The 115,343-nt window shown below is 51.5% G+C and carries 93 protein-coding genes, 5 tRNA genes, 2 pseudogenes and 1 other annotated feature (2 of these 101 cut by a window edge); of the genes and pseudogenes, 63 read left to right on the plus strand and 37 right to left on the minus strand.

Going from position 1 to position 115,343, the window contains the following annotated elements:
- The 5 genes from AC0LWE_RS12835 to AC0LWE_RS12855 form a co-directional block, all read right to left on the minus strand.
- Positions 1-81, minus strand: the start of a protein-coding gene (locus tag AC0LWE_RS12835; protein ID WP_219347585.1) for an NADP-dependent oxidoreductase. 939 nt of this gene lie to the left of the window's left edge; only the first 81 of its 1,020 coding nucleotides appear in the window; it begins with the start codon at positions 79-81; its stop codon lies beyond the left edge, outside the window.
- Positions 78-473, minus strand: a complete 396-nt coding sequence (locus AC0LWE_RS12840) for a hypothetical protein (protein ID WP_219347586.1) — start codon at positions 471-473, stop codon at positions 78-80. The genes AC0LWE_RS12835 and AC0LWE_RS12840 overlap by 4 nt, the downstream gene beginning before the upstream one ends.
- 2 nt (positions 474-475) lie before the next feature.
- Positions 476-1,294, minus strand: coding sequence for an oxidoreductase (locus AC0LWE_RS12845; protein ID WP_219347587.1), 819 nt, complete (start codon positions 1,292-1,294; stop codon positions 476-478).
- Positions 1,295-1,409: 115 nt separating this feature from the next.
- Positions 1,410-2,192 (minus strand): SDR family NAD(P)-dependent oxidoreductase, encoded by a 783-nt coding sequence (locus tag AC0LWE_RS12850; protein ID WP_219347588.1) that lies wholly within the window; start codon positions 2,190-2,192, stop codon positions 1,410-1,412.
- 75 nt (positions 2,193-2,267) lie between these two features.
- Positions 2,268-3,359: an alkene reductase gene (locus AC0LWE_RS12855; protein ID WP_219347589.1), complete on the minus strand. Its 1,092-nt coding sequence runs from the start codon at positions 3,357-3,359 to the stop codon at positions 2,268-2,270.
- 130 nt (positions 3,360-3,489) lie between these two features.
- On the opposite strand from AC0LWE_RS12855, the gene AC0LWE_RS12860 reads away from it, so the two are divergent.
- Together AC0LWE_RS12860 and AC0LWE_RS12865 are read left to right on the plus strand one after the other, a co-directional pair.
- Complete coding sequence (locus AC0LWE_RS12860; protein WP_219347590.1) at positions 3,490-4,038, plus strand: TetR/AcrR family transcriptional regulator; 549 nt, start codon at positions 3,490-3,492, stop codon at positions 4,036-4,038.
- Between the two features lie 250 nt (positions 4,039-4,288).
- Positions 4,289-4,678 (plus strand): VOC family protein, encoded by a 390-nt coding sequence (locus AC0LWE_RS12865; RefSeq protein ID WP_174343598.1) that lies wholly within the window; start codon positions 4,289-4,291, stop codon positions 4,676-4,678.
- A 117-nt stretch (positions 4,679-4,795) separates the two neighbouring features.
- Here the strand turns inward: AC0LWE_RS12865 and baeR are convergent, their stop codons facing one another.
- From baeR to yegD, 7 genes are all read right to left on the minus strand, one after another.
- Entirely contained in the window at positions 4,796-5,518 is a 723-nt protein-coding gene (gene baeR, locus AC0LWE_RS12870) for an envelope stress response regulator BaeR (protein ID WP_059179522.1), read from the minus strand.
- Positions 5,515-6,918 carry an envelope stress sensor histidine kinase BaeS gene (gene baeS, locus AC0LWE_RS12875; RefSeq protein WP_131488732.1) on the minus strand — a complete coding sequence of 468 codons (1,404 nt, stop codon included), beginning with the start codon at positions 6,916-6,918 and terminating at the stop codon, positions 5,515-5,517. Before baeS ends, baeR begins: the two co-directional genes overlap by 4 nt.
- The gene (gene mdtD / locus AC0LWE_RS12880; RefSeq protein WP_174343600.1) at positions 6,915-8,330 is read right to left on the minus strand and encodes an MFS transporter; all 1,416 of its coding nucleotides are present in this window, start codon (positions 8,328-8,330) and stop codon (positions 6,915-6,917) included. The genes baeS and mdtD overlap by 4 nt, the downstream gene beginning before the upstream one ends.
- The gene (mdtC, locus tag AC0LWE_RS12885) at positions 8,331-11,408 is read right to left on the minus strand and encodes a multidrug efflux RND transporter permease subunit MdtC (RefSeq protein WP_219347591.1); all 3,078 of its coding nucleotides are present in this window, start codon (positions 11,406-11,408) and stop codon (positions 8,331-8,333) included.
- Positions 11,409-14,531, minus strand: coding sequence for an MdtB/MuxB family multidrug efflux RND transporter permease subunit (locus AC0LWE_RS12890; protein ID WP_219347592.1), 3,123 nt, complete (start codon positions 14,529-14,531; stop codon positions 11,409-11,411).
- Complete coding sequence (locus AC0LWE_RS12895) at positions 14,531-15,766, minus strand: MdtA/MuxA family multidrug efflux RND transporter periplasmic adaptor subunit (RefSeq protein ID WP_202667528.1); 1,236 nt, start codon at positions 15,764-15,766, stop codon at positions 14,531-14,533. The genes AC0LWE_RS12890 and AC0LWE_RS12895 overlap by 1 nt, the downstream gene beginning before the upstream one ends.
- 608 nt (positions 15,767-16,374) lie before the next feature.
- Entirely contained in the window at positions 16,375-17,727 is a 1,353-nt protein-coding gene (gene yegD / locus AC0LWE_RS12900) for a molecular chaperone (RefSeq protein WP_219347593.1), read from the minus strand.
- 133 nt (positions 17,728-17,860) lie between these two features.
- Between yegD and alkA the strand changes: the two genes are divergently transcribed.
- Entirely contained in the window at positions 17,861-18,721 is an 861-nt protein-coding gene (gene alkA, locus AC0LWE_RS12905; protein ID WP_219347594.1) for a DNA-3-methyladenine glycosylase 2, read from the plus strand.
- A 10-nt stretch (positions 18,722-18,731) separates the two neighbouring features.
- On the opposite strand, the gene AC0LWE_RS12910 is transcribed toward alkA, so the two are convergent.
- Complete coding sequence (locus AC0LWE_RS12910) at positions 18,732-22,061, minus strand: diguanylate cyclase (RefSeq protein ID WP_474265528.1); 3,330 nt, start codon at positions 22,059-22,061, stop codon at positions 18,732-18,734.
- Positions 22,062-22,404: 343 nt separating this feature from the next.
- On the opposite strand from AC0LWE_RS12910, the gene udk reads away from it, so the two are divergent.
- The 3 genes from udk (at position 22,405) to asmA (ending at position 25,592) form a co-directional block, all read left to right on the plus strand.
- Positions 22,405-23,046: a uridine kinase gene (udk, locus tag AC0LWE_RS12915; RefSeq protein WP_015959679.1), complete on the plus strand. Its 642-nt coding sequence runs from the start codon at positions 22,405-22,407 to the stop codon at positions 23,044-23,046.
- 91 nt (positions 23,047-23,137) lie between these two features.
- Positions 23,138-23,719: a dCTP deaminase gene (gene dcd / locus AC0LWE_RS12920; protein WP_059179530.1), complete on the plus strand. Its 582-nt coding sequence runs from the start codon at positions 23,138-23,140 to the stop codon at positions 23,717-23,719.
- 25 nt (positions 23,720-23,744) lie between these two features.
- Positions 23,745-25,592, plus strand: coding sequence for an outer membrane assembly protein AsmA (gene asmA, locus AC0LWE_RS12925; protein ID WP_219347595.1), 1,848 nt, complete (start codon positions 23,745-23,747; stop codon positions 25,590-25,592).
- A gap of 43 nt (positions 25,593-25,635) precedes the next feature.
- Here asmA and AC0LWE_RS12930 read toward each other — a convergent pair whose 3' ends face one another.
- Positions 25,636-27,219 carry a TerC family protein gene (locus AC0LWE_RS12930; RefSeq protein WP_059179532.1) on the minus strand — a complete coding sequence of 528 codons (1,584 nt, stop codon included), beginning with the start codon at positions 27,217-27,219 and terminating at the stop codon, positions 25,636-25,638.
- Positions 27,220-27,912: 693 nt separating this feature from the next.
- Between AC0LWE_RS12930 and AC0LWE_RS12935 the strand changes: the two genes are divergently transcribed.
- The 37 genes and pseudogenes from AC0LWE_RS12935 to ugd all read left to right on the plus strand — a co-directional run bounded on the left by AC0LWE_RS12935 (position 27,913) and on the right by ugd (position 69,688).
- The gene (locus tag AC0LWE_RS12935; RefSeq protein WP_059179533.1) at positions 27,913-29,052 is read left to right on the plus strand and encodes a polysaccharide export protein; all 1,140 of its coding nucleotides are present in this window, start codon (positions 27,913-27,915) and stop codon (positions 29,050-29,052) included.
- A 5-nt stretch (positions 29,053-29,057) separates the two neighbouring features.
- Positions 29,058-29,501 carry a low molecular weight protein-tyrosine-phosphatase Wzb gene (gene wzb / locus AC0LWE_RS12940; RefSeq protein WP_059179534.1) on the plus strand — a complete coding sequence of 148 codons (444 nt, stop codon included), beginning with the start codon at positions 29,058-29,060 and terminating at the stop codon, positions 29,499-29,501.
- 2 nt (positions 29,502-29,503) lie between these two features.
- Positions 29,504-31,666 carry a tyrosine-protein kinase Wzc gene (gene wzc / locus AC0LWE_RS12945; protein WP_219347596.1) on the plus strand — a complete coding sequence of 721 codons (2,163 nt, stop codon included), beginning with the start codon at positions 29,504-29,506 and terminating at the stop codon, positions 31,664-31,666.
- A 133-nt stretch (positions 31,667-31,799) separates the two neighbouring features.
- Entirely contained in the window at positions 31,800-32,642 is an 843-nt protein-coding gene (wcaA, locus tag AC0LWE_RS12950; protein ID WP_219347597.1) for a colanic acid biosynthesis glycosyltransferase WcaA, read from the plus strand.
- 2 nt (positions 32,643-32,644) lie between these two features.
- Complete coding sequence (gene wcaB / locus AC0LWE_RS12955) at positions 32,645-33,133, plus strand: colanic acid biosynthesis acetyltransferase WcaB (RefSeq protein ID WP_096759587.1); 489 nt, start codon at positions 32,645-32,647, stop codon at positions 33,131-33,133.
- The gene (wcaC, locus tag AC0LWE_RS12960; RefSeq protein ID WP_219347598.1) at positions 33,130-34,347 is read left to right on the plus strand and encodes a colanic acid biosynthesis glycosyltransferase WcaC; all 1,218 of its coding nucleotides are present in this window, start codon (positions 33,130-33,132) and stop codon (positions 34,345-34,347) included. Before wcaB ends, wcaC begins: the two co-directional genes overlap by 4 nt.
- Positions 34,322-35,542, plus strand: coding sequence for a colanic acid polymerase WcaD (wcaD, locus tag AC0LWE_RS12965; protein ID WP_131488705.1), 1,221 nt, complete (start codon positions 34,322-34,324; stop codon positions 35,540-35,542). Before wcaC ends, wcaD begins: the two co-directional genes overlap by 26 nt.
- A 16-nt stretch (positions 35,543-35,558) precedes the next feature.
- Complete coding sequence (wcaE, locus tag AC0LWE_RS12970; protein WP_131488703.1) at positions 35,559-36,305, plus strand: colanic acid biosynthesis glycosyltransferase WcaE; 747 nt, start codon at positions 35,559-35,561, stop codon at positions 36,303-36,305.
- Positions 36,306-36,320: 15 nt separating this feature from the next.
- Positions 36,321-36,869 (plus strand): colanic acid biosynthesis acetyltransferase WcaF, encoded by a 549-nt coding sequence (wcaF, locus tag AC0LWE_RS12975; protein WP_015959667.1) that lies wholly within the window; start codon positions 36,321-36,323, stop codon positions 36,867-36,869.
- 24 nt (positions 36,870-36,893) lie between these two features.
- Positions 36,894-38,015, plus strand: coding sequence for a GDP-mannose 4,6-dehydratase (gmd, locus tag AC0LWE_RS12980; protein ID WP_131488701.1), 1,122 nt, complete (start codon positions 36,894-36,896; stop codon positions 38,013-38,015).
- A gap of 2 nt (positions 38,016-38,017) precedes the next feature.
- Positions 38,018-38,983 carry a GDP-L-fucose synthase gene (fcl, locus tag AC0LWE_RS12985; protein ID WP_219347599.1) on the plus strand — a complete coding sequence of 322 codons (966 nt, stop codon included), beginning with the start codon at positions 38,018-38,020 and terminating at the stop codon, positions 38,981-38,983.
- A gap of 2 nt (positions 38,984-38,985) precedes the next feature.
- Positions 38,986-39,459, plus strand: a pseudogene (locus AC0LWE_RS12990) (GDP-mannose mannosyl hydrolase); the annotation flags it as partial.
- Between the two features lie 125 nt (positions 39,460-39,584).
- A complete protein-coding gene (wcaI, locus tag AC0LWE_RS12995; protein ID WP_202667535.1) occupies positions 39,585-40,808 on the plus strand; it encodes a colanic acid biosynthesis fucosyltransferase WcaI in 1,224 nt (407 codons plus the stop codon).
- Between the two features lie 2 nt (positions 40,809-40,810).
- Entirely contained in the window at positions 40,811-42,247 is a 1,437-nt protein-coding gene (gene cpsB / locus AC0LWE_RS13000) for a mannose-1-phosphate guanyltransferase (RefSeq protein WP_059179545.1), read from the plus strand.
- 129 nt (positions 42,248-42,376) lie between these two features.
- Positions 42,377-43,747 (plus strand): colanic acid biosynthesis phosphomannomutase CpsG, encoded by a 1,371-nt coding sequence (gene cpsG, locus AC0LWE_RS13005; RefSeq protein WP_219347600.1) that lies wholly within the window; start codon positions 42,377-42,379, stop codon positions 43,745-43,747.
- 48 nt (positions 43,748-43,795) lie between these two features.
- Positions 43,796-45,190: an undecaprenyl-phosphate glucose phosphotransferase gene (gene wcaJ, locus AC0LWE_RS13010; RefSeq protein WP_059179547.1), complete on the plus strand. Its 1,395-nt coding sequence runs from the start codon at positions 43,796-43,798 to the stop codon at positions 45,188-45,190.
- Positions 45,191-45,335: 145 nt separating this feature from the next.
- Positions 45,336-46,814, plus strand: coding sequence for a colanic acid undecaprenyl disphosphate flippase WzxC (gene wzxC / locus AC0LWE_RS13015; RefSeq protein WP_219347601.1), 1,479 nt, complete (start codon positions 45,336-45,338; stop codon positions 46,812-46,814).
- 86 nt (positions 46,815-46,900) lie between these two features.
- The gene (gene wcaK / locus AC0LWE_RS13020) at positions 46,901-48,181 is read left to right on the plus strand and encodes a colanic acid biosynthesis pyruvyl transferase WcaK (protein WP_202666337.1); all 1,281 of its coding nucleotides are present in this window, start codon (positions 46,901-46,903) and stop codon (positions 48,179-48,181) included.
- Positions 48,178-49,398 (plus strand): colanic acid biosynthesis glycosyltransferase WcaL, encoded by a 1,221-nt coding sequence (wcaL, locus tag AC0LWE_RS13025; protein WP_216981201.1) that lies wholly within the window; start codon positions 48,178-48,180, stop codon positions 49,396-49,398. Before wcaK ends, wcaL begins: the two co-directional genes overlap by 4 nt.
- Positions 49,399-49,410: 12 nt before the next feature.
- Entirely contained in the window at positions 49,411-50,802 is a 1,392-nt protein-coding gene (gene wcaM, locus AC0LWE_RS13030) for a colanic acid biosynthesis protein WcaM (RefSeq protein WP_202667539.1), read from the plus strand.
- A 176-nt stretch (positions 50,803-50,978) separates the two neighbouring features.
- On the plus strand, positions 50,979-51,872 hold the full coding sequence (gene galF / locus AC0LWE_RS13035; RefSeq protein ID WP_202667540.1) for a GalU regulator GalF: 894 nt from the start codon (positions 50,979-50,981) through the stop codon (positions 51,870-51,872).
- A gap of 380 nt (positions 51,873-52,252) precedes the next feature.
- Positions 52,253-53,338, plus strand: a complete 1,086-nt coding sequence (rfbB, locus tag AC0LWE_RS13040; protein ID WP_202667541.1) for a dTDP-glucose 4,6-dehydratase — start codon at positions 52,253-52,255, stop codon at positions 53,336-53,338.
- Positions 53,338-54,237: a dTDP-4-dehydrorhamnose reductase gene (gene rfbD, locus AC0LWE_RS13045; protein ID WP_202667542.1), complete on the plus strand. Its 900-nt coding sequence runs from the start codon at positions 53,338-53,340 to the stop codon at positions 54,235-54,237. The genes rfbB and rfbD overlap by 1 nt, the downstream gene beginning before the upstream one ends.
- A 49-nt stretch (positions 54,238-54,286) precedes the next feature.
- Positions 54,287-55,165, plus strand: a complete 879-nt coding sequence (gene rfbA / locus AC0LWE_RS13050) for a glucose-1-phosphate thymidylyltransferase RfbA (protein WP_202667606.1) — start codon at positions 54,287-54,289, stop codon at positions 55,163-55,165.
- A gap of 3 nt (positions 55,166-55,168) precedes the next feature.
- Entirely contained in the window at positions 55,169-55,708 is a 540-nt protein-coding gene (rfbC, locus tag AC0LWE_RS13055; RefSeq protein ID WP_202667543.1) for a dTDP-4-dehydrorhamnose 3,5-epimerase, read from the plus strand.
- 9 nt (positions 55,709-55,717) lie between these two features.
- Positions 55,718-56,788, plus strand: a complete 1,071-nt coding sequence (locus tag AC0LWE_RS13060; protein ID WP_202667544.1) for a glycosyltransferase WbsX family protein — start codon at positions 55,718-55,720, stop codon at positions 56,786-56,788.
- Complete coding sequence (locus tag AC0LWE_RS13065; RefSeq protein WP_202667545.1) at positions 56,781-57,503, plus strand: CatB-related O-acetyltransferase; 723 nt, start codon at positions 56,781-56,783, stop codon at positions 57,501-57,503. The genes AC0LWE_RS13060 and AC0LWE_RS13065 overlap by 8 nt, the downstream gene beginning before the upstream one ends.
- Positions 57,467-58,987, plus strand: coding sequence for an oligosaccharide flippase family protein (locus tag AC0LWE_RS13070; protein ID WP_202667546.1), 1,521 nt, complete (start codon positions 57,467-57,469; stop codon positions 58,985-58,987). The genes AC0LWE_RS13065 and AC0LWE_RS13070 overlap by 37 nt, the downstream gene beginning before the upstream one ends.
- Positions 58,988-59,002: 15 nt before the next feature.
- On the plus strand, positions 59,003-60,076 hold the full coding sequence (locus AC0LWE_RS13075) for a hypothetical protein (protein WP_337926553.1): 1,074 nt from the start codon (positions 59,003-59,005) through the stop codon (positions 60,074-60,076).
- Positions 60,073-61,002, plus strand: coding sequence for a glycosyltransferase family 2 protein (locus tag AC0LWE_RS13080; RefSeq protein ID WP_425332251.1), 930 nt, complete (start codon positions 60,073-60,075; stop codon positions 61,000-61,002). Before AC0LWE_RS13075 ends, AC0LWE_RS13080 begins: the two co-directional genes overlap by 4 nt.
- Positions 60,989-61,552: an acyltransferase gene (locus tag AC0LWE_RS13085; RefSeq protein ID WP_237729415.1), complete on the plus strand. Its 564-nt coding sequence runs from the start codon at positions 60,989-60,991 to the stop codon at positions 61,550-61,552. The genes AC0LWE_RS13080 and AC0LWE_RS13085 overlap by 14 nt, the downstream gene beginning before the upstream one ends.
- A 1-nt stretch (position 61,553) precedes the next feature.
- Entirely contained in the window at positions 61,554-62,744 is a 1,191-nt protein-coding gene (locus AC0LWE_RS13090) for a glycosyltransferase family 4 protein (protein ID WP_202667549.1), read from the plus strand.
- Entirely contained in the window at positions 62,722-63,828 is a 1,107-nt protein-coding gene (locus tag AC0LWE_RS13095) for a glycosyltransferase (RefSeq protein WP_202667550.1), read from the plus strand. Before AC0LWE_RS13090 ends, AC0LWE_RS13095 begins: the two co-directional genes overlap by 23 nt.
- Before the next feature lie 15 nt (positions 63,829-63,843).
- Positions 63,844-65,268, plus strand: a complete 1,425-nt coding sequence (locus AC0LWE_RS13100) for a mannose-1-phosphate guanylyltransferase/mannose-6-phosphate isomerase (protein WP_202667551.1) — start codon at positions 63,844-63,846, stop codon at positions 65,266-65,268.
- Positions 65,269-65,270: 2 nt separating this feature from the next.
- The gene (locus AC0LWE_RS13105) at positions 65,271-66,707 is read left to right on the plus strand and encodes a phosphomannomutase (RefSeq protein WP_202667552.1); all 1,437 of its coding nucleotides are present in this window, start codon (positions 65,271-65,273) and stop codon (positions 66,705-66,707) included.
- 154 nt (positions 66,708-66,861) lie between these two features.
- Positions 66,862-68,268 (plus strand): NADP-dependent phosphogluconate dehydrogenase, encoded by a 1,407-nt coding sequence (gndA, locus tag AC0LWE_RS13110; RefSeq protein WP_059179561.1) that lies wholly within the window; start codon positions 66,862-66,864, stop codon positions 68,266-68,268.
- 253 nt (positions 68,269-68,521) lie between these two features.
- Positions 68,522-69,688 carry a UDP-glucose 6-dehydrogenase gene (gene ugd, locus AC0LWE_RS13115; protein WP_059179562.1) on the plus strand — a complete coding sequence of 389 codons (1,167 nt, stop codon included), beginning with the start codon at positions 68,522-68,524 and terminating at the stop codon, positions 69,686-69,688.
- A 52-nt stretch (positions 69,689-69,740) separates the two neighbouring features.
- Here ugd and AC0LWE_RS13120 read toward each other — a convergent pair whose 3' ends face one another.
- Complete coding sequence (locus AC0LWE_RS13120; RefSeq protein ID WP_059179563.1) at positions 69,741-70,745, minus strand: NAD-dependent epimerase; 1,005 nt, start codon at positions 70,743-70,745, stop codon at positions 69,741-69,743.
- A 192-nt stretch (positions 70,746-70,937) separates the two neighbouring features.
- On the opposite strand from AC0LWE_RS13120, the gene wzzB reads away from it, so the two are divergent.
- Complete coding sequence (gene wzzB, locus AC0LWE_RS13125; protein WP_202667553.1) at positions 70,938-71,918, plus strand: LPS O-antigen chain length determinant protein WzzB; 981 nt, start codon at positions 70,938-70,940, stop codon at positions 71,916-71,918.
- 64 nt (positions 71,919-71,982) lie between these two features.
- On the opposite strand, the gene hisIE is transcribed toward wzzB, so the two are convergent.
- The 9 genes from hisIE to hisL all read right to left on the minus strand — a co-directional run bounded on the left by hisIE (position 71,983) and on the right by hisL (position 79,199).
- Positions 71,983-72,594 carry a bifunctional phosphoribosyl-AMP cyclohydrolase/phosphoribosyl-ATP diphosphatase HisIE gene (gene hisIE, locus AC0LWE_RS13130; protein ID WP_202667554.1) on the minus strand — a complete coding sequence of 204 codons (612 nt, stop codon included), beginning with the start codon at positions 72,592-72,594 and terminating at the stop codon, positions 71,983-71,985.
- Positions 72,588-73,364 (minus strand): imidazole glycerol phosphate synthase subunit HisF, encoded by a 777-nt coding sequence (gene hisF, locus AC0LWE_RS13135; protein ID WP_216981215.1) that lies wholly within the window; start codon positions 73,362-73,364, stop codon positions 72,588-72,590. Before hisF ends, hisIE begins: the two co-directional genes overlap by 7 nt.
- On the minus strand, positions 73,346-74,083 hold the full coding sequence (gene hisA / locus AC0LWE_RS13140; protein ID WP_131489331.1) for a 1-(5-phosphoribosyl)-5-[(5-phosphoribosylamino)methylideneamino]imidazole-4-carboxamide isomerase: 738 nt from the start codon (positions 74,081-74,083) through the stop codon (positions 73,346-73,348). The genes hisF and hisA overlap by 19 nt, the downstream gene beginning before the upstream one ends.
- Positions 74,083-74,673, minus strand: coding sequence for an imidazole glycerol phosphate synthase subunit HisH (gene hisH / locus AC0LWE_RS13145; protein ID WP_059179568.1), 591 nt, complete (start codon positions 74,671-74,673; stop codon positions 74,083-74,085). The genes hisA and hisH overlap by 1 nt, the downstream gene beginning before the upstream one ends.
- Positions 74,673-75,740 carry a bifunctional histidinol-phosphatase/imidazoleglycerol-phosphate dehydratase HisB gene (gene hisB / locus AC0LWE_RS13150; RefSeq protein WP_202667555.1) on the minus strand — a complete coding sequence of 356 codons (1,068 nt, stop codon included), beginning with the start codon at positions 75,738-75,740 and terminating at the stop codon, positions 74,673-74,675. Before hisB ends, hisH begins: the two co-directional genes overlap by 1 nt.
- Positions 75,737-76,798: a histidinol-phosphate transaminase gene (hisC, locus tag AC0LWE_RS13155; protein ID WP_059179570.1), complete on the minus strand. Its 1,062-nt coding sequence runs from the start codon at positions 76,796-76,798 to the stop codon at positions 75,737-75,739. Before hisC ends, hisB begins: the two co-directional genes overlap by 4 nt.
- A complete protein-coding gene (gene hisD / locus AC0LWE_RS13160) occupies positions 76,795-78,099 on the minus strand; it encodes a histidinol dehydrogenase (protein ID WP_219347604.1) in 1,305 nt (434 codons plus the stop codon). The genes hisC and hisD overlap by 4 nt, the downstream gene beginning before the upstream one ends.
- A 5-nt stretch (positions 78,100-78,104) precedes the next feature.
- Positions 78,105-79,004, minus strand: a complete 900-nt coding sequence (gene hisG, locus AC0LWE_RS13165) for an ATP phosphoribosyltransferase (RefSeq protein ID WP_059179572.1) — start codon at positions 79,002-79,004, stop codon at positions 78,105-78,107.
- 45 nt (positions 79,005-79,049) lie between these two features.
- Positions 79,050-79,173: a sequence feature (His leader region), on the minus strand.
- Positions 79,149-79,199, minus strand: coding sequence for a his operon leader peptide (gene hisL / locus AC0LWE_RS13170; protein WP_099516347.1), 51 nt, complete (start codon positions 79,197-79,199; stop codon positions 79,149-79,151). (Overlaps the previous feature by 25 nt.)
- A gap of 175 nt (positions 79,200-79,374) precedes the next feature.
- Between hisL and AC0LWE_RS13175 the strand changes: the two genes are divergently transcribed.
- From AC0LWE_RS13175 to AC0LWE_RS13190, 4 genes are all read left to right on the plus strand, one after another.
- Complete coding sequence (locus tag AC0LWE_RS13175; protein ID WP_059179573.1) at positions 79,375-80,199, plus strand: SDR family oxidoreductase; 825 nt, start codon at positions 79,375-79,377, stop codon at positions 80,197-80,199.
- Positions 80,200-80,240: 41 nt separating this feature from the next.
- On the plus strand, positions 80,241-81,170 hold the full coding sequence (locus AC0LWE_RS13180) for a LysR substrate-binding domain-containing protein (protein ID WP_474265537.1): 930 nt from the start codon (positions 80,241-80,243) through the stop codon (positions 81,168-81,170).
- Positions 81,171-81,390: 220 nt separating this feature from the next.
- The gene (gene yoeI, locus AC0LWE_RS13185; RefSeq protein WP_096335045.1) at positions 81,391-81,453 is read left to right on the plus strand and encodes a membrane protein YoeI; all 63 of its coding nucleotides are present in this window, start codon (positions 81,391-81,393) and stop codon (positions 81,451-81,453) included.
- Entirely contained in the window at positions 81,443-82,804 is a 1,362-nt protein-coding gene (locus AC0LWE_RS13190) for an APC family permease (RefSeq protein ID WP_015959628.1), read from the plus strand. The genes yoeI and AC0LWE_RS13190 overlap by 11 nt, the downstream gene beginning before the upstream one ends.
- Before the next feature lie 98 nt (positions 82,805-82,902).
- On the opposite strand, the gene sbcB is transcribed toward AC0LWE_RS13190, so the two are convergent.
- Positions 82,903-84,327, minus strand: coding sequence for an exodeoxyribonuclease I (gene sbcB / locus AC0LWE_RS13195; protein ID WP_234593810.1), 1,425 nt, complete (start codon positions 84,325-84,327; stop codon positions 82,903-82,905).
- Between the two features lie 204 nt (positions 84,328-84,531).
- Here sbcB and dacD point away from each other — a divergent pair, with 204 nt between their 5' ends.
- The 4 genes from dacD to AC0LWE_RS13215 all read left to right on the plus strand — a co-directional run bounded on the left by dacD (position 84,532) and on the right by AC0LWE_RS13215 (position 87,973).
- Positions 84,532-85,704 (plus strand): serine-type D-Ala-D-Ala carboxypeptidase DacD, encoded by a 1,173-nt coding sequence (gene dacD / locus AC0LWE_RS13200; RefSeq protein WP_165500950.1) that lies wholly within the window; start codon positions 84,532-84,534, stop codon positions 85,702-85,704.
- Positions 85,705-85,835: 131 nt separating this feature from the next.
- The gene (sbmC, locus tag AC0LWE_RS13205) at positions 85,836-86,309 is read left to right on the plus strand and encodes a DNA gyrase inhibitor SbmC (RefSeq protein WP_059179576.1); all 474 of its coding nucleotides are present in this window, start codon (positions 85,836-85,838) and stop codon (positions 86,307-86,309) included.
- Between the two features lie 102 nt (positions 86,310-86,411).
- Complete coding sequence (locus AC0LWE_RS13210) at positions 86,412-87,470, plus strand: FUSC family protein (RefSeq protein WP_131489317.1); 1,059 nt, start codon at positions 86,412-86,414, stop codon at positions 87,468-87,470.
- A gap of 167 nt (positions 87,471-87,637) precedes the next feature.
- The gene (locus AC0LWE_RS13215; protein WP_219347606.1) at positions 87,638-87,973 is read left to right on the plus strand and encodes a DUF496 family protein; all 336 of its coding nucleotides are present in this window, start codon (positions 87,638-87,640) and stop codon (positions 87,971-87,973) included.
- 115 nt (positions 87,974-88,088) lie between these two features.
- Here AC0LWE_RS13215 and AC0LWE_RS13220 read toward each other — a convergent pair.
- Positions 88,089-88,164 (minus strand) — tRNA-Asn (locus AC0LWE_RS13220).
- Between the two features lie 21 nt (positions 88,165-88,185).
- On the opposite strand from AC0LWE_RS13220, the pseudogene AC0LWE_RS13225 reads away from it, so the two are divergent.
- From AC0LWE_RS13225 to AC0LWE_RS13235, 3 genes and pseudogenes are all read left to right on the plus strand, one after another.
- Positions 88,186-88,284 (plus strand): annotated as a pseudogene (locus tag AC0LWE_RS13225) (hypothetical protein); the annotation flags it as partial.
- Positions 88,285-88,320: 36 nt separating this feature from the next.
- The gene (locus AC0LWE_RS13230; protein WP_202667560.1) at positions 88,321-89,835 is read left to right on the plus strand and encodes an EmmdR/YeeO family multidrug/toxin efflux MATE transporter; all 1,515 of its coding nucleotides are present in this window, start codon (positions 88,321-88,323) and stop codon (positions 89,833-89,835) included.
- A gap of 80 nt (positions 89,836-89,915) precedes the next feature.
- Positions 89,916-89,991, plus strand: a tRNA-Asn gene (locus tag AC0LWE_RS13235).
- A 100-nt stretch (positions 89,992-90,091) separates the two neighbouring features.
- Here AC0LWE_RS13235 and AC0LWE_RS13240 read toward each other — a convergent pair.
- From AC0LWE_RS13240 to shiA, 3 genes are all read right to left on the minus strand, one after another.
- Positions 90,092-91,864, minus strand: a complete 1,773-nt coding sequence (locus tag AC0LWE_RS13240; RefSeq protein WP_219347607.1) for an aminopeptidase P family protein — start codon at positions 91,862-91,864, stop codon at positions 90,092-90,094.
- 14 nt (positions 91,865-91,878) lie between these two features.
- On the minus strand, positions 91,879-93,333 hold the full coding sequence (locus tag AC0LWE_RS13245) for an AMP nucleosidase (RefSeq protein WP_059179580.1): 1,455 nt from the start codon (positions 93,331-93,333) through the stop codon (positions 91,879-91,881).
- Positions 93,334-93,409: 76 nt separating this feature from the next.
- Complete coding sequence (shiA, locus tag AC0LWE_RS13250) at positions 93,410-94,723, minus strand: shikimate transporter (RefSeq protein WP_219347608.1); 1,314 nt, start codon at positions 94,721-94,723, stop codon at positions 93,410-93,412.
- A gap of 245 nt (positions 94,724-94,968) precedes the next feature.
- Between shiA and pagP the strand changes: the two genes are divergently transcribed.
- Entirely contained in the window at positions 94,969-95,544 is a 576-nt protein-coding gene (gene pagP / locus AC0LWE_RS13255) for a lipid IV(A) palmitoyltransferase PagP (RefSeq protein ID WP_131489307.1), read from the plus strand.
- A 10-nt stretch (positions 95,545-95,554) separates the two neighbouring features.
- Here the strand turns inward: pagP and AC0LWE_RS13260 are convergent, their stop codons facing one another.
- Genes AC0LWE_RS13260 through AC0LWE_RS13270 form a run of 3 tightly spaced genes read right to left on the minus strand, consistent with a single transcriptional unit; the run spans position 95,555 to position 100,664 of the window.
- The gene (locus tag AC0LWE_RS13260; protein ID WP_059179583.1) at positions 95,555-96,520 is read right to left on the minus strand and encodes an acyltransferase; all 966 of its coding nucleotides are present in this window, start codon (positions 96,518-96,520) and stop codon (positions 95,555-95,557) included.
- Entirely contained in the window at positions 96,517-99,579 is a 3,063-nt protein-coding gene (locus tag AC0LWE_RS13265) for an efflux RND transporter permease subunit (protein ID WP_219347609.1), read from the minus strand. The genes AC0LWE_RS13260 and AC0LWE_RS13265 overlap by 4 nt, the downstream gene beginning before the upstream one ends.
- Entirely contained in the window at positions 99,579-100,664 is a 1,086-nt protein-coding gene (locus tag AC0LWE_RS13270; protein ID WP_216981225.1) for an efflux RND transporter periplasmic adaptor subunit, read from the minus strand. Before AC0LWE_RS13270 ends, AC0LWE_RS13265 begins: the two co-directional genes overlap by 1 nt.
- A 531-nt stretch (positions 100,665-101,195) precedes the next feature.
- Between AC0LWE_RS13270 and AC0LWE_RS13275 the strand changes: the two genes are divergently transcribed.
- Positions 101,196-101,627, plus strand: coding sequence for a universal stress protein (locus AC0LWE_RS13275; RefSeq protein ID WP_059179586.1), 432 nt, complete (start codon positions 101,196-101,198; stop codon positions 101,625-101,627).
- A 51-nt stretch (positions 101,628-101,678) separates the two neighbouring features.
- Positions 101,679-104,375 carry a cation-transporting P-type ATPase gene (locus tag AC0LWE_RS13280; RefSeq protein ID WP_219347610.1) on the plus strand — a complete coding sequence of 899 codons (2,697 nt, stop codon included), beginning with the start codon at positions 101,679-101,681 and terminating at the stop codon, positions 104,373-104,375.
- Between the two features lie 58 nt (positions 104,376-104,433).
- Here AC0LWE_RS13280 and AC0LWE_RS13285 read toward each other — a convergent pair.
- Positions 104,434-104,509 (minus strand) — tRNA-Asn (locus AC0LWE_RS13285).
- Between the two features lie 319 nt (positions 104,510-104,828).
- On the opposite strand from AC0LWE_RS13285, the gene nac reads away from it, so the two are divergent.
- The 3 genes from nac to AC0LWE_RS13300 all read left to right on the plus strand — a co-directional run bounded on the left by nac (position 104,829) and on the right by AC0LWE_RS13300 (position 107,236).
- The gene (gene nac / locus AC0LWE_RS13290; RefSeq protein ID WP_015959566.1) at positions 104,829-105,746 is read left to right on the plus strand and encodes a nitrogen assimilation transcriptional regulator NAC; all 918 of its coding nucleotides are present in this window, start codon (positions 104,829-104,831) and stop codon (positions 105,744-105,746) included.
- Positions 105,747-105,842: 96 nt separating this feature from the next.
- Complete coding sequence (gene cbl, locus AC0LWE_RS13295; protein ID WP_059179589.1) at positions 105,843-106,793, plus strand: HTH-type transcriptional regulator Cbl; 951 nt, start codon at positions 105,843-105,845, stop codon at positions 106,791-106,793.
- Between the two features lie 197 nt (positions 106,794-106,990).
- Positions 106,991-107,236: a DUF2543 family protein gene (locus tag AC0LWE_RS13300; protein WP_059179590.1), complete on the plus strand. Its 246-nt coding sequence runs from the start codon at positions 106,991-106,993 to the stop codon at positions 107,234-107,236.
- Positions 107,237-107,357: 121 nt separating this feature from the next.
- Here AC0LWE_RS13300 and AC0LWE_RS13305 read toward each other — a convergent pair.
- Positions 107,358-107,433 (minus strand) — tRNA-Asn (locus AC0LWE_RS13305).
- Between the two features lie 100 nt (positions 107,434-107,533).
- Positions 107,534-108,331 (minus strand): DgsA anti-repressor MtfA, encoded by a 798-nt coding sequence (gene mtfA, locus AC0LWE_RS13310; protein WP_219347611.1) that lies wholly within the window; start codon positions 108,329-108,331, stop codon positions 107,534-107,536.
- A gap of 93 nt (positions 108,332-108,424) precedes the next feature.
- Between mtfA and AC0LWE_RS13315 the strand changes: the two genes are divergently transcribed.
- Positions 108,425-108,513 (plus strand) — tRNA-Ser (locus AC0LWE_RS13315).
- 221 nt (positions 108,514-108,734) lie between these two features.
- Here AC0LWE_RS13315 and fumA read toward each other — a convergent pair.
- Both fumA and AC0LWE_RS13325 read right to left on the minus strand, forming a co-directional pair.
- A complete protein-coding gene (fumA, locus tag AC0LWE_RS13320) occupies positions 108,735-110,384 on the minus strand; it encodes a class I fumarate hydratase FumA (protein ID WP_474265545.1) in 1,650 nt (549 codons plus the stop codon).
- 55 nt (positions 110,385-110,439) lie between these two features.
- The gene (locus AC0LWE_RS13325; protein ID WP_202666283.1) at positions 110,440-111,948 is read right to left on the minus strand and encodes an anion permease; all 1,509 of its coding nucleotides are present in this window, start codon (positions 111,946-111,948) and stop codon (positions 110,440-110,442) included.
- Positions 111,949-112,563: 615 nt separating this feature from the next.
- Here AC0LWE_RS13325 and AC0LWE_RS13330 point away from each other — a divergent pair.
- Positions 112,564-115,343, plus strand: the 5' portion of a protein-coding gene (locus AC0LWE_RS13330; RefSeq protein WP_219347612.1) for a flavocytochrome c. It continues 4 nt past the right edge of the window; the window shows 2,780 of its 2,784 coding nt (coding positions 1-2,780); its start codon is at positions 112,564-112,566; the stop codon falls past the right edge of the window.

Below are 115,343 nucleotides of genomic sequence, written 5' to 3' on the forward strand. Positions count from 1 at the left end.
ATAATCTCTGTCATCAAATCCCAGCTCAGGGGTTTTGCCATAGCGTTTAAACGTAAAGGCTTTCATCGTTCTGGTTCTCATCTGTTGTTGATCCTGTCGGTTTTGCGGATGCCCATATTGCTGAATAAAAAAGCGGCTCCCAGTAACAGCTCGATAAACACGGCAAAAAGAATTTGTCCGTTAACATGTCCTTCGCGCCATTCGACGAATCCCGACAGGGCTAACACGAAAGATATCGTGCTAATACCGGCGGCCAGCGCATATCGGGCAGGAGAAGGCTCAGCATTCCTCGCTAAAAAACACATTACCCCTGTTCCTGCGAAGAAAGCGGCAGAACGTCGGCTAAGTACATCAGTACCGGATGTGGTTTCAATTCCCCACAGCGTGAGGAACTGTGCCGGGAAAAACATCCATACCGTAGCCAGAATGAAAAACAGCACAGATGCCAGAATGGCCAGTCGCGAAAATTTCATTTTTATTCTTTCGCATCAAGCTGAAGGCTATTTCGCACGACGTTATCCAGGATTTTTGCTGGCGCGAATCTGAGAAGAAAATTCAATTTACCGGCCAGCGTTCCCGCCGTGTAACGTACTTTTGGTCGTAAAGCCTCGGCAGCTTTAACCACGACTTCTGCCACCACTTCCGGACTTTCCGCTTCGGCCATCGCCTTACTGAGCACTTTCGTGAGCTTAGTCCGGAGAAGGTCATATTCTTCCAGCTTTGCATCCGCTTCTATATTATGAGCTTCAAACTGCGTTTTTATAAAGGCAGGTTCGATAACAGATACCCTAATGCCTTGCGTGCGCAGTTCATGGTCCAGAGCGCCTGTGTATCCTTCGACCGCATGCTTACTGGCAGTATAAAGTGCCACATACGGCATCGGCACAATCCCGAGTATCGAACCGATGTTAATGATGCGCCCGCTGCCCTGACGGCGCATCTGAGGGATAACTGCTCGCGTTAACCTGACGATGCCCAGAAAATTGGTGTCAAAAATGTCTCTGGCCTGCTCGACAGAACTTTCTTCAGCCGCCGCCGGAGCGACGCCGAAACCCGCATTATTCACCAGAATATCGATCCGTCCCTCCAGGCGCAGCAGCTCATCAATGGCCGCCTGGACAGAATCGTCGTCCGTCACATCGAGCGTCAATAACGGAAACGGATGCGTTCCCGCCAGCGCACTACGCCGACTTGTGCCGTATACCGTATAACCCGCGGCTAAAAGTTGAATGGCAGACGCTCTGCCAATACCGGAGGACGCGCCCGTAACCAGCGCTACACGTTTTTTTGTCATGCTAAAACCTACATAAATTGTTTGGGGTTTCTCATTGGAGATGAGATGACGCGCTGTAAGGGATTGATGTTCTGCAGAACAACCAAAGATCGTTCTGCAGAAGGCATCTCTTTAGCTACAGGGCTTTATATCGCTCTGCGGCTTCATCTTGTTTGACGTCTGAAAGCAGAGCCTGACGCGAAGCATCGAGCGTGTCCCAGCGTGCCGCATTGTGTAAAGGCGGGATGGTGACCCGTTCACGGCGATCAAAGCCAATCAGTGCGGCATCCACTAACTCACCCACTTCCATGAATTTTGGTGAGTTACTGATGTCGATACCCGCGCGGTCCCAAATTTCTGTGTAAGTACCGGCAGGGAGCACCGCCTGGATATAAATGCCTTTAGATGACAGCTCTACATCCATTCCCTGAGACAGGAAAAGCACAAAGGCTTTCGTTGCGCCGTAAACCGTCATGGCAAATTCCGGGGCGAGCCCGACGATGGAACTGATGTTGACGATCGAACCTTCACCGGCTTTTACCCATCGCGGCGTTACGGCACTGGCAAGCCTTGTGAGGGCGGTGACGTTAAGTGCGATTAAGCGTTCTATCGAATCAGGCGTCTGCGCTACAAAACCGCCGGACTGCGCGACACCCGCGTTATTGATAAGAATACCAATCCGCGAATCGTCGCGCAGACGCGCTTCGACAGTCGCTAAGTCCGCCGCTTGCGTGAGATCAGCAGGCAGAACATCAACAGCGATACCCCTTTCCTGTCGCAGATGTTCAGCCAGTAGGTCTAACTTTGCTTTGTCGCGGGCGACCAGAACAAGATCGTGTCCCCGGCGGGCGAACCGTTCTGCGTAAACAGCACCAATACCTGTTGATGCGCCTGTAATGAGAACTGAAGGTTTAGTCATAAGTTGATCTTCTTTATTGATATGTAAACAGAATCCGAAATGTGCGCTGCCGGTAGAGCCGAGGCATTCACAGATCTACTTGCTGGTGTCAGTTAGCGACGGGTAATCGGTGTATCCCGCTGCGCCACCGCCATAAAGGGTTTCAGGATTCAGTGGTGCCAGAGGCGCGCCCGTCTTCAGCCTTTCGACCAGATCCGGGTTGGAGATGAACGGACGACCGAACGCGAACAGATCGGCTTTACCCTGCGCAAGGTGTGTGGACGCCAACGGCAGGTCATAGCCATTGTTGGCGATGTAGGTGTTCTTAAAGCGTCGACGCAATGAGTCGTAATCGAACGGTGCGATATCGCGTGGGCCGCCCGTAGCGCCTTCAACCACATGGAGATATACGATGCCTAATGCATCGAGTTGCTCGGCGAGGTAGTCATATTGAGGCTGCGGGTCACTGGATGAAATCGCATTAGCCGGTGAAACCGGTGAAATACGCACGCCAGTGCGATCTGCGCCGATCTCATCTACTACGGCAGCGGTGACTTCTAACAGCAGGCGGGCATGATTCTCGACAGAACCGCCGTACTCATCAGTACGCTGGTTTGCGCCATCTTTCAGGAACTGTTCCAGCAGATAACCATTCGCACCGTGGATCTCTACGCCGTCAAACCCAGCGGCAATGGCATTGGCTGAGGCATTTCTGAAATCGTCAATAATTCCCGGTATTTCCTGCAACTCAAGCGCACGTGGTTCAGAGACATCAGCAAAGCCGTTGTTCACAAAGGTCTTCGTCTCGGCGCGAATAGCGGACGGTGCGACGGGTGCAGCGCCACCAGGCTGTAGATCGACATGCGAAATGCGTCCTACGTGCCACAGCTGCACAAATATGCGCCCACCTTTGGCATGCACCGCGTCAGTCACTTTGCGCCAACCCGTGATTTGAGCTGGCGTATAGATCCCCGGGGTATCCTGATAACCCTGCGCCTGTGCGGAAATCTGCGTGGCTTCGGTAATCAATAATCCAGCGCTAGCGCGCTGGGCGTAATACGTTGCTGCCAGTTCGCTCGGTACCAGTCCTGCTCCGGCCCGGTTGCGCGTCAGGGGAGCCATCACGATGTGGTTCGCAAGTGTTATGGGGCCAAGATCATACGATTGAAATAATGCCTGGTTTGTCATGTTTATTTGCCTGCTAAGGGTTGGTCGATGCGTTGAATTAATGATGATGGTCATAATCTATAAAGTCAACTGGTTTGATTATGATCATCATCAATGTATAATCAGGCTCTGTTTTGAGAGGGTAAAAAGCATGAAAGTGTCAAAAGAGCAGATGCGCGAGAACAGGATGCGCGTTGTTGAAACGGCCTCAGAACTTTTTCGTGAGCGCGGTTACGATGGCATCGGGATCTCGGAACTGATGTCGGAGGCAGGGTTAACGCATGGCGGCTTCTACAAGAACTTTGCCTCCAAGGCTGATTTGTTGTCTGAAGCGATGCATTGCGGTTTTACGCGATCCGCAGAAAAAACGCAGGGCGTAAACCGGGATAAATTTGTTGAATATTATCTCTCCCGAGAACATCGTGATGACATGGGAAAGGGCTGTGTGATGTCGGCTCTGGGGACTGATGCAGCCCGTCAATCTGAGTCAATCAAAGAGACGTTTGCGGCCGGACTTGAACGCCAACTGGCGATTTTAGGCACTGAAAATGGCACGCGCGCTGACCTGATCGATACCCTCGCGCATCTTGTCGGGGCCCTGGTGCTGTCTCGTGCTTGCCCGGATAATTCCGCGCTGGCGGATGAAATTCTGGATGTGTGCCGTGCACGTCTACTCAGTCATGATGCCCCTGAGGATTGAGTTTGATGGCTCAGGGCATTTTCTCAACAAGGGCATAAATGATGAGAGGCAATCAGAAATCAGGGTAAAGCGTGATCAACATTTGAGGATGTTCGCGTCATTTAAGTGCGCTATGACGACGTTTAAACTGCCTGATTGTGCCTAAAAACGATCGGCTAATTTATAATCATCTGTTGTTATGCCAAATCAAACTTCATCCAGTGAATGAATGCTTTACTGCATACTCTTCTTTGCTGACAGGAGTATTGGAATGATTGATCACACCGGTTTCAGCGTCACTCATCTTGAAGACAGTAAACGGTTTTACACGCGCATTCTGGCGAGCCTGGGCCATGTTATCCGGCATGAAATCCCGGAAGCCGCGGTAGGTTTTGGTCCCGCCCAATCGGACGAAGGGGCCGATCCGGGAGGCGGTTTCTGGATAACGCAAGGCACACCTTCGACCCCCCGGATGCATCTTGCTTTTAGCGCAAAAAGCAAAGAACAGGTTGATGCCTTTCACCGTGCTGGCCTCGACGCGGGGGGGAAAGATAACGGCGCGCCGGGATACAGGCCGCAGTATCATCCTGGGTATTACGCCGCCTTTGTTCTTGATCCAGATGGCTACAACATTGAAGCGGTTTACCACGAGACACCCTAACGACTCACGGCGCGCTCTGTGTGGCGATGCCGCGTTTATGAATATTTTGGATAAAACCTCGTTATCCAGATCCAGATACACAAAACCCGCCAGACGGCGGGTTTGAGGAATCATCAGTCAGGCGATCCTGCATGCATCCGCTTCCCATCGATACCCCACGCCATACACGGCACGAATAAACGACTGGTCAGCGTCGAGTGCTTCGAGTTTACGACGCAGGTTTTTGATATGGCTGTCGATGGTACGGTCGGTGACCACGCGGTAATCGTCATACAGCTGGTTCAACAGCTGTTCGCGGGAGAACACTTTTCCCGGTTCGTGCGATAGCGTTTTTAACAGCCTAAACTCAGCAGGCGTCAGATCCAACAATTTGCTGCGCCAGCTGGCCTGGAAGCGACTTTCATCGACAATCAGCGGGCTTTCGGCATCCAGCACCTGCAGTTCACGCTGCGGCTTGCAGCGGCGCAAAATTGTTTTGACGCGAGCCACCACTTCACGCGGGCTGTAGGGCTTACAGATGTAATCATCCGCACCAATTTCCAGCCCCAGCAGGCGATCGATCTCTTCGATTTTGGCGGTCACCATCACAATAGGCACTTCGGAAAAACGGCGGATCTCACGGCATAGCGTCAGGCCATCGGTGCCGGGCAGCATCAAATCCAGCAGGATAAGATGGGGCGGCGTCTGGCGGACATACGGCAAAACCTGATCGCCATGGCTGATAAGCGACGGGGCATAGCCTGCCGCACGCAAATAGTCGATTAACAGTTGCCCAAGCTTAGGCTCGTCCTCCACGATCAAAATGCGTGGCGTGTTTTCGTCAATGGGTAACTCAGTCATACTTCTCTCGATAAATCCCGTTCCAGCGGTAACTCTACTGTAATGCTAACCCCGCCAAAAGGCGAATGGGCCGCGCGAATCGAGCCGCCGTGAGCTTCAACGATGTTAACGCAAATCGCCAGCCCTAAACCGGACCCGCCGCTGGCGCGATTGCGGGAACCTTCTGTGCGATAAAAACGCTCGAACAGTTTTTCCAGCTGCGCGTCTTGCACACCGGGCGCGGTGTCCGCGAAGGTCAGCGCGAAAGACCTGTCATTCAGCGCGCCGGAAATATGCAGCGCGCCGCCGCTGTCGGTATAGCGCAGGCTGTTTTCGAGCAGATTATTGAACAGCTGCATCAGCCTGTCAGGGTCACCAAATACGACAGCGCTATCCGGCAGCGACAGGTCGATGTTCAGGTTGCGGCTGGCGAAGCGTTCGCGGAACGCACCGGTGGTGACTTCCAGAATATTGATCACGTCCACCGGTGATTTTTGATAGGCCAGCGCGCCTTCATCGGACATCGACAGCTGGTGCAAATCGTTCACCAGTTTGGTGAGCGTGCCCACTTCCGCCTGCAACGACGTCACCGATTCCGGCGTAAACTGACGCACGCCGTCCTGAATCGCTTCCAGTTCGCCGCGCAATACGGCCAGCGGGGTACGCAGTTCGTGAGAAATATCGGCCATAAAGTCGCGGCGCATCTGCTGGTTTTTCTCCAGGGTGCTGGCGAGCTGGTTAAAATCCTGGGCCAGTTTGCCGATCTCGTCCTGGCTTCGCGTATCCACGCGCGTTGAGAAATCGCCCGCAGCCAGCTTGTGGGTGCCTTCCACCAGTCGTTTCACCGGAGCCAGAAGGCCGCGCGCCAGCGGGAACGTCGCCAGCGCGGCGAGCAGCGTGGAAAGGGCGACAATCAGCCAGCTGGTCTGGCGCTGCTGGCGGTCAAAATTGATATCGGTATTGCGCGTTAACCGTTCGACGGGCGACGCAATCACCCAGCCAACGGGCGCGCCGTTAAAGGTAATCGAGCGCTTTGTGCCGTCAGGCGGAACCGGGGCGCGTGGGCCAACCAGCACGTGTTTATCCTGATCGATAACCCAAAACTGCGTGCGCCAACCGTGCGGCGGCATGCCCGGGCCGGGACGATCGTCGTCGTTATCATGCTCAAGCGAGCGCAAAATCTGGAAAACAAAACGGTCGTTATTGCGTAAAAAGCGCCAGTTACCGTGCAGGGCATACTGATCGGCCAGGGCATCGCTCAACCCCTGCAATCGCTGCTCGTTACCGCGTTTAATGTAGTCAATAAAGCCGCGCTCAAAGCTGATGCGTACCGCCCAGTGCATGGTGATCAGCAGGACGATGCAGGTGGCGAAAATCGCCAGAAACAGTTTGCCAGTAATACCGGGACGCCAGAATTTCATCGTTCACTCCTTTTGCGTCGGCCAATGACGACGTTCTTGCTGGTATCATTCGGCACCCGGGCGAAAATCAACGCGGGCAGGGCGATAATCACCGCCATGCTCAGATAGGTGTACAGGAAGACGTGATGGGCGCCGGCCGTGTCGGCGCTCAGATGTTGCTGACCATACATTCCCAGCAACAAACCCGCGACGGTGACGCCCACGCTCATCGAAAGCTGCATGATCATCGACAGCAGGCTGTTGCCGCTGCTCGCCAGTTCATCGGGCAAATCTTTCAGCGTCAGCGTGTTCATTGACGAGAAGCGCGTCGAGTTGATCATCCCCTGGAAGAACAGCACCAGCGGCAAAACGTAGTACCAGCCCATGAGCGCCACGGCCATAAACACCAGGCTTATCAGCGCCAGCCCAAGCGTGGAGGCGACCAGAACCCGGCGATAGCCAAAGTAATTCACTACCTGCACCACGATGCGCTTCATCCCCATACTGCCGAGCACCATCGGGATCATCATCAAACCGGCGTGGAACGGTGAAAAACCCAGCCCAATTTGCAGGAATACGGGCGTCATAAACGGCAGCATTCCGCTGCCGAGGCGTCCGACGAAGCTCCCAAGCAACCCGATCCGATAGGTGGTGTTACGGAAAAGTGCCAGGCTGAACAGCGCACGGTCATTGTCACGCGCATGCCACAGATACCAGAGGATGGCGGTAATTCCGATAACGATCAGCAGGCCCAGCGTGAGCGTGGAGATGCCTAACCCTTTTTGCCCGTCGAGCGCCAGTGTGAGCGTCGCCATCCCCGCAGCCAGCAGCACGAAGCCGAAAATATCAAAGCGCCGCGTCTGCATTGTATAGTTTGGCATCAACCATAACGTGGCAATCGCGCCGACAATACCGACCGGCAGGTTTATCAGGAATATCCAGTGCCAGGACGCATATTCGACCAGAATCCCGCCCAGCGCCGGGCCGAGCAACGGACCGACCTGTCCAGGCAAGGTGACGAACGTCATTGCCGCCATGTACTGCGCGCGCGGGACGATTTTCATCACCGTCAGTCGCCCTACGGGCACCATCATCGCACCGCCGACGCCCTGTAACACGCGCGACATCACCAGCTCATTCAGCGTATCGGCCTGGGCGCAAAACAACGAGCCGAGGGTAAACAGGACGATGGCGGCGAAAAAGATATTTCGTACGCCGATTTTGTCCGCCATCCAGCCGCTCGCAGGCAGCATCACGGCCACCGTCAGCACGTAGGAGACAATCACCATGTGCATATGCAGCGGACTTTCCCCGAGGCTTTTCGCCATCGAGGGGAGGGCGGTATTGACGATAGTCGTATCCAGCGACTGCATAAAAAAGCCGAAGGCGACAATCCACAATTGCCAGCGCACGTTGTTGGGAAGATCGGTCATTTACTCGGTTACCGTCGTTCTGTTTTTACGCGAAAAACGTACTCGCAAGCGGTCGAAGAACAGATACACCACCGGCGTTGTATAGAGGGTTAACAGCTGACTCATCACCAGCCCGCCCACGATAGTGATCCCCAGCGGCTGGCGCAGCTCAGAGCCGTCACCGCTGGAAATCACCAACGGCAGCGCGCCAAACAGGGCGGCCAGCGTGGTCATCATGATCGGGCGAAAACGCAGAATGCAGGCCTGGAAGATGGCGTCCTGAGGCGACATATTGCCGTTGCGCTGCGCGTCGAGGGCGAAATCCACCATCATGATCGCGTTTTTCTTCACGATACCTATTAATAGCATGATCCCGATAAGCGCGATGAGGCTAAAGGGCGCATCGAACAACTCCAGCGCCAGTAGCGCTCCCACGCCCGCTGACGGCAGGGTGGAGAGGATCGTCAGCGGATGCACGTAGCTTTCATACAGAATGCCCAGCACGATATAGACCGTCGCAATGGCCGCCAGAATTAAAATCACCTGCGAATTCATGGTGTCCTGGAACACCTGTGCAGTGCCTGCAAAACTGCCGCGCACGGTGGACGGCACGCCAAGCTGAGTCATGGTGCGATTAATCGCGTCGCTGGCTGCGGATAATGACGAGCCGGTCGGCAGGTTAAACGAAATTGTCGAGGCGGCAGACAGCCCCTGATGGTTTACCGACAGCGGCGCATTGGCCGGTTGCCAGCGGGCAAAATAGGACAGTGGGATCGATTTACCGTCGTTGTTAATGACGTACATTTTATCCAGCGCGCTGATATCCTGGGTGTAGCGCGGATCGACTTCCATCACCACTTTGTACTGATTCATCGGCTGGTAAATCGTGGAGATCTGCCGCTGACCAAACGCGTTATTCAGCAGACTATTGGCAGCTGCAACGTCAATCCCCAGCCGCGACATGGTTTCGCGATCGTAGGTCAGGTTCATCTCCGCGCCGTTGTCCTGTTGGTCGGAGTTTACGTCTGCCAGCTCAGGCAATGCCGCCAGCGCTTTGCGGATTTTGGGCTCCCATTCGCGCAGCGCCGCCAGGTCGTCGGACAGCAGCGTGTACTGATAGCTGGCGTTCGACTGACGTCCGCCCACGCGGATATCCTGAACGGCCATCAAAAACAGGTTCGCACCCGGCTCTTTAGCCAGCTTGCCACGCAGGCGGTCAATCACCTGCTGGGCCGTTTCGTTACGCTCCCCGCGCGCCTTCAGGGTAATAAACATCATCCCGCTATTCACCCGCGACCCGCCGGTAAAACCGGTGACGTTATCTACCGCCGGGTCTTCGCGAATAATCTTCATAAAATCCTGGAGCTTCACGCGCATCGCCTGGAACGAAATGCTCTGATCCGCCTGAATCCCCCCCATCAGCACGCCGGTGTCCTGTTCCGGGAAGAACGTTTTGGGAATGGTGATGTACATCCAGACGTTCAGCGCAATAGTCCCTACCAGCACCAGCCCCACAATCCGCGTATGGTTCAGCACCCATTTCAGTGATGTGCCGTAGCCTTCCTGCATCGCCACCAGCACGCGGCCAAAGCCTTTTTTGCGCGGCTGTGAATGGGGCTTACTGCGTTTGAGCATCCAGCCGCACATCATCGGCGTGAGGGTCAGCGAAATCACCAGCGAAATGCCAATCGCCACCGAGAGCGTCACGGCAAACTCCCGTAATAAGCGTCCCGGTAGCCCGCCCATCAACAGCAGCGGCAGGAAAACCGCCACCAGCGACACGCTCATGGAGAGCACCGTAAAGCCCACTTCACGCGTGCCCTGCAAAGAGGCTTGCAGCGGCTTCATGCCGGCTTCCAAATGGCGCGAAATGTTTTCCAGTACCACGATGGCGTCATCAACGACAAATCCGGTGGCGATGGTCAGCGCCATCAGCGACAGATTATTGAGGCTGAAATCGCACAGATACATGGCGGCGAACGTGCCGATCAGCGAGACGGGAACCGCCACGGCAGGGATCAGCGTGGCACGTCCGGAGCGCAGGAACAGGAACACCACCAGGATCACCAGCGCAATGGAAATCACCAGCGTCTGTTCGACTTCTTCCAGCGAGGCGCGAATCGTCGGCGAGCGGTCCTGGGCGATTTGCAGATCAATGGCCGCCGGAATCGTCTCCTGCAGTTCCGGCAGACGGGCACGAATGCTATTCACCGTCTGGATAATATTGGCTTCCGGCAGCTTACGGATCATCAGCAAAATGGCCGGTTTGGCGTTGGTCATCCCGGCGTTACGCACGTCCTGGACGGAATCGGTGACGCTCGCCACGTCGCTCAAACGCACCGCTGCACCATTGTTGTAGTGAATAATTAGCGGCTGATATTCGGCGGCGGTTTTGAGTTCGTCGTTGGTCTGGATTTGCCAGCGGTGGCTGCTGTCCTCAATCGCCCCCTGCGGTTTACGCACGTTGGCATTGCTGATGGCGCTTCGCACGTCGTCCAGCGACACGCCTTGATTAAACAGCGCTTCCGGGTTTAATCCTACGCGCACGGCGGGCAGGGAACTGCCGCCGACGTCCACGTCGCCCACACCGTCAATCTGGGCGATCGTTTGTGCCAGCTGGGTGGAGGCGAAATCGTACAGCTCCCCCTGAGAATAGGTGTCCGACGTGAGCGTCAAAATCATGATCGGCGCATCGGACGGGTTAGCTTTGCGATAGGTTGGACGACTCGGCATCCCGCTCGGCAACAGACTTTGCGCGGCGTTGATCGCTGCCTGCACGTCACGTGCCGCACCATTGATATCGCGATTAAAATTGAATTCCAGAATAATGCGCGTACTGCCCAGCGAACTGCTGGAGGTCATTTCGTTGACCCCCGCAATGCGCCCAAGCGAGCGCTCCAGCGGGGTGGCCACTGACGAGGCCATGGTCTCCGGTGAAGCGCCCGGCAGCGAGGCGCTGATCATGATTACCGGGAAATCCACCTGCGGCAGCGGCGCCACCGGCAGCAGCCGGAAACCGAGCACGCCGCACAGCGTGATGGCGAGCGCAATCAAAATCGTTGCGACCGGGCGATAAATGAAGAGAGCGAAAAACTTCACTTACGCCTCCTCTTCACGTTCTGGGAAACGCGCTTTCATCTTCAGCGCCAGGCTGTCAAACAGCAGATAAATCACCGGTGTTGTGAACAGCGTCAATACCTGGCTCACCAGCAGGCCACCGACCATGCCAATCCCTAAGGGGCGGCGCAGTTCGGCACCGACGCCGGTGCTGAGCATCAGCGGCAGCGCGCCCAGCAGCGCCGCCATCGTGGTCATCAGGATCGGACGGAAACGCAGCAAACAGGCCTGGAAAATCGCGTCGCGCGGTGCCATACCCTGTTCGCGTTCGGCGGCGAGGGCAAAGTCGATCATCATGATGGCGTTTTTCTTGACGATACCGATCAGCAAAATGATGCCGATAATGGCAATCACGTCCAGCTCGCTGCCGGAAATCATCAGCGCCAGCAGCGCGCCAACGCCTGCGGTCGGCAGGGTCGACAGGATCGTCACCGGATGGATAAAGCTTTCATACAGCACGCCGAGCACGATATACATCGCGACCACGGCGGCGACAATCAGCCAGATGGTATTGCCGAGTGCGGCCTGGAACGCCAGCGTGCTGCCCTGGAACTGAGTCTGAATATCAGCCGGGAAGTTCAGCGTTTTTTCTGCGTTCAGAATCGACTCAACCGCTTCACCGAGCGAATAGTTATTCGGGACGTTGAACGAAATGGTGGTCGACGGGAACTGATCAAGATGGTTAATCGACAGCGGCGCAAACCGCTGTTCAACCGTTGCAATCGCACTCAACGGCACAATGCCGCCGTCTTTGCTGGTGAGGCGCACCGTATCCAGCGCCGTAAGCCCCGGCGTTTGCTCGGTGTTGTGCTCCAGCACCACGCGATACTGGTTGGCCTGGGTGTAAATTGTCGAGATCAACCGCTGACCAAAGGCGTTATACAGCGCGTTATCGACATCCGCCATGCTGATACCCAGACGGCTGGCCGTGTCGCGGTTGACGTTCACGTATGCCGCCAGCCCTTTATCCTGCCAGTCGCTGCTCACGTCTGAAAGTTGCGGCAGTTCCTGGAGTTTAGTGACAAGTTGTGGCACCCAGGTGCTGAGGGCCTCCAGGCTGGTTGCCTGAAGCGTAAATTGATATTGGGTGCGGCTCACCGTGGTATCGATGGTGAGATCCTGCGTCGGTTGCAGGTACAGCTCAACGCCCGGCACCCTGGCAACGGCGTTTTGCAGGCGCTCAATCACGGTATTGACGCGATCGTCACGGTCATCCAACGGTTTAAGATTGATCTGCAGGCGTGCGCTGTTCAGCGACGGGTTAGTGCCGTCGACGCCAACAAACGAGGTCAGACTTTCGACCGCCGGATCTTTCATGATCACATCCGACACCGCCTGCTGACGCTGCGCCATGCTGGCAAACGAGACCGATTGCGGTGCCTGCAATGTGCCCTGAATAATTCCGTTATCCTGAATCGGGAAGAAACCTTTCGGGATAATAATCCACAGCATCACGCTCAGCGCCAGCGTCCCGAGCGCCACGCTTAGCGTCGCCCACGGATGATTAAGCACTTTTTCCAGCATGCGCCCGTAGGCGGCAATAATGCGTTCAAACATGCGTTCAGACGCGCGGGAAAAGCGGTTTTGTTTGCGCAGCGATTCGGCGCTCAGCATGCGGGCGCACATCATTGGCGTCAGCGTCAGCGACACCACGGCGGAAATCAAAATCGCCACCGCCAGGGTTACCGCAAATTCACGGAACAGGCGACCGACAATATCGCCCATAAACAGCAGCGGGATCAGCACCGCAATCAGCGAGAAGGTCAGGGAGATAATGGTAAAGCCAATTTCGCCCGCGCCCTTGAGCGCTGCCGCCAGCGGCTTTTCGCCTTTTTCGATATAGCGCGAGATGTTCTCGATGACCACGATGGCGTCATCGACCACAAATCCGGTGGCGATGGTCAGCGCCATCAGCGTCAGGTTATTGATCGAGAAATCAAGGAACACCATTACCGCGAAGGTGCCGACCAGCGACAGCGGCACGGCGACGGCGGGAATAATCGTCGCCGGGACGTTGCGCAGGAACACATAGATAATCATGACCACCAGCGCTATCGCCAGCATCAGCTCAAACTGCGTGTCGCTGACGGATGCGCGAATATTGGTGGTGCGATCGGAAAGCACGTTTACGTTTACCGATTTTGGCAGGCTTTCAATCAGCTGCGGCAGCATTGCACGGATGCTGTCGGCGGTGTCGATGATATTCGCGCCAGGCTGGCGCTGAACGTTCATCACGATCGCTTGCTCTTTGTTGGCCCACGCGCCGAGCCAGCGGTTTTCAGCCCCTTGCTCAACGGTGGCGACATCGCCCAGGCGAATCGGCGCACCGTTCTGGTAAGCCACAATCAGCTGGCGATATTCATCGGCGGACTGCATCTGATCGTTCGCAGAGAGCGTGACCGCACGGGTTGGGCCATCCAGCGAGCCTTTCGCCGAGTTGACGTTGGCGCTGGTGATCGCCGTGCGGATGGTTTCGCTGGTCAGCCCTAGCGCAGCAATCGCCTGTGCGTTGAGTTTGACGCGTACGGCCGGGCGCTGCCCGCCGGAGAGCGTCACCAGCCCGACGCCGGACACCTGAGAAATTTTCTGCGCCACGCGCGTTTCGACCATATCTTCCACCTGCGTCATTGGCATGGCGGAAGAGGTGACGGCGAGCGTCATGATCGGCGGATCGGCGGGATTTACTTTGCTGTAGACCGGCGGATTGGGCAGGTCTGACGGCAGCAGATTGGTGGCGGCGTTAATCGCGGCCTGGACCTCTTGCTCAGCGACGTCGAGCGGCAGCGTCAGCTGGAACTGCAGCGTCACCACAGACGCGCCGCCGGAGCTTTGCGACGACATCTGTTTTAAGCCGGACATCTGACCGAACTGGCGCTCAAGGGGCGCGGTAATGGCGGAGGTCACCACGTCCGGGCTGGCGCCAGGATAGAGGGTGATCACCTGAATGGTCGGGTAATCCACTTCGGGCAGGGCAGAGACCGGCAGGAAACGGTAGCCGATAATCCCCGCGATCAGGATCGCCACCATCAACAGCGTGGTGGCGACGGGGCGCATAATAAACAGGCGCGATGGCCCACCTGTCGAACTTGGTGGTAACACCTGCATCAGGAGTTCGCTCCCTGTTTGGCGTGTTCACGACGCGCAGGTTTTTCGCTTGCCGTGCTGGTGCTGTGTGCGTCCACCACTTCCACTTTCGCGCCTTCCGTCAGGCGATCGATTCCGTCAGTCACCACGCGGTCGCCCGCGGAGAGTCCGGCGTCGATCACCACCGTCTGGCTGTCCTGAATGCCCGGTTTCACGAGATGTTTGCTGACTTTATTGTCGCTGTTCAGCACCCAGACAAAATTGCCTTCGTTACCCATCTGCAACGCCGCCGTTGGGATCACCACCGCGTTTTCTTTCGTTGCGACCAGCATGCGCGCGTTGACGAACTGATTCGGGAACAGGGCGTCATCCTGATTGTTAAAGCGCGCTTTCACCTTGATTGTGCCCGTTGTCGCGTCGATCTGGTTATCCAGGCTCAGCAGCGTGCCATCACTCAATTTTGCTTTGTTGGTGCGATCCCATGCTTCGACTGCCAGCGTCTGGCCTGTTTTCTGAGCCTGTACGACGGTAGCGATTTCGCTTTCGGGCAGCGTAAAGACCAAATCGACAGGATGAGTTTGGGTGATCACCACGATACCTGTGGTATCGCCGCTTGAAATCTGATTGCCAATATCCACCTGTTTGAGGCCGACGCGTCCGTCAATCGGGGCGGTGATTCGGCTCCAGTCGAGCTGCAGCTGCGCGCTGGCGACAGCGGCCTCGTCCGTTTTAATCGTGCCCTGCGCTTCGCTGACCAGCGACTGTTGGGTATCCAGCTCCTGACGAGAAACCAGATTGGTTTTCACCAGCTGTTGATAACGCGCGAGATCGCGGCGAGCGTTAGCCAGCGTGGCTTTGTCTTTTGCGAGCTGTCCCTGCGCCTGAGCCAGCGCCACCTTGAACTGGCTTGGATCGATCTCTGCCAGCAGATCGCCCGCTTTCACCTGTTGGCCTTCCTGGAAGTGAATCGCCATCAGTTGACCGTCAACGCGGCTACGCACGGTGACCGTGTTGGCGGCAACGATCGTACCGAGGCCGGTAAGATAACGAGGAACCGACTTGCTGACGGCCGTGGCCGCTTGCACAGGGGCCAGTGCGCCACCGCGCATGCCGTGACGCCCACCGCCAGCGGGACGCTGTTGCTGCGTTGTAGCTTCATTCGCAGAGGAGTGACTGTGCCAGTACCAGGCGGCGGCAAGCGCCACCACAATGATACCTGCGGCGATTGCCCAGCGTGATGTGTTACTGCCTTTCATCGTTATACGTTCTCATCCTGAATACTTCGGGGAATGATACTAGTTTAGTCACGCAACGCCGCGAAAAAATGGAGGAAATATGAAGGACTGTCTGGAATTGTCTGAATGGTGGCAGGCACACCTGGACGGTCCGATGCCTATATTACGCCTCTTTCAATCAGATCTGATGGAACCTTAAGATTGAAAATCTGCGCGACGGGCTTCCTCTCCCTTGAGGGAAAGGGCTGGGGAGAAGGGGATATGCGAGTCTGTTGTGTGTTCCGTTCACTTCATGATTTCTGCTTATCTGAACAGTTGCACTTGTGAACGTGCCAGGGTGGCTCAATCGCCACCACCCTGGCGACCCCGGCTCCCGGCAAGAAAATCGCCGCAAGGCGGTGCCCTCGATTTATTCCCTTTGGCTTCGGGTCGGGCGCGATGCAGCGTCCCTGCAAGTCGCGCCCTCTCGGCGCATCCATGCGCCTCTCCCCGGCCGCCGGGAAACATCTCGGCGATTTTCAGCCGGACTAGGGCCTCGCTTCGAAACTCTCGAATTCTGTGACGATTCGATGGCTATAGCTATAGGGGTTCTCTCTCCCTGTAGGAGGGGAGAGAGCAATCCGCTACGCTTAACTAAACATCACCTTCGCCCAGCGCGCCAGTCCGGCGGTCACCGAGCCAAAATCATCACCCCCCGCAATCGGAATGCCAGGCAGCTGTTCCGCCAGCGCTTTTTTGATCAACGGTGAACGGGCGCTACCGCCGGTCAAATAGATAACGTCAGGCTTCTCGTTGCCGTTTTCCAGCGCCAGCTGCACCTGTTCCAGAATGCGTTGTAGCGGCTGAGACAGCGCGGTTTCGAGCCCGTGCTGCGAAATCGCAGTGGCCAGTTCATCACCGATAAACGGCAGCGTGACGGCGTGTTCTGGTGCTTCAGAGAGCGCAATTTTGCTCTCTTCGGCGCTACGTACTACGCGATAGCTCAGACGCTGACGCCAGACTTTGTGCAGCAGCGCCACTTTGTCACCGTCCTGCGCGTCACGCATCAGATCGTTCAGGAAACGGCCGTTGGCGGTGCTGTAGAAGTCACTCTGCGCCGGGACGTCGTTAATGGCGACGGCATTCCACCACGGCAGAATAGGCAGTGCGGTGCCTTTTTCGGTCTGTCCGCCCATGCCGAGCAGCGGCATCAGGCTCTTAAACGCCAGCGCGATATCCAGGTCGTTACCACCCACGCGGCAACCGCTGTGGCCTAACAGACTGTTTTCACGATCGCGGCGCGTGTGCCATTCAGGGCCCATCAGCAGCAGCGAACAGTCGGTGGTCCCGCCACCGATATCGACGACCAGCACGCGTTTTTCTTCACGCAGCGTGGCTTCAAAATCCAGACCGGCAGCAACCGGCTCATACTGGAACACCACGTCACGGAAACCGGCGCGATGCGCAGCACGCTCAAGAATACCCTGCGCCTGATGGTTAGCGTCATCGCCGCCCAGGCCCTGGAAGTTGATGGGGCGTCCGATCACCGCCTGCGTAATTGCATCCGTCACCTGCGTTTGCGCCTGTTGACGGATGTGCAGCATCATGGCGCAGACCAGATCTTCAAACAACGCGACCTGCTGGGGCTTGAGTCCACTGGCACCGAGAAAGGATTTTGGCGATTTCACGAAGTAAACTTCTTCCGGATCGTCGATGTACTGGCCCAACGAGGCTAATCCGAACTGGACGCTCGACGGCGTTACATCAATATCTTCTTCGCGGTTGAAATTCACGGCACGACGCAGCAGCGCCTGGGTTTCCGTAGCGGTGGCAGGCACCTGATGATGACGATACAGCCATTCGCTCACCGCCTCACGCGTCGGTGCGCACAGCATCGACGGCAGCAGGGTACTCTCTTTTTCCATTTTCAGCAGACGTGGCCGATCGTTGTCCATCACTGCCACTGAGCAGTTTGCCGTACCGTAGTCAAATCCAATAAACACTGACGAAATCCCCATGCCGTTGAGAAGGGGCGAGACTTTAGCGAAATGTTACGCTCGCGACAACTGGAATATGAAAGCAAGGCAGCGCACAGAAAGACGGTTTATGCTGAGGAGCAGATGAAAAGGAGCAGCGATGTATACCCTGAACTGGAAACCACCTTATGACTGGCAATGGATGTTTGGATTTCTGAGTGCGCGTGCGGTGGCGGGCATCGAAACCGTCACTGAGGAGTATTACGAACGCAGTTTCGCCTGTGACGGGCATCAGGGGGTGTTTCGCGTCGTCCCTGATATTAACAGATGTACGTTGCGCGTTACGCTCAGCGAAGGGCTAATTCCCGTCGCAGACGAGTGTCTTGAGCGCATCGATCGCCTGTTCGACCTCGGCTGCCATCCGCAGGAAATCGCCGCGACGTTAGGCGACCTGGGCGCGGCGCGGCCCGGATTACGTCTACCCGGCTCAATGGATGCCTTTGAACAGGGCGTGCGGGCGATTCTTGGCCAGCTGGTGAGCGTATCGATGGCGGCAAAGCTGGCGTCGCGAGTTGTAGCGTTGTGTGGTGAACCGCTAAACGATTTCCCTCAATACCGTTGTTTCCCGACGGCCGCGGCTCTTGCTGGTGCCGATCCGCTGGCGCTAAAGGCATTAGGGATGCCCGTTAAGCGCGCAGAATCGCTGATTCATCTGGCACAATCGGTGGTCGAGGGGACATTTCCGCTGCGACCGCCGGAGGATATTGACGCGGGAGTAAAGGCGCTGCAAACCCGTCCGGGGATAGGGCGCTGGACGGCGAACTATCTGGCGCTACGCGGCTGGCAGGCGAAAGACGTATTTTTACCGGATGATTATCTGATTAAACAGCGTTTTGCCGGTATGACCCCGGCGCAGATTCGCCGCTACGCCCAGCGCTGGCAGCCCTGGCGTTCCTATGCATTGCTGCATATCTGGTACACCGACGGCTGGATGCCAGACGTGCAAATGCCCGATGCGTAAGGGCTGGGGTCTAGTTGATCGCGAAATAGCTGGTATTGAGCAGCAGCTCTAACGGGCGCGGCTCGGCAATACAGTCGCCGTAGATATAATCGATACCAATCCCGGAAAGCGTATCCATCATCAAGGGCTGGTTACTCGGCCCGGCGATGGTTTTCATGCCGAGTCGTTGGGCGTGGCCCTGAATGATAGACACCATCATTTCGTCCATCAGATTACCGTGAACGTTGGTGACGAGTTCAGGATCCAACAACAGATAATCCGCCATGTGCGGGATGAGATGGTTGAATACATCCATGTTGCGCCCGACGTGACACAGCACAATTCGGCATCCCGCCAGACGGAGTTTTTGTAATCCATTCTGAATGTTTATGTCCTGGTTCTGCAGGGTTTCTACCGGGATAACCAAGTGCAGCAAGCGCCCCTGCAAAGGACTTTTCTCCAGTAAATCGAGCAGTTCGCTTACAAGCGTCGTGCTGGATAGCCCTTCAGCAGAGAGCGGCAGCGCCACGCCCATTCCTTTGGTGGCGACCTGGCTTGCGTAGGTACGGAAAAAGGTCTGGAAGATCCGGCGATCCAACGCATGTAACAGATCCGGCTCCATCAAACCAGAGCGGAACGCCTGTTCTTCCACGACGTCGCCCTGGCTGGTCCACAGTCGCAGGGAGATGAGCCAGAAGTTGCTGCTTTCCGGGATGCGTGGGGAGGCCACGCTACGGCCCGTCATCAGCAGCTGGTTGTCTTTGATCATATGCCACTGCTCATCCAGCGACATCATGCCCCGCGCGCTATGAATACGTTCCTGCTGCGGCTCATACACCGTTACCACGCCACGGCCGTTATTCTTCGACGCATAGCAGGCGATATCGGCCTGAGACATCACGTCCGCAGCCTGATAGTTGGTGTCATCAAGCAGCGTAATCCCGGCGCTGGCACCGATACGATGCAGACGACCTTCCCACATAAACTGGTAATCATTGATGGCGTGAATGATGCGCCCGGCAATGTAGCGCGAACTTTCAACGTTGCAGTCCGGAAGCAGCAAACCAAATTCATCGCCACCCAGACGTGCTAATACGTCGCTGGAGCGCAGCATGCTGAGCATCAGCGAGGAGAGCTCGCGCAGCAGCGCATCGCCCGCGGCGTGCCCTGCGGTATCGTTCACCGCTTTGAAGCGATCGAGATCGATAAACACCAGAGCGTGGCGTTGATGCGTGTCATGAACGGTTTGCAGCAGGCGCTTTAAATGGCTTTCAAAACTGACGCGGTTTGCGAGGTGAGTGAGACCATCATGCGAGGCGCTGTAGCTGAGCTGGCGCAGCATTTTACGCGATTCGGTGACATCCTGAATGACCAGCACGGAACCGATGTTTTGCCCGTCCAGCGTGCTTAATGGCGTGATACTGTAATGAATATCGAACGTTCCTCCGGTGCGGCTGTGCAGCACCACATCCTGATTAATGTCGGAACGTGACATATCGCCGCTGTGAATATTTTCCATCGGCGGACCGTTTTCGCTGAACGTGATGTGTAACACGCTCAAAATCGGCTGACCCATCGCTTCCTGTTGCGTCCAGCCGCTCATTTTCTCTGCGACGGGGTTCATAAAGGTGACGTGCATATCGACATCGGTACAGAGCACGGCTTCACCGATGGAGTCGAGCGTGATGTGCAGACGCTCTTTTTCCTGGAACAACGCTTCGTTAAGTTCCTTAACTTCAGTCATGTCCATATTAATGCCGAGCAGTCGTTCGACTTCACCTTGTTTATTGAGAACCCGATTAGCCAAAGCACGGATATGACGAACGCCTTCTTTCACGCGGATGCGGAACTCAAGCTTAAAGGGCACTCTGGCCATCAGAGAATCGCGAATAACCTGCTCGGCGTAAGCGCGATCTTCGGGAATAATGCTGTCGTTCCAGAGTTGCCAGGTCGGCTTAATGTGCGCCGGAATTTCATACATCTCGAACATGCGTTTGTCCCAACTGATCACGTCAGGCTGCAGGTCCCATTCCCAGATGCCAATGCCACCGGCTTCGTTCGCCAGCGTAATACGCTCCATCAGGCGCTTATTCACCCATTCGGTGTGTTTAAGGTCATTAATGTCTTCAATTTGCGCAATAAAATAGAGCGGCGATCCGTCCGTATGACGCACAACCGATACGGTCAGCAGCGCCCACACGACTTCGCCGTTACGGGTGTAATAGCGTTTCTCCAGTGAGTAGCTGTTGATGTCACCGCGCGCCAGTTGCTCCAGACTCTCAAGATCGATATGTAAATCTTCAGGCCAGGTCAATTGTTGAAACGTGAGGGATTGCAGCTCGGTCTGGGAATAGCCAAGAAATTCACAAAGGGCTTTGTTGGTCTGTAGCCATTGGCCATCGATCCCGACCAGCGCCATGCCAATCGCCGAATATTCCATGGCGTTGCGAAAACGTTCTTCGCTTTCGGTAATGTGCTTACGTTCGGCCCGAAAGGCGTACATCACCATGGTCATGACGTTCGCGGGAAGCAGCATCATCAGGAACGGTAGCCAGGGCGCATTCAGCATGACACCGGTATTTTGGGTGGTCATGGGGGTCGGATTGGTCGCCATCATCAGCGACACCATCATCACCGTGATCAAAAAAACGAGGAAGGCTTCAAGCCGCGGGAGGCGCACAGCACTCCACATCAGCAATACGATGACGCAGGTAAACGGCCAGGGAAGGAACGTAATCGCAATCCAACACAGCACCAGCGTGACCGCCAGGGTGACGAGCGTTTCAAGCAGCAGTTTTGGGTTGCGATGGCGCAGTAAATAGTGCGGTTTAAACAGCAGTCCTAGCGGGACAAGCGCCAGCGCACCGATAGATTCCGATAATACCCACACCAAAAAGTTACGCAGTGGCTCCTCGCTGGGAACCAGAAGCCAGGCCAGAACGCCACCCAGCAACGGCGGGATCGCGGCGCCGCCGATCGCCAGACGTATCCAGTCGCCAAGATTTTTTAAAGGATTGTACCAGGGCAACATTTTACGCAGCAGAAGCGCGCCCACACATGCTTCGATAGCATTTATCGTGGGATACCAGAAGTTAATCGCTTCCCAGGAGAACAATAAGCCTGAAGCGACAATATTCCCCAGTGAACAGGCCAGGGCAATACCCGGCCACATTTTCCCTGCATGGCGATAAAACGCAACCATCATGATAGAGGTCGGGAACCACAGCGGTGCCAGCAACGTTCCGAATCGAGTCAGTTCGAGCGAGAAAAGGGTAAAGATGAACGTTACCAGACCGAGACTGACAAGCCGTAGGGCTGGATGTGGGGTAGTAACCAAAACGCGCTGGTATTGTTTATTCATTACCGCTTTATCCAGGGACGCCATGCCGCCAGGAACCAGGTCCGGACGAGTTGAAATTTGAATTTGGATTATGCTAGTACAAACAATTTACAATTCATATGCCGACTGCTCATAATTTGTCATCATAGAGTTATTAAATACTTAGTCAGCAGAAATTTCTTCATGAATGCGTTAAAATTGACCATCAAAATTTGCGTCAGGGAGAAATGAGCGACTTTGGAATGACTCACGCATTAGCTGCGCTTACGACTAGTATCACGCAAGCGAAATCCCTATAATTGCGGCGTTTGACGCTCCGGCGTCGTCCTTCCTTTACATCCAGGTTAATCAGGTCGCTAAATTTATGACTGATAAGTCCCATCAGTGCGTCATTATCGGCATCGCCGGCGCATCGGCTTCAGGTAAAAGTCTTATTGCCAGTACGCTTTATCGTGAACTGCGCGATCAGGTTGGTGATGAACACATCGGCGTCATTCCCGAAGACAGCTATTACAAAGATCAATCGCATCTGTCGATGGAAGAGCGTGTAAAAACCAACTACGACCATCCCAATGCCATGGATCACAGTCTGTTGTTCCAGCATTTACAAATGATCAAAAACGGCACGCCTATTGATCTCCCGGTCTACAGCTACGTTGATCACACGCGTACGCAAGACACGATTCACATCGAACCGAAAAAGGTCATCATTCTGGAAGGGATCTTGTTGCTGACCGACGCGCGCCTGCGCGAAGCGATGAACTTCTCCATTTTTGTCGATACACCGCTGGATATTTGTCTGATGCGCCGTATCAAACGTGATGTCAACGAGCGTGGCCGTTCGATGGATTCCGTCATGGCGCAATATCAAAAAACGGTACGGCCGATGTTCCTGCAATTTATCGAACCGTCTAAACAATACGCCGATATCATCGTGCCGCGTGGGGGTAAAAACCGCATTGCCATCGATATTCTGAAAGCGAAAATCAGTCAGTTTTTTGAATAATTCGCGCAAATTGTGTACCGTTCGGAACTAACCTGATACGCCCTGAAGCCAGTATGGCTTCAGGTTTTGATGCACGAAAGGAGAAAGTGGCATGCGTCTTTGTGACCGTGATATAGAAGCCTGGCTGGACGAAGGCCGTCTGTCTATCACCCCGCGTCCACCCGTGGAGCGAATTAACGGCGTGACCGTTGATGTGCGTCTGGGCAATAAATTCCGCACGTTTAGTGGTCATACCGCTGCCTATATCGATTTGAGCGGGCCGAAAGACGAAGTCAGCGCCGCGCTTGATCGTGTGATGAGTGACGAAATCGTGCTGGAAGAAGGTGAAGCCTTTTATCTGCATCCCGGCGAACTGGCGCTGGCGGTCACGTTTGAATCCGTCACATTGCCTGCTGATTTGGTTGGCTGGCTCGATGGGCGTTCTTCACTGGCGCGGCTGGGATTGATGGTTCACGTCACCGCACACCGTATCGATCCAGGTTGGTCAGGTCATATTGTATTGGAGTTTTTCAACGCCGGGAAACTGCCTCTGGCATTACGTCCCGGAATGATGATCGGTGCGCTGAGCTTCGAGCCGTTAACCGGCCCGGCCGATCGTCCTTATAACCGCCGGCAGGATGCAAAGTATCGCGATCAGCAGGGTGCGGTTGCCAGTCGTATCGATAAAGACTGAAATTAGGCCGTTCACCGAGGATGCCATGAGAAGAGTTCTTACGACGCTGATGATTTTGCTGGTGGTGGTCGTCGCTGGCCTGTCGGCGTTAGTTCTGCTGGTTAACCCCAATGATTTCCGCAGCTATATGGTGCGGCAGGTCGAAGCACGAAGCGGGTATGAACTGAAGCTGGATGGGTCACTTCGCTGGCACGTTTGGCCGCAGCTCAGCATTCTGTCCGGGCGGATGTCGTTGACAGCGCCTGGTGCCTCCGTTCCTCTGGTCACTGCAGACAATATGCGCCTCGATGTGGCCTTAATGCCGCTGCTGTCGCATCAGCTGCAGGTGGAGCAGGTGATGCTGAAAGGCGCGGTCATTCAACTTACGCCGCAAACCGAAGCGGTTCGAAAAGAGAATGCGCCGGTCGCGCCGCATGAAAATTCGTTACCTGACGTCGCTGAAGATGCCGGTTGGTCGTTTGATATCGCTAATCTGAAGGTGGTGGACAGCATTCTGGTGTTCCAGCATGAGAGTGAAGAGCAGGTCACACTGCGTAATATCAACCTCAAAATGGAACAGGATCAACACCATGTGGCGACAGTTGATTTTTCAGGGCGCATAAACCGAAATCAGCGCGACTTGACGTTGTCGATGAATGCAAACGTCAATGCGTCCGACTATCCGCATCAGCTTACAGCGGATATCACCCAGCTCAACTGGCAGCTGTCCGGTGTTGATTTGCCTACCCAGGGGATTACCGGGCAGGGCAGTTTGCAGGGGATTTGGCGCGAAGATCGCAAGCAGCTTGAACTGAATAATCTTAACCTGCAAGCCAACGACAGTGCCCTGAAAGGGCGCGCTAGCGTCGTGCTGAGTGAACAGCCGAAATGGGTCTTTGATCTCCAGTTTGACAAGCTGAATCTGGAGAATCTATTGGCGCCTCAACCTGTCGCTACCGACGATAAAGCGGTGCAGCAGGGGCAAAATCAGTCTACACAAACGCGTCCTGTTATTGCCTCGAATGTCGATCAACCGGACTATAACGGGCTGCGCAGCTTCACCGCGGATATCCAGCTTAAAGCCAACGCTGTGCGCTGGCGTGGTATGGATTTCACCAATGTCAGTAGCCAGATGCTTAACCATAATGGCCTGCTGGTTATCTCCGCACTGAGTGGTCAAATGGGCGCGGGGCATATTTCGCTGCCGGGTATTCTGGATGTGCGTAAGGGCATGGCGAAAGCCGAGTTCCAGCCACGTCTGGACAACATTGAGATCGGTTCAATCCTCAATGCCTTCAATTATCCTATCGCGTTAACCGGCAATCTGACGATGGCGGGTGATTTTTCCGGCGATAAAATTGATGCTGAAGCATTCCGGCGCAGCTGGCAGGGAACGGCACACATTGACCTGACCAATACTCGCATGGAAGGCCTGAATTTCCAGCAGCTGGTGCAGCAGGCTGTCGAACGCAGCAGTAGCGTCAAAGCCACTGAAAATTATGACAGCGCGACGCGGCTTGATAGCTTCACGGCCGATCTGACGCTGAATGACGGCCAGTTGAAGCTTGACGAGATGAAGGGGCAATCTTCACTTCTGGACCTGACGGGTGCAGGCACCATGGATCTGGTGCAAGAGACGACGGACACGCGTTTCAACGTCCGCGTGTTGTCCGGTTGGGAAGGGGAGGGCAAGCTGATCGACTTCCTGAAAGAAACGCCTATTCCACTCAACGTTTACGGAAAATGGCAGGAGCTAAACTACAGCCTCCAGGTTGACCAGATTCTGCGTAAACATCTGCAAGATGAAGCGAAGCGTCGTCTGAATGACTGGGCGGACAAAAACAAGGATTCGCAAAACGGCAAGGACGTGAAGAAGCTGATCGATAAGCTTTGATCTCTAGCCTGGCAAGCGCGATAAACGCTTGCCCGGCTCTGTTTTACACTTCGTAATCTAAATCATCTTCCCCGCGCAGGGGTATCAACTGCACTTTTAGTACGCGATGGCTTTCGACCTGTAGCGTCTTCAACACGTAATCGCCCACCTGGACCTCTTCGCCCGGCTTCGGAATACGCTGTAGGTATTCCATCAACAATCCGGCAATGGTGTGATATTCACGTTTCTCATCCAGCGGCAGGGGAACATACTGCACCAGATCTTCCAGCGGCATATGGCCGTTAGCCGTCCAGGATCCGTCAGCGTTTTTCTGAATGTCGTGCCGCGCATCTATCTCATCGATTTCGTTCGGTAAATTCCCCGCGATGGTTTCCATCACGTCACTGAGGGTGACCAGACCTTCGACAGAACCAAATTCATCCACCACAAAGGCAAAGTGGGTTCGGGCATTACGGAACTGCTCAAGCGCTGACAGCAGTGGCAAGGTTTCCGGGAAAACCAGCGGTTGACGGACAAGCACGCGTAAATCCAGCGGATCGCCGCGCAAAGATTGTTGCAGCAGGTCAATGATGTGCACCACGCCGAGCAAATCGTCTTCTTCATCGCCGCCTGTGACGACTACACGGGTATGCTGATTCTTATCCAGCAGCGCCCGTATCTGCGCCTCTGGTGAGTTAAGGTCGATATGCTCGATGTCGTGGCGCGACGTCATGATGCTGCTGACGGAGCGCTGATTCAGATTCAATACCCGCTCAATCATCCGTCGTTCTTGCGGGTTAAAAATCTGGCTGTCGTCGTGATCGGCAAGCAGCGAAGCGGATTCGGCGTCGAGTTCGGCATCTTCTTTTTTACCGCTCAACAGGCGCAAAACCGTCTCGGCAGTGCGCTGACGCAATGTCTGATTTGCGGACAGGAATCGGCGTCGATTGAAAATCGCCAACTGATTCAGCGTCTCAATAATGACCGAGAACCCAATCGCCGCGTACAGATAACCTTTAGGAATGGAGAAACCGAAACCATCTGCCACCAGGCTAAAACCAATCATCAGCAGAAAACTCAGACACAGAATGACAATGGTTGGATGGCTGTTCACAAAACGGGTCAGCGCTTTGCTCGCCATGACCATCAGGGTGATGGCGATAATCACGGCGGCCATCATCACCGCCAAGTGATCGACCATGCCCACGGCGGTAATCACGGAATCCAGGGAGAAGACCGCGTCGAGGACCACGATTTGCGCCACGACCGGCCAGAACTTTGCGCCGCGCCGTTGGGTGGGATTATCACTGTCTTTCCCTTCCAGTCGTTCATTCAGTTCGACCGTGGCTTTAAACAGCAGGAACAGCCCACCGAACAGCATGATCAGATCGCGCGCGCTGAAGCTTAAGTCGTGGAAGGTAAAAAGGGGTTTGGTCAGCGTGACCATCCAGGAGATAGAGGCCAGCAGCAGCAGGCGCATCACCATCGCCAACAGCAAACCGGTTACGCGTGCGCGGTCGCGCTGCGCCGGAGGCAATTTATCGGCCAGTATGGCGATAAACACCAGATTATCGATGCCCAGGACTAATTCGATGACAACAAGCGTCACCAGCCCGGCCCAGATTGACGGATCGGCAATCCATTCCATAGTAATTGCAGTACCTTTAGTTATATGACAGTTGTCACACTTCGATCATGGATAATGTGGGCGGAAATTGCAATGCCGGGTTGAGATTTCTCTTAATCGATGCGGGGAAATACCTCATGGTAATAACCGTATTATTTCTGTTGGGAAGTTTAAATTTCTATTTGTGGTAATAATTAGGAAATATCGCACCAGCTAATTTAAGATTGCTATAAGTCAATATGAAGAAATTCCTAAAACCACGAAAGTTTGCGCTTAATATTATTCTTAAAAACGAATATTAGGGCGGATGTCTCCTTGCCTGATATTAGGTTAGCTGCAACAATTCCCGCAGCATCAAATGCTAAATCTTCTTGTTGCTATTTTTGTACTGGTCTTCGGGGCTGAATTTCAATTCGGTCTGGCTGCTAAATGTGCCGGGTATATATATCCGCGGAAACCAGTTTTAAGAGGGTGTCTATCCATAACACATTGTTTCGTCAGTGGATTGGTAACTGAAAGCCAAGGGCGGTAGCGTGCCTGAAAGCGTGTGAATCAGCCTCGATTATTCTGTCAATAGCCAGTGGGTGAATAAGTTTTTTTTAGGAATGATGCCAGTTATATTTCTTTTTGATTAACTGCATTCTGAATGCCAAAACGATCCGCGCTTATTTAAATTGCACAGGATAATTACTCTGCCAAAGTGATAAATAATCAATGATGAAATCCAAAATGAAATTGATGCCATTATTGGTGTCTGTGACCTTGATGAGTGGTTGTACGGTCTTTCCCGGCAGCAATATGTCAACAGTGGGCAAGGATGTGATCAAGCAACAGGATGCTGATTTTGATCTCGACAAAATGGTGAATGTTTATCCATTAACGCCGCGTCTTGTCGAACAATTACGCCCGCGTCCCAACGTGGCGCAACCAAATATGTCTCTGGACCAGGAAATTGCGAGCTACCAATACCGCGTAGGTCCGGGCGATGTCGTCAGCGTGACCGTCTGGGATCACCCTGAACTGACTACCCCTGCCGGACAATATCGTAGTTCAAGCGACACCGGTAACTGGGTCCAGCCAGATGGCACGATGTTCTATCCCTATATCGGCAAAGTTCACGTCGTTGGGAAAACGCTCGCAGAAATTCGTAGTGATATTACCGGCCGCTTAGCGACGTACATCGCCGATCCGCAGGTAGACGTTAATATCGCCGCGTTCCGTTCGCAAAAAGCCTATGTGTCCGGAGAAGTCAATAAATCGGGCCAGCAGGCGATCACTAACGTACCGCTGACGATTCTGGATGCGATTAACACGGCGGGCGGTCTGACCGATGCCGCTGACTGGCGCAACGTGGTGCTGACGCACGACGGTAAAGAAGAGCGCATTTCGCTCCAGGCGCTCATGCAGAACGGCGATCTGAGCCAAAACCGTTTGCTCTATCCGGGCGACATCCTGTTTGTTCCGCGCAATGACGATCTGAAAGTGTTCGTGATGGGCGAAGTGAAGAAACAAACCACGCTCAAAATGGACTTCAGCGGCATGACCCTGACCGAAGCGCTGGGCAATGCGGAAGGCCTCGACATGACGGCGTCTAACGCCAGCGGCATCTTCGTTATCCGTCCGCTGAAAGGCGAGGGCAGTGCCAAAGGCAAAATTGCCAACATCTACCAGCTCGATATGTCCGATGCGACGTCTCTGGTTATGGCAACCGAGTTCCGCCTCCAGCCATACGATGTGGTGTACGTCACCACGGCACCGGTTGCCCGCTGGAACCGTCTGATCAACCAGTTGCTGCCAACCATCAGTGGCGTCCGCTACATGACGGATACGGCGCGCAACATTCATACCTGGTAATCGCGATGTTTAACAAAATTCTGGTGGTGTGCGTGGGGAACATTTGCCGTTCCCCCACGGCTGAACGGCTGCTGAAAAATTACCAGCCCAATCTGATCGTGGAATCAGCAGGGCTGGGGGCGCTCGTCGGTAAAGGGGCTGATGAGCGCGCAACGAACGTGGCGCAGGAACATGACCTCTCCCTCGACGGGCACGTTGCCCGTCAGGTTTCGGGCCGGATGTGTCGGGATTACGACCTGATCCTGGCGATGGAAAAACGCCATATCCATGCGCTGTGTGAACTCGCTCCGGAGATGCGCGGCAAAGTGATGCTGTTTGGTCACTGGGACGGTGAACGCGAAATTCCCGATCCGTATCGTAAAAGCCGTGAGGCCTTTGAGGCGGTTTATACCTTACTTGACCAGTCTGCCCAACAGTGGGCGCAGGCACTGAAAGCTCAGCAGGGATAACAATGACAGAAAAAACAAAACCTTCTGCCGCCCCGATTTCGGGCAGTGATGAAATAGATATTGGTCGTCTGGTTGGGACGGTCGTTGAGGCGAAATGGTGGGTGCTGGGCATTACCGCAGTATTTGCGTTAGCCGCCGTGATTTACACCCTGTTTGCGACGCCAATCTATAGCGCCGATGCGCTGGTACAAATTGAGCAGAACTCGGGCAACTCACTGGTTCAGGATATCGGCTCGGCGCTGGCGAATAAACCACCGGCGTCGGACGCTGAAATTCAGCTTATTCAGTCGCGTCTGGTGCTCGGCAAAACCGTTGACGATCTCGATCTCGACATCGGTGTCACCAAAGATACTTTCCCGATATTTGGTGCCGGCTGGGACAGGCTGATGGGCCGTCAAAATGAAATGGTCAAAGTGACCACCTTTGAACTGCCAAAAGGGGCGGGCGATCAGGTCTTCACGCTTGAAGTTCTTGGGCCAAAACAGTACCAGCTCACCAGCGACGCCGGGTTCAGCGCGCGTGGCGAAGTGGGACAGATGCTGACCAAAAACGGCGTGACCATGATGGTGAGCGACATCAAGGCGGCTGAGGGCGGCAAATTCACCGTCTCCAAATTCTCGATGCTGGGGATGATCAACAATCTGCAGGGCAATCTCACCGTCACGGAAAATGGTAAGGACACGGGTGTCCTGAGCATGACCTTTACCGGTGAAGATAAAGATAAGATCCGCGACATTCTGAACAGCATTACCCGTAATTATCTTGAGCAAAACGTCGAGCGTAAGTCAGCAGAGGCGGCAAAAAGCCTTGCCTTCCTGGCAAAACAGCTCCCGGAAGTGCGCGCGCATCTTGATGAAGCTGAAAACAAGCTGAACGCCTATCGTCAGGATAAAGATTCGGTCGATCTGCCGCTGGAGGCGAAATCCGTCCTCGACTCGATGGTCAACATCGACGCGCAGCTGAATGAGCTGACGTTCAAAGAAGCGGAAATTTCGAAGCTCTACACCAAACGTCACCCGGCGTATCGCACGCTGCTGGAAAAACGTCAGGCGCTGGAAGATGAGAAATCAAAACTCAATAACCGCGTAACGGCAATGCCAAAAACCCAGCAGGAAATTGTGCGTCTGACCCGCGATGTGGAATCCGGCCAGCAGGTGTACATGCAGCTGTTGAACAAACAGCAGGAGCTGAAGATCACCGAAGCCAGTACCGTTGGCGATGTCCGTATCGTTGACCCGGCGATCACCCAACCGGGCGTGCTCAAACCGAAAAAAGCACTGATCGTTCTGGGCAGCATTATTCTCGGCCTGATGCTGTCGATTATGGGCGTGCTGCTGCGTTCCCTGTTCAATCGCGGAATCGAAAGCCCACAGGTGCTCGAAGAGAATGGGATCAGCGTTTACGCCAGCATCCCGCTGTCGGAATGGCAGAAATCGCGTGATAGCGTCAAAACCGTTAAAGGGGTTAAACGCTACAAACAGAGTCAACTCCTGGCCGTGGGGAATCCAACGGACCTGGCGATTGAAGCGGTGCGTAGCCTGCGAACCAGCCTGCACTTCGCCATGATGCAGGCCAAAAATAACGTCCTGATGATGACGGGTGTCAGTCCATCGATTGGTAAAACCTTCGTCTGCGCCAACCTGGCGGCGGTGGTGAGTCAAACCAATAAACGCGTGCTGCTGATCGACTGCGATATGCGTAAGGGCTATACCCACGAACTGTTGGGGACCAACAACGTCAACGGCCTGTCTGAGATTCTGCTCGGCAAAGGCGAGATTGAGCAGTGCGCCAAGCCGACGTCGATTACTAACTTTGACCTTGTGCCGCGCGGTCAGGTGCCACCCAATCCTTCCGAACTGCTGATGAGCGAGCGTTTCACTCAACTGATTGCGTGGGCGAGCAAACATTACGATCTCGTCCTGATTGATACCCCGCCGATTCTGGCCGTGACCGATGCCGCCGTGGTGGGTCGCCATGCTGGCACCACGCTGATGGTGGCCCGTTATGCGGTCAACACGCTGAAGGAAGTGGAAACCAGCCTGAATCGCTTCGAGCAGAACGGCATCGAGGTGAAAGGGGTGATTCTGAACTCCATCTTCCGCCGTGCGACGGGATACCAGGATTACGGGTATTACGAGTACGAGTACAAGTCCGACAGTAAATAACCGCCTGCCTCTCACCGTTACCCTCTGCTCATAAGAAGAGGGTGACAGCGCGATACGTCTTTTCCGCCCTCGCCCCTTGTGGAGAGGGTAGGGATGCAGGGCAAGTAATAAAAACAGCCATTCGGGGAAGAAAATGACAACACAACGCCCTTTGATCTCCATTTATATGCCGACCTGGAATCGTCAGCAGTTGGCGATCCGCGCGATTAAATCGGTATTACGTCAGGACTACGACAACTGGGAAATGATCATCGTCGATGACTGCTCTTCGTCTTATGAGCAGCTGCAGAAGTTCGTTGAAGAGCTGGGCGATACGCGGGTCAAATATGTTCACAATAACGTGAATTCCGGTGCGTGCGCGGTGCGAAACCAGGCGATTCTGCAATCTACTGGCGAGTTCATCACGGGTATTGATGATGATGATGAATGGACGCCAAACCGCTTGTCCATTTTCCTGGCGCATAAGCATCAGCTGGTGACGCATGCCTTTTTGTACGCCAATGACTATATCTGCGAGGGTGAAGTCTACTCCCAACCGGCGAGCCTGCCGTTGTACCCAAAATCACCGTACTCTCGCCGCCTGTTCTACAAGCGCAACATTATTGGCAACCAGGTCTTTACCTGGGCGTGGCGTTTTAAAGAGTGTCTGTTTGATACCGAACTGAAAGCCGCGCAGGATTACGACATTTTCCTGCGCATGGTGGTGGAATATGGCGAACCGTGGAAAGTGGACGACGCCACGCAAATTCTGCATATCAATCACGGCGAGATGCAAATCACCTCGTCGCCAAAGAAATTCTCTGGCTACTTCCATTTTTACCGCAAGCACAAAGACAAGTTTGACCGTGCCAGCCGGAAATATCAGCTTTTTACGCTGTATCAGATCCGCAACAAGCGCATGAACTGGCGCACGCTGCTGACGCTCTTTTCCGTGCGCAACACCAAGCGTCTGGCTGATGGGCTGCGGGGGAAATAATGATTCTGGAAGATTTCCGCGCCAACAGCTGGAGCCTGCGCCCGTGCTGCATGGTTCTGGCGTACCGCATTGCGCATTTTTGCTCCGTCTGGCGCAAAAAAAATGTCCTCAATAATCTGTGGGCGGCACCGATTCTGGTGCTGTATCGCATTATCACCGAGTGCCTGTTTGGTTACGAAATTCAGGCCGCAGCCACTATCGGGCGACGCTTTACCATTCATCATGGTTATGCCGTGGTGATCAATAAATTTGTCGTCGCGGGTGATGATTTCACGATTCGTCACGGCGTGACCATCGGCAACCGTGGTCCGGCGAGTCTGGCGTGCCCGGTGATTGGCAACAATGTCGAACTGGGCGCAAACGTCGTCATGATCGGTGAAATTACCGTGGGGAATAACGTCACTATCGGCGCGGGCAGCGTGGTGCTGGACAGCATTCCTGATAACGCGCTTGTCACCGGTGAAAAAGCCCGTGTGAAGGTCATCAAATGAATATTCTGCAATTTAACGTTCGCCTGGCAGAAGGCGGGGCGGCTGGCGTCGCGCTGGATCTGCATCAACGCGCGCTGCAGAAAGGTCTGCAGTCACGTTTTGTCTACGGCTATGGCAAAGGTGGTAAAAAAAGCGTCAGTCATGATGATTATCCGCAGGTCTTAAAGCAGACGCCGCGCCTGACGTCCATTGCGAACATCGCGCTGTTCCGTCTGTTTAACCGCGATCTGTTTGGCAATCTCAACAGTCTTTATCGTACCGTGACCCGCACCAGCGGGCCGGTGGTACTGCATTTCCACGTATTGCACAGCTACTGGCTCAATCTGGAAGAGGTGGTGGCATTTTGCGAGAACGTGCAGGCGCACAAACCGGACACTACATTCGTGTGGACCTTACACGATCACTGGAGCGTCACCGGGCGCTGCGCATTTACCGACGGCTGTGAAGGCTGGAAAACACACTGCCAGAAATGTCCGACACTTTCTAACTATCCCCCGGTGAAAGTGGATCGCGCGCACAAGCTGGTGGCCGGCAAACGCCAGCTGTTCCGCGACATGCTGGCGCTGGGGTGTACGTTTATCTCGCCAAGCCAACACGTCGCCGATGCGTTTAATAGTCTGTACGGCCCGGGCCGTTGCCAGATCATTAACAACGGTATTGATGTGGCGACAGAAGAAATTCTGGCAGAGCTCACGCCGGTGGCGGTGACGCCCGGTAAACCGAAAATCGCCGTGGTGGCCCACGATCTGCGCTACGACGGGAAAACCAATCAGCAGCTGGTGCGCGACATGATGGCGCTCGGTGACAAAATTGAGCTGCATACCTTCGGTAAATTCTCACCGTTTGAAGGCGCTAACGTCACAAACCACGGATTCGAAACGGACAAGCGCAAGCTGATGAGCGCCCTGAACGGAATGGATGCTCTGGTATTCAGTTCGCGCGTGGATAACTATCCGCTGATTTTGTGCGAAGCGTTGTCCATTGGCGTGCCGGTCATTGCGACTCACAGCGATGCGGCACGCGAAGTACTGGAAAAATCGGGCGGAAAAACCTTCAGCGAAGAGGCGGTTTTACCGCTGGTGCAACAATCCAAGGCAGACATCGCGGAGGCGGTTTTTGGCACTGACCTGGAATCGTTCCGCAACCGCAGCCGTAAAGCGTACAGCGGCCAACAGATGCTGGAGGAGTATGTCTCGTTCTATCAGAATCTGTAGTTATCTGCTGCTTCCGCTTATCTACCTGCTGGTCAACGTCAAAATTGCCCAGCTCGGCGAAAGCTTCCCGATAACCATCGTCACCTTCTTGCCCGTTTTGCTGTTGCTGTACGTTGAGAAAATCAGCCTTAAGAAGCTGATGATTGCACTGGGATTAGGTTTTGGCTTAACGGCCTTCAACTATCTTTTTGGTCAGTCGCTGGACGCGAGCAAATACGTTACCTCTACCATGCTGTTTGTCTATATCGTGATTATTATCGGCATGGTGTGGAGTATTCGCTTTAAAACAATTTCTCCGCACAATTATAGGAAAATCCTTAGGTTCTTTTATATTGCCGTGACGTTCATTGTTGTGCTTGCTGCATTAGAAATGGCGCAAATTATTTTGACCGGCGGCAGTAGCCTGATGGAAATAATTTCGAAATATCTGATTTACAGTAATAGCTATGTTCTGAATTTCATTAAATTTGGTGGCAAGCGAACCACGGCGCTTTATTTTGAACCGGCATTTTTTGCTCTGGCATTAATCTCAATTTGGCTGAGCATCAAACAGTTTGGTATCAAAACCCCCAAGACCGATGCTATGATTCTTGCAGGGATTGTTCTGTCAGGCTCATTCTCTGGGGTAATGACGTTTATCCTGTTTTACCTGCTTGAATGGGCATTTCAGTATCTGAACAAAGACGCGATCAAGAAAAAACTACCGTTAGCAATAATTTCGTTAACCGTATTTTTAGTGGGTATTGTTTTTGCATTTCCCTACATCGCCACGCGTCTGGGTGATTTAGGCACGGAAGGCTCGTCATCTTATTATCGAATTATTGGGCCGCTGGTGATGGTTGGGTATTCTTTAACCCATATCGATGGCGTAGTCAGATTTGGCTCACTTTATGAATATGTTGCATCATTCGGAATCTTTAACGGTGCGGACGTCGGTAAAACCATAGACAATGGTCTGTATCTGCTGATTATTTATTTCTCATGGTTCGCAGTGCTGTTAACGCTGTGGTACATGTTTAAAGTTTTCAAAATGATGATCAATGCCTTTGGCGATAATCAAAACTTTCGTGTGCAGCTTTATCTTTTTACGCCGGTGTCGCTGTTTTTTACCGGGTCAATATTTAGCCCGGAATATGCGTTCTTAATTGTGTGTCCGTTTATTTTGCGTAAAGCGCTCAATATTACGCAGTCATGACAAAGTGGGGTGGTTTATGTTTCTTAGCGTCATTACTGTCGCCTTTCGCAATCACGAAGGGGTAGTAAAAACCTGGCGCTCGCTGCGCAACCTGGCACGCGATCCCAGCCTCACGTTTGAATGGATTGTGGTTGACGGCGGTTCAAACGATGGCACGGCTGAATTTCTCGAAAAACTTAACGGGGAGTTCAACTTACGCTACATCAGTGAGAAAGATAAAGGCATCTACGATGCGATGAATAAAGGCATCGAGATGGCGCAAGGGCGCTATGCCATTTTCCTGAATTCAGGCGATATCTTCCACGAAGACGTGGCGCTGTTTGCGCGTCAACTTGCACGCCAGAAAGACGACGCCATGGTTATCGGTGATGCGCTACTGGATTTTGGTGACGGCAATAAAGTGTGCCGTAGCGCGAAACCCGGCTGGTATATCTATCACAGTTTACCGGCAAGCCATCAGGCAATTTTCTTCCCGACAGCCGGGCTGAAAAAACAGCCCTATGATTTGCAATATAAGGTGTCATCTGATTATGCGCTGGCTGCCAGCCTGTATAAATCAGGTTATCCGTTCCGTCGAATTAAAGGCCTGGTGTCTGAATTCTCCATGGGCGGCGTGTCAACCTCAAATAATCTGGAATTATGCCAGGATGCCAAAAAAGTGCAGCGCAATATATTACGCGTGCCGGGCTTCTGGGCGGAATTATCCTATTTATTCCGTCTGAAAACGACGGGCAAAACGAAAGCCTTATATAACAAAGTCTGAATATAAGGGAAGGTTATGCAGGATCTCAGTGGTTTTTCCGTTCCCAAAGGATTTCGGGGCGGCAATGGAATTAAGGTGCAATTGTGGTGGGCTGTGCAGGCAACATTATTTGCCTGGTCGCCGCAGGTTTTGTATCGCTGGCGCGCTTTTTTGCTGCGAATGTTTGGCGCAAAAATCGGCAAAAATGTGGTTATTCGTCCGTCAGTCAAAATTACGTATCCGTGGAAATTAACGCTCGGTGATTATGCCTGGGTAGGGGATGACGCGGTGTTATACACCCTGGGTGAAATTACCATCGGCGCGCATTCCGTGGTGTCTCAGAAGTGTTATTTGTGTACCGGCAGTCATGATTTTATGAGTCCGCATTTTGATATTAATGCCACGCCGATTGTGATTGGCGAAAAATGCTGGCTGGCGACGGATGTCTTTGTTGCACCTGGTATTACTGTTGGCGATGGCACGGTTATTGGTGCACGCAGCAGCGTTTTTAAATCGCTACCGGCAAATAAGATTTGCCGTGGCAACCCCGCAGTGGTGATACGCGAACGCGTTGAAACTGAATGAATTCATAAGTAGAGGAAAATAAACATGTCTAAAGTCGCTCTCATCACCGGCGTTACCGGACAGGATGGTTCTTATCTGGCGGAGCTTTTGCTGGAAAAAGGGTATGAAGTTCACGGTATCAAACGTCGTGCTTCGTCGTTCAATACCGAACGTGTGGATCATATCTACCAGGATCCGCATTCCGCTAACCCTAAATTCCATCTGCATTACGGCGACCTGACCGACTCCTCCAACCTGACCCGTATTCTGCAGGAAGTGCAGCCCGATGAAGTGTACAACCTGGGTGCGATGAGCCACGTAGCGGTCTCGTTTGAATCCCCGGAATACACCGCGGATGTTGATGCCATGGGCACGCTGCGTCTGCTGGAAGCCATTCGCTTCCTGGGTCTTGAGAAGAAAACCCGTTTCTACCAGGCATCCACCTCTGAGCTGTACGGTCTGGTGCAGGAAATCCCGCAGAAAGAGACCACGCCGTTCTACCCGCGCTCGCCGTATGCTGTCGCAAAACTGTACGCTTACTGGATCACTGTGAACTACCGCGAATCCTATGGCATGTACGCCTGTAACGGTATTCTGTTCAACCACGAATCCCCACGTCGTGGCGAAACCTTCGTGACCCGCAAAATCACCCGTGCGATCGCTAACATCGCCCAGGGCCTCGAGAAAAAACTGCACCTCGGCAACATGGATTCCCTGCGTGACTGGGGCCATGCGAAAGACTACGTGAAAATGCAGTGGATGATGTTGCAGCAGGACAACCCGGAAGATTTCGTGATCGCGACCGGCGTGCAGTATTCCGTGCGTCAGTTCGTAGAGATGGCCGCAGCGCAGCTGGGTATCAAATTGCGTTTCGAAGGCACCGGCGTTGAAGAGAAGGGCGTTGTGGTTTCTGTGACTGGCCATGATGCACCGGGCGTGAAACCGGGCGATGTGATCGTTGAAGTTGACCCGCGTTACTTCCGTCCTGCTGAAGTTGAAACGCTGCTCGGCGATCCAACTAAAGCGCATGAAAAACTGGGCTGGAAACCGGAAATTACGCTGCAGGAAATGGTGTCTGAAATGGTGGCCAAGGATCTCGAAGCGGCGAAAAAACACTCTCTGCTTAAGTCCCATGGCTACGAGGTTGCCATCGCGCTGGAGTCCTGAGAATGACCAAACAACGTATTTTTGTCGCCGGTCATCGTGGGATGGTGGGATCTGCCATCGTCCGTCAGCTTGAACAGCGCGGTGATGTAGACGTCGTGGTGCGTACCCGCGACGAGCTGAACCTGCTTGACGGTCAAGCCGTGCAGGCATTCTTTGCGAACGAACGTATCGATCAGGTGTATCTGGCGGCGGCAAAGGTTGGCGGCATTGTCGCCAACAACACCTACCCGGCGGATTTCATCTACGAAAACATGATGATTGAGAGCAACATTATTCACGCCGCGCATATGCATAACGTGAATAAGCTGCTGTTCCTGGGCTCTTCATGCATTTATCCGAAGCTGGCGAAGCAGCCGATCGCTGAGAGCGAACTGCTGCAGGGCACGCTTGAAGAGACCAACGAGCCCTACGCGATTGCCAAGATTGCCGGTATCAAACTGTGCGAATCCTACAACCGCCAGTATGGCCGCGACTACCGTTCGGTGATGCCGACCAACCTGTACGGTCCGCACGATAACTTCCACCCGAGCAATTCGCACGTGATCCCGGCGCTGCTGCGTCGTTTTCACGAAGCGACCGCGGAAAGCGCGCCTGACGTGGTGGTGTGGGGGAGCGGCACGCCGATGCGCGAGTTCTTGCACGTTGATGACATGGCCGCTGCCAGCATTCACGTGATGGAGCTGGATCGCGAGGTGTGGGCTGAAAACACCCAGCCGATGCTTTCGCACATCAACGTCGGCACCGGTGTGGATTGCACTATTCGCGAGCTGGCGCAGACCATCGCGCACGTGGTGGGCTACAAAGGCCGCGTGGTGTTTGATACCACCAAGCCGGACGGCACACCGCGCAAACTGCTGGACGTAACGCGTCTGCATCAGCTCGGCTGGTACCACGAGGTGTCACTTGAGCAGGGGCTGGCAAGCACCTACCAGTGGTTCCTGGAAAACCAGCACCGCTTCCGGGGGTAAACATGTTTTTAAGTCAGGAAGATTTTGCCACGGTAGTGCGTTCTACCCCGCTGATATCCATCGATTTGATTGTGGAAAACGAGCGAGGGGAGTTCCTGTTGGGTCAACGAACCAATCGCCCTGCGCAAGGGTACTGGTTCGTCCCAGGTGGACGCGTACAGAAGGATGAACGGCTTGAGCGCGCTTTCGAGCGCCTTACGCTGGCGGAACTGGGGCTGGGCCTGCCGATGACGGCAGGCCAGTTTTACGGGATCTGGCAGCACTTCTATGACGATAACTTTTCCGGCACGGATTTCAGCACCCATTACGTGGTGCTCGGTTTTTGCCTGAAAGTGAATCAGGCCGATCTTAATCTGCCTGATTCACAACATGATGATTACCGCTGGCTGACGCCCGATGCTCTGCTGGCAAGCGATAACGTGCATGACAACAGCCGCGCGTACTTCCTTGCAGAGCGTCAGGCTGAGGCACCGGGTTGTAACACGAAATCTTTCAGCCTGAATCAAGGCGGCAAGTCTGGGAATTCTCAGGCGCTTGCTGAAGCAAGTGACTGGGGTGAGCAGACGCGGCCAACGCAGAGTCAGGTTGAAGGATGAAGTGTATGAAGATTTTGGTGTATGGCATCAACTACTCACCTGAACTGACCGGTATCGGTAAATACACCGGTGAAATGGTCGAGTGGATGGCGAGCCAGGGTCACGAGGTGCGGGTCATTACGGCCCCGCCGTACTATCCGGAGTGGAAAGTCGGCGAACGTTACTCCAGCTGGCGCTATCGCCGTGAAGTGGGCAATGCCACCGTCTGGCGCTGTCCGCTGTACGTGCCTAAACAGCCTTCGACGTTGAAGCGTCTGATTCATCTGGGCAGCTTTGCGCTCAGCAGCTTTTTCCCGCTGATGGCGCAGCGTCGCTGGAAGCCAGACCGTATTATCGGCGTGGTGCCCACGCTTTTTTGCACGCCAGGCATGCGCCTGCTGGGCAAACTCTCGGGCGCACGGACCATCTTGCATATCCAGGATTACGAAGTTGACGCGATGCTCGGCCTGGGCATGGCGGGTAAAGGCAAGAGCGGCAACGTGGCCAAACTCGCCAGCGCCTTTGAGCGCAGCAATCTGCATAACGTCGATTACGTCTCCACGATCTCGCGCTCAATGATGAACAAAGCGCTGGAGAAAGGCGTCCCGGCTGAAAAAATGATTTTCTTCCCTAACTGGTCAGAAGTGGCCCGTTTTCGCGATGTAAGTGAGAGCGATGCGCTGGCATTGCGCGCCCAGCTCGGTTTACATGCCGATCAAAAAATCATTCTTTACTCAGGCAACATCGGTGAAAAACAGGGGCTGGAAAGCGTCATCGACGCTGCCGCTCAGTTGAGCAATCAGCCCTGGACATTCGTGATTGTCGGGCAGGGTGGCGGTAAAGCGCGCCTGGAGAAAATGGCCAGCGAACGCGGCCTGAACAACGTGAAATTTTTCCCGCTTCAGTCCTACGAGGCACTGCCTGCGTTACTGAAGATGGGCGATTGCCATTTGGTCGTGCAAAAGCGCGGCGCGGCGGATGCGGTACTGCCGTCAAAATTAACCAACATTTTGGCCGTCGGCGGCAACGCGGTGATCACTGCGGAACCGGAAACCGAACTCGGCCAGCTGTGCGATACCTACCCGGAGATTGCTGTTTGCGTTGAACCGGAATCAGTTCCTGCGCTGGTCGTGGGCATTGAAAGGGCACTCGCTATGCCAAAAGAGAACACGGTGGCACGTCAATATGCCGAACGCACGCTCGAAAAAGAGAACGTGCTTAGCCAATTTATTGCAGATATACGGGGATAAACATGAGTCAAAATAAACTTTACCCGGTTGTGATGGCGGGTGGCTCTGGTAGTCGGTTGTGGCCGCTGTCCCGCGTGCTTTATCCAAAACAGTTCCTTTGCCTGAAAGGGGAACTCACCATGTTGCAAACCACGGTGTCGCGCCTGAACGGCGTGGAGTGCGAAAGCCCGGTGGTGATTTGCAACGAGCAGCACCGTTTTATCGTAGCGGAACAGCTGCGTCAGCTGAATAAGCTGACTGAAAACATCATTCTTGAACCGGCAGGGCGTAATACTGCACCGGCCATCGCGCTGGCGGCGCTTGCGGCAAAACGCAGCAGCCCGGATTGCGATCCCCTGATGCTGGTACTGGCGGCGGACCATGTGATCCAGCAGGAAGATGCCTTCCGCGAGGCGGTTCGTGCCGCGATCCCTTACGCCGAAAGCGGCAAACTGGTCACTTTCGGTATCGTGCCGGATCTGCCGGAAACCGGCTACGGCTACATTCGTCGTGGTGATGTGACGCCGGGCAAAGGCGATAGCGTGGCGTTTAACGTGGCGCAGTTTGTCGAAAAACCGAATCTCGATACCGCCCAGGCGTATGTCGCAAGCGGTGAATATTACTGGAACAGCGGTATGTTCCTGTTCCGCGCGGGACGTTATCTGGAAGAGCTGCAAAAATATCGCCCGGATATTCTGAGCGCCTGCGAAAAAGCCATGGCTGTTGTTGACCCGGATCTGGACTTTATCCGCGTGGATGAAGCCGCATTCCTGGCCTGTCCGGAAGAGTCGGTGGATTACGCGGTGATGGAGCGTACCGCGGATGCCGTGGTGGTACCGATGGACGCAGGCTGGAGCGACGTGGGTTCCTGGTCTTCACTGTGGGAAATCAGCGCACACACGCCGGAAGGCAACGTGCATCACGGCGATGTGATCAGCCACAAAACAGAAAATAGCTATGTTTACGCTGAATCCGGTCTTGTGACCACGGTGGGCGTGAAAGATCTGGTCGTCGTCCAGACCAAAGATGCGGTGCTGATTGCCGATCGCAACTCCGTGCAGGACGTCAAAAAAGTGGTCGAACAGATCAAAGCCGACGGTCGTCACGAGCACCATATTCATCGCGAAGTCTATCGTCCGTGGGGCAAATATGACTCCATCGATGCAGGCGATCGCTATCAGGTCAAACGCATTACCGTGAAACCGGGCGAAGGGTTATCGGTACAAATGCATCATCACCGAGCTGAGCATTGGGTTGTCGTGGCGGGCACCGCCAAGGTGACAATTAACGGCGAGATCAAGCTGCTGGGTGAGAACGAGTCTATTTATATCCCGTTGGGTGCGAAGCACTGCCTGGAAAACCCAGGGAAAATTCCTCTCGATCTGATTGAAGTGCGTTCCGGCTCCTATCTCGAAGATGACGACATCGTGCGCTTCGAAGATCGCTACGGCCGGGTTTAGCGCTAATTAGCCTTTTTCGCGTGGCGGGTGCGCTGATGCTCTGCAACGCGAAATCAAAGGGTTATTCATTTTAAAAATAAAATCTCCTGAACAGGAGAGGGCCGACTGTTGCCTTAAAAAGGGGTCATCATGGAAAAGTTAACCTGTTTTAAAGCCTACGATATTCGCGGCAAGCTGGGCGAAGAGCTGAATGAAGACATCGCGTGGCGCATTGGCCGTGCGTATGGCGAATATGTAAAACCAAAAACAATCGTGTTGGGCGGCGATGTGCGTCTGACCAGCGAGGCGCTTAAGCTGGCGCTGGCAAAAGGGTTGCAGGACGCAGGCGTGGATGTGCTGGATATCGGCCTGTCCGGAACCGAAGAGATTTATTTCGCCACCTTCCATCTGGGCGTTGATGGCGGGATTGAAGTGACCGCCAGCCATAACCCGATGGACTATAACGGGATGAAGCTGGTGCGTGAGGGGGCTCGCCCGGTCAGCGGCGATACCGGTCTGCGTGACGTGCAGCGACTGGCGGAGGCGAATGACTTCCCGCCGGTCAACGAAGCGAAACGCGGCAGCTACACACAAATCGATACGCGCAAAGCGTACATCGACCATCTGCTCGGCTACATCAACGTGGATAATCTTAAACCGCTGAAGCTGGTGATTAACTCCGGCAACGGCGCGGCGGGTCCGGTGGTTGATGCGCTGGAAGCCCGTTTTAAAGCACTGAACGTTCCCGTCACCTTTATCAAAGTCCATAACACGCCGGACGGCAATTTCCCGAACGGGATCCCGAATCCACTGCTGCCGGAATGCCGCGCCGATACCCGTAACGCGGTGATTGAGCATGGAGCCGATCTGGGCATCGCCTTTGACGGCGATTTCGACCGCTGCTTCCTGTTCGACGAGAAAGGCCAGTTTATTGAAGGCTATTACATCGTCGGCCTGCTGGCCGAGGCGTTCCTCGAGAAAAATCCGGGGGCCAAAATCATTCACGATCCGCGTCTGTCCTGGAACACCGTTGACGTGGTGAGTGCCGCAGGCGGTAAGCCGGTGATGTCGAAAACCGGTCACGCGTTTATCAAAGAGCGTATGCGCCAGGAAGATGCCATCTATGGCGGTGAGATGAGCGCTCACCACTACTTCCGCGATTTTGCCTACTGCGACAGCGGGATGATCCCGTGGCTGCTGGTGACGGAGCTGCTGTGCCTGAAAGGCCAGACGCTGGGTGAGCTGGTGCGTGACCGTATGGCGGCCTTCCCGGCGAGCGGCGAGATCAACAGCAAGCTTGAGAAGCCTGCAGAAGCGATCGCCCGCGTGGAGCAACATTTTGCACCGCAGGCGCTGGAGATTGACCGCACCGACGGGATCAGCATGGCGTTCCCGGAGTGGCGTTTCAATCTGCGCTCGTCCAATACGGAGCCCGTTGTGCGTCTGAACGTGGAGTCGCGGGCAGACACGGCGCTGATGGAGGCGCGAACACAGGACATTCTGGCGCTGTTGAAACAGTAATCCTTGCCCCCTTCCGCTGGAAGGGGGAACCCGAAAACAGGACCAACGATGACAAATCTAAAAAAGCGCGAGCGAGCCAAAACGAATGCATCGTTAATTTCTATGGTGCAGCGTTTTTCTGACATCACCATCATGTTCGGTGGGCTGTGGGTGGTATGTAAGGTCAGCGGGCTGCCGTTTTTATACATGCACCTGTTGATGGCGCTGATTGCGCTGGTGGTATTCCAGATGATCGGCGGCATGACGGATTTCTACCGTTCGTGGCGCGGCGTCAAAATCACGACAGAACTGATGTTATTGCTGCAAAACTGGACGCTGAGCCTGATTTTCAGCGCCGGTCTGGTGGCCTTTAGCAGCGATTTCGATAACAGCCTTATGACGTATCTCTGCTGGTATCTGCTCACCAGCGTTGGGTTAGTGGTCTGCCGATCGCTGATCCGCTTTGGCGCGGGCTGGCTGCGTAATCGCGGTTATAACAAGCGCTTTGTCGCCGTCGCGGGCGATTTGCCGGTGGGACTGGCGCTGCTGGACAGCTTCCGCAAAGAGCCCTGGCTGGGGCTGGACGTGGTGGGTGTTTATCACGATGCAAAACCGGGCGGTGTGCCGTCTGAATGGGCGGGCAATATCGAACAGCTCGTTGAAGATGCGCGGGCCGGGAAAATCCATAACGTCTATATCGCGATGCCGATGAGCGAGGAACGCAGTATTCGTAATCTGATGCGCGAACTGGCTGACACCACCTGCTCGGTGAGTCTTATTCCTGACGTGTTTACCTTTAACATTTTGCATTCCCGTGTTGAAGAAGTTAACGGCGTGCCGGTGGTACCGCTGTACGACACGCCGCTTTCCGGCATTAACCGTGTCCTGAAACGTCTGGAAGATATCGTACTCGCTACGCTGATTTTACTGCTTATTTCGCCGGTACTGTGCGGGATAGCGCTGGCGGTCAAAGTCAGCTCGCCCGGCCCGATTATCTTCCGCCAGACGCGCTACGGCATGGACGGGAAGCCGATCAAAGTGTGGAAGTTCCGTTCCATGAAGGTGATGGAAAATGACAGTGTGGTGACTCAGGCGACGCAAAACGATCCGCGTGTCACCCGCGTGGGTAACTTCCTGCGCCGAAGCTCGCTGGATGAGTTGCCGCAGTTCATCAACGTGCTGACCGGTGGAATGTCGATTGTGGGGCCACGTCCGCATGCGGTTGCGCACAACGAAGAGTATCGCGCGCTCATTGAGGGCTACATGCTGCGCCATAAAGTGAAGCCAGGCATTACCGGCTGGGCGCAGATTAACGGCTGGCGCGGTGAAACGGACACGCTGGAAAAAATGGAAAAACGTATTGAGTTCGATCTGGAGTACATCCGCGAGTGGAGCGTCTGGTTCGATATCAAAATCGTATTCCTGACGATCTTTAAGGGCTTTGTGAATAAAGCGGCTTATTAAATGCCTTCCTCACCAGGCTACATTGTTTGCCATTTTGCACCCGTGCAGCGCTCAACATTCCCACGTACGCGCCGGATGTTGTGTACTGACGGTGTTCAAACTGGCTGCGCCAGTATCGCCTCTGAGAAGGTATGAAGGAACAGTCATGAGCTTACGTGAAAAAACCATCAGCGGCGCCAAGTGGTCGGCTATCGCCACGGTGATTATCATCGGCCTCGGGCTGGTGCAGATGACCGTACTGGCACGCATTATTGATAATCATCAGTTTGGTCTGTTGACCATCTCGCTGGTGATTATCGCCCTGGCCGATACGCTGTCGGATTTTGGTATCGCCAATTCGATTATCCAGCGCAAAGAGATCAGCCACCTTGAACTGACCACGCTTTACTGGCTGAACGTTGGGCTGGGGATTGTGGTCTGCGTTACGGTGTTTTTGCTGAGCGGGTTGATTGGCGACGTGCTGAATAACCCCGACCTGGCGCCGCTGATCCGCACGCTTTCGCTTGCCTTTGTGGTGATCCCGCATGGACAGCAGTTCCGCGCATTAATGCAAAAAGAGCTGGAGTTCAGCAAAATCGGCACGATCGAAACGACCTCGGTGCTCGCGGGGTTCACTTTCACCGTCGTGAGTGCGCATTACTGGCCGCTGGCGATGACGGCGATTCTGGGTTATCTGGTCAATACCGCCGTGCGAACCCTGCTGTTCGGCTATTTTGGCCGGAAGATCTATCGTCCAGGATTGCATTTCTCGCTGGCGTCAGTCTCTTCTAACCTGCGTTTTGGTGCGTGGCTGACCGCTGACAGCATTATCAATTACGTAAACACCAACCTCTCTACGCTGTTTCTGGCGCGCATTCTCGGTGCCAGCGTGGCGGGGGGGTATAACCTCGCTTACAACGTGGCGGTCGTCCCGCCGATGAAGCTGAACCCCATTATCACCCGTGTTTTGTTCCCGGCGTTTGCCAAAATTCAGGACGATACCGAGAAGTTGCGCGTCAATTTCTACAAGCTGCTGTCGGTGGTGGGGATTATTAACTTCCCGGCGCTGCTTGGGCTGATGGTGGTCGCCAATAATTTTGTTCCGCTGGTGTTTGGCGAGAAGTGGAGCGGCATTGTCCCGATTCTGCAATTGCTCTGCGTTGTCGGTTTGCTGCGTTCCGTCGGTAATCCGATTGGCTCGCTGCTGATGGCAAAAGCGCGCGTTGATATCAGCTTCAAATTCAATGTGTTCAAAACGTTCCTGTTTATCCCGGCGATTGTCGTCGGTGGTCATATGGCAGGCGCGATTGGCGTGACGCTTGGCTTCCTGCTGGTGCAAATCATCAATACCGTTCTGAGCTATTTCGTGATGATCAAACCCGTGCTGGGCTCCAGCTATCGTCAGTACATTCTGAGTTTATGGTTGCCGTTTTACCTGTCGCTGCCGACGCTGGCGGTGAGCTATGGCCTGGGCGTTGTACTCAATGGCCATCTGCCGCTGGGAACGCTGCTGGCGACGCAAATTGCTGCCGGTGCGCTGGCCTTTGTGGGGATGATTGTGCTGTCCCGAAACGCGCTGGTGGTCGAAATGAAACGCCAGTTTTGCCGTAGCGAGAAGATGAAAACGCTGCTTCGTGCAGGCTAATTATTTCTCCCTCTCGAGTCGGAGAGGGCCGGGGTGAGGCCACTGCGCCGCACCCCATGGATCCAGAACCCCTTTAAGAGGTCATTATGAAATTACTGATTCTTGGCAATCATACTTGTGGCAACCGTGGCGATAGCGCCATTTTACGCGGGTTGCTGGATGCCATTAACACACTTGCGCCAGAAACCGACGTTGATGTGATGAGCCGCTATCCGGTGAGCTCATCGTGGTTGCTTAACCGCCCGGTGATGGGCGATCCGCTCTACAGCCAGATGAAAGAGCATAACAGCGCGGCAGGTGTGATGGGCCGTGTGAAGAAAGTGCTGCGTCGTCGCTATCAGCACCAGGTGTTGCTCTCGCGTGTGACCGATACCGGCAAGCTGCGCAATATCGCTATCGCCCAGGGCTTTACTGATTTTGTCCGTCTGCTGTCGGGCTATGACGCGATTATTCAGGTCGGCGGGTCGTTCTTTGTTGATCTGTACGGTGTGCCGCAGTTTGAGCACGCGCTGTGTACTTTTATGGCGAAAAAACCGCTGTATATGATTGGTCACAGCGTGGGGCCATTCCAGAATCCGCAGTTCAACCAGCTGGCAAATTATGTCTTTGGCCATTGCGATGCGCTGATTCTGCGTGAGTCTGTCAGCCTCGACTTGATGAAACGCAGCGATATCGACACCTCAAAGGTGGAGCACGGCGTGGATACCGCCTGGCTGGTGGATCATCAGGTTCAGAATTTTGAGCCGAGCTATGCGGTTCAGCACTGGCTGAACGTGGTCGGACAGCAGAAAACTGTCGCCATTACGCTGCGCGAACTGGCACCGTTTGATAAACGTCTGGGGACCACTCAGGCCGCATATGAGAAAGCCTTTGCAGAGGTGGTGAATCGCGTGCTCGATAGCGGCTATCAGGTGCTGGCGCTGTCGACGTGTACGGGTATCGACAGTTACAACAAAGATGACCGCATGGTGGCGTTGAATCTGCGTCATCTCGTTAACGATCCGTCGCGCTATCACGTGGTGATGGATGAACTGAACGATCTGGAAATGGGTAAACTCCTTTCTGCCTGCGACCTGACTGTGGGTACGCGTTTGCACTCCGCGATTATTTCGATGAATTTTGGCACGCCAGCCATTGCGATCAATTACGAACACAAATCAGCGGGCATCATGCAGCAGCTGGGGATGCCGGAGATGGCGGTGGATATTCGCCATCTGCTCGACGGCTCGCTTGGGGCGATGGTGGGCGATACGCTGGGGCAACTCCCTGCCATCAACGAACGTCTGGCGGTGGCCGTTAAGGCCGAACGTGAAAACGGAATCGGGATGGTGAAATCCGTGCTCGACCGCATCGGGGAGGGGAAATGAAGGTTGGTTTCTTTTTACTGAAATTCCCGCTGTCGTCAGAGACGTTTGTGTTGAACCAAATCACCGCGTTTATCGATATGGGATATGACGTGGAAATTATCGCCCTGCAAAAGGGCGATACGCAAAACACGCACGCAGCCTGGACGGAATATGGTCTGGAAGCAAAAACGCGCTGGTTGCAGCATGAACCCCAGGGGCGACTGGCGAAACTGCGCTACCGTGCGAGCCAGACGCTGCGCGGAGCCTTTCGCGCGTCCACCTGGAAAGCGCTGAATATCTCCCGTTACGGTTCTGAATCGCGCAATTTGATTCTGTCGTCGATTTGCGGACAGACAACTAAGCCGTATCACGCAGACGTCTTTATCGCCCATTTCGGTCCGGCGGGCGTTACCGCCGCGAAACTCCGCGAACTTGGGGTGATTGACGGTAAAATTGCTACTATTTTCCACGGGATTGATATCTCCAGCCGGGAAGTGCTTAACCATTACACGCCTGAATATCAGCAGCTGTTCCGTCGTGGCGATATGATGCTGCCGATCAGCGACCTGTGGGCGGGTCGGCTGAAAAACATGGGCTGTCCCGGTGAGAAAATTACCGTATCGCGGATGGGCGTAGACATGGAACGCTTTACGCAGCGCGCGGTAAAAGTGCCCGGCAAGCCACTGCAAATTATCTCCGTTGCGCGTCTGACCGAGAAAAAAGGGCTGCATGTTGCCATTGAAGCCTGTCGTCAGCTCAAAGCCCGTGGCGTGGATTTCCACTATCGCATTCTCGGGATTGGCCCGTGGGAGCGTCGGTTGCGCACGCTTATCGAGCAATATCAGCTTGAAGGTTACGTCGAGATGCCGGGTTTTAAGCCCAGCCACGAAGTGAAAGCCATGCTTGATGACGCCGACGTATTTTTACTTCCGTCGGTGACCGGTGCGGATGGCGATATGGAAGGTATTCCCGTCGCGCTGATGGAGGCGATGGCGGTAGGAATCCCGGTGGTATCGACCGTACACAGCGGGATCCCGGAACTTATCGAGCCGGGCCATTCCGGCTGGCTGGTACCCGAAAATAACGCGCTCGCGCTCGCCGACAGGCTGGCCGCTTTTAGCCACATCGAGCAGCAGGAGCTGGTTCCTGTGCTACGTAATGCACGACAAAAAGTCGAAGCCGAATTCAATCAGCAGGTAATTAATCGTCAGTTAGCGAGCCTGTTACACACGCTTTAACGCCGAGGAAATATGCTGAAAAAACTCACCCGACGCACGTTTGTTACGTCCTGTACGCTGCTGGCCGCCGCGCCGTTACTCCATTCTCGCGTGGCGCGTGCTGCTGGCAGCGGGGCGGTTAATATCAGCCAGTACAATCCTAAAGACTGGATTGCCTCTTTTAAGCAGGCTTTCTCTGAGAGCGATACGGTTATCGTTCCTGCCGGATTAACCTGCGAAAATATTAACACCGGTATTTTTATTCCCGATGGCAAAACGCTGCTGATCCGCGGTGCGCTGACCGGCAACGGACGCGGGCGTTTCGTCCTTCAGGAAGGCAGCAAAGTGATCGGCAAAGGGAAAGGGCGCACCGAAAATATCACCCTGGACGTGCGCGGCTCTGATTGCGTTATCCAGGGGCTGGCGATGAGCGGCTTTGGGCCGGTGACGCAAATCTATATTGGCGGTAAAAAGCCCAGAGTGATGCGTAATCTGCTGATCGACAATATTACCGTTACGCAGGCGAACTACGCGATTTTGCGACAAGGCTTCCACAATCAGGTGGACGGCGCGCGCATAACGAACAGCCGCTTTAGCCATCTACAGGGCGATGCCATTGAGTGGAACGTGGCCATCAACGACCGCAATATTCTGATTTCTGACCATGTTATCGACAACATTAACTGTACGAATGGCAAGATTAACTGGGGTATTGGAATCGGCCTGGCGGGAAGCACCTATGACAATGATTACCCTGAGAAGCAAACCGTCAAAAACTTTGTCGTCGCGAACATTACGGGAAGCAACTGTCGACAACTCGTACATGTCGAAAACGGTAAACATTTTATTATCCGCAATGTAAAAGCGAAAAATATCACCCCTGACTTCAGTAAAAAGGCGGGAATCGATAACGCTACGGTGGCTATTTACGGATGTGATAATTTCGTTATTGATAATGTCGATATGGTTAATAGTGCAGGAATGTTAATTGGTTACGGGGTGATTAAAGGCGACTATTTGTCGATACCTCAAAACTTTAAGCTCAATGACATTCGACTCGATAACAGCCAGCTTGATTATAAACTGCGCGGCATTCAGATCTCATCCGGCAATGCGACGTCGTTTGTCGCCATCACCAACCTTGAAATGAAACGCGCAACGCTTGAACTGCATAACAAGCCCCAGCATCTCTTTTTGCGAAATATCAATGTCATGCAGGAGGCGGCTATCGGCCCTGCACTGAAGATGAACTTTGACCTGCGTAAAGATGTTCGTGGCAAATTTATGGCTAAGGACGAAACCCTGCTGTCGCTGGCAAACATCAAAGCTGTGAATGAAAAGGGGCAGAGTTCAGTGGATATTGATAGGGTTGATCAACAGGTGGTGAACGTTGAGCGCCTGAATTTTAAGCTTCCGAGCAGATAATCACCGTTTTTGCAATTTTGCGATTAATCCGTAGCAAAAATGTGAGCTATTCGGACAACCGCTACTGTAAGTTGTGGTTAGAAGGCGTAACATTCATCCAGATATGAACCAAATCTTGCTGGCGAAAACAGGTTTAATAGCTATAATTCTGCAACCATTTTAAGGTGGAAGAAATAATGATTAATTTGAAAGCAGTCATTCCGGTAGCGGGCTTAGGCATGCATATGCTGCCAGCCACAAAAGCGATTCCAAAAGAGATGCTACCGATCGTCGACAAGCCGATGATTCAGTACATCGTTGACGAGATTGTTGCTGCAGGGATCAAAGAAATCGTTCTGGTAACCCATTCCTCTAAGAATGCGGTCGAAAACCACTTTGACACGTCTTACGAACTTGAAGCGCTGCTTGAGCTGCGCGTTAAGCGTCAGCTTCTGGCCGAAGTGCAGTCTATCTGTCCGCCAGGCGTGACCATCATGAACGTTCGCCAGGCGCAGCCGTTGGGTCTGGGGCACTCTATTCTTTGTGCTCGTCCTGTGGTGGGTGATAATCCGTTTATCGTTGTACTGCCAGATATCATTCTGGATAATGCTTCTGCCGATCCACTGCGTTACAACCTTGCCGCGATGGTGGCACGTTTTAACGAGACGGGCCGTAGCCAGGTGCTGGCAAAACGCATGAAAGGTGACCTTTCTGAGTACTCTGTCATCCAGACTAAAGAACCGCTGGATTCGGAAGGGCAGGTCAGCCGTATCGTTGAGTTTATCGAAAAACCCGATCAGCCGCAGACGCTGGATTCCGACCTGATGGCCGTTGGCCGTTATGTTCTCAACGCTGATATATGGGCAGAGCTTGAAAATACTGAACCTGGTGCCTGGGGACGCGTACAATTAACCGATGCTATCGCTCAACTATCGAAAAAACAGTCAGTTGACGCGATGCTGATGACGGGCGACAGCTACGATTGCGGTAAGAAAATGGGCTACATGCAGGCATTTGTGAACTACGGTCTGCGTAACCTGAAAGAAGGGCAGAAGTTCCGTAAAAGCATTGAGACGCTGCTAGCAGAGTAACTTTTACCGGCTTCCACTCATAACGGCAGTGAGCATTTTGAGCAGGCATGAACTCTCATTATGATTACTGCCGTTTTTTTATTAAAAAAAATCAATAATAACAGCGAGTTCTCTGTATTTTTTTTGGACGTATCAGATAAGATTTTTGCTTGTTTCTGTCTCTGAGAAGAACGACAATTAAGCCCATATTTAAGTTCGTTCCATAATAGTTATTGCTGACGGTAAGCGCTGAACTCCCAACATTAAGATTATACTCAGTACATTGGTAGCTGTTAAGCCACGGGCGGTAGCGTGTCATTTTCTGCATACAGCCTACTGACGGTTGCATATCAGAACATCCATACTTCATTTCGATATTTTTCAACAGCGGATTAGATAACGTGAAAATTCTTGTTACTGGCGGTGCCGGCTTTATCGGTTCTGCGGTTATACGACATATAATTAAAAATACCCATGACGAAGTGGTCAATGTGGACAAATTGACGTATGCCGGTAACCTGGAGTCGCTTGCCGAGATCAGCGATAGCGAACGCTATGCATTTGAGCAAGCCGATATTTGTGATAAGACCGCTATGGAGCGTGTTTTTGCCATCCATAAACCTGATGCTGTGATGCATCTTGCCGCAGAAAGCCACGTGGATCGTTCCATTACTGGGCCTGCAGCTTTCATTGAAACCAATATTGTCGGGACGTACGTTTTGCTGGAAGCCGCTCGCGCCTACTGGTCAGCTCTCGATAGTGAATCGAAAATTCTATTCCGTTTTCACCATATCTCTACAGATGAAGTCTATGGCGATCTCCCACATCCGGATGAGCATCCGACATCAACCGAGCTACCGCTGTTCACTGAAACAACGGCTTATGCGCCGAGCAGCCCGTATTCCGCGTCTAAAGCATCAAGCGATCACCTGGTTCGCGCATGGCTGCGCACCTATGGTTTCCCGACCATTGTGACTAACTGTTCGAACAACTATGGCCCGTATCACTTCCCTGAGAAGCTGATCCCGCTGGTAATTTTGAATGCCCTGGACGGTAAAGCGTTGCCTATTTATGGCAAAGGCGATCAGATCCGCGACTGGCTGTATGTCGAAGACCATGCCCGCGCGCTTTACACTGTCGTCACTCAGGGTAAGCCGGGTGAGACCTACAATATCGGTGGGCATAATGAGAAGCAGAACCTTGACGTGGTGCATACCATTTGCGATCTGCTGGACGAGATTGTGCCAAAAGACGGATCTTACCATGACCAGATTACTTACGTTGCGGACCGCCCAGGTCATGACCGCCGCTATGCGATTGACGCTCACAAAATTTGCGAAGAGCTGGGTTGGGAACCGCAAGAGACCTTTGAGAGCGGCATTCGGAAAACTGTTGAGTGGTATCTCAGTAATCAGGATTGGGTGAACAACGTTAAAAGTGGCGCCTATAAAACATGGATTGAGCAGAATTACGGGGAACGTCAGTAATGAATATTCTCCTTTTCGGCAAAACAGGGCAGGTGGGTTGGGAACTGCAACGTGCTCTGGCCCCGCTAGGCAATCTCATTGCCCTGGATGTTCATTCCAAAGATTTCTGCGGTGATTTCAGCAACCCAGAGGGTATCGCCCAAACGGTTCGTTTGATTAATCCTGATGTCATTGTCAATGCTGCCGCCCATACAGCGGTAGATAAAGCTGAATCAGAACAAGAATTTGCCCAACTACTGAATGCAACCAGCGTTGAAGCGATTGCGAAAGAAGCGGCGCAGATTGGAGCCTGGGTGGTCCATTACTCAACGGATTACGTCTTCCCGGGTGACGGTGAAACGCCGTGGCAAGAAACCGATGCAACCGCACCATTAAACGTCTACGGGCAAACGAAACTAGACGGTGAAAAGGCGTTGCAGGCGCATTGCGCGAAGCATCTTATTTTCCGTACCAGTTGGGTCTATGCAGGCAAAGGCAATAACTTTGCGAAAACAATGCTGCGCCTGGCAAAAGAGCGAACTGAATTGTCAGTGATTAACGATCAGGTCGGTGCACCGACAGGAGCTGAACTGCTAGCCGATTGTACGGCTCACGCCATTCGTACCGCGCTGGTCAAACCGGAAGTAGCAGGTCTCTATCATCTGGTAGCATCGGGTACTACGACATGGTTTGACTATGCCGCTCTGGTGTTTCAACAGGCCCGGGAAGCAGGAATCGAATTGGCGATTGAAAGGCTGAATGCCGTTACTACCTCTGCTTATCCGACGCCGGCAAAGCGCCCACATAACTCACGGCTCAATACCGATAAATTCCAGCGCAGGTTTGACCTCGTACTGCCGTCATGGGAAGTTGGCGTGAAACGGATGCTCACTGAGCTATTTACCGCTGAAATGGTTTAACATTTTAAAATGTCCTGAAGAGGGCATTTTGCGTTTATAGAGAAAAATGATGACTACGCGTAAAGGTATTATTTTAGCCGGTGGTTCCGGTACTCGTCTTTATCCTGTCACGATGGCAGTGAGCAAACAATTGCTGCCTATCTATGATAAGCCAATGATTTATTACCCGCTTTCCACACTTATGCTGGCGGGTATTAAAGATATCCTTATCATCAGTACTCCCCAGGATACGCCACGTTTCGAGCAGTTGCTCGGTGACGGTAGCCAGTGGGGCCTGAATCTGCAATATAAAGTTCAGCCAAGCCCTGATGGATTGGCACAAGCCTTCATTATTGGTGAGGAATTTATTGGAGAAGATAGCTGCGCGCTAGTCTTAGGCGATAACATTTTCTATGGCCACGATCTGCCAAAACAGTTACAAGTGGCCCTGAACAAAGACAACGGTGCAACTGTGTTCGCCTATCATGTCAACGATCCTGAGCGTTACGGTGTGGTTGAGTTTGATAAAAGCGGGACGGCTATCAGTCTTGAAGAAAAACCGCTTGAACCTAAGAGCAATTATGCAGTTACCGGGCTCTATTTCTACGATAACGATGTGGTTGAGATGGCTAAAAATCTGAAGCCTTCTGAGCGTGGTGAGCTGGAGATTACTGATATTAACCGTCTCTATCTGGAGCAAGGGCGTTTGTCGGTTGCCATGATGGGGCGCGGGTATGCATGGCTGGATACCGGTACACATCAGAGCTTGATTGAAGCCAGTAACTTCATCGCGACTATTGAAGAGCGTCAAGGGCTTAAAGTCTCTTGCCCGGAAGAGATTGCGTATCGCAAAGGTTTTATCGATGCGGAGCAGGTAAAAAAACTGGCAGAACCACTGAAGAAAAATGCTTATGGCCAGTATCTGCTGAAAATGATTAAAGGTTATTGAGCTATGAACGTTATTAAGACTGACATTCCAGATGTACTGATTTTTGAACCAAAAGTTTTTGGTGATGATCGTGGTTTTTTCTTTGAGAGTTTTAATCAGAACGTCTTTGAGGAAGTGGTTGGGCGCAAGATCGAGTTTGTGCAGGATAATCACTCTAAATCATGCAAGGGTGTACTACGTGGACTGCATTACCAAATGGAACCACATGCGCAGGGTAAGCTTGTGCGTTGCATCGCTGGGGAAGTCTTTGATGTAGCAGTTGATATTCGAAAAAAATCACCGACTTTTGGGCAGTGGGTTGGAGTGAATCTTTCTGCTGAAAATAAGCGACAGCTGTGGATTCCAGAGGGGTTTGCCCACGGTTTTGTTGTGTTGAGTGAAACGGCTGAGTTTGTATACAAAACAACCGAATATTATCACCCTAAATCCGAAAGAAGCATTATATGGGATGATAGAATTATTAATATCCTATGGCCAATAGATAGTATTCCTCTATTATCGGTTAAAGATAGTCAGGCATTACCATTTTCTTCAGTGGAATAAATATTAAAGATGAGTCAACAAACTAAAATTAAAGAAAATATTGCGTATTATTTACCTCAATTCCATTGTATACCAGAAAATGATCTGTGGTGGGGGAAAGATTTTACCGAGTGGGTACAGGTTAAAGCGGCAAGAAAATATTTCAAAGGTCATGAAATACTTCAACCTGAAGATGGGAATTATTATGATCTTTCCGATGTATCAGTTATAGAAAAACAATATAAATTAGCACGTGAGCATAGTATTACTGGGTTTTGTATGTGGCATTACTGGTTTGGTAATGGTGATAAGTTACTTGAAAAACCAGCTGAATTGATTCTCAATAGTAATATTGAAGTTAGGTATTGTTTTGGTTGGGCAAACCACTCATGGTGGAATAAAAAAATCAATAAGTTGCTTAAGGAGCAAACTTATCCAGGGAAAGAAGACCAAATTAAGCATATTGAATATCTTTTGCCATTTTTTAAAGACGAAAGATATATTAAAATAAATGGAAAACCTTTATTTCTAATTTTTAAAGTCTATGAGATTCCAGATGCAAAAAATTGGTTAAATAACTTTAGAGAAATTGCTAAATCTTTTGGTATTAAAGATTTATACATAATTGGTGAGTTTTCGAAAGAGAGTGATATCGAGGAGTTCGGTCTAGATGCTGTAGTAAACTCCAGAGGAATGTTTAAAAGTCGATCTTTTATAGAGAAGGTACGTGACAAATTAATTCATAAAAAGATCATTTCAGAAAAATGGTTTAGTCCTAGAAAATACTCTTACTCAAAACTATCTAAAGGTTTTAATGAAGGTGTAACATCAAATAAAGTTCTGCCTGTCATTATCCCTCGTTGGGATTCAACTATCCGTCATGGAAAAAACGGATGGTTATTACAAGGTTCCACGCCTATAAGTTTTGAGAAACATGTTAAAGATGTCAAACATATTCTTGAAAAACGAAAGTTTGATGACAGAATTGTGATTATAAAATCCTGGAATGAATGGGCAGAAGGGAATTTTATTGAGCCTGATAACATAAATGGCCAGAAATATCTAGATATAATTAAGAAAGAGTTGATCTGTAATGATTAAAAAAATTGCACAGACAATCTTCGCTTTACTTGGATTATCATCAATTAAAAGAAAGCTTTGGAATTTGAATTTTAACAGAAAACGCAAGACTGATTTTGTCAAAATTTCTCTCAATGCTAATATCAGAAGAAGCTTTCTTGAAAGCAATATAGCTGTGCTGGGCGATGCAGAAATTATTGCGAGCAGTGTGGGACGCGGTACTTACATAGGTAGTAGTAGTAAAATACACATGACGAGGGTTGGACGATTTTGTTCTATTGCAAAGAATTTGAATATAATTTCAGGGAATCATCCCACTAACACATTTATTTCAACTCATCCTATGTTTTATCTCTCTGGTAATAGTACGATAAAAAATATGGGACTTGATGTTCTTGAAGAATCGACATATCCAGAGTTTGCTTATGCAGATGATAGTTGCCATTATGTAGTTATTGGGAATGATGTGTGGATTGGCCAGAATGTTTCTATTATTAATGGTGTTACTATTGGTGATGGAGCCATTGTGGCTACTGGGTCTGTGGTAACAAAGGATGTGCCGCCTTTTTCTATAGTTGGTGGAGTACCTGCAAAAGTATTAAAAATGCGATTTGATCCCGATACCATAGAATATCTGCTAAAAACGAAATGGTGGGACATAGATATAGAAGAACTTAAGAGTAATGCACAAAGCTTTGAATGTATCCAAAAATTCAAGAGTTATCATCAGAAATGATAAAGCAAAATGCACTATCTAACCTCGCATCAAGACTCTGGGGAATCCTCTCACTATTTTTATTTGTTCCATTTTATATAAAATATCTGGGAAGCACTGGATTTGGTTATATAGCATTTTATAATACACTCTTGGCTCTTTTCGCATTTGCTGATTTAGGATTTTCGGCTGCGATTACGCGTGAGTTTGCGCGTCTTTCCAGCGGTGATCCGGAATCTGAAGCAAAAAAAGCAAATCTTCTGCATTCTTATCAAATAATTTATCTGGTGATTTCTATAAGCGTTGCATTTTGTATCATTTACGCTTCGCCATGGATAGCACATCAATGGCTCTTACCCAACAGTGCATTTGAAGTTAAGACGCTTGTAATTTTCATGGGGACATGTATAGCTATTCAGTTGCCAACTAATCTTTACGTTGGTGCTCTTATGGGAGCTGAAAAACAGGTTCTCGCAAATGGATTGCAAATTCTATGGGGCATTATTCGTAGTGCAGGTGTAATACCTGTTTTGATATTTGTATCAAACGATGTAAATACATTCTTTATATGGCAATTGCTTTGTAATGTTGTTTATTTATTGGCGTTATACTATTTTGTTTGGAAATATCTGCCAGTAAGCTCGAGGCGTTTTGATTTAGCAATTATTAAGAAAACATATCACTATGCATTTGGTATGGCTGGTATGAGTCTACTTGCTTCTTTTGCTACACAAATAGATAAAATCATAGTAAGTAAAGGTTACTCGATAGAGTCAGTTGGTCACTATAGCCTTGCAAGCACTTTGTCGCTTGTCCCACTGATTTTAATCACAACATTGGCTAAAGCAGTTTTTCCAAAATTCACTCGATTGCATGAACAAAAATGTTATGATGAATTAAAGGATTTTTATCTCCTTTTAACGAAATTAGCAGTGGTTATCCTTGTGCCCCTTTCATTTATATTTGCCTTTTTTGGATTCACCCTAGTTAAAGTATGGACAGGTTCTGATGTAGTTGCTAACAGTATTCAATATGTAATCGTGTTTTTAGTATTGGGGCAAATGCTTCAATCATTAACAGTTTTACCATTTCATTTATCATTGAGTTTTGCATATATAAGAATAAATTTAATATTCTCATTTTTAATGATCATTGTGAGTCCCATCATATACTATTTATTTCTGACTGGGTACGGTATAACAGGAGTCAGTATATCTGTATTTATTACTATAGTAACAGTATTTGTTCCTTACATGTACTTATTACACCAAAGATTATTAAACGCGACATTCACTTTATGGTTTAAACTAAATATCATAGTTTTAAGCGTTTGCGGGTTAATAATATATATGTTTTCAGTAATGGATTGGCTTGATTCGAATAGTATACTTAAATCTACGTACCATGCGTTTTTTGCATGGTTAGCAATGTGCATTGCTTCGATGTTAGCAACCGGTATGCGAAACAAAAAAACAATAATTTATGTGCTAAATTCGCTGCGATAAAAATTTTCTGAAGTTGTGATTGAGGTAATTATGTTGTTTTTTGCTATGCTGGCAATAAGTTTTATTGTTGTCTATGTAGTTGGGTTTCGTCAAAAAGATGCCAGAACGTATTTAACAGTTTTCTTTATCACATATTTGTTTATTTTAAGTGTAATGTGCATCAATTTTTATCTTTTAAAATTCACAGATAATAATCAATTAATTTTCCCAGATGAAAATTTATATGTTAACGATCATACTTCAACATTATTATTCTCGTATTATGTTCAATTTGTGGAAAGCTATTTTGGACTAGATGTTGTTCGTGCAATTAATGTTGTAGTCTTTAGCATTTCATTATCAATGTTATCCTCAGAAATAATTGTTAGAGTAACGGGGAAACAAAAGCAGCTTGTTTTGATTTTTTCGATATTAGGAAGTATTGTTGGTGGCTATTGGGCTTTCTTTATTTTGAAAGAGGCATTCAGTGTTGCTGCATTATCAATGTTGATAATTTCCCAAATCCGCCAGAATCGTACTTATTTTATCATCTCGGTATTATTACTTGCATTTGCAAGGGTAGAGTTATTGGCTCTATACATTGGTGTAAGTATTTTATTTATATTGAAATCAAAAATCAAACCAATGTATTATTTGTCTATATTGTTTGCTATTTTATTTTTTGTATTGTTTATGAGCTCTGAAGCATCTTATTCACTTAAATTGTTTACATTATCAAGACGTTTTGGTGAGGAAGATTTTAAATTTGACGATGTAGCGATTAGTGTCAGTCATTTAAAATTACTACCATTCTTATTATCAGAGCCTTATCAGCAGGCATTTTTGACGAATATAAATAGTAGTTTTAACCCTTTTCTCGAACTGAATCCTCTGGTGTTTATACAAAGAATCTATAATTTAATGGCCTTCATTGTTTTCGTAATGTGTTTACGAGGTTATTTGTTGAAGGATAAGCTTTATACATTTACATTTATTATTGTTTTTGGAGTTTTATGTACCCACTCAGTGTATCGATATTTAAATACAATACTAATTCCGTTAACTTTGTATTTTATCTATCTACAGTGGCTCATTAAACAAAAGGTATGATTTTGGAAAAAATAACCATTATAATTCCAGCTTATAATTCATCGCAATATTTAAATGATGCATTAGAATCTGTTGTCAATCAGAGGTTGCCTGACTACGAAATAATTGTTGTAGATGATGGCTCAACTGAGTCAGAAAATAAACGTTTAAAAGAAATATTAGCTAATTATGACCATGCTAAACTAGCAACCAAAAAAAACGGTGGAGCTGCATCAGCAAGAAACTTTGGGGCAAAAAATGCAACTGGAAAGTATCTTGCTTTTCTTGATTCAGATGATATTTGGTTGGAGAATAAAATCAATTCGCAATTACAAATTCTTAAAAATGATAATGACGTCGGTCTTGTCGTTGGAAATATTGTTGTTGCAGATGATAAGCTAAAGGTCAAGTATAAAGCATATAAATATATACCTGACGATGGACAAAGTGCCATTAGAGATTTCTTTCAAGGGCGTATAGTAATGAATACCCCTACAATTCTTTTGCGAAGAGAAATTTTCGAAGAGAATGGTGGTTTTCCTGAGGATCTTCAATATCGAGAAGACCACTATTTCCTTATGATGATAGCTAAATCTTCCAAAATTGTGTGCGATGAAAAATGTCTAACAGTTAGGAGAGAGAGAGCTGGTAGTTTGAGTTCTGTTGGAGATGTTTACACTGAATTAGGTAAACATACCCCCTTTTGGATAAAAAGCCAGCAACAGTTTCCATTTTTGAATATTGAGCAAGCAAAAAAAAATCTATTAATCAAACTTTTCATCTTTTATCTACGCAATGACAGAAAAAAAGACATTGAAAAAATAACCTCATACATTGAAAGCGTAGATAAAAAATACTTTATTGCGTTTACTCTTCTGAGTAAAACTGCATGGGCTGTAAAATTTCTTTATAATTTCAGGAATAAAATAAAAAATGCTCGTTTATAAAATTCAAAGAGGAATTTCAAGGCTAATATTTATAATGAAATTTCTTTACTGGAAGATTTTATATAGAAAAGGGATCTTTTTTCCATTGTATTATATTTCATGCATTGACTCCGGTGCGATAATAAAAAATATCAATGGGAAGTTGATTTTTAAAGGGAAGTTTGTTAGTCGTCGAAATTTGTCTATCAATGTTAATAATGGTACCTTAATAATAGGGAAAGATGTGTTTTTCAATCAAGGTGTAAGTATAAATTGTCAAGGAAGGATAAGTATTGGCGATTATACTATTCTTGGAGAGGACGTTAAAATGTATGATCATAATCATCGATTTGCATTAGATTCTCTTACTAAGGACCTTGATTTTAAGATAAAAGATATTCATATTGGTAATAATGTTTGGTTAGGGTCAAATGTAGTAGTTTTAAGCGGTGTGACTATAGGGGATAATTCCGTAGTAAGTGCTGGGAGCGTGGTACGCGAAAATATTCCCTCAAACATGATCTTTAAAGATGGTGAATATATTAAGATTGTTAAGAAAGGGAGTTTCTGACATGAATGATTTATATGTATCCGTGGAAAGAAGATATAAGTTATTCGCTGGGGTTTACTATGTTCAGGGTATTGAAGATTCACGTTTTTTCGAACGCTATTTAGATTGTTTTAGCAAAGTTAATGTAATTGCGCGAGTTGAAGTTGTAAATGAAAAACCAATCGGTTTTAAAGTTTTCACACATGGTAGTATTCAGATAGTTCCAATTATAACAGCAGGCACAGGTATTTTAAATGTTTTCAAAATTATTCAGTTGATCATAAAAATTAAAAAAAATAAAAATGTATTGATTTTAAGAACGCCTGGAATTTTATCTTATTTACTTTCTCTGTATTCTATCTTATTAAAATTAAAATTTAGTCTTGAAGTCGTTACTAATCCTTTACAGGAAGCGAGTAACCTTACAAAAAATGAACTTCTCAAGTTTGTTTTTGTGAAAACGTTCACCTCAATTTTTAAACTGCAATTAAGATATTGTAGTTATGCTTCATTTGTCACTAAAAATGAAATTCAAAATAATTTTTTGACGTCGAAAGAATGTACAAGTAATAAATTTAATAACTATTATAGCAGCATAATTTTGGATGATAGTGATATTATCAATAGCGAGGCTTTTGAAGCACGTTTATCGCGATTTAATGCTAATAAAGAAAGGCATCTTATTTTTATCGGTGTACTCGACAGGCCATTTAAAGGGTTAGACATTTTTATTAGAATTATAGCTGATTTGCCTGAAGAATATCATGCGACGGTTATTGGTGATGGTATTCTACTTGAAAGCTATAAACAAATGGCTGCGACTTTAAAAATTTCACATCGAATAAACTTTAAAGGTTACATCGCCGATAAAAAAATCAAACAACATATTATGACTTCGGCTGATATTTTTGTTTTAACCTCGCGTAGAGAAGGCTTACCACGAGTTGTGATCGAGGCTATGGCATGGGGTCTTCCTTGTTTTTGCTCAAATGTATCGGGAGTGTCTGAGTTAGTAAGACAAACATGCATTTTCCCAGTTGAGGATGTTGACACTGCACGAGAAATAATAATGCGACAAACACCCGATGAACTGGCTAATTTAAGCAGGGAAAATTTAGATAGTTCGTTGCAATATAAAAATTCAGTATTAAAGACTCGGCGAATGGATTTCTATAAAAAGGTAATTTGCAGTGAAAATTTTACATTTAAGTAAGTTTTATAAACCTTACTCCGGTGGTATTGAGCAAGTTGTTGCTGATATTTGTGATGGTTGTAATTCAGATGGCATCGAATCTGCTGTTTTATGTGTAAATCATGAAAATAATGATGAGATTTATTTTGTCAATGGCGTGAAGGTTTATTCATACAAATCTAATCTTCATTTTGCATCAGCCGACATTTCTATTGGATATGTTAATGGGTTAAGAAAAATAATTGATGATTTTGATATTCTCCATATACACCTTCCTAATCCGTTGGCGAATCTAGCTGCTTTTGTTGCTAATGAAAAAAATAAAAAAATAATTCTTCACTGGCATAGCGATATTGTAAAGCAGAAAAAGTTAAAAGTTCTCTACAAACCACTCCAAACATGGTTATTGAATCGTGCTGATGCAATTATTACTACGACTCCGGTTTATGGCGAAAACTCCAAGGACCTAGCTAGATACAAGGAAAAAATTGTCGTTATACCAATTGGGATTAATCCAAACAACTATCATATAGATATACAAAAAGTTCAAGAAATTAAAGAAAAATATCAAAATAAAAAAATTATATTTTCATTGGGGCGACTTGTATATTATAAAGGATTTGATTTTTTAATTGATGCTGCCGAAAAATTACCTGACGATTATATCGTCCTTTTAGGGGGTAATGGTGAGGAGAAGCGAAATCTCATTAAACTGATTGAGACGAAAAAACTTCAGGATAAAGTCATTATGCTGGGTTTTGTAAAAGACGAAGATTTGCCCTCTTATTATACGGCCTGTGATGTTTTTTGCTTACCATCTATTGAGAAATCTGAAGCATTTGGGGTTGTGCAATTAGAAGCATTTCTATTTAACAAGCCTGTGGTATCGTGTTCTATACCAGACTCCGGAGTTAGTTGGGTCAATAAAAATAACGTTTCTGGTTTTGTTGTTGCTCCAAAGAATGCTGACGCTCTCGCAGCGGCATTACACAAAGCTGTGGAAAACGCAGATTCCTTTACAGGTTTGAAAGATTATTTCGAAGATAATTTTAATGCAAATGTAATGGCCTCACGTACACGCGCATTGTATGAATCGTTACTTTAGATACTTAGGTCTATTATGTCTAAAATAAATATTATACCAGTCGTATTGTCTGGGGGGACGGGTTCACGCTTATGGCCACTATCAAGAATGGCGTACCCTAAACAATTTCTAAATTTATGTAGTTCTAATACATTACTTCAGGATACATTACTTAGAATAAATGATCTTAATATTAATAAAAATATAGTTATTTGTAACGAAGATCACCGTTTTGTTATTGCTGAGCAATTAAGAGAAATTGATCAACTTGAGAATAGTACCATTATTCTCGAACCGCTTGGAAAAAATACTGCTCCAGCGATTGCTCTTGCGTGTTTTTCTGCTCTGAACAATAATCATTCCGAAGATGGTGAGAATTTATTGCTCGTTCTTGCCGCTGACCATGTTATAACAGACCCTGAGCGATTTCTCACTTCAATTAATCAATCTATTCCATATGCAATTAATGATAAGCTAATAACATTTGGCATAGCACCACATAAGCCTGAAACAGGTTATGGTTATATTAAAAGAGGCGCTCAGCTGAGTAATGATGTCTATAACGTAGATAATTTTGTTGAAAAGCCTGACCAAGCGAATGCACAAGCTTATATTCAGTCAGGTGATTATTTCTGGAATAGTGGGATATTTCTATTTAAAGCTTCCGTTTATTTATCGGAACTTGAGAAGTTCGAGCCGGAAATATTTGAGATATGTAGAAAATCTATGCAAGATGTTTCTCATGACTTGGATTTTATCAGGCCTCAGAAAGAAATATTTTCACGGTGTCCTTCAAAATCTATAGATTATGCCGTGATGGAACATACGACTGCTTCAGTGATGATGACTACCAGTATGAAATGGAGTGATGTAGGCTCATGGACTTCACTATGGGAGACACTTGATAAAGATCAGAATGGGAATTTTATCAAGGGGGACGTGATTACACGGAATACAACTAACTGTTTCGTGCAATCAGAACAAGGATTGGTAGCGACAATTGGCATAGAAGATCTTATCGTAGTTAACACTGCAGACGCAGTTCTGGTTTCTAGTAAAAACCATGTCCAAGATGTAAAGGTTATTTATGAGAAACTTTTCGCTCAAGGGAGAGTGGAATGTATTAATCATAAAACCATTTATAGACCATGGGGGTTTTATACCATTATTGGCACAGGAAATGGATTCCAAATACGTCGTCTTAATATTAAACCTGGTTGTAGTATTGATGAACAAGTTCATTATCACCGTGCAGAGCACTGGATTGTTGTACAAGGTATAGCCGAGGTGACAAAAAATGATGAGTTGATTGTTTTAAAAGAGAATCAATCAACTTATATATCTTCCGGTACTACGCATATAGTCAGAAATTCGGGAGAATATCTCCTTGAAATTGTCGAAATCCAGACTGGGCTCTCCCTTACTGAAGATGATAATCATCCTTCTTTTAAACGGAATTAATAATGGATACTAAAATAACGATTTCAAATTCAAAAATTGAATTTGGAACTAGTGGTGCTCGTGGCTTAGTAGTAGATTTTTCAACAGAAGTGGTTTTTTCTTTTGTCCTTAATTTTATTAAGCACATGGAACAGAGCTATTCATTTTCATCTGTCGCAATCGGTATTGACAATAGACCTAGTAGTTATTCAATAGCACAGGCTTGTGCTTCTGCGATACAAGAAGCTGGTTATAATGTTGAATATTATGGGGTGCTCCCGACGCCTGCACTGGCGCTACAAGGCATCGCTCACAAAATACCTTCTGTTATGGTGACCGGCAGCCATATACCATTTGACCGAAATGGCCTAAAATTTTACACTCCAGAGGGTGAGATTAATAAACAAGACGAACTGGCTATTTGCAATAATTCTTTTGAGTTTGAATTTAAACCTATTGATTTTCCTAAATTATCAGAGTCATCAAAAGCAAAAGATTTTTACATTGAAAGATATACTAAACTTTTTCCTGAAAACTTCCTTTTAGGGAAGAAAATTGGTATTTATGAGCATTCGAGCTCAGGAAGAGATGTCTATTCCAAACTGTTTACAAGATTGGGTGCTGAAGTAACATCTTTGGAACGCAGCGATATTTTTGTGCCAATCGATACTGAAGCTGTGAGTATTGTTGATCGAGATAAAGCGCGGGGATGGTCAAAACGTTATGGTTTTGATGCTATTTTTTCTACTGATGGTGATGGTGATCGTCCACTGGTCGCGGATGAAAGTGGTGAATGGCTTCGTGGTGATATCCTTGGATTGCTTTGTGCTCATGCACTTAACGTTGAGGCTATTGCTATCCCAATAAGTTGTAATTCAGCTATTGAAAAATCTCAGTATATCTCCAAGGTCATTCGTACTAAAATTGGTTCACCTTATGTAATTGATGCTTTTTCTTTATTATTACAAAATCATCGTACCGTAGCAGGCTTTGAAGCGAATGGCGGTTTTTTGCTTGGTAGCGGTATTCATTTTAATAACGAATTTCTTCAGGCATTACCGACCAGAGATGCTGTATTACCATTTTTAATGCTGATGTATCTTGCACAAACAACCCCGATTTCTACACATGTACTGCAACTTCCCCAGCGATATTCTGCATCAAACCGTGTTACTGATTTTAGTAAAGAGAAATGTAATTCAGTTCTTCACTCCGTTCTAAATAATCCTTCTGATTTTATTTCTAAGGTTTTAGGTGTAACTGTCGAGGTTGAGGGTATTGATCAGACTGATGGCATCAAAATGGCTTTGAGTTCTGGTGACTTTGTACATTTGCGACCATCCGGAAATGCTCCTGAGTTTAGGTGTTACACGGAATCAGCAACTGTTGATAATGCTGAATTTAACCTAAAGAAAATTATCGATTTTTTAGAACATTACAATAAAGATATAGAATCATAATTTTTAGTTGTTCTTAATAATATGTTTGTTATTTATCCAATTCTTGTCTTTTAGTTCATCTTGCACTATCAAGTCTTACATTACCTGAGTTAACATCAAAGATACATTCAAGCCGCGCATAAGTCGCGGTGACCACACCTGACAGGAGTATGTAATGTCCAAGCAACAGATCGGCGTTGTCGGTATGGCAGTGATGGGGCGCAACCTGGCGCTCAACATCGAAAGCCGCGGTTATACCGTCTCCGTTTTCAACCGCTCCCGCGATAAAACCGAAGAAGTCATCGCTGAAAATCCGGGCAAGAAGCTTGTTCCTTTTTACACGGTCCAGGAATTTGTTGAATCCCTGGAAACACCACGTCGTATCCTGTTAATGGTGAAAGCAGGCGCTGGCACTGATGCTGCTATCGATTCCCTGAAGCCGTACCTGGATAAAGGCGACATCATTATTGATGGCGGTAATACCTTCTTCCACGACACTATCCGTCGTAATCGCGAACTGTCTGCTGAAGGCTTCAACTTCATCGGTACGGGTGTGTCCGGTGGCGAAGAGGGCGCTCTGAAGGGCCCATCCATCATGCCTGGCGGTCAGAAAGAAGCGTATGAATTAGTTGCGCCAATCCTGACGAAAATCGCTGCTGTCGCGGAAGATGGCGAACCGTGCGTAACCTACATTGGTCCAGACGGTGCGGGTCATTACGTTAAAATGGTCCATAACGGCATTGAATACGGCGACATGCAGCTGATTGCAGAAGCCTATGCTCTGTTGAAAGGCGGCCTGAATCTTTCTAACGAAGAGCTAGCGCAGACGTTCACTGAGTGGAACAATGGCGAGCTAAGCAGCTACCTGATCGATATCACCAAAGACATCTTCACTAAGAAGGACGAAGACGGAATCTACCTGGTTGACGTTATCCTGGATGAAGCTGCTAACAAAGGTACCGGTAAATGGACCAGCCAGAGCTCTCTGGATCTCGGTGAGCCACTGTCTCTGATTACTGAATCCGTGTTCGCACGCTATATCTCTTCCTTGAAAGAGCAGCGTGTTGCAGCATCTAAAGTGCTGTCTGGCCCGCAGGCGAAGCCTGCTGGTGATAAAGCTGAATTCATCGAGAAAGTCCGTCGCGCACTGTATCTGGGCAAATTGGTTTCTTATGCTCAGGGCTTCTCACAATTGCGTGCCGCTTCCGATGAGAACAACTGGGATCTGAATTACGGTGAGATCGCGAAGATCTTCCGTGCGGGCTGCATCATTCGTGCCCAGTTCCTGCAGAAAATCACCGATGCTTATGCGGAAAATGCGAATATCGCCAACTTGTTGCTGGCTCCGTACTTCAAAAAGATCGCTGATGACTATCAGCAAGCGCTGCGTGATGTTGTTGCCTATGCGATTCAGAACGGCATTCCTGTTCCGACCTTCTCTGCAGCTGTTGCCTATTACGATAGCTATCGTTCAGCCGTGCTGCCAGCCAACTTGATTCAGGCGCAGCGTGACTACTTCGGTGCGCACACATACAAACGCACTGACAAAGAAGGTGTGTTCCACACCGAATGGCTGGATTAATCTGATTTAATTGAGTCCCAAAGCATAGCCCGGTGATAATTTCCGGGCTTTTTTATGGCGTTAATGCCCTTATTTCGCTGCGTTATCCCCTTTCACTGCATTTTCTCAAAACAGAATGCTGTTTTTTCACACATTAATTCAAAGGGCTTTGCCTTGACAGCAGATAAACATAAGAGGTAAAAACCTCAACAGTTGTTTATTGTGGCGGTGCTGTTAATGCCTCCTGAAACTCATACTTGAAGAAGTTGAAAGAATGAAAATTACAATCTCCGGTACAGGCTATGTTGGTCTTTCTAACGGTATTTTGATCGCGCAGAACCATGAAGTGGTCGCATTGGATATCGTGCAGGCTAAAGTGGATATGCTTAACCAGAAGATCTCTCCTATTGTTGACAAAGAGATCGAGGATTATCTGGCGAATAAACCGCTTAATTTCCGCGCTACGACCGATAAAGAAGACGCATACCGCGGCGCAGATTATGTGATTATCGCTACGCCAACTGATTACGATGCAAAGACAAACTACTTCAACACGTCCAGCGTAGAAGCCGTCATCAACGATGTGACTGCGATTAACCCTAATGCCGTGATGATTATCAAATCGACCATTCCAGTGGGCTTTACCCAGTCCATCAAGGAAAAATTAGGCATTGATAACGTCATCTTCTCACCCGAGTTTTTGCGTGAAGGCAAAGCGTTGTACGACAATCTGCATCCATCGCGCATTGTCATTGGTGAACGTTCTGAACGTGCCGAGCGTTTTGCAGCGCTATTGCAGGAAGGGGCTATTAAGAAAAACATTGATGTGCTCTTCACCGATGCGACAGAAGCCGAGGCGATAAAACTGTTCGCTAATACCTATCTGGCGATGCGCGTGGCGTACTTCAACGAGCTGGATAGCTATGCGGAAAGCCTGGGACTAAACACCCGTCAGATCATCGAAGGGGTCTGCCTGGATCCTCGCATCGGCAATCACTATAACAATCCTTCCTTCGGCTATGGTGGTTACTGCCTGCCAAAAGATACCAAACAGTTGCTGGCGAACTATCAGGCGGTGCCAAACAATCTGATTTCAGCGATTGTTGATGCTAACCGTACGCGTAAAGATTTTATCTCTGACTCTATTCTGGCGCGACAGCCTAAAGTCGTTGGGGTTTATCGCCTGATTATGAAGAGTGGTTCGGATAACTTCCGCGCCTCTTCAATTCAAGGGATTATGAAGCGTATTAAGGCAAAAGGCGTTCAGGTCATTATTTATGAACCGGCGATGAAAGAAGATGAATTCTTCCACTCGCGCGTCATCCGTGATCTGGATGCCTTCAAAAAAGAAGCCGATGTCATTATCTCTAACCGTATGGCGGAGGAGTTAGCAGACGTCGCGGATAAAGTGTATACACGCGATCTTTTCGGAAGCGATTAAGTCACTTATTTAGCGTGTAAAAAAGCCCGGCATTGCCGGGCTTTTTGTTTTATTACACCTTGTAAAAATTACGGTACCAGTCCACGAAATTCTTCACACCGTCTTTGACGGTCGTTTGCGGCTTGAAGCCGATCACTTCAAACAGTGCTTTGGTGTCTGCGCTGGTTTCCAGAACATCACCTGGCTGGATAGGCATCATATTTTTCTGCGCTTCTTTGCCCAGCGCTTCTTCTAGTGCGGTGATGTAATCCATCAGTTCGACAGGGGAACTGTTGCCGATATTATAGACGCGATACGGAGCTGAACTTGTGGCAGGCGATCCGGTTTCGACAGTCCATTCCGTATCGGCCTGCGGAATAACATCCTGCAAACGAATGATGGCTTCGGCAATATCATCAATATAGGTGAAGTCGCGCTTCATCTTGCCGTAGTTATAGACATCGATACTATTACCTTCGATCATCGCCTTTGTGAACTTGAACAGGGCCATATCCGGGCGACCCCATGGGCCATATACCGTAAAGAAGCGCAGCCCAGTCGTTGGCAAGTTATAAAGATGGGAATAAGTATGCGACATCAACTCGTTGGCTTTTTTGGTCGCTGCATACAGTGACACTGGGTGATCCACTGAGTCATCGGTAGAGAAGGGCATCTTGCGATTAAGGCCATAAACCGAGCTGGAGGAGGCATAAAGCAGGTGTTGAACCTGATTATGTCGACACCCTTCAAGCACGTTCAGATGACCAATGAGGTTAGCATCCGCATAAGCGTGCGGATTCTCCAGTGAATAACGTACGCCAGCTTGAGCCGCCAGATGGATGACGCGGTCAAATTTCTCGTTGGCAAACAGTGCTGCCATTCCTTCACGATCGGCCAGATCAAGCTTATGGAAAGTGAAGTTCTCAGATGTCAGCAGATTCAATCGGGCTTCTTTCAGACTGACATCGTAGTAATCATTAAGATTATCAATCCCGACAACCTGATGACCTGCGTCCAGAAGGCGTCCGCTAACATGGAAGCCGATAAAGCCTGCTGCACCGGTGACCAGAAATTTCATATTCATCCTCTGTATTAACATATAACGCTATTCGTATAGCATAAACCGTTAAGCGTCATCATACTCCTAAGCCGGAAGTAAGCAAAACTTCGCCAGTCAGCAGATAACTCACAGGATTCTTATAGAAAATTTGCCAACAAGCGATACACTAGCTAAATATTATTTTTGCGTAGATATTTCGTTAAGGATTATATGTCCCAGAACAGCAATAATGAGGTCAGAAGTCAAAATGACCCAGAACAGATAGATTTGATTGATTTGGTGATGCAACTATGGCGTGGGAAGTGGACAATTGCTGCATTTGTGGTAGTCGCGATAGTGTTTGCCGGTGTATACATCAGCACTGCCAAAGAGAAATGGACTTCTAGTGCGATTATCACTCAGCCAGATGCTGCACAGATTGTTACCTATACCAACGCCCTTAACATTCTTTATGGCTCCTCTGCTCCAACCATGTTGGATACTCAACTCCGTGTTGTTGGACGTTTTAATTCTGCTTTCTCTGCGTTAGCGCAGTCGCTAGATAATCAGGAAGCTCCTGAAAAATTAACCATTGATGCGGCTGTTAAAGGCCAGCCATTGCCTCTGAGCGTCTCCTACGTTGGCGAGTCTGCTGAAGCTGCGCAGAAACAATTGGCACAGTATATTCAACAGGTTGACGAGCAGACGGCTAAAGAGCTTGATGTTGACCTTAAAGACAATATTAAGCAGCAAATCAAAACCCTGAATGATTCTCTGGAAAACCAGGAAAAAGTGGCTCAGGAACAAAAAGAACTGCGAATCAAACAAATCGCCGAGGCGGTGAAGTTCGCTCAGGCGGCGAAAATCACTGCACCGCAAATCCAACAAACGCAGGACGTCACGCAGGACACCATGTTCCTGCTGGGTAGCGAAGCGCTGAATTCCATGATTCAGAATGAGTCAACCCGTCCACTGGTTTTCTCCCCCGCTTATTATCAGACAAAACAAAACTTGCTGGATATCCAAAATCTGAACGTTGACCCGGCAACTATCCATGCCTATCGCTATGTAATGAAACCGGATCTACCTATTCGCCGCGACAGTCCGAAAAAAGGTATTACATTAATTCTGGCCATACTGTTGGGCGGCATTATCGGTGCTGGTGTGGTGCTGGGTCGTAATGCGTTACGCAACTACACACCAAAGCATTAAGTCAGTTTCTCTCGATAAAAAGAGAAAGGCATAAAAGAGAAGACCGGGTTTCCCCGGTCTTTTTTTATTTGTGTCGCTGGCGTAAATTCTCAATGACAGCCGTTAAATCCAGCTCCTGATCCTGCAACAGGACGAGCAGGTGATACATCAAATCAGATGCTTCGTTTTTTAACTCTTCGCGGTCGTTGACCGTTGCCGCCAGTGCGGTTTCAACCCCTTCTTCGCCCACTTTCTGCGCAATACGTTTGGTGCCGCTGGCATACAGTTTCGCGGTATATGAGCTGTCCGGATCGGCCGTTTTGCGCTCAGCCAGCAGTTGCTCAAGCTGATAGAGGAACAGCCACTGGTGGCTGGCATCGCCAAAGCAGCTGCTGGTCCCCAGATGACAGGTTGGGCCAACAGGGTTAGCCAACACCAGCAACGTATCGTTATCGCAATCGGGAGTCACACTGACCACGTTCAGAAAATTACCGGAGCTTTCACCCTTGGTCCATAGACGCTGTTTAGTGCGCGAGAAAAAGGTCACTTTCTTGCTGTCGAGTGTTTGCGCTAATGCCTCCTGGTTCATGTAACCCAGCATCAGCACTTCGCCAGACACCGCGTGTTGCACAACCACCGGCAATAATCCGTCAGTTTTTTCCCAGTCCAGTTGCGCCCGTTGTTGTTCAGTTAACATAACCTAATCTCCACGCCCTGGCCGGCCAGGTACGTTTTTAACTCACCAATATTGATAATCTGTTTGTGGAATACCGATGCGGCTAACGCGCCGTCAACATCCGCATCGCGGAAGGCTTCGAGAAAATGCTCCATGGTTCCCGCGCCGCCGGAGGCGATCATTGGCACATGGCACACGGCCCGCACTTTCTTGAGCTGCTCCAGATCGTAGCCGTTACGCACGCCATCCTGGTTCATCATATTCAGCACGATTTCGCCTGCGCCGCGTTTTTGCACTTCCTGCACCCAATCCAGGGTTTCCCACTGCGTCACGCGAGTACGGCTTTCATCGCCCGTGTATTGGTTAACGTGGTACTTACCGGTTACGTCGTCATACCAGGTATCAATCCCCACGACGATACACTGCACGCCGAAGCGCTCTGCAAGACGCGTGATCAGTTCCGGGTCTGCCAGGGCAGGGGAGTTGATGGAAATCTTATCTGCCCCAAACGAGAGGATTTTTGCCGCGTCGTCCGCAGACTTGATTCCGCCAGCGACGCAGAAGGGAATATCAATCACTTCGGCAACGCGTGCAACCCAGCTTTTATCAACCACACGGCCATCGCTTGATGCGGTGATATCGTAAAACACCAGCTCATCTGCGCCTTCTTCTGCATAACGTCTTGCCAGCGGCACGATATCGCCAATGATTTCGTGATTGCGAAACTGTACGCCTTTCACTACCTGACCGTCGCGCACGTCAAGACAGGGGATTATCCGTTTTGCCAGCATTGAATTGCCTCCGTCACAGTAAACTTTTCTTCCAGTAAGGCACGCCCAACGATTACCCCACGTACGCCTGTTCCACGCAATGCAGCGATATCGGCTAAATCACCAATTCCACCCGATGACTGGAAAGCCACCTGCGGGTAACGCGCGCAGACCTCTTCGTACAATGAAACATTCGATCCCGCCAGCGTGCCGTCGCGGGAAATATCCGTGCACAGCACATGCTTCAGCCCAACGGGCAGATAAATTTCAACCAGTTCTTCCAACGTCACGCCGGAGTTTTCCTGCCAGCCGCTGACCGCGACCTGCTTGTTCCCCTGGTCGTCGATACGCACGTCGAGCGCAAGTACCAGCGCATCCGCGCCAAAACGACGGAACCAGCCTTTGACCATTTCAGGATCGTTGACCGCCGTAGATCCCACCACCACGCGTGCGACGCCGGCCTCAAGCAGTGCAGCAACATCCTCTTCAGTGCGCACGCCGCCGCCAACCTGCACGGGAACGTCAACACCTGAAACGAGCGACTTCAATAACGTAATCTGGCGTTTGGCCGGGTCTTTCGCGCCGGTCAGATCCACCAGATGTAAGACTTCTGCGCCCTGCGCCGCATAATCCTGCAAGCGTGGGAGCGGGTCGTTTCCGTAATCGCGCTGCTGGCCGTAATCCCCCTGATGCAGGCGAACCACCGTGCCGTCAATTAAATCCAGTGCGGGAATAATCATCACATCTCCAGGAAGTTTTTGAGCAACTGCGCCCCTGCGGCGCCGGAGCGCTCCGGGTGAAACTGCACGCCAAAGAAATTATCTTTGTTTACGGCGGCGGTAAAAGGCTCGCCATAATGGCATTGCGCAATGGTCCAGGTGTTCACCGGCATCGCGTAGCTATGGACGAAATAGAAATACGCGCCATCTTCGATACCCCGGAACAAACGGTCACCCGCTTTCGGGTAAACCCGGTTCCAGCCCATATGCGGGAGCGGCAGACCAAAGTCGGTCATCTTTGGTACGTCTTCTTCGATGATACCCAGCATATCCACGCCGTGACTCTCTTCACTGCGACGGCCAAGAAGCTGCATGCCCAGGCAAATCCCCAGCACGGGCTGGGTGCAGGCTTTGATCAGGTCCACTAATTCGCGTTCGTGGATCTGATCCATTGCCGCCTGAGCGGTGCCCACGCCCGGCAGGAAAAGTTTGTCCGCCCGTAACACCAGGTCAGGATCGCGGCTGACCACCGGCTCGTAGCCGTGACGCGCAATAGCCGATGTGACGGAATTCAGATTGGCGCAGCCCGTGTCCAGAATCACCACGTTCATCACAGCACTCCTTTAGAAGAAGGCAGCGTATCACCGTCCACACGAATGGCCTGACGCAGCGTACGACCGAAGACTTTGAACAAGCTTTCCACACGGTGGTGATCGTTCTTGCCTTTTGTTTTCAGGTGCAGCGTCACGCCCATGGTGTAGGAAAGGGAGCGGAAGAAGTGTTCAACCATTTCGGTGCTCAAATCGCCCACGCGCTGATAGGTAAAATCAGCTTTATACTCCAGGTGCGGCCGACCGGAAATGTCCAGCGCGCAGCGTGCCAGACACTCATCCATCGGCAGGACAAAACCGAAACGGTTGATGCCGCGCTTATCACCCAGCGCCAGTTTCAATGCTTCACCCAGAGCCAGGCCGGTATCTTCAACGGTGTGGTGATCGTCGATATACAGATCGCCTTTCACATTGATCTCCATACGGAAACCACCGTGAGTGCAAATTTGATCCAGCATGTGGTCGAAGAAACCCACACCCGTGTGAATCTTGCTGCCGCCTTCGCGATCCAGCCAGACCTTAACGTCGATTTGCGTCTCTTTGGTGTTGCGCTCGACGTGTGAGTAGCGGTCGCGTTTCGTTAGCTTTTCGCCAATCATCGCCCAGTTCAGTTCGGAGCGGTTAAAGCGCAGACCTTGAATGCCCATATTATCGGCCAGCTCAATATCCGTCGCGCGGTCGCCAATCACGTAACTGTTCGCACGGTCCAGAGCATCTTCAGCCAGATAGCGTTCAACCAACTTCACTTTAGGTTTACGGCAATCGCAATTCTCCGCCGGCAGGTGCGGGCAAATCAGCACCTCATCAAACGTCACACCCTGAGAGGAGAGGATCTGCATCATCAGGTTATGTGGCCCGTCGAAATCTGCCTGCGGGAAACTGTCAGTGCCCAGTCCGTCCTGATTAGTGATCATCACCAGCTTGAATCCGGCTTTCTGCAAATTAAGCAGAACCGGAATGACATCCGCCTCTAAAGCCAGTTTGTCGAAACGGTCGACCTGATAATCACTTGGCGGCTCGGAAATGATCGTGCCGTCACGATCGATAAAGAGGGTCTTCTGGCTCATTCTTGCTCCGCTTTAAGGGCGTCAATGACGCGCTGGCTCTCTTCCCGCGTGCCCACGGTGATGCGTAAACAGCCGCTCAGGGAAGGTTGTTTGTTTTGGTCTCGTAAGATAATGCCCTGATCCCACAAAGATTTAAATACAGCGCTGGACGCGGTAAAGCGCGCCAGGATGTAATTGGTTTCAGAATCGAACACCTGCTCAACGCAGGGGATATCTTTCAGGGCGTTCACCAGATATTGACGCTCCACGAGGATTTGCGCCACGCGTTCGCGCATGGCATTGATGCCTTGGGGCGTCAGTGCCTGCGCGGCAATATCCGCCACCGGCGTGGAAAGAGGATACGGCGCAATAACCTTCATCAGCAGATCGATTACCTCTTTATTAGCAAGCGTAAAGCCGCAGCGTAAACCCGCCAGTGCGAAGGCTTTTGACAGGGTGCGTAGCACGACCAGATGCGGATACTCTTCCAGCCAGCCGCTCAGCGTGGCCTGTGGGCAAAATTCGATATAGGCTTCATCGGCGACAACCAACGCTTTGCCGCGGGTCATTTCCAGCAGGGTACGGACATCCTGAGGGTTGATGATCTGCCCGGTCGGGTTATTGGGGCTGCAAACAAAAACGACTTTCACGCCGTCGAGATTGTCGGCAATCGCAGGCAAATCAAGCTGCCAGTCGTCGAGTGACAGAACGTTGCGGCACGCTACGCCAAAGGTTTCCGCACTGACGCTGTACATGCCGTAAGTCGGTTGGCAATACAGCACAGCGTCTTTGCCCGGCTCGCAGAACGCGCGGATGAGCAGTTCAATCCCTTCGTCAGCACCACGACTCACCAACACCTGCTCAGGTTTGACGCCAGCGTACTGGGCATAATTTTCGATAACCGCTTTTGGCTGGCACTCTGGGTAGCGGTTCAGCGTCTGCTGTGAAAGGTCGAACGTTACCGCCGTTGGAAATTCATTGGCGTTGAGCCACACATCGCCGTTACCGCCCAGGCGGCGAGCAGATTGATAAGGCGTAAGTCTGCGAACGTTGTCACGGGCTAATTCTTCAATGCTCATGCTTGCTCCTTCAGGGCTGCAACACGCAGCGTCACGGCGTTTTTGTGGGCGGTGAGACGTTCGGCTGCCGCCAGAGTTTCAATGGTAGAGGCAAGCGCCGCAAACCCTTCTCGGGACAGCTCTTGCACGGTCATACGCTTCTGGAAATCAGCCAGCCCAAGGCTTGAACAGGTAGATGTGTAGCCGTAAGTCGGCAGCACATGGTTAGTGCCCGAGGCGTAATCCCCTGCGGACTCGGGCGACCAGTCGCCGAGAAACACAGAACCGGCGCTGGTGATGCCGTCTACCAGGTCGCGAGCGTTGCGGGTCTGAATAATGAGGTGTTCCGGTCCGTACTGGTTCGAAATAGCAATACATTGCTCCAGATCTTTCGCTACGATCAGGCGGCTGGCCGACAATGCCTGGCGCGCCGTTTCGGCACGGGGCAGGTCAGCAAGCTGGCGTTCAACGGCCTCGCCGACGCGCGTGGCCATAGAGGCATCCGGCGTCAGCAAAATCACCTGAGAATCGGGGCCGTGTTCCGCCTGTGACAGCAAGTCGGAGGCGACGAAATCAGGCGTTGCGCCACTGTCGGCAATCACTAACACTTCCGACGGACCCGCTGGCATATCGATGGCTGCGCCGTCTAAACGCTGGCTGACCTGGCGTTTCGCTTCAGTGACGAACGCGTTACCCGGTCCAAAAATCTTGTCAACCTTCGGCACTGACTCGGTGCCAAACGCCAGGGCGGAGATAGCCTGTGCACCACCGACTTTAAACACGTCTTTCACGCCGCACAGTTTGGCCGCATAAAGAATCTCATCAGCAATTGGCGGCGGCGAGCAGAGCACCACTTTTTGACAACCCGCAATCCGCGCAGGCGTAGCCAGCATCAGCACGGTGGAAAACAGCGGCGCTGAGCCGCCCGGAATATACAGCCCGACCGAGGCAATCGGGCGCGTGACCTGCTGGCAACGCACGCCGGGCAGCGTTTCGATATCGACGGTCTGCAGTTTTTGCGCAGTGTGGAAGGTGTCAATATTTTTCACCGCCACCGCCATGGCCTGCTTGATTTCATCGCCAAGGCGTTCACAGGCCGCGTCGATTTCCTGGTCGGTGACCTTAAGCGCACCGACCTCGGTTTTATCAAATTTTGCGCTGTATTCGCGCAGCGCGTCGTCGCCGCGGGCTTTAACGTTATCCATAATCTCTGCGACGGTGCGAGTAATACTTTCTGAGGCAGAAATGGCCGGGCGCATCAGCAGATCGCGCTGCTGCTCGTCATTACAGCTGTTCCAGTCGATGATTGTGTTAAAGCTCATGGCGGTCACTCCATCATCTTCTCAATTGGCAGCACCAGAATGGAGCTTGCACCCAGTGCTTTCAGCTTTTCCATGGTTTCCCAGAACAGCGTTTCGCTGCTCACCATATGCATTGCTACGCGCTGCTGATCGCCCGCCAGCGGCAGAATGGTTGGGCGTTCCGCACCTGGCAGCAGGGCAATCACTTCGTCCAGGCGCTCGGTCGGTGCATGCATCATGATGTATTTGGATTCGCGTGCCTGAATCACGCCCTGAATACGGGTCAGCAGGCGGTCAATCAGCTGTTGCTTGGCTTCCGGCATCTCGCCATCGCGCTGAATAAGACAGGCTTTTGAGCGGAACATCACTTCGACTTCACGCAGACCGTTAGCTTCGAGCGTCGCGCCGGTAGACACTAAATCGCAAATGGCGTCGGCCAGTCCCGCACGCGGGGCGACTTCAACAGAACCGTTCAACAGACAGGATTTAAACTGCACGCCTTTCTGATCGAGATAGCGTTTCAGCAGGTGAGGATACGAGGTCGCAATACGTTTACCGTTCAGTCCAGCAGGGCCGTCCCAGGCTTCATCGGCAGGCGTCGCCAGCGACAGGCGGCAACCGCCGAAATCCAGACGACGCAGAGTGAAATAACGCGGGTCTTCGCCCTGCGCGCGACGGGTTAGCAACTCTTCTTCCAGCACGTTTTCACCGATAATACCGAGGTCAACGACGCCGTCCATCACCAGGCCCGGGATGTCGTCATCACGTACGCGCAGGATATCAATCGGCATATTTTCAGCCAGAGCGATGAGACGCTGAGTGTGCAGGTTGATTTTAATCCCGCAACGCGCCAGTAATTCGCGTGAATCGTCGCTCAGGCGGCCTGATTTTTGAATAGCTATGCGTAAACGTGTGTTGTCTAACATTCTGTTGTCCTCGTTATCTTGTTTTAATCTGTCTGAATACGATCCAAAAAAAAGCCCCCGGAAGATGATCTTCCGGGGGCTCTCTCTTGCGTTCTCGCACCACTGGAAGATCTGAACGTCTTCCAGCACACATCGCCTGAAAGACTAGTCAGGATGATGGTGATGATGGTGGTTTTTAAATGGAACGCGTGTCATATAAATTCTCTTTGAATGCTTATGCATCTGATGTCATTTAACGTAAACCACATTCACTGTTCAACGCAAGGGCTTTTTTTAATCATTAATTCATTTCATATTGATGCTATGAATTGTCAGTTCCGCAGCGCTGGCGTAGCCTTAAGTCAGACGCGTGAATGCGAGGAGAAAACGTATGAAAAAGATCGCCATTGTCGGTTTAGGATGGCTGGGCATGCCGTTAGCGATGTCGTTAACGGCAAGAGGCTGGCAAGTGACCGGCAGTAAAACGACGCTGGATGGCGTCGAAGCGGCCCGGATGTCGGGAATCGACAGCGTCGAGCTTCGCCTTGAGCCGGAACTGGTTTGTGACGCCGACGATCTGGATACGCTGATGAATGTCGATGCTCTGGTAATCACGCTTCCGGCTCGTCGCAGCGGTGATGGGGAAGGGTTCTACCTCCAGGCGATGCAGGAAATTGTCGACAGCGCGCTGGCGCATCATATCCCGCGCATTATTTTCACCAGCTCGACGTCGGTCTATGGCGATGTCGAAGGTACCGTCAAGGAAAACACCGAACGTCAACCGGTCACGGCCAGCGGTCGCGTGCTGAAAGAGCTGGAAGACTGGTTGCATAATTTACCGGGTACGCAGGTGGATATTTTACGTCTCGCGGGCCTGGTTGGTCCGGAACGTCATCCGGGACGTTTTTTTGCCGGTAAAACGGCTCCAAACGGCCAGCATGGCGTCAATCTTGTCCATCTTGAAGACGTTATCGGCGCAATTACCTTGCTTTTACAGGCTCCGAAAGGCGGACACATCTATAATATATGTGCGCCATCTCATCCGGCGCGAAGTACGTTTTATCCCGTGATGGCCCGTCAGCTTGGGCTTGAGCCGCCGCAATTTCGCGACGCATCTGGGGAAGGGCAAGGCAAATTGATTGATGGCAATCGTATTTGTCGTGAACTGGGATTTGAATATCAATATCCCGATCCGCTGGTGATGCCAATGGAATAACGCCGCCAGCGGATTCGCTCGCACACCGCAAGGGGGCGAACATGAAACCGCTGCTGGATGTTCTGATTATCCTCGATGCGCTTGAAAAAGAGGGAAGCTTTGCCGCCGCGTCGGCAAAGCTCTTCAAAACGCCCTCGGCCCTCAGTTATACCGTCCATAAACTCGAAAGCGATCTCAATATTCAACTGCTCGATCGCACGGGTCACCGCGCCCGCTTCACGCGAACCGGACAAATGTTGCTTGAGAAAGGGCGCGAAGTCCTTCACACCGTACGCGAGCTCGAAAAGCAGGCCGTGAAGCTGCACCAGGGCTGGGAAAATGAGCTGGTGATTGGGGTTGATGACACCTTTCCCTTCTCGTTACTCACTCCGTTAATTGAGGCTTTTTATCAGCGTCATAGCGTTACCCGACTTAAATTTATCAACGGCGTGCTGGGCGGTTCCTGGGAAGCGTTAACCCAGGGGCGGGCGGATATTATCGTCGGCGCGCTGCATGAGCCGCCGCAGTCGAGCGAATTTGGTTTTGCGCGTCTGGGCGTCCTTGAGCAAGTTTTCGTCGTGGCAACGCATCATCCGTTAGCCGAGGAGTTTGAGCCCATCTCGCGTCGGGTGATCAAAGGCTGCAGGGCGATTGTTGTCGGGGATAGTTCGTTACCCGAATGCGCTGTTTCTTCGCAACTGCTCGACGATCAAGAGGCGATAACCGTATTTGATTTTAAAACCAAGCTGGAACTGCAAATCAGCGGGCTGGGTTGCGGATATTTGCCGCGTTATCTGGCGCAGCGGTTTATTGAAACCGGCGCGCTGGTGGAGAAACAAGTCATGGCGCAAAATCACAGCGAATCGGTCTGGGTAGGCTGGAATGAGCAAACCGCAGGCCTCGCCAGCGCGTGGTGGCGGGATGAGATTTTAGCAAATAGTGCTATCGCTGCCGTTTACACTTCGCCCGAGGGCGGGATATCAAGTGCTTAGTGAAAAGAAAAGTCCAATCGGCATATGAATCTATTGCCTTTTATCCCAAAGATGGGGCAAAATGCGCCGCTGCAAAAAATTGGAATAATCGACGATATAAAAGGCGTCGGTTATTTTTTTTTGCATGTATCAAAACGTCATTTAAAACCAAGAGGCCGGGCTTCGTACCGGATAGATACTTACAAAAACCGACAGTTGTTGTCGCTGAGGAATTCAGAAAATGGGGCAATCATTTGCTTACGCGCTGGCTCTCACCGTAATGGGGAATAACCATGTCGCTTAACGCTACTCCACAAACCTCTCGCGTGGAATTACGTAAGACACTTACGTTGATTCCGGTTGTCATGATGGGCCTTGCCTATATGCAGCCGATGACGCTGTTCGATACGTTTGGTATCGTCTCAGGCCTCACAGACGGTCACGTTGCAACAGCATATGCCTTTGCGCTGGTCGCTATTCTCTTTACGGCGTTGAGCTACGGTAAACTGGTTCGCCGTTTCCCGTCCGCTGGCTCTGCGTACACCTATGCTCAGAAATCCATTAGCCCGGCTGTTGGCTTTATGGTGGGCTGGTCATCTCTGCTGGACTATCTGTTCATGCCGATGATCAACATTCTGCTGGCAAAAATTTACTTCGAAGCGCTGGTGCCTTCTGTGCCATCGTGGCTCTTTGTTGTCGCGCTGGTGGCCTTTATGACCATCTCAAACCTGCGCAGCATTAAGACCGTCGCCAACTTCAATACGCTGATCGTTATCCTGCAGATGGGTATCGTGGCGGTTATCGTCGGTCTGATTGTCTACGGTGTCGCGCACGGTGAAGGTGCCGGTACGCTAACCAGCACCCGTCCGTTCTGGTCTGAAGGTGCGCACGTTGTGCCGATGATTACCGGTGCAACCATCCTGTGCTTCTCGTTCCTGGGCTTTGACGGGATCTCTTCTCTGTCTGAAGAGACCAAAGACGCTGAGCGCGTGATTCCTCGTGCAATCCTTCTGACTGCGCTTTTGGGTGGCATGGTCTTTATCGGCGCGTCTTACTTCCTGCAGCTGTACTTCCCGGATATTTCTCGCTTTAAAGATCCGGATGCATCACAGCCAGAAATTATGCTCTACGTTGCCGGTAAAACCTTCCAGTGGGGCGTGCTGATCTTCTCAAGCGTCACCGTGCTGGCATCCGGTATGGCTGCCCACGCAGGCGTTTCGCGTCTGATGTACGTGATGGGTCGTGACGGTGTGTTCCCGACGCGCTTCTTCGGTTATATTCATCCGAAATGGCGTACCCCAGCATGGAACGTGCTGCTGGTCGGCGCGATCGCGTTGTTGGCGATTAAATTCGACCTGGTAACAGCAACGGCGCTGATTAACTTCGGTGCGCTGGTGGCGTTCACTTTTGTTAACCTCTCCGTGATCTCGCAGTTCTGGATCCGTGAGAAGCGCAACAAAACGCTGAAAGACCACTTTAACTACCTGGTCCTGCCGCTGTGTGGCGCAATGACCGTTGGCGCGCTGTGGATTAACCTCGAAGAAAGCTCAATGATTCTGGGTCTCATCTGGGGTGGTATCGGTCTGGTTTACCTGGCGTGCGTGACGAAAAGCTTCCGCAACCCTGTGCCACAGTACGAAGATATCGCGCAGTAATTAGCATTTTCTGAAAAAAAACCGGAGATAATGTCTCCGGTTTTTTTATGCCTGAAAGCCGTTCAGTTTGCCAATATCCCTCAAGCAGATGGGCACCCTTAAACGATTTCTTGCGCGTACTGATACAAAGCTTTCAACAGATTCTGTTTCTCCGCATCGCCTTCATACTGCGTAAACAGCATTTCCAGTTCTTGCGCATAACGTTGTAAATATTCCGGCGTAAAGACGTTGCGACGATGCTGTAACCAGCGCTCTTGCTCACTCTCGTCCAGCGTGCCGGGAAAGTTGCGCGCCCGGTAGTTAAACATCAGCTTCTCAATACGCTTATCCGCGAACGTGATGTCCAGGGCAGGTAAATTGCGCGGATCGGTTTGCAGAACGATATTCATCGCGGCTCTGTCAGCATCGCTGAAAAAGCCGTTGTAGAGCTGCGCATCAACATTATCAGACGGAACAAACGGTTCAGCTTCGGCAAAAATCGCCACCACTTTATCGCGAACCTGTGGGTTATCGCGCAGGACTTTGAGATTATCCAGACACTGCTGGCGGTTAATCCCCAGCCGCTCTGCATCTTCCGGGCGCAACGTATTCGCCTGTGCCAGCACGGGACATTTATTGATATGCACCAGCTTAACCGGAACCGCCGCATCATCGCCCAGCTCACTTTTAGGGGTGTATAAACGCTCGCGAAGGGCATCGCTGTCCAGCTCAAGCAGCGGCGTGATGTCTCCGGCCAGATCGACCATAATCACCGCGTTACGGTTATCAGGATGCCACGCCAGCGGAGCGACCCAGCTGGTATTCCCGCGCCAGGCACCGAACATACCGGAAATATGCACCAGCGGCTTCATCTGCGGGACGTCAATGAGCGTCATCAGTTTCTGTTTATTACGGTGACTCAGCAGATACTCAAACAGTTTGGGTTGCGCACTTTTGACGCGCTTAGCCATCTCGATGGTGGCGTAAACGTCCGCCATGGCGTCATGCGCATTGCTGTGTTCAATCCCGTTGGCGCGGGTCAAATGTTCTAAACGGAAGCTTGGTAGCCCGTCTTCATTTTCAGGCCAGTTGATTCCTTCCGGGCGCAGCGCATAACACGCGCGCATCACGTCCAGTAAATCCCAACGTGAATTACGGTTTTGCCAGCTCCAGGCATAGGGATCGTAGAAATTGCGATACAGGACGTTGCGCGTGACTTCATCATCGAAGCGAATATTGTTATAGCCCACCACACAGGTATTCGGCACGGTAAAAAGTGCGTGAATGCGGCGGGCAAATTCCGCTTCATTTACGCCTTTCTCACGAGCTTCCTGTGGGGTAATTCCTGTGACCATCACGGCACCAGGCTGCGGCAGGTAATCATCGGCAGGTTTGCAGTAAAAAACCTCCGGCTCACCAATGATTGTGAAATCAGCGTCAGTGCGGATCGCCGCGAACTGCGAAGGTCGGTCCAGCGATGGGCTGGTACCAAAGGTTTCGTAATCGTGGAAGAGAAAAGTGGGAAGCGCGGCGGAATCTGACACCAGTAATACCATCCTGTTAAAAAGTTGCTTCGCTATGGTAAACCATCAGGGTCATCAGACAGAACAAAAAGCACGTTTATCTCGAAGATTTGCGAGCATGCTTCCATTCCAAACATTGCTGTCCGTCACATTTTTTTGCAATTTAATCAGGTAACGGCATGAGATTTTCCGTAAAAAGGGCAACGATTTTTAATGACTGAGGATATATCGTTGAAACGCCGTCTGTTTATTGCTCTTTCTTTACTCGCTTCGAGTGTTACCTCTGCCCTGGCGGCCGATCCGTTGGATTTTTCACCGCAGCCGCCTGCTATACAGGCTGGCTCATGGGTGCTGATGGACTATACCACGGGTCAAATTTTAACGGCGGGCAACGAACATCAACAGCGTAATCCGGCCAGCCTCACCAAGTTAATGACCGGCTATGTTGTCGATCGTGCTATCGACAGCCATCGCATTACGCCTGACGATATGGTTACCGTCGGCCGCGATGCGTGGGCGAAGGGCAATCCGGTATTTGACGGCTCATCACTGATGTTCCTGAAAGCAGGTGAGCGCGTTTCGGTTCGCGACCTGAGCCGGGGGTTAATTGTTGATTCGGGTAATGATGCCTGCGTGGCGTTGGCGGACTATGTGGCGGGTGGACAGCCGCAATTCGTCAATATGATGAACGAGTATGTTCAAAAACTGGGTTTGCGTGACACCCATTTTGAAACGGTTCACGGGCTGGATGCACCCGGGCAACACAGCTCCGCCTATGATCTGGCGGTGCTTTCGCGGGCGATTATCCACGGCGAGCCGGATTTTTATCATATGTACAGTGAAAAGAGTCTGACCTGGAATGGCGTCACGCAGCAAAACCGTAATGGGTTGCTATGGGATAAGACCCTCAAGGTCGACGGACTCAAAACCGGGCACACGTCTGGTGCCGGATTTAACCTGATTGCCTCGGCTGTCGATGGTCAGCGCCGGTTGATTGCGGTGATCATGGGCGGGGAGAGTCCGAAAGGGCGCGAGGATCAGGCGCGCAAACTGCTGCATTGGGGCCAGCAAAACTTCGATACCGTGCAAATCTTGCACAATGGCAAAAAAGTGGGCACTGAGCGCATCTGGTACGGCGATAAAGAACACATCTCCCTTGGTACGAACCAGGATTTCTGGCTGGCTCTACCAAAAGCGGAAGTCGCCAACATTAAAGCCAAATACGTACTCGATAAAAAAGAGCTTGAAGCCCCCATTGCTGCGCATCAGCGCGTAGGGGAAATTGAGCTTTACGATCGCGATAAAATTGTGGCGCACTGGCCATTAGTCACGCTGGAAAGCGTCGGTAAGGGGGGGGTGTTTTCACGTCTGAGTGATTATCTGCACCATAAAGCCTGACGGATAATTTACACGGTAACGAGCAGACTGGCACTCCTGCGAGTCTGCTCGCATAATCAACACGTCATATTTGCTGGACATAAAGAATCTGCTTTATAGTGTATAAATACACAGTAATAAACGGAGGCAGTATGGACTACAGCATCAAGCAGCAACAGAAGCGTAAGATTGCCGGTTTTCATATGGTAGGGCCGTGGGAGCAAACCGTTAAGCAAGGTTTTGAGCAACTCATGATGTGGGTGGATGGACATCATATTCAGCCGCTTGAATGGGTCGCTGTCTATTATGATAATCCAGACGAAGTCCCGGCGGAGAAGCTGCGCTGCGATACGGCTGTCACCGTTCCTGATGATTTTGCCATCCCGGCAAACAGCGAAGGCGTAATCCTTACCGAAGTAGCTGCCGGTGACTATGCGATTGCCATAGCACGCGTTGAAAACCATGATTTCGCCACCCCATGGCATAGCTTCTTTAATAGCCTGCTCGAAGACAATCATTATCAAATCGCCCCTAAACCCTGCTTTGAACGCTATCTCAATGATGGCAATGCCGATGGTTACTGGGATATCGAGATGTATGTGCCCGTGCAAAACAAAGCCGGGTAACAATGCTAATTCCTGGGTTTTGTAGGGTTTTTCTGCCGGGCGTGATACGTCTGGCAGAAAACACAGTACAATTGTGATTTGCCGTGTATCTGGAGAGCGGGTGTGCGCCCCGACAAATCATTAACGCCTTTTGAAATCCGACTGTATCGGAATTACCGCGCCGTGCATGGTTGCCGCATCGCGCTGGCTTTCATCCTCACCTTTTTACTGGTGCGTTTGCTGGATATCCCTGAAGGAACCTGGCCTTTGATCACGCTGGTGGTCATCATGGGGCCGATATCTTTTTGGGGAAATGTGGTCCCACGCGCCTTTGAGCGAATCGGCGGCACGATTTTTGGCTCCGCATTAGGGTTGATTGCATTAAAGCTTGAGCTGATTTCGTTGCCCGTGATGTTGCTCTGGTGTGCGGGGGCGATGTTCCTATGCGGTTGGCTGGCGCTGGGCAAAAAACCGTATCAGGCTCTGCTGATTGGAATTACGCTCGCTGTCGTTGTCGGTGCACCGGCTGGAGACATGGCAACGGCCCTGTGGCGAGGAGGGGATGTTATTCTCGGCTCGCTGTTAGCGATGCTCTTTACCGGGATTTGGCCTCAACGCGCATTTCTGCACTGGCGCATCCAGATGGCCAACTATGTGACCGCGTTCAATCGTGTCTATCAGGCGGGTTTTTCACCTAACCTTGTGGAACGCCCACGGCTCGAAAAGCATCTGCAAAAAATCCTCAATGATGTCGTCAAAATGCGTGGGCTCATTGTTCCTGCCAGCAAAGAGACGCACATCCAGAAAGCCATTTTCGAAGCGATTCAAACCGTCAGCCGCAATCTGGTATGCATGCTGGAACTGCAAATAAACGCGCACTGGGCGTCTCGTGCCAGTCACTTTGTCCTTCTGAATGCGAACACGCTGAAAGAGACTCAGCAGATGACCCAGCAAACGCTGCTCACCATCGCTCACGCACTTTACGAGGGGAATCCGCAGCCTATTCTTGCCAACAGCGAGCGGTTGAACGAAATCGTTGCTGAGCTTAAGCAGTTGATCGGTGAGCATCAGGGTGACAATGTGTCAGAAACGCCCATCCACGGCTATGTGTGGTTGAGCATGGAGATGGCGAGACAATTAGAGTTGCTGTCGCATCTCATCTGCCGGGCGCTGCGCAAATAAAAAGCAGGCGTCTGCGGATGTGACGCCTGCTGCTACGATTCAGCAGCATTTGAGGTTATGATAGGGCAAACGATATACTCATTGTCATTCGCAACGGCTGTCAGTAAGGTTAACGGTACAGTGGTTGCTTAAACGAATCCGAATCTCACATTATCAGGGGTATCAAAATGGAAACTACCAAGCCTTCGTTCCAGGATGTTCTGGAATTCGTCCGCCTGTTCCGTCGCAAAAACAAACTGCAGCGTGAAATTCAGGACGTTGAGAAGAAGATCCGTGACAACCAGAAACGTGTTCTGCTACTTGATAACCTGAGCGACTACATCAAGCCGGGTATGAGCGTAGAAGCCATTCAGGGCATCATCGCCAGCATGAAGACCGATTATGAAGATCGCGTTGACGACTACATCATCAAAAATGCTGAGCTGTCCAAAGAGCGCCGCGACATCTCTAAAAAGCTGAAAGTCATCGGCGAAATCAAAAGCAGCGAAGCGAAAAACGAGTAATTGCTGCGAGGAAAGACTACGCCTCTCTGCGAAAGCAGGGAGGCTTTTTTTTTTTTGAGTGATTGCCTGACGCTAAAAAGCAAAAAGCCCGCTCGAAAGCAGGCTTTTTTAAATTTGGCTCCTCTGACTGGACTCGAACCAGTGACATACGGATTAACAGTCCGCCGTTCTACCGACTGAACTACAGAGGAATCGGTTAGGAGGCTTATCTTAGCGGCGAAAAAAGTTTTGTCAAACCTGATCTTACGTTGTTTTGCTTAACTGGTGAATCTGTCGACAGTTTGTCACTTTTGCCCACAGTTTTTTGTTGAAAATACTTTGCAGGATTAGCATTTCTCAATCATCATTTGAAATGTAGTTTCAACTTTCTCTCTTTAAGGTCCATTTTGAACGTCACTGCCGCTCTACGTCAGGCCGTCATGCGCACGCCCTGGTATGCCAAACGCAAAAGTTACCGTGTTCTGTTCTGGCGTGAAATCACCCCTCTTGCTGTGCCTATCTTCCTGGAAAATACCTGCGTTCTATTGATGGGCGTGTTGAGCACATTCCTGGTGAGCTGGCTGGGTAAAGAGGCGATGGCCGGCGTGGGTCTGGCCGACAGCTTCAATATGGTCGTCATCTCGTTCTTCGCGGCGATTGATCTGGGGACAACCGTCGTGGTCGCGTTTAGCCTGGGCAAGCTTGATCCCAAACGCGCGCGCGAAGCGGCGCGGCAGTCGCTGATGATCATGACGATTTTTTCTATCATTCTCGCGGCAGTGATCCACTATTTTGGCAAAGAGATTATCGACATCGTCGCCGGGGAGGCGACAAGCGACGTTAAAGCTCTGGCGCTCACTTATCTCGAAATGACGGTGCTGAGTTATCCGGCAGCAGCCATCGCGCTTATCGGCAGCGGTGCGCTGCGCGGTGCGGGTAATACCAAGATCCCGCTGCTCATTAACGGCGGGATGAATATCCTGAACATTATCATCAGCAGCATTCTTATCTACGGGGCTTTCTCGTGGGAAGGGTTGGGGTTTGTTGGCGCCGGTTTAGGGTTGACGATCTCCCGTTACATCGGTGCCATCGCGATTATCGTGGTGCTGATGGTGGGCTTTAATCCCGCGCTGCGCATTTCGCTGAAAAGTTATTTCCGCCCGTTCAATTTCGCCATTATCTGGGAAGTCATGGGGATTGGTGTTCCGGCGAGTATCGAATCGGTGCTGTTTAACGGCGGGAAACTGCTTACCCAAATGTTTGTTGCCGGGATGGGGACTGACGTCATCGCCGGTAACTTTATTGCTTTCTCAATTGCCTCGCTGATTAACTTGCCGGGCAATGCGTTGGGGTCCGCTTCCACGATTATTACGGGTAAACGACTGGGCAAGGGACAAATTGCGCAGGCGGAGCGCCAGTTGCGCCATGTGTTCTGGCTCTCAACGATTGGCCTGTCGCTCATCGCGTGGGGGACGGCGCCGTTTGCCGGGCTTTTGGCCTCGTTCTATACCCGGGAAGACGACGTCAAAGAGGTGGTGAAAATTCTCATTTGGCTGAACGCGGCGTTTATGCCGATCTGGGCCGCCTCCTGGGTGCTACCTGCCGGGTTAAAAGGCGCACGCGATGCACGCTTCGCGATGTGGGTCTCGATGCTGGGAATGTGGGGATGCCGCGTAGTGGCGGGCTATACGCTGGGGATTATGCTCGGCATGGGCGTTGTCGGCGTCTGGCTGGGGATGTTCCTTGATTGGGCGGTTCGTGGGGTTCTGTTCTACTGGCGGATGGTGAGCGGGCGATGGCTATGGAAATACCCGCGAAAAAAGGCGGAACCTGAGCATAAAAAACTGCCAGAAAGTCTTTCAAATGCGCAAAGTGGAGAATAAATCGGCAAACGAGCTTTTTTGCGCATTCAGTCTTTGACAATGAAGGGGCACGTCGATAATATGCGCCCCGTTCACACGATTCCTCTGTAGTTCAGTCGGTAGAACGGCGGACTGTTAATCCGTATGTCACTGGTTCGAGTCCAGTCAGAGGAGCCAAATTAGAAAAGCCTGCTTTTAAAGCAGGCTTTTTGCTTTTCTGCGCAAGGCAAATGTGAAACGTCTTGCCCGGAAAGAGGGGGCGACGCCCCCATCATGCCTATCGGCTCACGCGAATCGGTGCCGTCGCTTCAAACAGCCACGGCCGCGCGTCGCTCTCAACCAGAGGCGACAGAATGTCTCTCACCTGCTGGTGATAACTGTCCAGCCACTGTTTCTCCTGCTCGCTCAGCAAGTTCAGCTCAACCTGACTCAAATCTATGGGGATCAGCGTGAGCGAAGCAAATTTGCAGAAACCGGGCATGCTTTCCACAATTTCAACCTGGTTTTCAATGCGAATACCATGGCTGTCCGCCTGATAATAGCCCGGCTCAATGGTGATGATGCTGCCAGCCAGCAGCGGCCACGGATTCACTTTTTTCGCAATACGCTGCGGGTTTTCGTGGATCAATAACTGATGTCCCACGCCATGCCCGGTACCGTGATCGTAATCAAGCCCCAACTCCCACAGCGGACGACGCGCAAAAGCGTCCAGCTGATGCCCCTGCGTCCCCGACGGGAACTGCAGCGTAATGAGCGACAAAAAGCCTTTAAGCACGGCGGTGTAATGCAGACGCTGCTGTGCATCGAGCTTGCTGTAGGCCAGCGTGCGCGTCGCATCGGTGGTGCCGTTGTGATATTGCCCGCCTGAATCATTCAGATAAAAATGCGTGCTGACGATCGGTTTGTTGGTCGCTTCGCTTGAGTGGTAATGGCACATTGCCGCGTTGCTGGCAGACGCCGAAATTGTGGCAAAACTCTGCTCGATAAAATGGGGCTGCTGCTGACGGAAGGCCAGCTGTTGTGCCTGCGCTTCCAGCTCTGTCAGCGGATGACCCGCGGCTTCGCGCTGCGGGACCTCGCGTGACAGCCAGGCGAGGAAATTAACCCAGGCTGCGCCATCGAACTGATGACATTCGCGATAGCCTGACAGTTCAACCGCGTTTTTTTGCGCCTTCATCATGGTGATTGGATCAGCTTGCCAGAGAATTTCACCCTGCGGCTCAATGGCAAAACGCAATGCGACAGGTGCTGAATCAGCATCCACCCAGACGCGTTTGCCTTCGGAAATCTGCTGGCAGCGACGGACAAAATCGTCCTGGGCTGAAACCACGACCGATTCCAGTGCAGATGCGGGGAGATCGCGAATCTTTTCGCCATCAACAAACCATTCGACGTTTCCTTCGCGGCTCAGCAGGACGAACGAGAGCGGCACCGGGCTGGTCGGAATATCAGAACCGCGCACGTTCAGCAGCCAGGCAATATTGTCCGGCAGGGTGATCGCCACGTAATCGGCCTCTTTTGCCGCCAGCAGTTGAGCAATGCGCTGGCGTTTCGCCACGCTGCTTTCACCGCTAATGTCTTCCGGCATCTCGCGAATCATACCCGCGGGCGCAGCAGGGCGGTCAGTCCAGATCGTGTCGAAAGGTGACTCCGTTAGCGGAACGAATTCGCACTGCGTAGCGCAAAGTTGCTGATATTCCGTTTGGGTCATGAGCATTGGGTCAAACGCGATGCGGGTGCCGGCGTCAAGGTTTTCCGCCAGCCACTCGGCCAGCGGTTCGTTATGCAGATGGTGAATTTCAATATCATCCAGATTGACCTGAACGCGAGCCTGGACCTGATAGCGACCGTCCACAAATAGCAGCGCGCGATCGTGTAGCACCAACGCCTGCCCGGCGGAGCCATCAAACCCGGTAAGCCAGGCCAGTTTTTCATCGGATGATGCGCAGTATTCGCTTTGCCACGCATCGGCGCGAGGCACAATCATGCCCGCGAATTGATTGTCATGAAGCCAGTGGCGAAGCGCCGACAGCGGTGATGTAGTGTTCATCGTTTTCCTTATTATTAGCGGAACGGCGGCTCGTTGAAGGTTCGCAACTTACGGGAATGCAGCTTGTCACCCTCCGCACGCAGTAAATCAATAGCGCGAATACCAATTTGCAAATGCTCGGAAATCGCCCCTTCGTAGAAGCGGTTGGCCTGTCCTGGTAGCTTGATCTCGCCGTGCAGCGGTTTATCGGAAACGCACAGCAGCGTGCCGTAAGGCACACGGAAGCGATAGCCCTGGGCGGCGATGGTGGCGCTTTCCATATCGATTGCCACCGCGCGGCTCAGGTTAAAGCGCAGCGCCGATGCCGAATAACGTAACTCCCAGTTGCGGTCGTCGGTGGTGACGACGGTGCCGGTGCGTAGACGCTGTTTAACCTCTTCACCTGGCATACCGCTGACTTCTTTGGTTGCGTCGTACAACGCGCGCTGCACTTCTGCGATGCTTGGGATCGGAATATCGGGCGGCAGAACCGCATCAAGAACGTGATCGTCACGCAGGTAAGCGTGAGCCAGAACGTAATCGCCAATCAGCTGGCTTTCGCGCAGACCGCCGCAGTGGCCAATCATCAGCCACACGTCCGGGCGCAGAACAGCGAGGTGGTCACAGATGGTTTTAGCATTCGACGGGCCGACGCCAATGTTGATGAGCGTAATGCCCTGGCCATCGGCGGTAATCAAATGCCAGGCGGGCATCTGGTGTTTTTTCCAGGCCAGGTCGGAGACGGCCATTTCCGGCGTTTCAGTTTCGGCGGTGATCCAGATCCCCCCCGCGCACGAGAGTGCCACGTAAGGGCTATCGGGATCGAGGATCTGGCTGCAACCCCAGCGCACGAACTCATCCACGTAGCGGGTGTAGTTGGTGAACAGCACGAACGGCTGGAAATGTTCGGCTGGCGTCCCGGTGTAGTGACGCAGACGCGCCAGCGAGAAGTCGACGCGGCGGGCATCGAAATGCGACAGCGGCGAAAATTCAGCAGGATGATAAATCCCATCGGCGGTTTCATCGCCAATCTGCGACAGCTCGGTGGTGGGGAAATGGCGGGTTAAGCCCGCGCTCATGGAGCGATCCAGCGTCAGTGCGGAGCCATCAATCACGTAGGGATAGGGAATTTCGTGCAATGACGGTTCAACGGCGATGTGCGCGCCATAATCCTGATACAGCAGCGTCAGCTGTTCTTCAAGGTAAGGGCGAAACAGCGCGGGGCGGGTGATGGTGGTGGAGTAACAGCCTGAGTGGGTAAAACGGGCGTAGGCACGGGTTTTAGGCGTTGTGGTGGTGCCCCCGTCCCAGGTCACAGAAAGAGAGGGATAAACAAAAAGGCCATCTAATCGGGCCTTTTCATCAGGCAGTTTTCCGTTTTCAAGATACTCGCTAATGGCGCTGCGCAGGGCGCTGACAGATTGCTCATACAGCGCGTCCAGTTTTTCCAGTGCCTGAGCCGGTGTCAGGCTGGAGCCCTTATTATTCATGTCTGTCTCCTTGTTCCACATAAGTGCGACGTCACTCGATAGTATGTCACACGTATGTGAAAAAAAAGTCAGGACATCAGGCGCGTGCGTCTTTCATGAACAGCGCCGTCGCGGCGGAAATCAGGCAGCCCGCCAACAGATAAATCGCCACGCTATGCCAGTTGCCGCCCGAGAAGGTCACTAACGCGGCGGCGATAAACGGTGTAAATCCGCCACCGACGACGCTGGCCACCTGATAGCCGACGCCCGCACCACTGTAGCGATAGCGGGCACCAAACATCTCGGTGAACATGGGCTGCTGGACGCACACCACCATGTCATGGGCGATATTCGCCAGCATGATGGCGAAAAACACAATCCAGAACAGCGACTGCGCTTCCAGCGCCATAAAGAACGGCCAGGCGCTGAGCGTTCCGATCAGCGCACCGGTAATGTAGACGCGCCGACGACCAAAGCGATCGGCAAGCCACGCAAAGCACGGAATGGTCAGACAGCTAATGCCCCCGACCAGCAGGCCAATATTCAGAAAAAGCTCACGCGGCAAACCGAGGTTTTGCGTCGAATAATTCAGCGCGAACGCGGTGACAATATACATCGTTAACAGCTCGCACAGACGCAAGCCGATGATCTTCAGGAATGCGCCGGGATGCTGAAACAGCGCTTCCATCACCGGCAGACGTTTTTTGACGACCGGTTTTTCGCGCTGCTGTTTTTCGAATTCCGCCGACTCTTCCATGCCGTTACGCACCCACAGCGCGCCCAGCACCAGTACGATGCTAAACAGGAACGGTATGCGCCAGCCCCAGCTCAGGAACTGCTCATCGGTGGTGAGCTGGCTGATTAATGACACCAGCCCGGTTGAGAGCAGCAAGCCCACGCCGTAACCGACCTGCACGCCGCTGCTGTAGAACGCTTTTTTGTGTTTTGGCGCGCTTTCAACGGACAGCAGCGCTGCGCCGCCCCATTCTCCGCCAACGGCAAAGCCCTGGATTGCACGCAGCGTCACCAGCAGGACGGGTGCCCACCAGCCTATCGTGGCGAAAGAGGGCAAAATACCAATTAACGCGGTGGCGATGCCCATCATCCAGACGGTGAGCATCAGCATTCTTTTACGGCCCAGTTTGTCGCCAAAATGCCCGAAGATAATGCCGCCCAGCGGCCGGAACAGGAATCCCACGCCAAAGGTCGCGAACGCGGCGAGCGTCCCCATGGCGGGGCTAATCTGCGGGAAAAACTCGCGATTAAAGACCAGTGCGGCGGTGATGCCGTAGAGCAAAAAATCATACCAGTCGACGACGGCTCCGGCGAAGCTACCAAAAGCTGCGCGACGGGCGCGGGTGAGCGATGGTGTCTCCTCGCCTGGGCGATCGGAGATGAGGGTGGAATCCATGTTAAGTCCTGTCTGTACCGATTTTTTATTATTAGTATGGGAAAAGATTACTCACATTCGCGTCACCAATCATAGGCAACGCTTATGAGACTACCCCGACAGGGGCCGGGAGAAAATGATTTTATCGTCTCATTGCCGAAAAAATGAGACGAAATCGTAATGAATTCGCGTCGGTTTCCGGTTGGCAGGCAAAGGATGGTTTACAGTATTGAATATCGTCGTGCGATATTGCTGAGGGATTAACGATGCGACAACTTCGAATTGCTTTTGTATTCATGGCTGTGTTTATGACGTTTTCACTGCGCGCTGAGCCTGGGGTGTACGGCGAACAGCGTATCAGCCGCTGGTGGAACGAATGGACCACCGATGTTTCGCAGACGTGGAACGAACCGCAGCACTACGATTTGTATGTCCCCTTTTTGAGCTGGCATGCGCGTTTTATGTATGACAAAGAAAAAACCGACAATTACAACGAAATGCCGTCGGGCGGGGGTTTTGGTATTTCTCGCTACGATGAAGAGGGCGACTGGAGTTCGCTTTACGCCATGATGTTTAAGGACTCGCATAACGAATGGCAGCCCATCATCGGCTATGGCTGGGAAAATGGCTGGTATCTGGATAATGCGCGGGATTTCCGGCTGGGGTTGGGCGTGACCGCAGGGATCACGGCACGCAAAGATTTTGCTAACTATGTGCCGTTACCCATCGTTTTACCGCTATTTTCTGCCGGCTATAAGAACCTGAACGTCCAGTTCACTTACATTCCGGGCACCTACAATAACGGCAACGTATTATTTGCCTGGCTGCGCTACGGCTTTTAACCCCGGGTATCTAAATCGTAATCACTTTTTTGATCAATGAGTGCGATAGCGCCAGCATTGAGATCAGCACCGAGGCGATGAACGTCAGCGCCATCAGGATGAATTTCGTCGACAGTGACGTCACGGGAATAAGCGCGGTGAGAAGGTGAAAAACCGAATAGTGAAGAATATACACCCCGGTCATTGTCTTGCTGATGGTGGCTAAAATAGCCTCTTTAAACTCAACGTTGCGGCGAAAGCGCACGCCGTTGGCGGCGATAACCAGCGCTACAATCAGAAAATAGATTTGCGAGCCCGTCAGAATAAACGCGTTGCGGTCGGCCTTGAACAGGGCAAAAAAGAAATGCTGCTCGTAAAACCAGGTGAACAGATAAATTAACGGGATTGCCCCGAGCGCTATTTTGACCACCCTGTCTTTGCTGATCCAGGCGGCAATCAGCGGGTCAAAAAACAGCTGACCGGTCAGGTAAAACAGCAGCCAGGTCCACAAACGATATTGCGGCGCGAGCGAAAGCAGGTGTTTTTCGGGATATAACGCCGCCAGCAAATCGTAGCCGTAGGCAAAAAGCAGCAGCGAAAATATTCCCCAGCAAAACAGTCTGCGGCGCTGGCTCAACCATTCGATAACCGGATGGAAGGTGTAAATCACAATAAAGGTAAAGACAAACCACGGCTGGATTAAATAGCCGCGCTGATAAGGCTCCCACAGGTAATAAACCGTCATCCAGAACAGAAAGACGATCACGATGCTTTGGATTTTACCGACTTGCCAGCGGGCACCGTGCCGCGATTGTGCGTCGAGATAGCCCGCTATTACAAAAAACAGCGGTGTGGCGATGGTCGAGATAAACGTCAGAAACCCCAGGATCCAGTGGTAATCGTAGTCGTAACGGTCCCAGGTGTTATAGAGGGTAAAAAACGTCACCGCCGTCATGCATCCCAGCGTTTTAAGAATATTCAGTCCGGTTGAATTCATGGTGCTTCTGTCCCTGGCGGTCGATGGAAACAGGCATAAATAACCGGAAGCACCAGAAGCGTCAAGATGGTTGCGAATCCCAGGCCAAACATAATCACTACCGCCATGCTCTGGAAGAACACATCACGCAGGAGCGGAGCCAGTCCTAACACGGTGGTAAATGCGGTCAGCAGAATAGGGCGCAAACGCGACGTAGCGGCATAGACAATCGCCTCGTGCTGCGGTTTTTGCTGCTTCTGTTGTTCAATTTCTTCGACCAACACAATGCCGTTACGGATAAGCATGCCGCTGAGGCTCAATAACCCGATCAGCGCCATAAAACCGAACGGAATGCCGGTCAGCAAAAAACCGGGCGTCACGCCGATGAGCGCCAGCGGCACCGTCAGCCAGATGGCAACGGCGTTTTTCACCGAGCTAAACATCAGGATGGTGATGATAAACATCACCAGATACCCAATCGGCAGCGTTGAGAAGACCCCTTGCTGCGCCTCGCTGGAACTTTCTGCGTCACCACCCCATTCGATGCTGTAGCCGTGCGGCAGCGCCAGGGCATCAATCTGCGGTTTAACCCGCGCCAAAATATCGCCCGAGGTTTGCTGGCTAAGCGGCGACGGGTCGGTCTGAACCGTCAGCACGCGGCTGCGGTCGCGGCGCAGGATCAATGGATCTTCCCACTCCAGCGTAAAGTCGCTCACCACGTTACTTATCGGAATGTACTGCTGACGGTTTTGACTCCACACCAGCACGTTATTGAGATGATTTGCATCCTGGCGTTCGTTTTCTGGCGGACGGACGACGACGGGCAGCAGATCCGAGCCTTCGCGGTATAACCCCACCCGACTCCCGGAGAAATTCATCTCCAGTGCGTTATCAATATCTTGCTTATCGACGCCCAGTTCCCGCCCCAATGCTGGCGAATACTGCGGACGAATCACTTTGCTGCGGTTCTGCCAGTCGTTTCGCACGCTGTCGGTGGCCGGATCGCGACTGAGAATATCGTCAACCTGACTGGCGATCTGACGCAGCCTGTCCGGCTCGGGTCCCTTGATTCGCACCTCAATGGCGCTGTCACCGGACGGGCCGAACATCACGCGTTTGGTGCTGGCGTTAACCTGGGGATAGTGGCGGGCAATGTAGTCATCGACGTGGCGGGTAAGTGCCGGAATATTGCGCTGGTCGTCCATGCGCACCATAATTTGCGCGTAATTGCTGTACTGGCGCTGGCCGCTGTAGGTCAAAATAAAGCGCATGCTTCCCTGGCCGATAGTCGACACCGTCACCACCACGCCATCCTGGCCGTTAATCGCTTTTTCGATGTCGCTGGTTATTTTCTCAGTCTGGCTGATATCCGTTCCGTAAGGTAACCACAGGTCGACGAAGAAAATAGGCGTGTTCGATGAGGGGAAGAAGTTTTGCCGCACCGAGCCAAAACCCCAGACCGCCGCGACCAGCAGTGCAGCCATCAACGTCAGCGTCACCGCTTTGCGCTCCAGCAGGGCGTTCAGCATCTGCTGATAAATTTGGTAAAACCGCGCGTTATAAGGATCGGCTTGCGCTGGCGTTTCCGCTGTTTTTTGCCCTTTGAACAGCCACCATTTGATCATCACCGGCGTAATCGTCAGCGCCGAGAACCAGCTCAGCATCAGCGAAATCAGTAAAACCTGGAACAGCGATTTGCAGTATTCCCCGGTCGAATCCTGAGAAAGCCCGATGGGCGCAAACGCCAGAATAGCGATCACCGTTGCGCCTAAGAGCGGTAGCGCCGAGCGGCGAATCACGTAATTGACGGCGGTCATCAGGGTTGAGCCCTGCTGTCGGGCGATCAGCACCCCTTCGACAATCACAATCGCATTATCGACCAGCATGCTCAGGGCGATAATCAGCGCCCCCAGAGAAATGCGCTGCAGCTCGATCCCCCAGAGATACATAATGAGCAGCGTGCCTAACACGTTAAGCGCGAGGGAAAGCGCGATAATAATCCCACTGCGGACGCCCATAAAAATCAGCAGAACGCCGATAACAATCGCCAGCGCCATCAGGAAGTTGATGATAAATCCGTTAACCGAATGCCCCACTTCCGCAGCCTGATCGTAAAACAGATCGATATTGATGCCCGCCGGTTTTTCTGCCGACATTTGCTTGAGCTTGGCCTCTAACGCACGCCCCACATCAATCACATTGACGCCGGGAATAAATGACACACCCATGGTCACGGCCTGCTGGCCATTGGCGTGATAGATACTGGAAGGCGACTCCGTCAGCCCGCGTGACAGCGTCGCAATATCACGCAGACGCGTCGCGGCTCCCGTACCGTATGGGGTGATAATCAAATCGCCCAGCTCATCGATGTTTTCAAATTCGCCGGTCGGATGCAGGCGAATTGACTCGGTGCCGGAGGCGATCTCACCGGCGTTAGACACCACGTTCACCCGGCTTAGGAGCGCGGAAAGCTGCGTGAGCGTAATGCCGCGCGCGGCCATTTTGGGTAGCGAGATATCGACATTGATCTGCTGCGGTATCGCGCCCCCTATGGCGACTTTGCCAACGCCGGGGATCAATACCAGCTCGCGCCGCAGCTGCTCGGCATAGCGGGCCAGCTCAGCGTTAGTAAATTCATCGCCGGAAAGGGCAAAGAAGAAACCAAACACATCGCCAAAATCATCATTCACAAACGGCGTCACGACGCCTGGCGGAAACTGGCGCGAAGCGTCACCGACGCGACGGCGCAGCTCATCCCAGATTTGCGGCAGTTCGCTGGAGTGATAGCGCGACGCGATATTGACGGTTATTTGCGATAAGCCATTTGATGAAATCGAACTCACGTTATCGAGCGAGGGAAGCTGCTGTAACGCGTTTTCCAGGGGCAGGGTGACCTCTTCTTCGACCTGCTGCGCGGAGGCACCGGGATAGTGAGTAATGACCACCGCCGTTTTAATGGTGAAAGCAGGGTCTTCAAGACGACCAATGTTCAGCAGCGCAAAAATACCGCCGACGCCCAGCAGCAGAATAGTCAGCCAGACGCGAATGGGATTGTCGATAAACTGGCGGGAGATATCCATTACAGACCTCGCTCACGCGTCCAGATGCGAACGGGCTGTTTAGCGTGCAATTCCCCCACACCCGCAGCCACCACGCGCTCTCCCGCTTTGAGGCCTTCGGTAACAATGACGCCCTGGGCGGTGACTTGCCCAACGCTCACTTTGCGATCCTCCAGCTGGAGTTTGTCGCCGTCGCCTTGCACAACCCAGACATGTGGCTCATTGCGTGGGCTGTTATCCGGGTTAAACACCGCTTCGACTGGGACGACCAGGGCATTTTGCCCCGCGCCTGCCGGGAGATTGGCCAGATTGATGGTGACTGTTCCGCTGACGCCGCCCACGACCGGGAAATCATCCGGGCGCGGCAGGGTTAAAATAACCTGCCAGGTCAGCGTATTGCTGTCGCTACTGCCGGTGTGTTCTTTGTAGACTGCGCTGAATTCGCGATCCGGCATCGAGTTAATCTTCACCACGGGGCGGTAGTTGGCATTACGAATATCCAGGGTTTTGAACAGGTTTTCTGGAATGCTAAACACCACATCCAGCAAATCGGTGCGCGTCAGCGTCAGAATGGGCTGACCGGCGCTGACAACCTGATGATTACGGACGTGAACGCTGGCCGCAACGCCACCAAACGGGGCTACCAGCGTCATCTGATTCAACTCTTCTTGCGCGATTTTCAGCGCCGCATTGGCGGAGTCGCGGGTGGCCCGCTGAACGTCCATTTCCGCTTTCGAAATGGCCTGACGGCCAGCCAGCGTCTGGAAGCGATCGAATTGCCGCTGCGCAAGCGTGGCAGAAGTCTGGCGATCTTTGACGCGCTGCAGGACTTCTCGCGTATTGAGTTGGGCCAACGGCTGACCCTGTTTGACGCTGGTTCCCTGACGGATATCGAGCGTTTCAATCTGACCGCCGCGCTTGAATGAGAGGTCGGTAGCGTCGCCAGACTCAATTCGCGCCGGGAAGACGCGCTGCTGCGCCTGACCTGCTGCCGTTACCACGGCGACTTTCACCATGCGTGGCTGGGGCGCCGTTTCCTGGGTTTTGGGGTCGCAGGCCGTTGTCAGTAATATAAGGACGGGTAGAAGAGAAATGTAACGATTCACGATATTCCCCTAATAAATATAAAATTTCTTTATTCCGTACATTTAGCAATGACGTTTCTATTCTGCGAGCGCGGACACCACCAGATAAGTCAATAGACCCACGGCGGAACTGGTGACGATGGCAAGGACAATAAAGAAAATCAGGCGAATCAAACTATATCCAAACATTTCTTCTCCCTTATCTTTAAACGTAAGCGAGTTAATGATGACAATTTGAAGTCTGCGTGGAGGGCTGAGTTAGCCGTAATGCCTGCTAATGATAATAGTCGCAGAAATAATAAAAGGTTAAACATATCTTAATGTTGGGAGTAACGCGGATATGCGCAGCGAGAGGGATGAATCAAGGTGTGTATTATTAAGCTGATATTTTTCAGATAGTTATGAGTAACTTTATCATATTCAATCTGCTGTGCTACGGTTAATACCATCCCCTTCAGCGTTTAGTGTTTGGTTGTAGAGCTAATTTCCTGCGTTTCATTATGTGTAATGTCATTTATGACTACTCGTATGGGTTATAAAAGGATGCTCGCTATGTACAGAAATATTCTGGTTCCTGTCGATGTCTACGAAATCGGGCTGGCGGATAAAGCCGTGGCTCACGCTCAATTCCTCGCGCAAAGTGCTTCAGCTGATATCCATCTTCTTCACGTTATTCCAAAGTTCTCGCCAGAATTGACGCGCGGGTTTATTTCGGATGCGCGAAAAATGGATGACTATATGATTAATAATTCAAAAGAAAAGCTGGCGGCGTTCGCCAAAAAAATCAATTTTCCTGAGGATCGCATTCATCTTCATGTCCGCGGCGGGAATGTCCGCGACGAAGTCACCCAGTTAGCCGACGATCTCGCGGCGGACGTGATCATTATCGGTTCACGCAATCCCAATATTCAGACGCATTTATTGGGGTCAGACGCGGCGAACATTGTTCGTTACGCGCACGTTCCGGTTTTTGTCGTGCGGTAACGGCGTCAATGGAAAAGCGTGCTTTTGAGTTCAGGACGTGAGGACGGATCGATGAAGACAGAAAAACCGGAACAACCCTTTTACCGACTTTCCGTGGAAGAGACGCTGGCAACGACAGCCAGTACCGCGGAGGGGATCAGCCGTGCAGAGTCCACGGCAAGGCTTCAGCAGTATGGCGAAAACGCGCTGCCGCAAAAGCCGGGCAAACCTGCATGGTTGCGATTTTTAGCCCATTTCAACGATGTGCTGATCTACGTATTACTTGCGGCGGCGGTATTGACGGCGGTGATGGGACACTGGGTGGATACGCTGGTCATCCTGGGCGTGGCAGTGATCAACTCGCTGATTGGCTATATTCAGGAAAGTAACGCTGAAAAATCGCTGCAAAGTATCCGCAATATGCTCTCCAGCGAGGCCGTGGTGGTGCGTCAGGGCAATCATGAAACCATCCCGACAACGGCGCTGGTGCCTGGCGACATCGTTGTGATCCGCGCAGGCGATCGCATACCGGCCGACCTCAGAATTATTGAAGCACACAATCTCCGGGTGGAAGAGGCGATTCTCACCGGCGAGTCAACGGTCGTTGAAAAAATAACGGACCGGCTTGAAGGTGAACTCCCGCTGGGTGATCGTACTAACCTGTTGTTTTCGGGGACCACGGTCAGTTCCGGCGGCGGGCAGGGCGTTGTAATTGCCACGGGGGCTGATACTGAATTAGGCCATATCAACCAGATGATGTCGGATATTGAGCAACAGCGAACGCCGCTGCTGATACAGATGGATAAGCTCGGGAAAGCCATTTTCATTATCATTCTGGTCATGATGGCGGCGCTGTTTGTCTTTAGCGTCCTGTTCAGGGATATGCCCGTTTCCGAGCTCATGCTTTCGCTCATTAGCCTTGCGGTGGCCTCGGTTCCGGAAGGGTTGCCGGCAATCATTTCGATTATTCTGTCGCTTGGCGTGCAAACGATGGCCCGGCAGAAGGCCATTATTCGCAAATTGCCAACCGTCGAAACGCTGGGCGCGATGACCGTGATCTGCTCGGATAAAACCGGCACGCTGACGATGAACGAGATGACGGTCAAAGCGGTGATCACCGCCGACACGATTTATCGTGTTGAGGGTGATAGCTACGAACCGGTAGGGAACGTCCATCCCATCAATGATCCCACGCCCGTTACCGTCGCCCCCGGCTCGCTGCTGGAGCGCTACCTGCGCACGATTGACCTGTGTAACGACAGTCAGCTGATGAAAGACGATCAGGGCTTCTGGAAGATTACTGGCGGGCCAACGGAGGGGGCATTAAAAGTCCTTGCGGCGAAAATCCCGTTGCCTTCGGTTGAGACGCAGCTGCGCAGCAAGATCCCGTTTGATTCACAGTACAAATATATGTCGACCCTTCATCGCATTGGGGATGAAGAGTTGATTCTGATTACCGGTGCCCCGGATGTGCTGTTCAGGCTGTGTCAGCACCAGCAGACTGAAGCGGGCCTTGAGCCGCTCGACCAACCTTACTGGGAAGCGAAAATCGAGGAGTATGCGCGCGAAGGGCTGCGCATGGTCGCGGCAGCCTGGAAGCCCGCGAGTCTGGAGCAAACGGAGCTGACGCATGATGATTTGCAGCATGGTGTGATTTTGCTTGGGGTTGCCGGAATGATGGACCCACCGCGTCCTGAGGCCATTACTGCGATCGGCGACTGTCTGCAGGCGGGCATTCGCGTCAAAATGATTACTGGCGATCACCCGCAAACGGCGATGAGCATTGGCAAAATGCTGGGTATCGGCAATACCGACAATGCCATTACCGGGCGCGAGCTTGAAGTGATGGACGATCGCCAGTTGAGCGACGCCGCGCAGAAATTTGATATTTTTGCGCGTACCAGCCCGGAGGATAAATTCCGCCTGGTGCAGGCGCTGCAAAGCAAGAAAGAGGTGGTCGGGATGACCGGCGATGGCGTGAATGATGCGCCCGCCCTGAAACAGGCTGACGTCGGGATTGCCATGGGCATCAAAGGGACGGAGGTGACCAAAGAAGCGGCGGACATGGTTCTGACCGATGATAACTTTGCCACCATCGCCAGTGCGGTAAGGGAAGGGCGGCGGGTTTACGATAACCTGAAAAAAACCATTCTCTTTATCATGCCCACCAACCTGGCGCAGGGACTGTTAATTATTATTGCCCTGCTGGCAGGCAACCTGATTCCGCTGACGCCAGTGCTGATCCTGTGGATGAACATGGCGACTTCCGCCACGCTTTCCTTTGGGCTGGCATTTGAAGCGGGGGAGAAAAACATCATGAATCGGCCGCCGCGCGACCCCAAACTGCACGTGATGGATGGGTTTGCCATCTGGCGCGTGGTGTTTGTCGGTTCCATGATCGCGGTGAGCGCTTTCGTGCTTGAAGCCTGGCTACAGCCGCGCGGATATTCGCCGGAGTTTATCCGAACCGTGCTGCTGCAAACCCTGGTGACCGCGCAATGGTTCTACATGCTTAACTGCCGCGTGTCCGATGGATTCTCTCTGAGCAAAGGGCTGCTGGCGAACCGGGGGATTTGGATCGTGACGGCGGTATTGCTGGTGCTGCAACTGCTGATTATCTACGCGCCGTTTATGCAGATGCTGTTCGGTACCGAGTCCCTACCGTTCCGCTATTGGGTCATCACCTTCATCATCGGCTTTGTGATGTTCCTGATTGTGGAAGTTGAGAAACCGTTAACCCGCAGGTGGCGCACGGAAGCACCGCGCTAATCCAGTTCCGGAAAAGCAAAAAGCCCGCTTAAGTTTCCTTAAGCGGGCTTTTCTAATTTGGCTCCTCTGACTGGACTCGAACCAGTGACATACGGATTAACAGTCCGCCGTTCTACCGACTGAACTACAGAGGAATCGTGTGAACGGGGCGCATATTATCGACCTCGCAGACGCTTGTCAAAGGCTGGATCGCCTTCTGATCATCGTTTGCTGACAAAATCAGCAAAGTGCCGCTTTTTATCACGGATTGCACAATTCTGGTGCAGATGTACCCCTTATGGGGCAGATCATAAACCGCTGTTTCAGTAATAAAACCCGCTGCCGTGATTAGATTTCCTTATTTTCAGCCGCTTAGCGAACTAATCAGACCTCTCTTAAAAACTGGCATCCATATTGCAAAACCCAATCAACAACAAGCGCCAGTACCGGCACTGCATTTTAACAGGGGGCAAAATGAACTTTAGACGACTGAAATACTTCGTAAAAATCGTCGATATCGGTAGCCTGACCCAGGCCGCGGAAGTGTTGCATATCGCACAGCCTGCGCTGAGCCAGCAGGTGGCCACTCTGGAAGGTGAACTGGACCAGCAGCTTTTAATCCGCACCAAGCGTGGCGTCACGCCAACCGAAGCGGGCAAAATTCTCTATACCCATGCGCGTACGATTTTGCGCCAGTGTGAGCAAGCCCAGCTGGCGGTGTGCAACGTTGGACACACGCTGAGCGGCCAGGTTTCTATCGGTCTGGCACCGGGCACCGCTGCCTCCTCTATTACCATGCCGCTGCTTCAGGCTGTGCGCGCCGAGCTGCCAGACGTGCTGGTTTATCTGCATGAAAACAGCGGTTCGGTACTGAATGATAAATTACTCAACGGCCAGCTGGATATGGCAGTGCTTTATGACCGTTCACCGATTGCGGGGATCACCAGTCAGCCGCTGCTGAAAGAAGACCTTTATCTGGTCGGCACGCGCGACTGCCCGGGTCAAAGCATCGACCTGACGGCCGTGGCGGAGATGAATCTGTTCTTACCGCGAGATTACAGTGCCGTTCGCGTGCGCGTGGATGAAGCGTTTTCTCTGCGTCGCCTGACGGCAAAAATCATCGGTGAGATCGACTCTATCTCTACCCTGACCGCCGCGATTGCCAGCGGAATGGGTGTAACGGTCCTGCCTGAATCTGCGGCACGCTCTCTGTGCAGCGCGGCGAATGGCTGGATGGCGCGGATCACCACGCCATCAATGAGTCTGCCGTTGTCCTTGAATATGTCTGCGCGCGGTTCGTTGTCGCCTCAGGCACAAGCCGTGAAAGAAATTCTGATGTCGCTGGTAAGCCGTCCGTCGCTGGAGAATCGTGAACTGCAACTCGTGAGCTGATATTCCATAATGGAATAAGATGCTGGTTTTTATTATTTGTTCTGCAGGTCTGATGACTCTAACAATAGAGCGATATCAGATGCGCCGGGGTGAATCGTGAATTTCCAGCAACTTAAAATTATCCGTGAGGCGGCCAGGCGGGATTTCAACCTGACCGAAGTCGCCAACATGCTTTATACCTCTCAGTCGGGCGTCAGCCGCCATATTCGCGAGCTGGAAGAAGAGCTGGGCATTGAGATTTTTATCCGTCGCGGTAAACGTCTGTTGGGCATGACTGAGCCAGGTAAGGCGCTCCTGACTATCGCAGAGCGCATTCTTAACGAAGCCAGCAACGTACGACGGCTGGCGGACCTCTTTACCAACGATGCGTCAGGCGTGCTGACCATCGCAACAACGCATACCCAGGCGCGCTACAGTCTGCCGCCGGTGATCAAGGTTTTCCGCGAACTCTTCCCGGAAGTGCGTCTTGAGCTGATTCAGGGCACGCCGCAGGAGATTGAAGTGCTGCTGCAAAATGGCGGGGCGGATATCGGTATCGCCAGCGAACGCCTGAGTAACGACCCGCTGCTGGTGGCCTTCCCGTGGTTCCGTTGGCATCACAGCCTGCTTTTGCCCTCAGACCACCCCTTAAATCAGGTCTCCCCTTTGACGCTTGACGCGATCGGCAAATGGCCGCTCATCACCTATCGACAGGGGATTACCGGGCGCTCGCGTATCGACGAGGCATTCAACCGGAAGGGGATAACCCCGGATGTGGTGCTGAGTGCGCAGGATTCGGACGTCATCAAAACCTATGTTGAACTGGGGCTGGGGATTGGTATTGTCGCGGAACAATCGGGTGGGGAGCATGAGTCTAGCGATCTGGTGCGGCTCGATACCCGGCATTTATTTGACGCCAATACCGTCTGGCTGGGACTGAAGCGTGGGCAGCTGCAACGCAACTACGTCTGGCGCTTCATCGAGTTATGTAATGCGGGGCTGTCGGTTGATGAAATTAAACGGCAGGTGATGGAATCGGAAGACGTGGCGATTGATTATCAGATTTAATCGTCGGTCATGGGGTAAACCAAGGTAAGTCGCAATTTAATCGGCCTCGACGATGAATACGCCGCAAAATGAGTCATGTTTCAGCATCCATCTGAGACACCTCCATGATGACGCGTTATCATGGCTCTCTTCGTGAGGCTGGGGCCGGTGTATCCGCTCGCAAGCTCTTAATTAGGCGTTAACCCCTGGGGCCACTTATGACCAATGAAATTCCACTTAAATATTTTGACATCGCGGATGAGTATTCCAAGGAAACCGCTGCGCCGGTGAGCGAATCAGAGCGCGAACCGCTGGCGCACTATTTCCAACTGCTGATCACCCGTTTGATGAATAACGAAGAGATCAGTGAAACTGCCCAGCAGGAGATGGCCAGTGAAGCGGGCATCAAAGATGAACGTATCGATGAGATAGCGACGTTCCTGAACCAGTGGGGCAATGAGTAGCTTGTGTTAGGAGCCGGTGAAAAGGGCACGTACTGTAACGTGTCCTTTTCGCGTATTGGCGTCATGAAAGCTCTAAAAGCAAAAAGCCTGCTTAAGTTTCCTTAAGCAGGCTTTTCTAATTTGGCTCCTCTGACTGGACTCGAACCAGTGACATACGGATTAACAGTCCGCCGTTCTACCGACTGAACTACAGAGGAATCGTGTGAACGAGGCGCATGTTAATGGCCTCGCTATTTTGTGTCAACACTAAATTCAACATGCTGATTCAACTGATTAATTAAGACTCAACCTGTGCTTTTAGTGAACTTGTGGAGATGCGTTACCGTCATAGCCTGCATTCTCACGCAAACGCTGCATCGGATCTTGCTGGTAGAAATGGCAAAAACGCTGCCATAACGCCGGAAAACGCGGGGCAAAAAGCTCGGGTGCGCTGAAGAAATATTCTGACAACACGGCGAAGCATTCCGCGGGATCGGTCGCGGCGTAGGCATCAATGCTGGCCGCGCTTTCGCCGACCAGATCGATTTCATCCTGAACATTATTCATCGCCGCGTGCAGGTCGTGTTCCCAGCCTGCGACTTCACGCAACGGGATAAACGGCACGCCGCTGGCGCGATCGCCGTTGCGGGTATCCAGTTTATGAGCCACTTCATGAACGATAAGATTGAAACCGGAGGCGTCAAACGAATCCTGAATATCAAGCCAGTTGAGGATAATCGGGCCTTGCTGCCAGCTCTGTCCGGACTGAACCACGCGCTGATTGTGAACCAGCCCAATATCGTCTTCCCACTCATCATCGACCACGAACGGTGCCGGGTAAATTAATACTTCGTGGAAGCCGTCCAGCCATTCAATGCCCAACTCCAGTACGGGTAAACAGAACAACAGGGCGATACGCGCGCTTTTTAGTTCGTCCGGCTCGAATCCCTGAAGAGGGACGAGACGTTTTTGCTGCAAAAAGCGATCGGCTAATTGAACCAATCTGCTCTGCTCATCCGCTGAAAGGCTGGCAAGGACAGGAATTGCCAACGCTTCATCCCACGGTAATGGCGCGCCAGGTGCGGTTTCGTTCGATTTCCAGGGCCACTTAATCATCGCTTCGCTCGCAAACTCGTCACATGAATAAAATTGCAGGGTTAGGATCCCTTAACATGCCAAATTACCTGGCATCATGGCAACCACTATAGCGGAGAGATGCCGGAATGGCTGAACAGACTTGTCTCGAAAACGAGAGTAGGGGCAACGTTACCAGAGTTTCAAATCCCCTCTCTCCGCCACGTTATCGTAACCGAGCATTCTTTCTGGTTATTTTCTGAATACATGCTGTGCGACGAGCACCATATCACTCTGCTTACGCGAACGAATAGCTCTTTACGGCTTCGTCACAATATATGTGAACTCAATCAGCATCTTCCGGGGCCGCCCATGCCTTACGTGAGCGTCTTTTTGATTAAAAAAAGCCAGGCATCACGCCTGGCTTATCAGGTGAACTAGCGGATTAACGCTGAGAGCATCCCGCACACTGCTTGTTCTGAATCTGCTGGAAGAAGTCGTTGCCTTTATCATCGACAAGAATAAAGGCCGGGAAGTTCTCGACTTCGATTTTCCAGATCGCTTCCATTCCCAGTTCCGGGTACGCCACACATTCCAGATTTTTTATGCTGTTTTGCGCCAGCACCGCTGCCGGGCCGCCGATACTGCCGAGATAGAACCCGCCGTGGGTGTTACAAGCATCGGTTACCTTCTGACTGCGGTTGCCTTTCGCGAGCATCACCATACTGGCACCGTGCGATTGCAGTAAATCCACATACGAGTCCATACGACCTGCCGTGGTGGGGCCTAATGAACCGGATGCATAACCTTCAGGCGTTTTCGCCGGGCCCGCGTAATAAATCGGATGATCTTTTACGTACTGCGGCAGTTCTTCGCCGTTATCGAGAAGCTCTTTGAGCTTCGCATGGGCCATGTCGCGCGCCACGATGATGGTGCCGTTCAGCGACAGTCGGGTGGAAACCGGATGTGCAGAAAGCTGCGCCAGAATCTCCTCCATCGAACTGTTCAGATTGATGCTGACAACGTCGCCTTCACCTTGCTCACGCAGCGATTCAGGAATGTATTGCGCCGGATTGTGCTCCAGTTTTTCTATCCAGATCCCGTCACGGTTGATTTTGGCTTTGATGTTGCGGTCAGCCGAGCTGGAGACGCCCATGCCGACAGGGCAGGAGGCCCCGTGGCGCGGAAGTCGAATCACGCGAATATCATGGGCAAAGTATTTACCGCCGAACTGCGCACCTAAGCCGAGATTCTGCGCTTCTTGTAACAGTGCCTGTTCGAGCTGAACGTCACGGAACGCCTGACCGTGCTCATTCCCCTCCGTTGGCAACCCATCGTAGTAACGGGTTGACGCCAGTTTGACGGTTTTCAGCGTACTTTCTGCTGACGTACCGCCAATGACAAACGCGATGTGATACGGCGGACAGGCGGCGGTCCCCAGTGAGCGCATTTTTTCCACGAGATAATTTTTCAATTTCGCAGGGGTAATGAGCGCTTTGGTTTCCTGGTACAGATAGGTTTTGTTGGCGGAGCCGCCGCCTTTTGCCATACACAGGAACTTATACTCATCACCATCGACGCTATACAGGTCGATTTGCGCCGGTAAGTTGGTCCCCGTATTCACCTCTTTGTACATATCTAGCGCAGCATTTTGCGAGTATCGCAGATTGTTCTCGGTATAGGTGTTGTACACGCCCTGACTTAACGCGGCGTCGTCACCGCCGCCGGTCCACACGCGTTGGCCTTTTTTTCCCATGATGATGGCCGTACCCGTGTCCTGGCAGGTCGGTAACACGCCTTTGGCTGCGATTTCCGAATTACGCAGGAACTGAAGCGCGACGTATTTATCGTTCTCGCTGGCGTCGGGATCGTGAAGAATGGCCGCCACCTGTTTCTGGTGCGAGGGTCGCAGCATAAAGGCCGCGTCGTGGAAAGCCTGCTGCGCGAGCAGCGTCAGGGCTTCTGGGGCGACTTTTAGAATTTCCTGGCCCGCAAACTCTGCCACGGAGACATGATCTTTGGTCAGCAGATAATATTCAGTGTCGTCGTGATCGAGCGGAAAGGGATTCTGATAATAAAAGGGTTTGTTCGACATAACGTGTTGCTCCACAAAAATTAAACCGCCGGAGGTTGAGCCCGGCGGTCAGGAATCAGAACATCATGGACATCCACGGATACCCAATCAGCAGCAGTGCGGCCAGGAAAATCGCGCCGAAGAGGGTGCCGAGACGCCAGTAATCTTTGGTTGGCAGGTAGCCGCTACCGTAATAAATCGGGCTTGGGCCGGTGCCGTAGGGGGTAATAATCCCCATAATGCCAAGCGATGTGACCATCAGCAGGACGAACACCTCCATATTGATGCCCGGAATTGTGGCGGCGATAGTGAGCATGGCAGGTAACAGCGCAGTGGTATGCGCGGTGGTGCTCGCAAACAGGTAGTGCAGCAGATAGAACGCCAGCAGCAGCACGATGGTGGCGGTGCCTGGAGAGATGCCGCTCATCAGCATGCCGCCCTCTTTACCCAGCCAGCTAATAAACCCGGTGGAGGACAAACCGTCGGCCAGAGCAACCAGGGTGGCAAACCACACGAAAGTGTTCCACGCGGCTTTGTTGCCAGTGATATCGTTCCACTCCAGCACGCCCGTCCACAACATCAGGCCTACGATTAACAGCGCTGCCATGGCGGGTTCGATCCACGCGGCCGCGAAAATCCACATCATCAATGCGCAGCACACAAAGACCAGCAGCAGGATTTCATTGCGCGACAGTTTGCCCAGTTTCTCCAGTTCACGGCTTGCCCAAAGCGGTACTTCGTCGTTCACTTTCACTTCCGGCGGATAGAACCAGTACGCCAGCAGCGGCATCACCAAAATCAGCAGCACGCCCACCGGCAGGAAGGCGATAAACCAGGTGCCCCAGGAGATATCAATACCCACGATGCTTTTTACCAGCGCCAGTGCCAGCAGGTTGGGTGCGAGCGCAGACAGGAACATTGAGCTGGTAATACACGCCGCCGTAATCGCGACCCACATCAGATATGAACCGATTTTACGTGCGCTGGGATCGTTAGGCTTTGAGCCGTACAGCGGCGGCAGGTTGGCGATAATCGGGTAGATCGTGCCACCGCTTCGTGCGGTGTTGGACGGCGTAAAGGGTGCCAGAAGCAGGTCCGCGAAGGTTATGGCGTACCCAAGCGTCAGGCTGCGGCGACCCAGATATTTCACCAGGATCAGCGCCAGACGGCGGCCAAAGCGCGTTTTGTCATACCCTGCCGCGAACATAAAGGCACCGAAAATCAGCCAGACGGTGGAGTTACCAAAGCCGCTGACCGCCCATTTAAACGAGGCTCCTGCCAGCTTAAACGACGGATCGGCCAGCTGTTCCGGGCTGAACAGCACCCACTGACTGCACAGACCGATGGCGATGACGCCGGTCAGGCCAATCACTGCGCCCGGCAGCGGTTCAAAAATCAAACCGACGATCACCCCTACAAAAATGGCGAAGTAGTGCCAGGCATAAGGCGGAAGCCCATCGGGCACCGGTACAAATAACAGCAGAATGGCCACAATAATGGGCAGCGCCATCATGAAAAGACGGCGTGCTTGACCATCCTTTGGTTTGCTCGCCGCCAGGGGCGTTACAGCAGTTTTATCATTCATAGTTTGCGTCTTAAGTTGTCAGGAATACGGTTTGTCAGAAATAAGTGCGAGGTCTTTTTTAAGTTTTTTTGCTTTCTTTAGTTATTTAAGGCCCGGGTTTCTTATTTCTAAAATAACAATCCAACGCAAAATGGAATGCGGTGAATTAAAAAATAGTGATATTTATATATTGCGCTTTTAAAGGTGGATTCTATTGATCGGGATCATGAAACGGGAGTTGCGGTTGTATTTTTAGGCATTAATTAATAACCCCATTGAGTTATGTGGATATAGCGTTCAAATTAAGGTTGTTTTTCTTGATATATGTATTTAATAAACGATTAATTTTACTATACTATTGAATATTATGGGTTTTTATTTATATATGACTTTCGCGTTAAGTAACGGAAAAGTTAACTTCTTTAATTTGAATGTAAACAATCAACATTAAACTCACTAACACCAATGTATTATTTATGTTATCGAAGGGATTAAATAGTTTATTAACTAACGTAATAACTTTAGTAACTAAAAATAGCGTTATATTAATATCATGACATCGGCAAAAAAAATTAACCATAAACCGGACCGATAAAGAATTCTTGAATTTCATTTTTAAAGTTTGGAGTTTCTATTATGAGCACTAACGAACGCATTCTAAGCCCGTTCACATTACCGAATGGCACCGAGTTAAAAAACCGTTTGTTAATGGCCCCAATGACCACCTGCACGGGGTATTACGACGGGACGGTCACCAGCGAGCTGGTTGAATACTATCGCGCGCGTTCAGGTAGCATCGGGACCATCATCGTTGAATGCTGCTTTGTGGATGATTTAGGACTGGCTTTCCCCGGCGCAATCGGCATTGATAATGACGAGAAAATCGCCGGTCTGGCAAAAATTGCCGATGCGATTAAGTCGAAAGGTTCCAGAGCGTTGCTGCAGATCTATCATGGCGGCCGTATGGTTGACCCGAAGCTGATTGGCGGGCGCACGCCAGTGGGGCCAAGTGCCGTTGCCGCGCCGCGTGAGGGGGCCGCCACGCCAGTCGCATTGAGCGGTGAAGACGTCTGTGCGATGGTCGGCAAGTTTGGTGACGCCGTTCGTCGCGCTATTCAGGCGGGCTTTGATGGCGTTGAAATTCATGGTGCAAACACGTATTTAATCCAGCAGTTCTACTCCCCGAACTCCAACCAGCGCGATGATGAGTGGGGCGGCAGTCGCGACAACCGCGCCAAATTCCCGCTGGCGGTGCTGGACATCACCCACAAAATGGTGCGTCAGTACGCGGATGACGCCTTCATCATTGGCTACCGCTTCTCCCCGGAAGAGATGGAAGTGCCAGGCATCCGCTTCGACGACACGATGTACCTGCTGGAAAAACTGGCGGCGCGTGGGGTGGATTATCTGCACTTTTCAGTCGGCGCGACGCTGCGCCCGTCGATTGTCGATACCCAGGATCCGACGCCACTTATCGAAAAATATTGCGCCATGCGTTCAGACACGCTCGCGCAAATCCCTGTCATGGGCGTAGGCGGCGTGGTCAATGCCGCTGATGTGAACGAGGCAATTGATCACGGCTACGACCTGATCGCGGTGGGACGCGCGACGATCGCCTATCCGGACTGGACCGATCGCATTGGTCAGGGTGAAACGCTGGAACTGTTTATGGACAGCACCAGGCGAGAAGCGCTGCACATTCCGGAGCCGCTGTGGCGTTTCTCGCTGGTGGAAGCGATGATCCGCGACATGAGCATGGGCGAATCAAAATTCAAGCCCGGCACGTTTATCGAAACGGTCCAGGATGACGCCAGCGAGCTGGTGGTCAGTGTCAGCCTCGAAACCGATCGTATCAGTGACATTGCGCTGGCATCCGGTCCCGACCACGACGTGGAGTTCGTGACCAGTTTTGAGGAGATCCGCAGCCGTATTCTCGACGCAAATACCCCTCATGTTGACGCCATTACAGGCGCGACCAGCCAGAGCGAAGCAGTGAAAAAAGCCGTCTCGAAAGCGATGGTGAAATCCTCCAAAGCCCTGGCGGCAGAAGAGGGCGTCGACCCTAACGCGGCGAAATGTGTTGATGTTGTGGTGGTGGGCAGCGGTGGTGCAGGGCTGGCGGCGGCGATTCAGGCTTATGACGACGGGGCGAGCGTGCTGATTGTCGAGAAAATGCCGACCATTGGCGGGAACACCATTAAAGCGTCTGCGGGGATGAATGCCGCGGAAACCCGCTTCCAGCAGGTCAAAGGGATTCAGGACAGCAAAGAACTGTTTTATCAGGAATCCCTAAAAGGTGGGCAGAACAGGAACAACCCGGAACTGCTGCGCCGCTTTGTGGAAAACGCGCCAGAGGCAATCGAATGGCTGGCAACGCGCGGCATTATGCTTAATGACATCACCACGACCGGCGGGATGAGCATCGATCGTACGCACCGTCCAAAAGATGGTTCTGCAGTGGGCGGTTATCTGGTAAGCGGTCTGGTGCGCAACGTCAATAAACGGCATATCGACGTGATGCTGGACACTTCTGTGAGCGATATTATTGTCGAAAACGGGGAAGTGACGGGCGTGCGCCTGACCACGGAAGAGAATGAAACCGTCACCGTCACTACCAAAAGCGTGATCGTAGCGACCGGCGGGTTTAGCGCCAACAGCCAGATGGTGGTGAAATATCGCCCGGATCTGGACGGTTTTGTGACCACGAACCACAAAGGCGCGACGGGCGGCGGGATTGCATTGCTGGAACGTATTGGCGCCGGGACCGTGGATATGGGCGAAATTCAAATTCACCCAACCGTTGAGCAGAACACCTCATATTTGATTTCTGAATCCATTCGCGGCGGTGGCGCGATTCTCGTGAGTCAGCAGGGGAACCGTTTCTTCAACGAGATGGAGACCCGCGACAAAGTGTCGGCTCACATTATCGCGCTGCCTGAGAAATACGCGTACATCGTTTTTGATGAGCACGTTCGGGCAAAAAACAAAGCCGCCGATGAATACATCGCCAAAGGCCTGGTGACCAGCGCCAGCTCGCCGAAAGCGCTGGCGGAGGCGTTGGGTATGGATCACCACGCGTTCCTGGCGACGCTTGAACGCTATAACGTGTTTGTTGAAAAGCAGCACGATGATGATTTCGGTCGCACCACTGCGCTGCGTGCGCCGATCAACGAAGGGCCATTCCACGCGATCCGCATCGCCCCCGGTGTGCATCACACCATGGGCGGCGTGACTGTCAATCCGGAAACCTGTGTTCTGGATAGCGCCGATAACGTCATTCCTGGTGCATATGCAGCGGGTGAAGTGGTCGGTGGTATTCACGGCGGGAATCGAATTGGCGGTAACGCGGTGGCAGATATCATTATTTTTGGTACGCTTGCCGGACATCAGGCGGCAATGCGTTCGAAAAAGCCTGG

It is taken from the genome of Lelliottia sp. RD5 (assembly GCF_056032945.1).

Bases quoted from the DNA above. Each gene is read 5' to 3' on its own strand.
- AC0LWE_RS12840 (WP_219347586.1), bottom strand. From the start codon at position 473: ATGAAATTTTCGCGACTGGCCATTCTGGCATCTGTGCTGTTTTTCATT.
- AC0LWE_RS12845 (WP_219347587.1), bottom strand. From the start codon at position 1,294: ATGACAAAAAAACGTGTAGCGCTGGTTACGGGCGCGTCCTCCGGTATT.
- AC0LWE_RS12850 (WP_219347588.1), bottom strand. From the start codon at position 2,192: ATGACTAAACCTTCAGTTCTCATTACAGGCGCATCAACAGGTATTGGT.
- AC0LWE_RS12855 (WP_219347589.1), bottom strand. From the start codon at position 3,359: ATGACAAACCAGGCATTATTTCAATCGTATGATCTTGGCCCCATAACA.
- AC0LWE_RS12860 (WP_219347590.1), top strand. From the start codon at position 3,490: ATGAAAGTGTCAAAAGAGCAGATGCGCGAGAACAGGATGCGCGTTGTT.
- AC0LWE_RS12865 (WP_174343598.1), top strand. From the start codon at position 4,289: ATGATTGATCACACCGGTTTCAGCGTCACTCATCTTGAAGACAGTAAA.
- baeR (WP_059179522.1), bottom strand. From the start codon at position 5,518: ATGACTGAGTTACCCATTGACGAAAACACGCCACGCATTTTGATCGTG.
- baeS (WP_131488732.1), bottom strand. From the start codon at position 6,918: ATGAAATTCTGGCGTCCCGGTATTACTGGCAAACTGTTTCTGGCGATT.
- mdtD (WP_174343600.1), bottom strand. From the start codon at position 8,330: ATGACCGATCTTCCCAACAACGTGCGCTGGCAATTGTGGATTGTCGCC.
- AC0LWE_RS12890 (WP_219347592.1), bottom strand. From the start codon at position 14,531: ATGCAGGTGTTACCACCAAGTTCGACAGGTGGGCCATCGCGCCTGTTT.
- AC0LWE_RS12895 (WP_202667528.1), bottom strand. From the start codon at position 15,766: ATGAAAGGCAGTAACACATCACGCTGGGCAATCGCCGCAGGTATCATT.
- alkA (WP_219347594.1), top strand. From the start codon at position 17,861: ATGTATACCCTGAACTGGAAACCACCTTATGACTGGCAATGGATGTTT.
- AC0LWE_RS12910 (WP_474265528.1), bottom strand. From the start codon at position 22,061: ATGAATAAACAATACCAGCGCGTTTTGGTTACTACCCCACATCCAGCC.
- udk (WP_015959679.1), top strand. From the start codon at position 22,405: ATGACTGATAAGTCCCATCAGTGCGTCATTATCGGCATCGCCGGCGCA.
- dcd (WP_059179530.1), top strand. From the start codon at position 23,138: ATGCGTCTTTGTGACCGTGATATAGAAGCCTGGCTGGACGAAGGCCGT.
- asmA (WP_219347595.1), top strand. From the start codon at position 23,745: ATGAGAAGAGTTCTTACGACGCTGATGATTTTGCTGGTGGTGGTCGTC.
- AC0LWE_RS12930 (WP_059179532.1), bottom strand. From the start codon at position 27,219: ATGGAATGGATTGCCGATCCGTCAATCTGGGCCGGGCTGGTGACGCTT.
- AC0LWE_RS12935 (WP_059179533.1), top strand. From the start codon at position 27,913: ATGATGAAATCCAAAATGAAATTGATGCCATTATTGGTGTCTGTGACC.
- wzb (WP_059179534.1), top strand. From the start codon at position 29,058: ATGTTTAACAAAATTCTGGTGGTGTGCGTGGGGAACATTTGCCGTTCC.
- wzc (WP_219347596.1), top strand. From the start codon at position 29,504: ATGACAGAAAAAACAAAACCTTCTGCCGCCCCGATTTCGGGCAGTGAT.
- wcaA (WP_219347597.1), top strand. From the start codon at position 31,800: ATGACAACACAACGCCCTTTGATCTCCATTTATATGCCGACCTGGAAT.
- wcaC (WP_219347598.1), top strand. From the start codon at position 33,130: ATGAATATTCTGCAATTTAACGTTCGCCTGGCAGAAGGCGGGGCGGCT.
- wcaD (WP_131488705.1), top strand. From the start codon at position 34,322: ATGTCTCGTTCTATCAGAATCTGTAGTTATCTGCTGCTTCCGCTTATC.
- wcaE (WP_131488703.1), top strand. From the start codon at position 35,559: ATGTTTCTTAGCGTCATTACTGTCGCCTTTCGCAATCACGAAGGGGTA.
- wcaF (WP_015959667.1), top strand. From the start codon at position 36,321: ATGCAGGATCTCAGTGGTTTTTCCGTTCCCAAAGGATTTCGGGGCGGC.
- gmd (WP_131488701.1), top strand. From the start codon at position 36,894: ATGTCTAAAGTCGCTCTCATCACCGGCGTTACCGGACAGGATGGTTCT.
- fcl (WP_219347599.1), top strand. From the start codon at position 38,018: ATGACCAAACAACGTATTTTTGTCGCCGGTCATCGTGGGATGGTGGGA.
- wcaI (WP_202667535.1), top strand. From the start codon at position 39,585: ATGAAGATTTTGGTGTATGGCATCAACTACTCACCTGAACTGACCGGT.
- cpsB (WP_059179545.1), top strand. From the start codon at position 40,811: ATGAGTCAAAATAAACTTTACCCGGTTGTGATGGCGGGTGGCTCTGGT.
- cpsG (WP_219347600.1), top strand. From the start codon at position 42,377: ATGGAAAAGTTAACCTGTTTTAAAGCCTACGATATTCGCGGCAAGCTG.
- wcaJ (WP_059179547.1), top strand. From the start codon at position 43,796: ATGACAAATCTAAAAAAGCGCGAGCGAGCCAAAACGAATGCATCGTTA.
- wzxC (WP_219347601.1), top strand. From the start codon at position 45,336: ATGAGCTTACGTGAAAAAACCATCAGCGGCGCCAAGTGGTCGGCTATC.
- wcaK (WP_202666337.1), top strand. From the start codon at position 46,901: ATGAAATTACTGATTCTTGGCAATCATACTTGTGGCAACCGTGGCGAT.
- wcaL (WP_216981201.1), top strand. From the start codon at position 48,178: ATGAAGGTTGGTTTCTTTTTACTGAAATTCCCGCTGTCGTCAGAGACG.
- wcaM (WP_202667539.1), top strand. From the start codon at position 49,411: ATGCTGAAAAAACTCACCCGACGCACGTTTGTTACGTCCTGTACGCTG.
- galF (WP_202667540.1), top strand. From the start codon at position 50,979: ATGATTAATTTGAAAGCAGTCATTCCGGTAGCGGGCTTAGGCATGCAT.
- rfbD (WP_202667542.1), top strand. From the start codon at position 53,338: ATGAATATTCTCCTTTTCGGCAAAACAGGGCAGGTGGGTTGGGAACTG.
- rfbA (WP_202667606.1), top strand. From the start codon at position 54,287: ATGACTACGCGTAAAGGTATTATTTTAGCCGGTGGTTCCGGTACTCGT.
- rfbC (WP_202667543.1), top strand. From the start codon at position 55,169: ATGAACGTTATTAAGACTGACATTCCAGATGTACTGATTTTTGAACCA.
- AC0LWE_RS13060 (WP_202667544.1), top strand. From the start codon at position 55,718: ATGAGTCAACAAACTAAAATTAAAGAAAATATTGCGTATTATTTACCT.
- AC0LWE_RS13065 (WP_202667545.1), top strand. From the start codon at position 56,781: ATGATTAAAAAAATTGCACAGACAATCTTCGCTTTACTTGGATTATCA.
- AC0LWE_RS13070 (WP_202667546.1), top strand. From the start codon at position 57,467: ATGTATCCAAAAATTCAAGAGTTATCATCAGAAATGATAAAGCAAAAT.
- AC0LWE_RS13080 (WP_425332251.1), top strand. From the start codon at position 60,073: ATGATTTTGGAAAAAATAACCATTATAATTCCAGCTTATAATTCATCG.
- AC0LWE_RS13085 (WP_237729415.1), top strand. From the start codon at position 60,989: ATGCTCGTTTATAAAATTCAAAGAGGAATTTCAAGGCTAATATTTATA.
- AC0LWE_RS13090 (WP_202667549.1), top strand. From the start codon at position 61,554: ATGAATGATTTATATGTATCCGTGGAAAGAAGATATAAGTTATTCGCT.
- AC0LWE_RS13100 (WP_202667551.1), top strand. From the start codon at position 63,844: ATGTCTAAAATAAATATTATACCAGTCGTATTGTCTGGGGGGACGGGT.
- AC0LWE_RS13105 (WP_202667552.1), top strand. From the start codon at position 65,271: ATGGATACTAAAATAACGATTTCAAATTCAAAAATTGAATTTGGAACT.
- gndA (WP_059179561.1), top strand. From the start codon at position 66,862: ATGTCCAAGCAACAGATCGGCGTTGTCGGTATGGCAGTGATGGGGCGC.
- ugd (WP_059179562.1), top strand. From the start codon at position 68,522: ATGAAAATTACAATCTCCGGTACAGGCTATGTTGGTCTTTCTAACGGT.
- AC0LWE_RS13120 (WP_059179563.1), bottom strand. From the start codon at position 70,745: ATGAAATTTCTGGTCACCGGTGCAGCAGGCTTTATCGGCTTCCATGTT.
- wzzB (WP_202667553.1), top strand. From the start codon at position 70,938: ATGTCCCAGAACAGCAATAATGAGGTCAGAAGTCAAAATGACCCAGAA.
- hisIE (WP_202667554.1), bottom strand. From the start codon at position 72,594: ATGTTAACTGAACAACAACGGGCGCAACTGGACTGGGAAAAAACTGAC.
- hisF (WP_216981215.1), bottom strand. From the start codon at position 73,364: ATGCTGGCAAAACGGATAATCCCCTGTCTTGACGTGCGCGACGGTCAG.
- hisA (WP_131489331.1), bottom strand. From the start codon at position 74,083: ATGATTATTCCCGCACTGGATTTAATTGACGGCACGGTGGTTCGCCTG.
- hisH (WP_059179568.1), bottom strand. From the start codon at position 74,673: ATGAACGTGGTGATTCTGGACACGGGCTGCGCCAATCTGAATTCCGTC.
- hisB (WP_202667555.1), bottom strand. From the start codon at position 75,740: ATGAGCCAGAAGACCCTCTTTATCGATCGTGACGGCACGATCATTTCC.
- hisC (WP_059179570.1), bottom strand. From the start codon at position 76,798: ATGAGCATTGAAGAATTAGCCCGTGACAACGTTCGCAGACTTACGCCT.
- hisD (WP_219347604.1), bottom strand. From the start codon at position 78,099: ATGAGCTTTAACACAATCATCGACTGGAACAGCTGTAATGACGAGCAG.
- hisG (WP_059179572.1), bottom strand. From the start codon at position 79,004: ATGTTAGACAACACACGTTTACGCATAGCTATTCAAAAATCAGGCCGC.
- AC0LWE_RS13175 (WP_059179573.1), top strand. From the start codon at position 79,375: ATGAAAAAGATCGCCATTGTCGGTTTAGGATGGCTGGGCATGCCGTTA.
- AC0LWE_RS13180 (WP_474265537.1), top strand. From the start codon at position 80,241: ATGAAACCGCTGCTGGATGTTCTGATTATCCTCGATGCGCTTGAAAAA.
- AC0LWE_RS13190 (WP_015959628.1), top strand. From the start codon at position 81,443: ATGTCGCTTAACGCTACTCCACAAACCTCTCGCGTGGAATTACGTAAG.
- sbmC (WP_059179576.1), top strand. From the start codon at position 85,836: ATGGACTACAGCATCAAGCAGCAACAGAAGCGTAAGATTGCCGGTTTT.
- AC0LWE_RS13215 (WP_219347606.1), top strand. From the start codon at position 87,638: ATGGAAACTACCAAGCCTTCGTTCCAGGATGTTCTGGAATTCGTCCGC.
- AC0LWE_RS13240 (WP_219347607.1), bottom strand. From the start codon at position 91,864: ATGAACACTACATCACCGCTGTCGGCGCTTCGCCACTGGCTTCATGAC.
- AC0LWE_RS13245 (WP_059179580.1), bottom strand. From the start codon at position 93,333: ATGAATAATAAGGGCTCCAGCCTGACACCGGCTCAGGCACTGGAAAAA.
- shiA (WP_219347608.1), bottom strand. From the start codon at position 94,723: ATGGATTCCACCCTCATCTCCGATCGCCCAGGCGAGGAGACACCATCG.
- pagP (WP_131489307.1), top strand. From the start codon at position 94,969: ATGCGACAACTTCGAATTGCTTTTGTATTCATGGCTGTGTTTATGACG.
- AC0LWE_RS13260 (WP_059179583.1), bottom strand. From the start codon at position 96,520: ATGAATTCAACCGGACTGAATATTCTTAAAACGCTGGGATGCATGACG.
- AC0LWE_RS13265 (WP_219347609.1), bottom strand. From the start codon at position 99,579: ATGGATATCTCCCGCCAGTTTATCGACAATCCCATTCGCGTCTGGCTG.
- AC0LWE_RS13275 (WP_059179586.1), top strand. From the start codon at position 101,196: ATGTACAGAAATATTCTGGTTCCTGTCGATGTCTACGAAATCGGGCTG.
- AC0LWE_RS13280 (WP_219347610.1), top strand. From the start codon at position 101,679: ATGAAGACAGAAAAACCGGAACAACCCTTTTACCGACTTTCCGTGGAA.
- nac (WP_015959566.1), top strand. From the start codon at position 104,829: ATGAACTTTAGACGACTGAAATACTTCGTAAAAATCGTCGATATCGGT.
- AC0LWE_RS13300 (WP_059179590.1), top strand. From the start codon at position 106,991: ATGACCAATGAAATTCCACTTAAATATTTTGACATCGCGGATGAGTAT.
- mtfA (WP_219347611.1), bottom strand. From the start codon at position 108,331: ATGATTAAGTGGCCCTGGAAATCGAACGAAACCGCACCTGGCGCGCCA.
- fumA (WP_474265545.1), bottom strand. From the start codon at position 110,384: ATGTCGAACAAACCCTTTTATTATCAGAATCCCTTTCCGCTCGATCAC.
- AC0LWE_RS13325 (WP_202666283.1), bottom strand. From the start codon at position 111,948: ATGAATGATAAAACTGCTGTAACGCCCCTGGCGGCGAGCAAACCAAAG.